The sequence below is a fragment of the Streptomyces sp. NPDC101118 genome (assembly GCF_044759445.1).
Taxonomy (GTDB): domain Bacteria; phylum Actinomycetota; class Actinomycetes; order Streptomycetales; family Streptomycetaceae; genus Streptomyces.
This window is the reverse complement of the sequence record NZ_JBIVZG010000002.1, coordinates 54,153-168,028: the sequence shown is the minus strand read 5'-3', so window position 1 is coordinate 168,028 and position 113,876 is coordinate 54,153. Positions and strand designations below refer to the sequence as shown.

The 113,876-nt window shown below is 74.5% G+C and carries 92 protein-coding genes and 3 pseudogenes (1 of these 95 only partly in view); 31 read left to right on the top strand and 64 right to left on the bottom strand.

Features of this window, described 5'->3' with window-relative positions; genetic code table 11:
• Positions 1-914 carry the 3' portion of a PucR family transcriptional regulator gene (locus ACIQUQ_RS03690; RefSeq protein ID WP_403970922.1) on the top strand. The gene continues 316 nt to the left of window position 1, outside the view, so only the last 914 of its 1,230 coding nucleotides appear in the window; its start codon lies beyond the left edge, outside the window; it ends in the stop codon at positions 912-914.
• Positions 915-962: 48 nt separating this feature from the next.
• Here ACIQUQ_RS03690 and ACIQUQ_RS03685 read toward each other — a convergent pair whose 3' ends face one another.
• The 8 genes from ACIQUQ_RS03685 to ACIQUQ_RS03650 form a co-directional block, all read right to left on the bottom strand.
• Positions 963-1,619: an RBBP9/YdeN family alpha/beta hydrolase gene (locus tag ACIQUQ_RS03685; protein WP_403970920.1), complete on the bottom strand. Its 657-nt coding sequence runs from the start codon at positions 1,617-1,619 to the stop codon at positions 963-965.
• A complete protein-coding gene (locus ACIQUQ_RS03680) occupies positions 1,616-2,941 on the bottom strand; it encodes an MFS transporter (RefSeq protein WP_403970918.1) in 1,326 nt (441 codons plus the stop codon). The genes ACIQUQ_RS03685 and ACIQUQ_RS03680 overlap by 4 nt, the downstream gene beginning before the upstream one ends.
• Positions 2,938-4,101: a PLP-dependent cysteine synthase family protein gene (locus tag ACIQUQ_RS03675; RefSeq protein WP_403970916.1), complete on the bottom strand. Its 1,164-nt coding sequence runs from the start codon at positions 4,099-4,101 to the stop codon at positions 2,938-2,940. Before ACIQUQ_RS03675 ends, ACIQUQ_RS03680 begins: the two co-directional genes overlap by 4 nt.
• Before the next feature lie 955 nt (positions 4,102-5,056).
• On the bottom strand, positions 5,057-5,512 hold the full coding sequence (locus ACIQUQ_RS03670) for a hypothetical protein (RefSeq protein WP_403970914.1): 456 nt from the start codon (positions 5,510-5,512) through the stop codon (positions 5,057-5,059).
• Positions 5,513-5,588: 76 nt separating this feature from the next.
• On the bottom strand, positions 5,589-7,508 hold the full coding sequence (locus ACIQUQ_RS03665; protein ID WP_403970912.1) for an APC family permease: 1,920 nt from the start codon (positions 7,506-7,508) through the stop codon (positions 5,589-5,591).
• 97 nt (positions 7,509-7,605) lie between these two features.
• Positions 7,606-9,279: a helix-turn-helix domain-containing protein gene (locus ACIQUQ_RS03660; protein ID WP_403970910.1), complete on the bottom strand. Its 1,674-nt coding sequence runs from the start codon at positions 9,277-9,279 to the stop codon at positions 7,606-7,608.
• A 299-nt stretch (positions 9,280-9,578) separates the two neighbouring features.
• Positions 9,579-10,037 (bottom strand): (2Fe-2S)-binding protein, encoded by a 459-nt coding sequence (locus tag ACIQUQ_RS03655; protein WP_403669365.1) that lies wholly within the window; start codon positions 10,035-10,037, stop codon positions 9,579-9,581.
• Between the two features lie 86 nt (positions 10,038-10,123).
• The gene (locus ACIQUQ_RS03650; protein WP_403970908.1) at positions 10,124-12,340 is read right to left on the bottom strand and encodes a molybdopterin cofactor-binding domain-containing protein; all 2,217 of its coding nucleotides are present in this window, start codon (positions 12,338-12,340) and stop codon (positions 10,124-10,126) included.
• A 1,372-nt stretch (positions 12,341-13,712) separates the two neighbouring features.
• On the opposite strand from ACIQUQ_RS03650, the gene ACIQUQ_RS03645 reads away from it, so the two are divergent.
• Entirely contained in the window at positions 13,713-13,964 is a 252-nt protein-coding gene (locus tag ACIQUQ_RS03645; protein ID WP_403970907.1) for an SCO4226 family nickel-binding protein, read from the top strand.
• Positions 13,965-14,179: 215 nt separating this feature from the next.
• On the top strand, positions 14,180-15,604 hold the full coding sequence (locus ACIQUQ_RS03640) for a PP2C family protein-serine/threonine phosphatase (RefSeq protein WP_403970906.1): 1,425 nt from the start codon (positions 14,180-14,182) through the stop codon (positions 15,602-15,604).
• A 188-nt stretch (positions 15,605-15,792) separates the two neighbouring features.
• On the opposite strand, the gene ACIQUQ_RS03635 is transcribed toward ACIQUQ_RS03640, so the two are convergent.
• Complete coding sequence (locus ACIQUQ_RS03635; RefSeq protein ID WP_403669375.1) at positions 15,793-17,286, bottom strand: hypothetical protein; 1,494 nt, start codon at positions 17,284-17,286, stop codon at positions 15,793-15,795.
• Positions 17,287-17,538: 252 nt separating this feature from the next.
• On the opposite strand from ACIQUQ_RS03635, the gene ACIQUQ_RS03630 reads away from it, so the two are divergent.
• Positions 17,539-18,663 (top strand): aminoglycoside phosphotransferase family protein, encoded by a 1,125-nt coding sequence (locus tag ACIQUQ_RS03630; protein ID WP_403970905.1) that lies wholly within the window; start codon positions 17,539-17,541, stop codon positions 18,661-18,663.
• A gap of 259 nt (positions 18,664-18,922) precedes the next feature.
• The gene (gene kstD, locus ACIQUQ_RS03625; RefSeq protein WP_403970904.1) at positions 18,923-20,683 is read left to right on the top strand and encodes a 3-oxosteroid 1-dehydrogenase; all 1,761 of its coding nucleotides are present in this window, start codon (positions 18,923-18,925) and stop codon (positions 20,681-20,683) included.
• Between the two features lie 82 nt (positions 20,684-20,765).
• Here the strand turns inward: kstD and ACIQUQ_RS03620 are convergent, their stop codons facing one another.
• The 4 genes from ACIQUQ_RS03620 to ACIQUQ_RS03605 all read right to left on the bottom strand — a co-directional run bounded on the left by ACIQUQ_RS03620 (position 20,766) and on the right by ACIQUQ_RS03605 (position 25,869).
• Positions 20,766-21,266, bottom strand: a complete 501-nt coding sequence (locus ACIQUQ_RS03620; protein WP_399942430.1) for a hypothetical protein — start codon at positions 21,264-21,266, stop codon at positions 20,766-20,768.
• Between the two features lie 100 nt (positions 21,267-21,366).
• Positions 21,367-24,240 (bottom strand): ATP-binding protein, encoded by a 2,874-nt coding sequence (locus tag ACIQUQ_RS03615; protein WP_403970903.1) that lies wholly within the window; start codon positions 24,238-24,240, stop codon positions 21,367-21,369.
• Between the two features lie 236 nt (positions 24,241-24,476).
• On the bottom strand, positions 24,477-24,881 hold the full coding sequence (locus ACIQUQ_RS03610; protein WP_403970902.1) for an ACT domain-containing protein: 405 nt from the start codon (positions 24,879-24,881) through the stop codon (positions 24,477-24,479).
• A gap of 10 nt (positions 24,882-24,891) precedes the next feature.
• Entirely contained in the window at positions 24,892-25,869 is a 978-nt protein-coding gene (locus ACIQUQ_RS03605; RefSeq protein WP_403970901.1) for a threo-3-hydroxy-L-aspartate ammonia-lyase, read from the bottom strand.
• A 165-nt stretch (positions 25,870-26,034) separates the two neighbouring features.
• Here ACIQUQ_RS03605 and ACIQUQ_RS03600 point away from each other — a divergent pair, with 165 nt between their 5' ends.
• The 3 genes from ACIQUQ_RS03600 to ACIQUQ_RS03590 all read left to right on the top strand — a co-directional run bounded on the left by ACIQUQ_RS03600 (position 26,035) and on the right by ACIQUQ_RS03590 (position 27,935).
• Positions 26,035-26,985, top strand: coding sequence for a LysR family transcriptional regulator (locus ACIQUQ_RS03600; RefSeq protein WP_403970900.1), 951 nt, complete (start codon positions 26,035-26,037; stop codon positions 26,983-26,985).
• An 85-nt stretch (positions 26,986-27,070) separates the two neighbouring features.
• A complete protein-coding gene (locus ACIQUQ_RS03595; protein WP_403970899.1) occupies positions 27,071-27,247 on the top strand; it encodes a hypothetical protein in 177 nt (58 codons plus the stop codon).
• Positions 27,248-27,278: 31 nt separating this feature from the next.
• Entirely contained in the window at positions 27,279-27,935 is a 657-nt protein-coding gene (locus ACIQUQ_RS03590; protein ID WP_403970898.1) for a disulfide bond formation protein B, read from the top strand.
• A gap of 40 nt (positions 27,936-27,975) precedes the next feature.
• On the opposite strand, the gene ACIQUQ_RS03585 is transcribed toward ACIQUQ_RS03590, so the two are convergent.
• Positions 27,976-28,566 carry a DUF664 domain-containing protein gene (locus ACIQUQ_RS03585; RefSeq protein WP_403970896.1) on the bottom strand — a complete coding sequence of 197 codons (591 nt, stop codon included), beginning with the start codon at positions 28,564-28,566 and terminating at the stop codon, positions 27,976-27,978.
• Positions 28,567-28,682: 116 nt separating this feature from the next.
• Between ACIQUQ_RS03585 and ACIQUQ_RS03580 the strand changes: the two genes are divergently transcribed.
• Entirely contained in the window at positions 28,683-29,870 is a 1,188-nt protein-coding gene (locus tag ACIQUQ_RS03580; RefSeq protein ID WP_403970894.1) for an epoxide hydrolase family protein, read from the top strand.
• Positions 29,867-30,457: an HAD family hydrolase gene (locus ACIQUQ_RS03575; RefSeq protein WP_403970892.1), complete on the top strand. Its 591-nt coding sequence runs from the start codon at positions 29,867-29,869 to the stop codon at positions 30,455-30,457. The genes ACIQUQ_RS03580 and ACIQUQ_RS03575 overlap by 4 nt, the downstream gene beginning before the upstream one ends.
• 193 nt (positions 30,458-30,650) lie before the next feature.
• Here ACIQUQ_RS03575 and ACIQUQ_RS03570 read toward each other — a convergent pair whose 3' ends face one another.
• From ACIQUQ_RS03570 to cseB, 4 genes are all read right to left on the bottom strand, one after another.
• Positions 30,651-33,212 (bottom strand): ABC transporter permease, encoded by a 2,562-nt coding sequence (locus tag ACIQUQ_RS03570; RefSeq protein WP_403970890.1) that lies wholly within the window; start codon positions 33,210-33,212, stop codon positions 30,651-30,653.
• A gap of 18 nt (positions 33,213-33,230) precedes the next feature.
• On the bottom strand, positions 33,231-34,007 hold the full coding sequence (locus tag ACIQUQ_RS03565; protein WP_403970888.1) for an ABC transporter ATP-binding protein: 777 nt from the start codon (positions 34,005-34,007) through the stop codon (positions 33,231-33,233).
• 441 nt (positions 34,008-34,448) lie between these two features.
• Positions 34,449-35,756 (bottom strand): ATP-binding protein, encoded by a 1,308-nt coding sequence (locus ACIQUQ_RS03560; protein ID WP_403970886.1) that lies wholly within the window; start codon positions 35,754-35,756, stop codon positions 34,449-34,451.
• Positions 35,757-35,761: 5 nt separating this feature from the next.
• Positions 35,762-36,493, bottom strand: a complete 732-nt coding sequence (gene cseB / locus ACIQUQ_RS03555; protein ID WP_403970884.1) for a two-component system response regulator CseB — start codon at positions 36,491-36,493, stop codon at positions 35,762-35,764.
• 358 nt (positions 36,494-36,851) lie between these two features.
• On the opposite strand from cseB, the gene ACIQUQ_RS03550 reads away from it, so the two are divergent.
• Complete coding sequence (locus ACIQUQ_RS03550; protein WP_403970882.1) at positions 36,852-37,211, top strand: carboxymuconolactone decarboxylase; 360 nt, start codon at positions 36,852-36,854, stop codon at positions 37,209-37,211.
• Positions 37,212-37,409: 198 nt separating this feature from the next.
• Here ACIQUQ_RS03550 and ACIQUQ_RS03545 read toward each other — a convergent pair whose 3' ends face one another.
• The 5 genes from ACIQUQ_RS03545 to ACIQUQ_RS03525 form a co-directional block, all read right to left on the bottom strand.
• The gene (locus ACIQUQ_RS03545) at positions 37,410-37,637 is read right to left on the bottom strand and encodes a DUF397 domain-containing protein (protein WP_403970880.1); all 228 of its coding nucleotides are present in this window, start codon (positions 37,635-37,637) and stop codon (positions 37,410-37,412) included.
• A gap of 99 nt (positions 37,638-37,736) precedes the next feature.
• On the bottom strand, positions 37,737-38,903 hold the full coding sequence (locus tag ACIQUQ_RS03540; RefSeq protein WP_403970878.1) for a thiolase domain-containing protein: 1,167 nt from the start codon (positions 38,901-38,903) through the stop codon (positions 37,737-37,739).
• Positions 38,896-39,957 carry a thiolase domain-containing protein gene (locus ACIQUQ_RS03535; RefSeq protein WP_403970876.1) on the bottom strand — a complete coding sequence of 354 codons (1,062 nt, stop codon included), beginning with the start codon at positions 39,955-39,957 and terminating at the stop codon, positions 38,896-38,898. Before ACIQUQ_RS03535 ends, ACIQUQ_RS03540 begins: the two co-directional genes overlap by 8 nt.
• Positions 39,957-40,946, bottom strand: coding sequence for an OB-fold domain-containing protein (locus ACIQUQ_RS03530; RefSeq protein ID WP_403970874.1), 990 nt, complete (start codon positions 40,944-40,946; stop codon positions 39,957-39,959). Before ACIQUQ_RS03530 ends, ACIQUQ_RS03535 begins: the two co-directional genes overlap by 1 nt.
• Before the next feature lie 105 nt (positions 40,947-41,051).
• Positions 41,052-41,852, bottom strand: coding sequence for a crotonase/enoyl-CoA hydratase family protein (locus ACIQUQ_RS03525; protein WP_403970872.1), 801 nt, complete (start codon positions 41,850-41,852; stop codon positions 41,052-41,054).
• Positions 41,853-42,038: 186 nt separating this feature from the next.
• Between ACIQUQ_RS03525 and ACIQUQ_RS03520 the strand changes: the two genes are divergently transcribed.
• The gene (locus tag ACIQUQ_RS03520) at positions 42,039-43,670 is read left to right on the top strand and encodes an acyl-CoA synthetase (protein ID WP_403970870.1); all 1,632 of its coding nucleotides are present in this window, start codon (positions 42,039-42,041) and stop codon (positions 43,668-43,670) included.
• 154 nt (positions 43,671-43,824) lie between these two features.
• Here the strand turns inward: ACIQUQ_RS03520 and ACIQUQ_RS03515 are convergent, their stop codons facing one another.
• Together ACIQUQ_RS03515 and ACIQUQ_RS03510 are read right to left on the bottom strand one after the other, a co-directional pair.
• A complete protein-coding gene (locus ACIQUQ_RS03515) occupies positions 43,825-44,748 on the bottom strand; it encodes an alpha/beta fold hydrolase (protein ID WP_403970868.1) in 924 nt (307 codons plus the stop codon).
• Positions 44,749-44,833: 85 nt separating this feature from the next.
• Entirely contained in the window at positions 44,834-45,124 is a 291-nt protein-coding gene (locus ACIQUQ_RS03510; protein ID WP_403970866.1) for a hypothetical protein, read from the bottom strand.
• Positions 45,125-45,295: 171 nt separating this feature from the next.
• Between ACIQUQ_RS03510 and paaK the strand changes: the two genes are divergently transcribed.
• The 4 genes and pseudogenes from paaK (at position 45,296) to ACIQUQ_RS03490 (ending at position 51,176) form a co-directional block, all read left to right on the top strand.
• Positions 45,296-46,588, top strand: a complete 1,293-nt coding sequence (gene paaK / locus ACIQUQ_RS03505) for a phenylacetate--CoA ligase PaaK (protein WP_403970864.1) — start codon at positions 45,296-45,298, stop codon at positions 46,586-46,588.
• A gap of 181 nt (positions 46,589-46,769) precedes the next feature.
• Positions 46,770-47,642 carry a YhjD/YihY/BrkB family envelope integrity protein gene (locus tag ACIQUQ_RS03500; protein WP_403970862.1) on the top strand — a complete coding sequence of 291 codons (873 nt, stop codon included), beginning with the start codon at positions 46,770-46,772 and terminating at the stop codon, positions 47,640-47,642.
• Between the two features lie 59 nt (positions 47,643-47,701).
• Positions 47,702-48,526, top strand: coding sequence for a sulfurtransferase (locus ACIQUQ_RS03495; RefSeq protein ID WP_403970860.1), 825 nt, complete (start codon positions 47,702-47,704; stop codon positions 48,524-48,526).
• 218 nt (positions 48,527-48,744) lie between these two features.
• Positions 48,745-51,176: pseudogene (locus ACIQUQ_RS03490) on the top strand (penicillin acylase family protein).
• Between the two features lie 124 nt (positions 51,177-51,300).
• Here the strand turns inward: ACIQUQ_RS03490 and ACIQUQ_RS03485 are convergent.
• From ACIQUQ_RS03485 to ACIQUQ_RS03475, 3 genes are read right to left on the bottom strand one after another with little or no spacing between them, the layout of a single operon-like run.
• On the bottom strand, positions 51,301-52,404 hold the full coding sequence (locus tag ACIQUQ_RS03485) for a calcium:proton antiporter (RefSeq protein WP_403970858.1): 1,104 nt from the start codon (positions 52,402-52,404) through the stop codon (positions 51,301-51,303).
• Positions 52,405-52,463: 59 nt separating this feature from the next.
• A complete protein-coding gene (locus tag ACIQUQ_RS03480) occupies positions 52,464-54,032 on the bottom strand; it encodes an acyl-CoA synthetase (RefSeq protein ID WP_403970856.1) in 1,569 nt (522 codons plus the stop codon).
• A 13-nt stretch (positions 54,033-54,045) separates the two neighbouring features.
• Positions 54,046-55,152: an NAD(P)H-dependent flavin oxidoreductase gene (locus ACIQUQ_RS03475; protein WP_403970854.1), complete on the bottom strand. Its 1,107-nt coding sequence runs from the start codon at positions 55,150-55,152 to the stop codon at positions 54,046-54,048.
• 146 nt (positions 55,153-55,298) lie between these two features.
• On the opposite strand from ACIQUQ_RS03475, the gene ACIQUQ_RS03470 reads away from it, so the two are divergent.
• Both ACIQUQ_RS03470 and ACIQUQ_RS03465 read left to right on the top strand, forming a co-directional pair.
• A complete protein-coding gene (locus ACIQUQ_RS03470) occupies positions 55,299-57,212 on the top strand; it encodes a serine hydrolase (protein WP_403970852.1) in 1,914 nt (637 codons plus the stop codon).
• Positions 57,213-57,308: 96 nt separating this feature from the next.
• A complete protein-coding gene (locus tag ACIQUQ_RS03465) occupies positions 57,309-58,010 on the top strand; it encodes a YoaK family protein (protein WP_403970850.1) in 702 nt (233 codons plus the stop codon).
• Between the two features lie 57 nt (positions 58,011-58,067).
• On the opposite strand, the gene ACIQUQ_RS03460 is transcribed toward ACIQUQ_RS03465, so the two are convergent.
• From ACIQUQ_RS03460 to ACIQUQ_RS03425, 8 genes are all read right to left on the bottom strand, one after another.
• Positions 58,068-58,748, bottom strand: coding sequence for a DUF5701 family protein (locus ACIQUQ_RS03460; protein WP_403970848.1), 681 nt, complete (start codon positions 58,746-58,748; stop codon positions 58,068-58,070).
• A gap of 177 nt (positions 58,749-58,925) precedes the next feature.
• The gene (locus ACIQUQ_RS03455) at positions 58,926-60,509 is read right to left on the bottom strand and encodes a phytoene desaturase family protein (protein WP_403970846.1); all 1,584 of its coding nucleotides are present in this window, start codon (positions 60,507-60,509) and stop codon (positions 58,926-58,928) included.
• A gap of 111 nt (positions 60,510-60,620) precedes the next feature.
• Complete coding sequence (locus ACIQUQ_RS03450; RefSeq protein WP_403970844.1) at positions 60,621-63,179, bottom strand: tetratricopeptide repeat protein; 2,559 nt, start codon at positions 63,177-63,179, stop codon at positions 60,621-60,623.
• A complete protein-coding gene (locus tag ACIQUQ_RS03445; RefSeq protein WP_403970842.1) occupies positions 63,152-64,135 on the bottom strand; it encodes an oxygenase MpaB family protein in 984 nt (327 codons plus the stop codon). Before ACIQUQ_RS03445 ends, ACIQUQ_RS03450 begins: the two co-directional genes overlap by 28 nt.
• A gap of 43 nt (positions 64,136-64,178) precedes the next feature.
• Positions 64,179-64,652: a hypothetical protein gene (locus ACIQUQ_RS03440; protein ID WP_403970840.1), complete on the bottom strand. Its 474-nt coding sequence runs from the start codon at positions 64,650-64,652 to the stop codon at positions 64,179-64,181.
• Between the two features lie 84 nt (positions 64,653-64,736).
• Positions 64,737-67,079 (bottom strand): caspase family protein, encoded by a 2,343-nt coding sequence (locus ACIQUQ_RS03435; RefSeq protein ID WP_403970838.1) that lies wholly within the window; start codon positions 67,077-67,079, stop codon positions 64,737-64,739.
• Entirely contained in the window at positions 67,076-67,438 is a 363-nt protein-coding gene (locus tag ACIQUQ_RS03430; protein WP_403970836.1) for a hypothetical protein, read from the bottom strand. Before ACIQUQ_RS03430 ends, ACIQUQ_RS03435 begins: the two co-directional genes overlap by 4 nt.
• A 65-nt stretch (positions 67,439-67,503) precedes the next feature.
• Positions 67,504-69,258, bottom strand: a complete 1,755-nt coding sequence (locus tag ACIQUQ_RS03425; RefSeq protein WP_403970834.1) for a SulP family inorganic anion transporter — start codon at positions 69,256-69,258, stop codon at positions 67,504-67,506.
• Between the two features lie 280 nt (positions 69,259-69,538).
• On the opposite strand from ACIQUQ_RS03425, the gene ACIQUQ_RS03420 reads away from it, so the two are divergent.
• On the top strand, positions 69,539-70,003 hold the full coding sequence (locus ACIQUQ_RS03420; RefSeq protein ID WP_403669489.1) for a Crp/Fnr family transcriptional regulator: 465 nt from the start codon (positions 69,539-69,541) through the stop codon (positions 70,001-70,003).
• 38 nt (positions 70,004-70,041) lie between these two features.
• On the top strand, positions 70,042-70,689 hold the full coding sequence (locus ACIQUQ_RS03415; RefSeq protein ID WP_403970832.1) for a CBS domain-containing protein: 648 nt from the start codon (positions 70,042-70,044) through the stop codon (positions 70,687-70,689).
• Between the two features lie 85 nt (positions 70,690-70,774).
• Here the strand turns inward: ACIQUQ_RS03415 and ACIQUQ_RS03410 are convergent, their stop codons facing one another.
• On the bottom strand, positions 70,775-71,356 hold the full coding sequence (locus ACIQUQ_RS03410; protein WP_403970830.1) for a dihydrofolate reductase family protein: 582 nt from the start codon (positions 71,354-71,356) through the stop codon (positions 70,775-70,777).
• Between the two features lie 162 nt (positions 71,357-71,518).
• Here ACIQUQ_RS03410 and ACIQUQ_RS03405 point away from each other — a divergent pair.
• Positions 71,519-72,199, top strand: a pseudogene (locus ACIQUQ_RS03405) (response regulator); the annotation flags it as partial.
• Positions 72,200-72,487: 288 nt separating this feature from the next.
• Here ACIQUQ_RS03405 and ACIQUQ_RS03400 read toward each other — a convergent pair.
• The 3 genes from ACIQUQ_RS03400 to ACIQUQ_RS03390 all read right to left on the bottom strand — a co-directional run bounded on the left by ACIQUQ_RS03400 (position 72,488) and on the right by ACIQUQ_RS03390 (position 76,649).
• Positions 72,488-74,266 carry a GAF domain-containing protein gene (locus ACIQUQ_RS03400; protein ID WP_403970828.1) on the bottom strand — a complete coding sequence of 593 codons (1,779 nt, stop codon included), beginning with the start codon at positions 74,264-74,266 and terminating at the stop codon, positions 72,488-72,490.
• 137 nt (positions 74,267-74,403) lie between these two features.
• Positions 74,404-75,312, bottom strand: a complete 909-nt coding sequence (locus ACIQUQ_RS03395; protein ID WP_403970826.1) for a universal stress protein — start codon at positions 75,310-75,312, stop codon at positions 74,404-74,406.
• 167 nt (positions 75,313-75,479) lie between these two features.
• Complete coding sequence (locus tag ACIQUQ_RS03390) at positions 75,480-76,649, bottom strand: agmatine/peptidylarginine deiminase (protein WP_403970824.1); 1,170 nt, start codon at positions 76,647-76,649, stop codon at positions 75,480-75,482.
• 217 nt (positions 76,650-76,866) lie between these two features.
• On the opposite strand from ACIQUQ_RS03390, the gene ACIQUQ_RS03385 reads away from it, so the two are divergent.
• Entirely contained in the window at positions 76,867-77,499 is a 633-nt protein-coding gene (locus ACIQUQ_RS03385) for a TetR/AcrR family transcriptional regulator (RefSeq protein ID WP_403970822.1), read from the top strand.
• A 124-nt stretch (positions 77,500-77,623) separates the two neighbouring features.
• Here ACIQUQ_RS03385 and ACIQUQ_RS03380 read toward each other — a convergent pair whose 3' ends face one another.
• From ACIQUQ_RS03380 to ACIQUQ_RS03340, 9 genes are all read right to left on the bottom strand, one after another.
• Positions 77,624-78,517, bottom strand: a complete 894-nt coding sequence (locus tag ACIQUQ_RS03380; protein ID WP_403970820.1) for a DUF4436 family protein — start codon at positions 78,515-78,517, stop codon at positions 77,624-77,626.
• The gene (locus ACIQUQ_RS03375; protein WP_403970818.1) at positions 78,514-79,761 is read right to left on the bottom strand and encodes an agmatine/peptidylarginine deiminase; all 1,248 of its coding nucleotides are present in this window, start codon (positions 79,759-79,761) and stop codon (positions 78,514-78,516) included. The genes ACIQUQ_RS03380 and ACIQUQ_RS03375 overlap by 4 nt, the downstream gene beginning before the upstream one ends.
• A 158-nt stretch (positions 79,762-79,919) precedes the next feature.
• The gene (locus ACIQUQ_RS03370; RefSeq protein ID WP_403970816.1) at positions 79,920-80,771 is read right to left on the bottom strand and encodes an ABC transporter ATP-binding protein; all 852 of its coding nucleotides are present in this window, start codon (positions 80,769-80,771) and stop codon (positions 79,920-79,922) included.
• A complete protein-coding gene (locus ACIQUQ_RS03365) occupies positions 80,764-81,741 on the bottom strand; it encodes an ABC transporter ATP-binding protein (protein WP_403970814.1) in 978 nt (325 codons plus the stop codon). Before ACIQUQ_RS03365 ends, ACIQUQ_RS03370 begins: the two co-directional genes overlap by 8 nt.
• Complete coding sequence (locus ACIQUQ_RS03360; RefSeq protein ID WP_403970812.1) at positions 81,738-82,592, bottom strand: ABC transporter permease; 855 nt, start codon at positions 82,590-82,592, stop codon at positions 81,738-81,740. The genes ACIQUQ_RS03365 and ACIQUQ_RS03360 overlap by 4 nt, the downstream gene beginning before the upstream one ends.
• Positions 82,589-83,548 carry an ABC transporter permease gene (locus ACIQUQ_RS03355; protein ID WP_403970809.1) on the bottom strand — a complete coding sequence of 320 codons (960 nt, stop codon included), beginning with the start codon at positions 83,546-83,548 and terminating at the stop codon, positions 82,589-82,591. Before ACIQUQ_RS03355 ends, ACIQUQ_RS03360 begins: the two co-directional genes overlap by 4 nt.
• Positions 83,545-85,206 (bottom strand): ABC transporter substrate-binding protein, encoded by a 1,662-nt coding sequence (locus tag ACIQUQ_RS03350; RefSeq protein WP_403970806.1) that lies wholly within the window; start codon positions 85,204-85,206, stop codon positions 83,545-83,547. Before ACIQUQ_RS03350 ends, ACIQUQ_RS03355 begins: the two co-directional genes overlap by 4 nt.
• A gap of 63 nt (positions 85,207-85,269) precedes the next feature.
• Positions 85,270-86,283, bottom strand: coding sequence for an agmatine/peptidylarginine deiminase (locus tag ACIQUQ_RS03345; protein WP_403970803.1), 1,014 nt, complete (start codon positions 86,281-86,283; stop codon positions 85,270-85,272).
• Positions 86,284-86,344: 61 nt separating this feature from the next.
• A complete protein-coding gene (locus ACIQUQ_RS03340) occupies positions 86,345-87,508 on the bottom strand; it encodes an agmatine/peptidylarginine deiminase (RefSeq protein ID WP_403970800.1) in 1,164 nt (387 codons plus the stop codon).
• Positions 87,509-87,773: 265 nt separating this feature from the next.
• Here ACIQUQ_RS03340 and ACIQUQ_RS03335 point away from each other — a divergent pair, with 265 nt between their 5' ends.
• On the top strand, positions 87,774-88,376 hold the full coding sequence (locus tag ACIQUQ_RS03335) for a TetR/AcrR family transcriptional regulator (RefSeq protein WP_403970797.1): 603 nt from the start codon (positions 87,774-87,776) through the stop codon (positions 88,374-88,376).
• Positions 88,377-88,479: 103 nt separating this feature from the next.
• Here ACIQUQ_RS03335 and ACIQUQ_RS03330 read toward each other — a convergent pair whose 3' ends face one another.
• From ACIQUQ_RS03330 to ACIQUQ_RS03310, 5 genes are all read right to left on the bottom strand, one after another.
• A complete protein-coding gene (locus tag ACIQUQ_RS03330) occupies positions 88,480-90,177 on the bottom strand; it encodes an urease subunit alpha (RefSeq protein ID WP_403971788.1) in 1,698 nt (565 codons plus the stop codon).
• An 8-nt stretch (positions 90,178-90,185) separates the two neighbouring features.
• The gene (ureA, locus tag ACIQUQ_RS03325; protein WP_403970795.1) at positions 90,186-90,917 is read right to left on the bottom strand and encodes an urease subunit gamma; all 732 of its coding nucleotides are present in this window, start codon (positions 90,915-90,917) and stop codon (positions 90,186-90,188) included.
• Between the two features lie 7 nt (positions 90,918-90,924).
• On the bottom strand, positions 90,925-92,085 hold the full coding sequence (locus tag ACIQUQ_RS03320) for an agmatine/peptidylarginine deiminase (protein ID WP_403970792.1): 1,161 nt from the start codon (positions 92,083-92,085) through the stop codon (positions 90,925-90,927).
• Between the two features lie 189 nt (positions 92,086-92,274).
• Positions 92,275-93,453, bottom strand: coding sequence for an agmatine/peptidylarginine deiminase (locus tag ACIQUQ_RS03315; protein WP_403970789.1), 1,179 nt, complete (start codon positions 93,451-93,453; stop codon positions 92,275-92,277).
• Between the two features lie 202 nt (positions 93,454-93,655).
• Positions 93,656-94,234 carry a TetR/AcrR family transcriptional regulator gene (locus ACIQUQ_RS03310; RefSeq protein WP_403669541.1) on the bottom strand — a complete coding sequence of 193 codons (579 nt, stop codon included), beginning with the start codon at positions 94,232-94,234 and terminating at the stop codon, positions 93,656-93,658.
• Positions 94,235-94,429: 195 nt separating this feature from the next.
• Here ACIQUQ_RS03310 and ACIQUQ_RS03305 point away from each other — a divergent pair, with 195 nt between their 5' ends.
• A complete protein-coding gene (locus tag ACIQUQ_RS03305; protein ID WP_403970786.1) occupies positions 94,430-96,088 on the top strand; it encodes a protein kinase in 1,659 nt (552 codons plus the stop codon).
• A gap of 932 nt (positions 96,089-97,020) precedes the next feature.
• Here the strand turns inward: ACIQUQ_RS03305 and ACIQUQ_RS03300 are convergent.
• Positions 97,021-97,566 (bottom strand): GNAT family N-acetyltransferase, encoded by a 546-nt coding sequence (locus ACIQUQ_RS03300; RefSeq protein WP_403970783.1) that lies wholly within the window; start codon positions 97,564-97,566, stop codon positions 97,021-97,023.
• Positions 97,567-97,653: 87 nt separating this feature from the next.
• Complete coding sequence (locus tag ACIQUQ_RS03295) at positions 97,654-98,046, bottom strand: MarR family winged helix-turn-helix transcriptional regulator (RefSeq protein ID WP_403971786.1); 393 nt, start codon at positions 98,044-98,046, stop codon at positions 97,654-97,656.
• Positions 98,047-98,278: 232 nt separating this feature from the next.
• Between ACIQUQ_RS03295 and ACIQUQ_RS03290 the strand changes: the two genes are divergently transcribed.
• The 4 genes from ACIQUQ_RS03290 to ACIQUQ_RS03275 all read left to right on the top strand — a co-directional run bounded on the left by ACIQUQ_RS03290 (position 98,279) and on the right by ACIQUQ_RS03275 (position 102,265).
• A complete protein-coding gene (locus tag ACIQUQ_RS03290; RefSeq protein WP_403970780.1) occupies positions 98,279-99,190 on the top strand; it encodes an SDR family oxidoreductase in 912 nt (303 codons plus the stop codon).
• Position 99,191: 1 nt separating this feature from the next.
• Positions 99,192-100,103: an amidohydrolase family protein gene (locus ACIQUQ_RS03285; RefSeq protein ID WP_403970777.1), complete on the top strand. Its 912-nt coding sequence runs from the start codon at positions 99,192-99,194 to the stop codon at positions 100,101-100,103.
• Positions 100,104-100,114: 11 nt separating this feature from the next.
• Positions 100,115-101,683, top strand: coding sequence for a long-chain fatty acid--CoA ligase (locus tag ACIQUQ_RS03280; RefSeq protein ID WP_403970774.1), 1,569 nt, complete (start codon positions 100,115-100,117; stop codon positions 101,681-101,683).
• 123 nt (positions 101,684-101,806) lie between these two features.
• Positions 101,807-102,265 (top strand): MaoC family dehydratase, encoded by a 459-nt coding sequence (locus ACIQUQ_RS03275; protein ID WP_403970771.1) that lies wholly within the window; start codon positions 101,807-101,809, stop codon positions 102,263-102,265.
• 93 nt (positions 102,266-102,358) lie between these two features.
• Here the strand turns inward: ACIQUQ_RS03275 and ACIQUQ_RS03270 are convergent, their stop codons facing one another.
• The 8 genes and pseudogenes from ACIQUQ_RS03270 to ACIQUQ_RS03235 all read right to left on the bottom strand — a co-directional run bounded on the left by ACIQUQ_RS03270 (position 102,359) and on the right by ACIQUQ_RS03235 (position 110,880).
• Positions 102,359-103,450: a hypothetical protein gene (locus ACIQUQ_RS03270; RefSeq protein ID WP_403970768.1), complete on the bottom strand. Its 1,092-nt coding sequence runs from the start codon at positions 103,448-103,450 to the stop codon at positions 102,359-102,361.
• A gap of 188 nt (positions 103,451-103,638) precedes the next feature.
• On the bottom strand, positions 103,639-104,613 hold the full coding sequence (locus ACIQUQ_RS03265) for a Gfo/Idh/MocA family oxidoreductase (RefSeq protein WP_403970765.1): 975 nt from the start codon (positions 104,611-104,613) through the stop codon (positions 103,639-103,641).
• Position 104,614: 1 nt separating this feature from the next.
• A complete protein-coding gene (gene ligA, locus ACIQUQ_RS03260; protein WP_403970762.1) occupies positions 104,615-105,925 on the bottom strand; it encodes a protocatechuate 4,5-dioxygenase subunit alpha in 1,311 nt (436 codons plus the stop codon).
• Positions 105,926-105,952: 27 nt separating this feature from the next.
• Positions 105,953-106,873, bottom strand: a complete 921-nt coding sequence (locus ACIQUQ_RS03255; RefSeq protein WP_403970759.1) for an amidohydrolase family protein — start codon at positions 106,871-106,873, stop codon at positions 105,953-105,955.
• 2 nt (positions 106,874-106,875) lie between these two features.
• Positions 106,876-107,565, bottom strand: a complete 690-nt coding sequence (gene ligK, locus ACIQUQ_RS03250; RefSeq protein ID WP_403970756.1) for a 4-carboxy-4-hydroxy-2-oxoadipate aldolase/oxaloacetate decarboxylase — start codon at positions 107,563-107,565, stop codon at positions 106,876-106,878.
• Between the two features lie 101 nt (positions 107,566-107,666).
• A pseudogene (locus tag ACIQUQ_RS03245) lies at positions 107,667-108,683 on the bottom strand (amidohydrolase family protein); the annotation flags it as partial.
• A gap of 25 nt (positions 108,684-108,708) precedes the next feature.
• A complete protein-coding gene (locus tag ACIQUQ_RS03240) occupies positions 108,709-109,920 on the bottom strand; it encodes a 4-hydroxybenzoate 3-monooxygenase (protein ID WP_403970752.1) in 1,212 nt (403 codons plus the stop codon).
• A gap of 192 nt (positions 109,921-110,112) precedes the next feature.
• Positions 110,113-110,880, bottom strand: a complete 768-nt coding sequence (locus ACIQUQ_RS03235; RefSeq protein WP_403970749.1) for an IclR family transcriptional regulator — start codon at positions 110,878-110,880, stop codon at positions 110,113-110,115.
• A gap of 75 nt (positions 110,881-110,955) precedes the next feature.
• Here ACIQUQ_RS03235 and ACIQUQ_RS03230 point away from each other — a divergent pair, with 75 nt between their 5' ends.
• The 3 genes from ACIQUQ_RS03230 to ACIQUQ_RS03220 all read left to right on the top strand — a co-directional run bounded on the left by ACIQUQ_RS03230 (position 110,956) and on the right by ACIQUQ_RS03220 (position 113,711).
• Positions 110,956-111,651: a substrate-binding domain-containing protein gene (locus ACIQUQ_RS03230; protein WP_403970746.1), complete on the top strand. Its 696-nt coding sequence runs from the start codon at positions 110,956-110,958 to the stop codon at positions 111,649-111,651.
• 319 nt (positions 111,652-111,970) lie between these two features.
• Complete coding sequence (locus tag ACIQUQ_RS03225; RefSeq protein WP_403970743.1) at positions 111,971-112,702, top strand: CBS domain-containing protein; 732 nt, start codon at positions 111,971-111,973, stop codon at positions 112,700-112,702.
• Positions 112,703-112,721: 19 nt separating this feature from the next.
• The gene (locus ACIQUQ_RS03220) at positions 112,722-113,711 is read left to right on the top strand and encodes an Acg family FMN-binding oxidoreductase (protein ID WP_403970740.1); all 990 of its coding nucleotides are present in this window, start codon (positions 112,722-112,724) and stop codon (positions 113,709-113,711) included.
• Positions 113,712-113,876 lie beyond the last annotated feature (165 nt).

Sequence of the window (113,876 nt, the reverse complement as noted above, 5' to 3'; positions counted from 1 at the left end):
AGACGGTGGCCGCGCACGACCCGGCGGCGCTGCCGCGGCTGCTGCCGGCCGCGGCGATCCTGTGGGACGTGCTGGAGCGGATGACGGACGCGGTCACCGCCTCGTACCGGCTGATCGAGGCCGACCGCGCGGCGCGGGACCAGGAACGGCGCCACGCGCTGCTGGACGCCCTGCTCGACGGCACGGGCACCGCCACCGGACTGGTCTCCGAGGCCGCGGCGGGGCTGGGCCTGCCGGAGCGCGGGCGGTTCGCGGTGGTGGTGCTGGCCACGGACGGTACGGGCCCGGGGCGGCCGGTGCCGGAGGCGGGGGCGGCCGGGCCTCGGGTGCTGTGGCGGCTGCGGGCCGACCGGGAGGTGGGACTGGTCGAGCTGGGCGCGTACGGGCCGGCAGCGGTACGGGAGTTGCTGGCGCCGCTCGGGGTACGGGCCGGGGTGAGCCCCGTGGTCGGCTCGGCCGGGGAACTCGCGCGGGCGCGCTGGCTGGCCGAGCTGGCGCTGCGCACCACCGCGGGGGCGGGCGTGCCGGAGACCGCGGTGCTGGACGAGCGGCTGCCCGCCGCGCTGGTGGCCGCGCAGGGCGAACTCGCGGACCGGCTGCGGGCCGTGGTGCTGGGGCCGGTGCTGGCCCTGGCACCGGAGGACGGGCGGGTGCTGCTGTCGACGCTGGGCGCCTGGCTGGCCGCCGGGGGCTCGGCGGCGGAGGCGGCGCGGCGGCTGTTCTGCCACCGCAACACGGTCTCCAACCGGCTGCGCAGGCTGGAGACCCTGACGGGCCGTTCCCTGGCGGATCCTGCGCAGGTGGTCGAACTGGCCCTGGCCCATGCGGCGGTGACCCTGCGCGGCACCGGCGGCGGCCCGGAGGCGGGAGAGGGCGGGAGCGGGAGCGGGTTGCGGGGAGGGGACCGGGCCTGACGCCCGGCCCCCTGTCACATGTCACACGTCACCCACCCGCGTCACCTGTCACATCGCACCCGCATCGCCCTCCCCCGGGCGGGCCGTGAGGGGTGCGGACGGGTCCAGGCACCAGGCCAGCACCGCCGGCCAGGACCCGTACCCCTCCGTCATGCTGATGTGCCCCGCTCCCGGCAGCACGACGGCCGGGATGCCGAGCGGCTCCGCGTACTCGGCCACCGCGCCCTCCGGGCAGTACGGGTCCACGTCGCCGCAGACCAGCCGGGTGGACCGGGCCGCCGCGGCCGGCAGCCCCGGACCCAGCTCCGGCGGGGCGAAGCCCGCGATCTCGGGGTGCTCCGCCAGCAGCGAGGCGGACGGCGGGGCCACCAGCAGCACCCGGTCCACCGGCCGGGACACCACGCCCCGGGCCGCCGCGTGCAGCCACAGCAGCACGCCCAGGCTGTGGCAGACGACGGTCCGCTCGGTGCCGTCGAGGGCCGCCAGTTCGCGGTCCAGGGTGGCGAGCCAGGCGTCCAGCCGCGGCTCGTCGGGGTCGGGCAGCTGGGGGTGGCGGACCTGGTGGCCACGGGCGGTCAGCCCGTCGGCCAGCACGCGCTGCCAGTGTCCCTCGGGCCGGCGGTTCTGCCAGCCGTGCAGCAGCAGGACGGAACGGCCGCCCTCGGGGGTGCCGTGTGCGGTGTGGGCCACGTCCGTCGTCCTCATCCTCGTCGTCGCTGGAGGATCCGCGCCGTCGAGGATCTGCCGTCGGCCGTGATTGTCGCCTCCGCACCGCCCAGCACGCCAGTGGCTTTCAGCCGCAGGGCCAGTGCGCAGGACGCCCCCGTCAGGACCAGCACCAGCCACGGCAGGGCGGCCAGGCCGGCCGCGCGGGCGGCGTCGAGCGCGACGCCCGTGAGCAGGTTGCCGGCGGTGATCCCAATGCCGCAGATGGTGTTGTACAGGCCGTAGTGCGTGGCCACCAGCCGCTCGCGGGAGAGCCGGACGACGGCGTCCATCTCGAAGGGGAAGGCGATCATCTGACCGGCCGCGAGCAGGAGGGCTGAGAGCGTCGGGGGCACCGCGGCAAGCACCCACCGCCAGGGACCGGGTTCCGGCACGGGCACCGCGGAGGCCGCGAGCATCGGCAGGAACGCCCCGCTCATCACCAGCACGCCCCGCACCACGGCCCGGGCCGGGTCGAGGTGCGCCTTGCACCAGGCGGTGACCTTCCGCTGGCACAGGACGGTCGCGAGGCCGGACACGGCGAACAGCAGGCTGACGGCGACCGTGCCGGCGGGCCCGTCACCGCCCACCCGGCGGGCCTCCAGCGGCAGGGCCAGGTAGACCTGGAAGGTCATGACGTACGAGCCGGTCATCACGGCGGCGAAGAGCAGGAACTTCCGGTTGGCCAGGATGGCGCGCCACTCCGTCAGCGTCCCGCGGCGCGGCTCCTGACCGGGCCGGTCGCCGTACCGGGGCGGCAGGGCCCGCAGTTGCACCAGGCTCAGCAGGGCGAAGACGGCGGCCGCGGTCAGGCAGGTGAGGCGGAAGCTGACGGCGGTGAGGGCGAGGCCGAGCAGCGGGCCGAGCAGGATCCCCGCCTGGTAGAAGACGCTGAACAGGGCGAACGCCTCCACCCGGCGCTCCTCCCCCGCCTCCAGGGCGAGGTACGCGCGCACGGCGGGGGCGAAGAGCGCGCCGGCGAAGCCGGTGAGGGCGGTGGCGACGATGAGCGCCGGCACCGAGTCGACCAGGCCGAGCATCCCGAAACCGGCGGTGCGCAGCAGGCAGCCGGCGACGATGAGGGGCTTGTAGCCGAAGCGGTCGGCGAGGGCGCCCCCGACGACGTACATGCCCTGCTGGGTGAAGTTGCGGAAGCCGAGGACCAGTCCGACGACCCAGCCGGCCAGGCCGAGGCCGGTGGAGAGGTGCTGGGCCAGGTACGGCATCAGCATGTAGAAGCCGAGATTGATGCTCAGCTGGTTGACGAGGAGCAGGCGGACGCTGGGCGGGTAGGCGCGGACCTGGGCGAGTGTCTTGTTCACCGGGTGGCTCCCGTGGCGGTGCCGGGGGTGGTGGCCGTCGCCGGGGTGGCGACCGTCGCCGGGGTGGTGGCCGTGCCGGGGGGGAGGGGGTCGACGACCCGGGCGCACCGGGTCCAGCGGGTGACCTCGCGTTCGTCGGGCCGGGCGAGTTCGTCGGGGTCGTCGGCGGGGGTGGTGCCGAGCAGTCCGTGTGCGGCGCAGTACGTGTCGTCGTACACGGTGTCCAGGTAGCGCTGCGGGCCGTCGGGGAAGACGGCCGCGATGCGGGTGCTACGGGGCAGGGTGCGGGCGAGCCAGCCGGCGACCAGCGCGACGGCGCCGACGCTCCAGCCGCCGGTGGCGTAGTGGGAGGAGGCCAGCCGTCGGCAGGCCCAGACGGCTTCGGGCGGGGCGACCCAGTGCACCTCGTCGAAGTGCCCGTACGCGACGTTGCGCGGGTGGATGCTGGAGCCGAGGCCGCGCATCAGGCGGGGGCGGGCCGGCTGGCCGAAGATGGTGGAGCCGACGGTGTCGACGCCGACCAGCCGGAGGCCCGGGTGGAGCTGGCGGAGTACGCGGGAGATGCCGGCGGAGTGGCCGCCGGTGCCGACGCTGCACACCAGGACGTCGATGTGGCCCAGCTGGGCCGCGAGTTCGAGGGCGAGCGGGGCGTAGGCGGCGGCGTTGTCGGGGTTGCCGTACTGGTCGGGGCACCAGGAGCCGGGGGTGGCCGCGAGGAGTTCGGCGACCCGGTCGCGGCGGGCCTGCTGCCAGCCTCCGGCGGGGTGGGGCTCGGCGACGGTGTCGACGGTGGCGCCGTGTGCGGTGAGCAGGCGGACCATGGCGGGTTCGAGGCCGGGGTCGGTGACCAGGGTGACGGGGTGGCCGTGGACGAGTCCGGCGAGCGCCAGGCCGAGGCCGAGGGTGCCGCTGGTGGACTCGACCACGGTGCGGCCGGGGCGCAGGTCGCCGCGGGCGCGGGCGCGTTCGACCATGTGGAGGGCGGGGCGGTCCTTGATGCCGCCGGGGTTGAAGCCTTCGAGTTTGGCCCAGAAGCCGCGGTCGGCGGGGCTGAAGGGCCGGGAGACACGGAGGACGGGCGTGTTGCCGACGAGCCCCGCGAGGCCGGTGGCGGGGGTGTGGCCCTGGCCGTAGAGGTGGGTCGGGGTCAGAGAGTGCATCGTGTTCGCTCTCGGTTCGGTGGGCGGGTACGCGTGCGCTGTGCTCTGAGGGAGGGGCGTGGTCCGGGTGCGGGCCGGGGGCGGGCAGGGCGTGCTGCCGCGCCCGTGCCGGGTACGGCGTGCTGCCGCGCCCGCTGCGGGTCCTGTCGCCGGCGGGCGCCGGCCCGGCTGCGGCCGCAGCGGCTGCCGCTGCCGGTGTCCCGTGCGCCCGGTGCCGCCGCTGCGGCCCGCCGGCGCAGTCGCCCGCGGCCCCGGGGCCGGGGGCGACCGACAGGAACGCGGCCTGCCGTGACGGGTGCGCAGGACGCCGGCCGACCGGTGACCGCCGGCCACACGACCGGACGCCCGGTGCGGTGCTGTCCGGTGACCGCACCGCGCACGGCTCGCGCGGGCGGCGCCTGACGGCCTGCGCGGGCGGCGCCTGACGGCCCGGTGGCCGTCGGCCACACGGCGAACGGCCGCCGTGGCCGCCGGGGGCTGCCGGCACGGCGTGACCCGTACCGGCGACACCCGGTGACCGGCCGTCCGGCCGACCACGGGCGCAGCCGCCGCCGTGGCCGCCCGTACGCAACGGGCGCGGACCCGCCGGCCACCGCACGACCGCGGCCGGACCGTCCGGAGGCCGGACCTCCCGTGGCTCGGGCGGACGGCGCCCCGGCAGCCCGGTGGCCGAGGGCCACGCGACCGGTACCGCCGGGTTCCCTGGCCGCCGTCGCCGCCGCCGGTGTGCGGCGCCGGCAGCCCGACGGGCTCGCCGGGGTCCGGGCGGCCCGTGCTGCGGCTGCCTGGCGGCCCGTACGGCCGGAACCGCCTGCCCGGCAGGGCGTGGCGCGAAGACGGCGGCCGGCCGGCTCGGACGGGCACGGCCCCGGGGGCGGTGGCAGGTGGTGACCCGGGTGTTGCCGGCGCCGGCCGCACATCGGGGTGCGGCGGGCGGCCCCTCCATGGGGCGGGCCTACTGACGCAGGACCGCGGACTGCGCCGCGTGCGGTATCGGGACCACGAAGCCGCCGATCGCCGCGGGCACGAGGGAACGGGGCGCCGCTGCGGGCACGGTGGCGCCGCCCCGGCATTCGGAGGGCAGGACGGACAGCGGGGGCAGGCCGGGACCGGGGGCCGGCTGGGGCTGCCCGAGCGCGCAGGACGCGTGCGGGTGACCGTCGCCGTGACCCGGGCCGCCGGGCCGGTCGTGGTGGGCGGCGTGTCCGCCCGTCGGAGCCCCGCCCGGGGATGCCGCCTGGTGTCCGCCGGCCGCCGCGGCCGACGACGCCGGTGTCAGGGACATGTGGGCGGCGGTGGATTCCGGGCCCGCATGGGTGAGGAGCAGTCCGCACAGGGCCAGCAGGACGTACCACGGGGCCGCGAGGCGGCGGTTCCGGGGCGTGCCGGCCTGCGACCGGGGCGTGACCATGCGGTGATCCTAACCCCGGCTGCGGGCGGGGCGGTTGGGGCGGCGGGCCGGGTGTGGCGGGAATGCGGCGGCCCGGTCAGCCCTCCGCACGGGCCGATTCCAGCAGGTACGGGACGTCGATGACGGTGACACCTGGGGTGAAGAGCAGCCGGGCCTTGAGGCGGAGGGCGTTCTGGTTGTGCAGGGGCTGTTCCCACCAATGGCCGACGATGTACTCGGGGATGACCACGGAGACGACCGAGCCGGGGTCGTCGGCGGCCGTGGCCTGCACGTGGGCGACGATCGGGCCGACGACCTCGCGGTAGGGCGAGTGGAGGATGCGCAGGGGGATGCCGAGGTCGTGCCGTTCCCACTCCTCGCGCAGCCGGTCGGCGTCCTCGTCGGCGGCCGCGGTGAGGGCGGTGAGGGTGCTGGGGCGCAGGCCCTGGGCGAAGCCGAGCGCCTTGAGGGTGGGGGCGTGGACGTTGGCGACGAGGACGACGACGTGGTGGCGGGCGGGCATCCGGGGCCGGGTGTCGGGGGCGACGGCGACCTGCCGGGCGACCTGGTCGTAGTGGCGGCGTACGCCCTTCATGCCGAGGAAGAGGAGCGGCATGGCGATGACGACCAGCCAGGCGCCGTGCGTGAACTTGGTGATGAGGACGATGACGAGCACGAGGGCGGTCATGGCGGCGCCGACGGCGTTGATGGCGCGGCGGCGGTGGATGTGGACGCGTTCGGCGGCCGGGGTGGCCGGGTTGGCGAGTTCCCTGCGCCAGTGGCGGACCATGCCGGCCTGGGAGAGCGTGAAGGAGACGAACACGCCGATGATGTAGAGCTGGATGAGGCGGGTGAGCTGGGCGTCGAAGGCGACGATCAGGCCGATGGCGGCGAGGGCGAGCAGGATGACGCCGTTGGAGTACACGAGCCGGTCGCCGCGGTTGTAGAGCTGGACGGGAGCGTACCGGTCCTTGGCGAGGATCGAGGCCAGCATCGGGAAGCCGTTGAAGGCGGTGTTGGCGGCGAGGATCAGCACGCCGGCGGTGACGGCCTGGAGCAGGTAGAAGAGGAAGTGCCAGTCGCCGAAGGTGGCCCGGCCGATCTGGGCGAGGGCGGTGGACGTCGGCGTGCCGGGGGCGAGGCCGAGTTCGGTGGGGTCCTCGGCGACGTGCACCTCGTAGACCAGGGCGAGGACGGTGATGCCCACGAACATGGTGACGGACAGCAGGCCCATCATCGCGAGGGTGGTGGCGGCGTTCCTGCTCTTGGGCTTGCGGAAGGCGGGGACGCCGTTGCTGATGGCCTCGACTCCGGTCAGGGCCGTGCAGCCGGAGGCGAAGGCGCGCAGGGCGAGGAAGACCAGGGCCAGGCCGGTGTAGGTGGCGGTGGCGTGGATGGGCAGGTCGGCGGACTCGGCGCGGATGGTCTCGCCGGACAGGAGCCGGACGGCGGCGATGGCGAACATCACGTAGATGACGAGCACGAAGCCGTAGGTGGGGATGGCGAAGATGCGGCCGGACTCGCGGACGCCGCGCAGGTTCAAGACGGTCAGCAGGACGACGAAGCCGACGGAGAGCGCCACTTCGTGGTCGGAGAGGGAGGGGATGGCGGAGGTGATGGCGGAGACGCCGGACACGACGGACACGGCGACGGTGAGGACGTAGTCGACCAGGAGTGCGCTGGCGGCGGTGAGGGCGGCGGTCTGGCCGAGGTTCTCGGAGCTGACGACGTACGCGCCGCCGCCTCCGGGGTAGGCGTGGCAGGTCTGGCGGTAGGAGGCGATGACGACGACGAGGAGGAAGACGATGGCGGCGGCCGCGTACCAGGCGAGGTGGAGCAGCGTGACGCCGCCGAGGGCGAGGATGAGCAGGATCTCCTCGGTGGCGTAGGCGACGGAGGAGAGGGGGTCACTGCAGAAGATCGGCAGCGCGAGCCGTTTGGGGAGCAGGGTCTCGCCCAGGCGTGCGGTGTCGAGCGGCTCACCGACCAGCACCCTCTTCGGATTGATTCGCCTCATTCGGGCATGATCTGCGGTTTCTGCCCGGATGGGCCGGTGTGACACGGCAGCGTGACACGTGACGTTGCACGGTCGGCGATCGCCGGGAGCCGCGCAGTCAGGGGGTGGTGGCCAGGGATTCGGCGCGGTGGGCCAGCCAGAGGTCGTGGCGGGCGCTGGGCGACTGGAGGAGCGAGCGCTCGAAGAGGGCTTCCAGGCGGGTCAGGCGTTTGCGTGCGCCGGGTACGGAGATTCCGAGAGCGGCGGCGGTGGGGACGAGCTGGGCGTCGTGCCGGAGCCAGGCGCGGAGGGTGTCGCGGGCGCCGGGCGGGGCGGCCGGGCCGGTCAGCGGGGCGAGGTGGTCGGCGGCCCAGCGGGTGAGGGCCTCGTCGGCGAGGACCCGGTCCAGTGTGGGGGCGGGTGCGGCGTCGGCGGGGGCGGCTGGGGTGGGGGCGGGGTGGGCGCCGGGGGTGAGGCGCAGGGCCAGGGAGAGGGCCGCCTGGCCGGGGAGCGTGCCGAGGTCCAGGCCGAGGATCTGTTCCACCAGGCGGACCCGGGTGGCGAGGGTGTTGCGGTGGATCTTCAGCAGGCGGGTGGCGTGGGAGGCGAAGTTGAGCCAGGCGTGGGCGGTGGCGCGCAGTTCCTGGGCGCCGGGGTCCTGGGGGCGGCGGGGCGCGTACGTGTGGAGGGGCGCCAGCAGCGCTTCGGCCCAGGCCGCGCCGGGTCCGTGGGCGGCGAGGGCGAGTTCGGGTCCGGCGCCGAAGCGGGCGTGCCGGCCGGTGCGGCCGCGGGCCACGGCGAGGGCGTGGAAGGCCTGGGTGTAGGCGGCGGGGCAGTCGCGCAGCCGGGTCTCCTCGCTGACGCCGACCACGCAGTCGCGGGCGGCGGCGGTGAGGGCCTCGGCGAGGGGGTCGCGGCCGGCGGAGGTGGCGGCCCCGTCGGTGGGGACGAGGACGATGAGGTGGCGGACGTAGACGGGACAGCGCACGATCCAGGCGCTGGCGTCGGTGAGTTCCTCGCACAGCCGGCTGACGGCTTCGCGCTGGCCGGTGCGGCACTCCACGACGTACATGCGGAAGGGGTCCGGCAGGGAGGGGGTGAGGGCCTCGGCTATCTGGTGGGCGGTGGAGAGGCGGCCGTTCATCAGGAGGTGCAGGACGGCCTCGCGGGAGCGGGACTCGGCCAGGGCGGCGCGCTGGTGGCGTTCCTCGGCGTCCTCGGCGCGCAGGGTCAGGGCGAGCGGTACGGCGGCGTCGGCGAGCAGGGCCGGGACGCCCGCGGGGTAGGGGCGGGGCAGTACGGCGGCCAGGGCGCGGCCGGTACCGGTGCTGCGGCCCGCGGCGGGCTCGTCCAGGGCGTAGAGGAGCGCGGCGCGGTCGGTGTCGTCGAGTACGGCCGACCGCACGCCGCGGGAGTGCATCTCGGCGGCGCCGCGGGCGGCCAGGCCTGCGGCGGTGGGGTCGGGGGGACCGGGCCGGGATGCGAGGACGCGGCCGTCGGCGCGGACCAGTCCGGTCCAGGCGTCCAGGCGGAGCGAGAGCCAGCGCAGCAGGGCCCGGGAGCCGCCGGTGTGGGCGAGGCGGTGGGCCTTGAGCACGTCGTCGGCGCGGCTGCGCAGGGTGGAGGCGGTGGAGGCTGCGGCGACGGCGGGCGGGGCGGCCGGGTCGGGGGACCCGTCGGCGGGCTGGTGCTGGATCGGTCGTCCCCCTCGTTCCCAACGGCCGGGCGCTCGCTCCCGTTCGGCCCCGCTCGCGGGTGACGGACCGCCGCTCGGGGTGGGGCATTCAACCATCCGGCGCTGACTGTGCGCTGTGATACCGGTCTCTCCACGCCACTGGGCAGATCGAACCCTCCCCCGCGCCCCGGGCGGATCTACGTTGTGTGCACCGGCGGGGTACGGAGGTAACGGCCGCCCCTACGGGGTGCCCCCGGCGTACTTCTCCGGGGGCATGAGCGGTGGGGTCCCGGCGCGAACAGGGGAGCGCCGGGCCCTTGCCGGCCGCCGTGGCGGGGATGCCGGCCGGTGGGCCGGGGGGACGGTCGTGAGGGCGTACGGTCACCTGTGACACGGCACGGTGACATGTCACACCGTCACTTCATGCGGGCCGCCGCGCTCCTGATCGCCTCGCGGATCCTGAAGTACGTCCCGCAGCGGCAGATGTTGGCGATGGCGTCGAGGTCCTCGTCGGTCGGTTCGCTGGTGCGTCGCAGCAAAGCGACCGCGGCCATGATCTGGCCGGGCTGGCAGAACCCGCACTGCGCCACGTCCTGTTCGAGCCAGGCCTCCTGGACCGGGTGCAGGGTGTCGCCGTCGGCGAGCCCCTCGATGGTGGTCACCTCGCGCCCGGCGGCCGCCGCCACGGGCACCACGCAGGGCCGGATCTCCGCGCCGTCCAGGTGGCTCGTACAGGCCTTGCACACGTCCACGCCGCAGCCGTACTTGGGTCCGCGGATGCCCAGCAGGTCGCGCAGCGCCCACAGCAGGGGCAGGTCGTCGGGTGCGTCGACGCTGACGCTGCGCCCGTTGACGGTGAAGGTGTGCGTGGGCACGGCGGACTCCTGGGCTGGTCGCGGGGACGGTTCGTGGGGGTACGGGAGGCGGGGACGCCGGGGCCGGCGGGCGGGACGCCCCCGAACTAGCGCGGGTACGGGGTGAAGTCCACGTCGAAGTCGAGCGGGAAGCTGCGCGGCCGGGTGCCGGTGGCCCTGGCGTAGGCGTTGGCGATGGCCCCCACCGCGGCGGGCACGCCCAGTTCGCCGGCGCCGCCCGGCTCCCCGGTGGCGGGCATGATGTGGACGCGCACGTCCCGTGGGGTGTCGCGCTGGCGGGCGTAGTGGAACTGGCTGTAACTGCCCTCCAGCGGCAGCCCCTTGTCGAGGTGCAGGCCGGCCCGCAGGGTGGTGGAGATCGCGTCGGTGAGGCCGCCGAGCAGCTGGGCCTCCAGCCCCTTGGGGTTGACCGGGCGGCCCACGTCGGCGGCGATGACGGCCTTGGTGACCCGGACGTGTTCGGGGTCGCGGGTGTCGATCTCGACGAGGCAGGCGGTGCGGGAGCCGTACTCCTCGTGGAAGGCGATGCCCTGGGCGCAGCCGGGCGGCATGGTCCTGCCCCACTGGCCTTCCGTCGCGGCCTTGTCGAGTACGGCGCGCTGGGCGGCGTCCTTGAGGAAGGTGCGCCGGAACTGCACGGGGTCCTTGCCGAGCCGGGCGGCGATCTCGTCGACGACGACCTCCTCGGCTCCGCGGGTGTTGGCGGAGTAGACCGACCGCCAGGAGCCGGTGGGGATGCCGGTGGGGACTTCGGTGAGGGTCTGGGTGGTGAGGCCGAAGTGGTAGGGCGACTTGACGGTGGTGAGGAAGAGGGTCTGGGCGAAGCCGGCGTTGCCGATGCCGGCGGGCAGGCTGGCGGCGGTGGCGGTGAGGATCTCGCCGAGGCCGTGCCGGAAGTCCGTCTCGACGGCGGCGACCCGGTGTTCAAAGGACAGCACCTCGCCGAGTGCCCAGGTGGCGCGGATGCGGTGGTGGGTGGCGGGCCGCATCCGGCCGTGCCGGGTGTCGTCCACGCGGGTCCACATGAGCCGGACCGGACGGCCGCAGGCGCGGGAGACGAGGGCGGCTTCCAGGGCGGCGTCGAAGAACAGCCGGCGTCCGAAGGAGCCGCCGGCCTGGACGACGTGGACGGTGACCTTGTCGAGGGGCAGGCCGAGGGCGGCGGCGATGGTCTGCTGGGCGATGATCGGCGACTTGAGTCCGGACCAGATCTCGGCGCGGTCGGGTCGTACGTCGGCAACGGCGGAGTTGGTCTCCATCGGGGCGTGGCTGACGAAGGCGAAGTCGAACTCGGCGTCGAGGTACGGGGTGAGCAGCGGCGGGACCAGGAGCGGCGGGGTGGCGGCGCGCAGCCGGGTGCGGATCTGCGCGTCGGAGAGCGCGTCGGCGGGGCCGGGTCCCCAGCTGACCTGGAGGGCGGCGCGGGCGTCGAGGGCCTGGCCGAACGTCTCGGCGACGACGGCGACCCCGGTGGGCACCGTGACGACGTCGAGGACGCCGGGCATGGCGCGTACGGCGTCGCGGTTGGCGACGGCGGTGACGGTGCCGCCGAGGGTGGGCGGGCGGCGCAGTACGCAGGGCTTGGCGCCGGGTACGTCGAGGTCGAGGGTGTAGCGCTGGCGGCCGGTGACCATGGCGCGGGCGTCGACGCGGCCGGTGGGGCGGCCCACGAGGGTGTGGGCGGACTCGGGCTTGGGGGTGGCGGCGAGGACCGTGAGGGCGGGGTCGGCGGCCGCGGTGGCGAGGTCTCCGTAGGGGGCGGTCCGGCCGTCGGGGGCGTGGACGGCGCCGTCACGGGTCGTCAGGTTGCGTACGGGCAGGGCCCATTGGCGGGCGGCCGCGGCGAGGAGCCGGGCGCGGGCGGCGGCCGCGGTGTGGCGGACGGGGCCGTAGAGGGAGCGGATGCTGTTGGAGCTGCCCGTGAGCTGGTTGAAGAGCAGCTCGGGCCGGGCGTCGTCGAGTTCGACGCGTACGTGGTCCAGGGGGGCGTCGAGCTCCTCGGCCACCAGCATGGCGACGGCGGTGGTGAGGCCCTGGCCGACCTCTTCGCGGGGCAGCCGGAAGACGATGGTGCCGTCGGTGTCGACGCGGAGCACGAGGAGGTGCGCGGTGGGCGCGCCGGCCAGGATGAACAGCTCGCCCAGGTCCACGAGGTCGGCCGGCGCGGGCAGGGACGGGATCACGGCGGGCGCGGCGTGGGCGGTGGCGGGCGCCAGGGCGTCGGATGCGGCGCGGGTGGCGAGGGCCAGTGTCGGTGCGGCGACCAACTGGGTGAGGAAGGCGCGTCTGCCCTGTTCCGCCACGTTTCCCCTGCCTCGCCGATGCCGGCTCTCTCCGAACGGTTACCGGCACGTAGGGTAGCCACCGCTCCGCTCTGGCGGAACCCCCGGAGCCGGACGGTCCGGTCCCCACCGGTAGGGCCGCGGCGGATTGGGGGGCCGTGACACCGGCGGCCGCGCGCCCCGCCCGGGCATCGCCCCGGCATAGCCCCGCGGGTACGCCGCACGCGTACGCGCCGGGGGCGGGCATCAACACCGGTACGCGCCGGAGGCGGGGCGTCAGCATCGGTACGCCCGGCCCGCGCCCACGCACGGGCAGTTGCCACGGAGCACCCGCGAGCGGCGCCCGGGACGCCGCTGCCGCCCGGGCGGCACGGGGGCGGCGGAAGCGCGCGGGCGGCCCGGGCAGCCGCGCGGGACGTGCTCGGCGGAGGCGCTCGGGCGGAACCTGGGACGTGCGCGGGAGGTGCGGGAACCCTGCCGGGGCTGCTGCGGGGCCGGCGTTGGTGTTTCGGGCGGTCCCTCGGGGGTCCTGGCGACGCCCCGGAACGCGCGCAGCCACCCGGGCGACCACCGCGGCGGCGGGGTGGTGTCCGGGCGGGGCCGTGCGGCAGCGCGGCGAGTGCTCGCGGAAGTGCTCGGGCAGGGCCCTGGCGGCTGGTCCCGGGGCGTGCGGGAACCTCGTCGGGACTGCGAACCTCGGAGCCTGCTCGGCGGCGCCCGGGAAGGTGCGCTCCCGCCCGGGCCGGCATCGGGCGGCGACGGAAGTGCCCGGGCGGGCCTCGGCGTAGCGGCGCGGCGAGTGGTCGGGAACCCCGCCGGGGACTGCGGGCTGCGGACCGCGGGGCCGCTCGGGCGGCGGGGTGGGCCGCGTCGTGGCCGCCGGCCCGCCACGGCGCGGGTCGTGGGCCCGCCCCGCGGCGCCTGGGGCTGCCCTCGGCGGCGCCGGACCGCCCAGGCGCTTCGCGGCTCGGCCGGCCCCGCGGGGTGACGGGGCGGCCCGGGGGCCAGGGCCGCCTCCGTCTTCCCGCGGACGCGTCACCCCGGGCCCGGGACCCCTCAGGCACCTGGAAGCCGGGGCCCCGGCGGCGCAAGGGCAGGGCGGCCCCGGTGGAGGGCGCTTCGGCTCCGCCCGGCGGCGCGGGGGCACGATCGTGTCGTTCCCGCGCCTCTCCGGGTACGGCGAAAGGGTGGTTCCTCACGGGTCGGGCGCGTGATCGAAAACCGGGTTTCCAGGGGCCGGTTTCGGCCGCCCGTTCCGGCCCCCACGCGGGACTCCCGCTCTGCCGTCGGCGCCCTTCGCCCCGGGCTCCGGCCGGGCGCCGTCCCGGTCGACGCGGCGGCCCGTCGGGTCCAGGATGGAGGGGAACCCACCTTGTCGAGGAGGTGTGCGGACATGCCGCAGTTCATGGATGTCCACCGCGGGATGATGGGGATCACCGCGGCCCAGCTCTCCGCCGCGCACCAGGCGGACCTGGCAGTCGAGGCCGAGGCCGGCGTGCACTTCGAGCGCGCCTGGGCGGACCCGGAGTCCGGGGTCGTGTACTGCCTGTCCGAGGCGCCGTCGGCGGATGCCGTGCAGAGCGTCCACACCCGGACCGGGCACCCGTACGACGAGATCCACCCGGTGCCGCTGAGCGTCTCCTGACCCGCGCGGAACGGATCCCTCCGGGGTACGCGGCAGTAGCTTCTGACCGGAAACATTCGCACAAGAATCAGGACAAGCGAGGCCCTTGGCATATGCCCCATGCAACCCCGTAACGGATGTTGCCAAATCCCTTACGGGCCGTCGCGGCCTGTGCAACAGTCGTAACCGGTCCTTCCATCAGACTTGGCCGTGCCGCGCCTGTATCGGAGTTCTCCATGCCGTCCCACACCTACGCGGACCGTCCCTCACAGCCACCCGAGCCAGGGTCGGTGGACGCGCTGATCTCACAGACCCGGCGCCTCCGAGGAGACGTGGACGCGGTACGACGGGACACCGTCGTGGACGACGACGACGCCCAGGGCCGCTGGCAGCGCGCTCTGTGCGACCTGGCGGTCCACCAGCTCGACGACCTCGGCGAGCACTTGGGCCAGCTCAAGGAAGGGATGCCGCCGGCACCCGAGGAACTCGACCTCCCGGCGCCCGCCCCCGAGGCCGGGCCCGAGGCCCAGCAGACCCGGGTGGGCAGCGCCGAGTGGAACCTGCTCACCGACGAGGTGACCTGGTCCGAGGAGCTCTTCCAGATCTTCGGGCGCTCGCCCGAGAGCGGCCCGCTCCCCCTCGACGAGTTCGGCTCCACCCTCTTCGCCGAGGACCAGCCCCTGCTGACCTCGATGGTCACCGACTGCCTCGTCGACGGCAAGGCCATTGACGGCGAGTTCCGCATCGTGCGCGTCGACGGCTGCGTGCGCACCCTCCATATGCGCGGCGAACCCGTCCTCGACCCCGACGGCTGCACGGCCTCCATGTGGGCCGTGCTCCGGGACGTCAGCGAACTGCGGCGCAGCGAGCGGGCCGTCCGCGAGACCCGCGACTCCCTCCAGCGCCAGCGCCAGATCGCGCAGACCGAGCACCGCCTCGCGGTCGAGCTCCAGGAAGCGGTGCTGCCCTCGTGGCGCGGCTCCCTGCGGTTCCCGCACGGCAGCACCGGCGCGCTCGACCTCGCCGCCCACTACCTGCCCTCCGCCACCAGCGCCCTGATCGGCGGCGACTGGTACGACGCGCTCGAACTCCCCGACGGCACCTCGATGCTGACGGTCGGCGACCTCACCGGCCACGGCGTCACCGCCACCTCGGGCATGGCGATGATGCTGGGCGCCCTGCGCGGCATGGCGATGGCCGGCATCGAGCCCGGCCCCCTGATGGGCTGGCTCAACCAGCTGCTGGAGACCTCCGTGCAGCCCGCCCTCGGCAGCGCCGTGTGCTGCCGCTTCGACCCCGCCACCCGCACCCTGTCCTGGGCACAGGCCGGCCACCCCGCCCCCCTGCTGTTCCGCGGCGGCTCCGGCCGGGCCCTCCAGCCGCCGGAGGGCGTGTTGCTGGGCGCCACCTCCGGAGCGGCGTACGGGCAGGCCGAGGAACGCCTGGAGGTGGGCGACGTCCTGGTCCTGCACACCGACGGACTCTCCCCGCGCAGCATCGAGTTCAGCCGCACCGACGGCGCCGAGCGCCTCCTCGGGCTGGCGCCGCGCTTCACCGCCGCCCGCTCCGCGCAGGACTGCGTGCGGCTGGTGCTGGAGGAGTTCGGCGAGACCGGACGCGAGGACGACGCCTGCGTGCTGGTCGCCAGGATCGGCGCCTGACGGGCCCACAGGCCCCAGGCCCACCGGACAGGGAACTCAGGGAACGGCCAGGAGGGGCCGCGCCGACAGGCGCGGCCCCTCCGCCGTGTCCGGGTACGCCGACCAGGCCCCGGCGCTCCCCGGCGGTTCCCGGGGCCGGTCCGCCGTGTCCGGGGCCCCGTGGTGTCCTGCCGGGCGGTGCGGCCGGGTCAGACCTCCGACGTGCGCGGCGCGCGCGAGGGGCCGCGCGGCAGCGCCAGCTCGATCTCCTCGCGCAGGTCCTCGATCCGCGCGTACCCGGCGTACTGGCCCGTCAGCCGGTACATCTCCCGCAGCCGGTCCCAGGTGCGGTGCGAGGAGGTCTCGCCGATCGACACCAGCGCCAGCCGCGCGTACCGGTCCGCCTGCTCGGGGTCGTCGGCGATGAAGCAGGCCGAGGCCATCGAGATGTAGTCGAAGATCTGCGACCGCTGGTAGCCGGCGCCCCGCAGCCGCAGGGCCTCCTTGGCGTGCCGCTGGGCGATCGGCGCCGCCGACGGGTCGTGGTCGGCCAGCGTGCGGTAGGCCAGCGCCTGCATGCCGTGCATGTCGGCCTCGTCGAAGTGCTGCATCCAGCTCGGCGGCGTCACGTCGTCCTTGTCCGACACGAACAGCTCCTCGGCCTCGCCGAGGGTCCGTCGCATCGCCTGGCCCCGCCCCATCGCCGCCTGTGCCCAGGCCTCGATGGTGTGGAGCATGGCGCGGGTGCGCGGCAGGGTCTGCTCGCCCGCGCCGGACTGTGCCAGCTTCATCAGGTCGAGGGCCTCGTGCGGCTTGCCCAGGTGCACCATCTGGCGGGCGGCCCGGGACAGCGCCTCCCCGGCGCGGGGCCGGTCGCCGCCCTCGCGGGCCGCGTGCGCGGCGATGACGAAGTACTTCTGCGCGGTGGGTTCCAGGCCCACGTCGTGCGACATCCAGCCGGCGAGCACCGCCAGGTTGGCGGCCACGCCCCACAGCCGGCGCTGGAGGTGGTCGGGGTGGCGGTAGGCGAGCATGCCGCCCACCTCGTTCAACTGGCCCACGACGGCCTTGCGCTGGAGTCCTCCGCCCCGGGAGGCGTCCCAGGCGCGGAACACCTCCACGGAGCGTTCCAGCGCCTCGATCTCCTGGGAGCCGATGGGGGCGGCCTCGTACCGGTCGAATCCGGCGGGTTCGGCGTGGAGGGGGTCGGTGAAGCGGGGGGCGTCCGCCGTCAGGGCCGGGTCCCGGTGCAGCCAGTCGTACATGTGGCTGCTGAGGGCGGAGCCGGCGGTGAGTGCGGCGCCCGCGCCCATCAGTCCGCGTCGGTTGAGCATGAGGTCCATTCCCGTGAATTCGGTGAGGACCGCCGCTGTCCGCTCCGGCGCCCACGGGAGCCCGTCGGGGTTGTCCTTCGCCCCGCCCGGCTGCCGTCTGTTCGTACGCCCTGGTCTTGCGAACCCGAGGTCCTCGATGGTCACGACACGACCGAGTCGCTCGGTGAACAGGGCGGCCAGCACCGTCGGCACCGGTTCTCGCGGGGTCTCCCCCATGTCGATCCAGCGCCTCACCCGCGAGGTGTCGGTGGCAAGCTGGTGGTGGCCCATGGCCGCCGCCTGCCGGTTGACCATCCTCGCGAGTTCGCCCTTGGACCAGCCGGCCAGGCCGAACAGGTCGCTCAGGCGGGTGTTGGGTCCTCTGCTCACGTCAAGCCCCCAGGTTCTCGGCTGACTTGACACTAACCCCCGGTCAGGTGCCGAGCGACTATTCGCCAGGGTTCGCCAGGGTGCGCCAGATGGTACGCAACACCCGCGCGGGTGTCAGGTAAGAAGGCGCCTCCCCGACCCGGCCCGCAGCTACGGATCGGGTGGCACTCCCCAGGGTGCCGGCCGGTCCGTCAGGACCGGGGCGGGAAGGCGTACGCAACTCGTCGGCGCACGAAGGGATACGTATCCGTCATGTACGCAGCATCGTCCTCCGTGTCCGCCCCGACCCGGCCGCACCGCGCCTTCCAGGCGGGCGGCGGCCCCTACCTCGCCCCCGGCCGCCCCGCGGCCCCGGCGCAGGGCGCCGCCCCTCTGCGGCGGATGCCGGGGACCGTGACGCAGCCGCTCAGCGGGAGAATCGACCTGTCCGGTCCCCAGGGGGCCCAACTGCGGGCCGCGCTGGCCTCGGTGCAGCGGATCTGTCCGGAGTTCGCGCCGGTCCAGGTGCTGCGCCGCAGCGCGCGGTCGGTCCTGCTGGTGGGCACGACCGGGCGGACGACCGCGGTCGCCAAGGTTTTACTGGACCACTCGCCGGAGTGGACCGAGCGGTACCGGCACGAAATAGCTGCGTACCGCGCGTTCGTCCGGCATCGTCCGCCGGTACGGGTGCCGCGTCTGATCGCCGCCGACCCGGAGAACTGCACCCTGGTCGTGGAACGGATGCCCGGGCGCGTGGCGGCCCTGCAGCGGCATCCGGTGGAGGCCCCGCCGCGGGCCGACGTACGGGCCGCGCTGGGCGCGGTGGTCCGGGTGAACCAGTGGCGGCCGCCGGCCGAGCTGTTCGGGCGTCCGCTGGACTACGCCTCCCGGATCGCCCGGTACCACGAGCTGGGGCTGCTGACCGACCGCGATCTGGGTGATCTGCAGAAGCTGCTGCACGGGCTGGCGCTGGCCGGGCCGGGCGGGCGGCTGCCGCGCCAGTTCAACCACGGCGACGCGCTGCTGTCGAACCTGCTGCTGTCGCCCGCGGGGCCGGTGCTGCTCGACTGGGAGCACGCGGGCTGGTACCTGCCCGGGTACGACCTGGCGACGCTGTGGACGGTGCTCGGGGACGCTCCGGCGGCCCGGCGGCAGATCAGCCAGCTGGCGCAGTCGGCGGGGCCGCTGTCGCGGGACGCGTTCCTGGTGAACCTGATGCTGGTGCTGACCCGGGAGATCCGTACGTACGAGCTGGCGGTGCAGCGGTCGATGGCGGGGGTGCCCGGCGGGACGGGGGCACTGTCCTCCGGTGAGGAGCAGCGGCTGCTGCTGCGCAGGCTGCACGACGACTGCGGGATGGCCCGCAGGGCGGTGAGGGCGGCGGTCGGCACGCGCTGACGCCGGCTCGTCCGCGGGCGGCGGGGAGGGCCGTACGGGCCGCGGGCGGTTGCACGAGCGAAATCCCGTGGTGTGTCCACCGAGTGGGCGCGCCACGGGATTTCGCGTTGTGCGGAGGGTGGCGGGGCGGGTGCGGGGGTGGCGTGCGGGTGGGTGCCGTGACGGCGTATGCCTTGACATCACATGACCCCGCGAGCACCTTTCTGACGCCGCATCAGCACCGAACTCCCCCCGCCCGTCCTCGTCTTCGGAGCTGCCCATGTCTGCACGTGCCTCCCGTCCCTCCCGCCGTGCCGTGCTCGCCGGTACGGGTGCCGGGGTCCTCGCGGCCGGGTTGCCGGCGGCCGCCGCCCATGCGGACGACGCTCCGGTGCTCGGCGAGTACGACGTGGTGGTGGTCGGTTCCGGGGCGGCCGGGATGACGGCCGCGCTGACCGCCGCGAAGCGCGGCCTGAGCTGCGTGGTGGTCGAGAAGGCGGCGACCTTCGGCGGTTCCGCGGCCCGGTCGGGCGCGGGCATCTGGCTGCCGAACAACAGCGTGATCCTGGCGGCCGGGGTGCCGGACACGCCGGCGAAGGCGGCGACGTACCTGGCGGCCGTGGTGGGTCCCGACGTGCCGGCGGACCGGCAGCGGGCGTTCCTCGACCACGGGCCGCGGATGCTGGACTTCGTGATGGCCAACAGCCCGCTGAAGTTCCGGTACATGGAGGGGTACAGCGACTACTACCCGAACCTGCCGGGCGGTCTGCCGGGCGGCCGGTCCATCGAGCCGGACCAGCTCGACGGGAACGTCCTGGGGGCCGAACTGGCGCGGCTGAACCCGGCGTACATGCCGGTGCCCGCCGGGATGGTGGTGTTCAGCGCCGACTACAAGTGGCTGACGCTGGCCGCGGTGAACGCGAAGGGCCTGGCGGTGTCCACGGAGTGCCTGGCGCGCGGCACGAAGGCCGCGCTGTGCGGGGAGAAGCCGCTCACCATGGGGCAGGCGCTGGCCGCGGGGCTGCGGGCCGGGCTCCAGCGGGCGGGGGTGCCGGTGTGGCTGGAGACCCCGCTGACCGACCTGGTGAAGGACGCCTCCGGGACGGTGACGGGCGTGGTGGTCGAGCGGAACGGCGCGCGCGGGGTCGTACGGGCCCGGCGGGGCGTGGTGGTCGGCTCGGGAGGCTTCGAGCACAACGCGGCGATGCGCGCCCAGTACCAGCAGCAGCCGATCGGCACGGCGTGGACGGTGGGCGCGAAGGAGAACACCGGTGACGGGATCCGGGCCGGGGAGCGGGCGGGGGCGGCGCTGGGTCTGATGGAGGACGCCTGGTGGGGGCCGGCGATCCCGCTGCCGGGCGAGCCGTACTTCTGTCTGGCCGAGCGGACGCTGCCCGGGGGCCTGATCGTGAACCAGGCGGGGGCGCGGTTCGTGAACGAGGCGGCGCCGTACAGCGACGTGGTGCACGTGATGTACGAGAAGGACCGCACGTCGCGGCACATTCCGGCGTGGCTGATCGTGGATCAGAACTACCGGAACAAGTACCTGTTCAAGGACGTGGCGCCGACGTTCGTGTTCCCCGACGCGTGGTACGAGTCGGGGGCGGTGGCGAAGGCGTGGACCTTCGACGCGCTGGCGGAGAGGATCGGGGTGCCGGCGGGGGCGCTGCGTTCCACGGTCAACCGGTTCAACGGGCAGGCGTGGACGGGTACGGACACGGACTACCGCCGGGGCGACACGGCGTACGACCACTACTACACGGACCCGGGGGTGCACCCGAACTCGTGTCTGGCGCCGCTGTGGGCGCCGCCGTTCTACGCGTTCAAGATCGTGCCGGGTGACCTGGGCACCAAGGGCGGGATGGTGACGGACGCGCGGGCGCGGGTGCTGCGGGCGGACGGCTCGGTGATCCGGGGGCTGTACGCGGCGGGCAACGCGAGCGCGGCGGTGATGGGGCACAGCTACGCGGGGGCGGGTTCGACGATCGGTCCCGCGATGACCTTCGGCTACATCGCGGCGAACGACCTCGCGGGGGCGTAGCCGGTACGGGTTCCGGCGGGGCGGGGCCCGGGGTGCGGCGGGGGCTGTGCGGCGTCCCCGCCGGACCCTTGTGCGGCCGGGCTCAGCCCTGCTGGAACAGTTCCGCGGGGAGCGGCTTGAGCAGCGCGTACAGGTCGTCGGTGATCGGCCGGTCCCAGCTGGCGATGGTGACGAGGACGTTGTCGCTGCGGTCGAACTGGACGCAGGAGATGCGGCTCTCGGAGAGCTTGATGCGGCGGACGATCAGGAGGTTGTCGCCCTGCATGACGGGGACGTCCTCGGTGCCGGTGACCTCGACGTCCTCGTCGTTCTCCAGGGCGGCCAGGAGCTGGGTCACCTCGAAGGGGACCTGGCGGTCGGCGAGCTCGCGGGCGGGTGATCCCTCGGGGAGGTTGCCGATGATCATCGCGGGGCCGCGGCCGCCGAAGAGGTCGTAGCGGAGGAAGACACCCTGGCAGCTGCCGTCGGCCGCCGGCAGCAGGCCGGCTCCGAGGTTGCCAGGCCAGTCCCCCGGGTCCATGGCCAGGACGTCGAAGTCCGGGCCCGCGGGTGTGGCGGCGCTGCGGCGGCGGAGGAAGGACATGCGGCCATGGTACGTGCCGGAAGGTGCTTTCCGGGTGCCGGGTGAGGTTCCGGGGCCGCCGTGGGCCGGGGCGGGCGGCGGGGGTGGCGCGGGGGGCCGCTCAGAGGGTGTCGTGGAGGGCTTCGGCGAGGCCGGCGCGGTCGGTGCCGAGCTTGCGGTAGACGGCGGAGAGCAGGCGGGCCACGGTGGCCTCGTCGGCATCCAGGGCGGCGGTCAGCTCGGCCGTGGTGGCGCCGCGGGCGGCGAGGCGGGCGGCCCGGTCCTCGCGGACGGTGAGCTCGGGTACGGCGCGGGCGGCCGGCAGGGGGCTCTGTCCGGCGGCGGTGAGCGCGGCGCGGGCCCGGTCGGCGAGGCCGTCGGCACCGCATTCGACGGCGGTCTCCAGTCCTTCGGCCAGGAGGCGTACGGCCCCGGGGTCCTGGCCGGTGCTGCGGAGCTCGGCGCCGAGGGCCACCTGGGCGCAGGCGAGCTCGTATCCGGCGGGTGAGGCGGCCAGCCACTGGACGGCCTCTTCCAGGAGCTTCACCCGCTCGGTGCCGGTGGTGACCTCGGCGGCCATGCGCAGGGCCTGGCCGACGGCGGAGGGGGCGCCGAAGCCGCGGGCGCGGCGGACGGCCTCGGCGGCGAGTTCGGCGGCCCGGTCGGGTTCGCGGTCGGCGAGGGCACGGGCGAGGTGCAGCTGCCAGGGGCACCAGGAGGGGTTCTGGATGCCGCGGGGGGTGAGGCGGCGGCCGACGGCCTCCAGCTCGGCGGCCGCGGCGGTGCCGTCGCCGGCAGCGAGGAGCAGCTCGGCGTGGACCGTCTGGGTGTCGGGGAAGACCACGGCGGCGGGGAAGGGTGCCCCGAAGGAGTGGCGGGCGGCGAGGTCGCGGGCCTCGTCGAGGCGGCCGCGGGCGAGCAGGACCTCGATGAGGATGGTCACGCCGTACCACATGACGGGGGTGCCGGGGCCGACGCGTTCGGCGAGGCGGAGGCCGGCGCGGCCGTACTCCTCGGCGTCGACGAGGCGGCCGCGGCGGTAGCGGATGTAGGCGAGGAGGCTGTACGCGAAGGAGAGGTGGGCGCCGCGCCAGCCCTGGCGCTCGAACTCGGCGGTGCCGGCGGCGAACAGTTCCTCGGCGCGGCCGGGCCGGTCGGCGTACATGTGGGTGAGGGCGGTGAGGACGGGCACTTCGAAGCCGCGGTCCGCGTAGGCCCAGCTGAACTCGGTGCCCAGCGCCCGCTGGGCGTGGTGCAGGACGGTCTCGGCGGGTTCGCCGCGGAGGGTGGCGTCCCAGGCGCGGAGTCCGATGACGTAGCGCTCGGTGAGGTCGCGGCCGGTGAGGCGGTCGGCGAGCCGGGCGAGTCGGCGGGAGCGGGCGGGCGAGTCGGGTTCGTCGGCGCGGAAGGCGTCCCACATGAACTGCTCGGACTGGAGGCGCAGCCGGGTGCGGGGGTCGGTGGTGTGCCGGATCTCGTGGCCGAGGGTCTCGGAGGCCTCGGCGAGGCGGTCGCTGTGGGCGAGGACCTGGGCGAGGCGGATGACGATGCCCTGGCGGAGCGCGGGGTTCTCGACGGGTTCGGCGAGGGCGGCGCGCAGGTGGTTGACGGTGGTGGCGGGTTCGGTGAGGAGGGAGGCGCAGCCGAGTTCGAAGAGGACGGCGGCGCGGTCGTCGAAGGAGGGGGGTTCGCGCAGGGCGCGGGCGAGCTGGCGGCGGGCGGCGTCGGGGGCTCCGGCGCGGAGGTTCTCCCGGGCGGCCTCGCGGAGCAGGGCGACGACGCGGTCGTCGCCTTCGGGGTGGGTCTCCAGGAGGTGGCGGGCGGCGGCGGTGGCGCCGAGGCCGCCGTCGGCGACGGCGGTGGCGGCCTGGCCGTGGAGGGCGACGCGGACGGCGTCGGGGATGGCGCGGTAGAGGGCGGTGGCGATGAGGGGGTGGACGAATTCGAGGCGGTCGTCGCCGGTGGTGGCGCCGGAGAGGATACGGGCGTCCCGGAGCCGGTCGGTGGCGTCGGCGGCCTCCTCGGTGCCGAGCCCGGCGACGCGGGCGGCGAGGTCCTGGGGGATGGCGATGCCGAGGACGGCGCAGGCCCAGGCGAAGCGGACGGTGGAGGGGCCGAGGCGTTCGAGGCGGGCGACGAGGCCGCTGCCGCGCTGGGCGGCGGCGAGGTCGCGCAGGAGGGGGGCGCTGGAGCCGGTGGGGGCGAGTTTGCGGTCGTGGACCTTGGCGACGAGTTCGACGGCCTCGAAGGGGTTGCCCTCGGTGACGGCCCAGGCCTCCTGGCAGAAGGCGTCGTCGGCGTCGGGGCCGACGGTCTGGCGGACGAGGGCGCCGACGGCTTCGGGGCTGAGGGGTTCGAGGCCGAGGGCGCGCTGTCCGGAGCGGCCGGGCAGGGTGCGGAAAGTGTCGGCGTCCGGGGGGAGTTCGTCGGGCCGGTAGGCGACGACGAGGAGGAGCGGGAGGTGTTCGGTGCGGGGGGCGAACGCGGCGAGCCAGCCGAGGGATTCGGGGTCGGCCCAGTGGGCGTCGTCGAAGACGAGGACCATGGGGGCGCGCTGGACGGCGAGGTGGGTGAGGACCCAGTCCAGGCCGTCGCGGAGGCCCTGGGGGTCGGGGGGTGCGCCGTGTTCGGGGGCGCAGAGGCCGAGGGCGGGGCCGACGATGGTGTACCAGCTGCCGAGGGTGGCGCGGAGTTCGGCTTCGGTCCGGCCGGCGAGCTGGGGCTGGATGAGCTGGCGGGCGACGTGGAAGGCGCTGCCCTGTTCCTGTTCGCCGCCGCGGGCGGAGAGGACGGTGCAGCCGTGGGCGTGGGCGCGGCGGCGCACTTCCGCGAGGAGGGTGGTCTTGCCGAGTCCGGCGGGCGCGGCGAAGGCGAGGAGGGCGCCGGTGGGTGCGCCGTCGGTGCCGAGGAGCTGGTCCAGCGCCTCGTCCACGGTGGCCAGTTCGGCCTCGCGTTCGAAGAGTGCCCGTCGGAAGCGGCTCGTGTGCTGCGTCATCGTGGTACCCCCCACGCCGGGTCGTGCGCCGGTGCGCCCGACACGCGGGCTGTTCAGGTGGTTCAGCGTACGCGCGTGGGGGCTCGGGGGGAGCCCACTGTCGCGGAATGATCTGATCTTCTTCCGGGCGGGTCGTCCGCGGGTCGTTCGTGGAGCGTTCGCGGGCGTCCGCCGGGGTGTTCGCCGGGCTGTCCGCCGCGGTGTGCGCAGTCCGTCGGCCGGCGGGAGCCGGGGGGCTACGGGGTGGAGCGTGCCGCGAGGGCTTCGAGGACGCGGACGGCCTCGGGGGCGCGGTCGTCGGGTACGAACAGGTGGTCGTGGTGGTAACCGGCGATGACGTTGCAGCTGATTCCGGCGGTGGCGAGTTCGCGGGCGAAGGCGCCGGTGAGGCCGACGGCGTCGAGGGCGGAGTGGACGCGCAGGGTGATCCAGCCGGCCACGTAGTCGTAGGGGAGGTTCTCCTCGTCGGCCTCGGCCCGGGGCAGGACGAGGGTGAGGCCCTCGGCCTCGCGGACGGTGGCCACGGGGTGCGTGCCGGGGGGTACGGCCCTGCCGGGGATGGTGCAGAAGACGTACTGGCCGGGGTTGAGTTCGGGGCGCATGCCGCCGAGGAGGGTGGTCAGGTCGCGTTCGCCGCTCATGGCGGGCAGCTTACGTGCGGGCGGGGTGTTCGGTGAGGAGGCGGGCGTAGCGGTCGAGGTCGACGTTGCCGCCGGAGACGATGACGCCGACGCGGGCGCCGCGGAGTCCGTCGGCCATGGTGCGCAGGGCGGCGAGGCCGAGGCAGCCGGTGGGCTCGACGACCAGCTTGAGGTAGGTGGCGAACAGCCGCATGCACTCGACGAGTTGGTCGTCGGTGGCGGTGACGACCTCGGGCCGCTCGCGGGACAGGATCGCGAAGGGGAGTTCGCCGAGGTGCTGGGTCTGGGCGCCGTCGGCGATGGTCTTCGGGGTGTCGATGTGGACGATGCGGCCCTCGGCGAGGGAGCGCTGCGCGTCGTTGCCGGCTTCGGGTTCGACGCCGACGAGCCGGCAGGCGGGGGCCAGGGCGCGGGCGGCGAGGGTGGTGCCGGAGAACAGGCCGCCGCCGCCGAGGGGCACGAAGAGGGCGTCCAGGGGGCCGGTCTCTTCCAGGAGTTCCTTCGCGGCGGTGCCCTGGCCGGCGATGATGTCGGGGTGGTCGTACGGGGGGATGAGGGTGAGTCCCTGCTCCTCGGCGAGGGCACGGCCGATCTCCTCGCGGTCCTCGGTGTAGCGGTCGTACGTGACGATCCGTCCGCCGTAGCCGCGGGTGGCGGCCACCTTGGCGGCCGGGGCGTCGTGGGGCATCACGATGGTGGCCGGTACGGACAGCAGGCGGGCGGCGAGGGCGATGGCCTGGGCGTGGTTGCCGGAGGAGTAGGCGACGACGCCGGCTGCGCGCCGGTCGGGGGTGAGGCGGGAGAGGGCGTTGAAGGCGCCGCGGAACTTGAAGGCGCCCATGCGCTGGAGGTTCTCGCACTTGAACACGACGTCGAGGCCCAGCTGTTCGTCGATGAGCCGGGAGCGGAGCACGGGGGTGCGGTGGGCGTGTCCCGCGATGCGGTCGGCGGCGGCCGCCACGTCGTCGTAGGTGGGAACCGCGGCCATGGGGAGCCCCTTCCGTCACCGGCCCGCCGGGGCCTGTCCGGCGGTGCCTCGTCCTCGTCCTGGTCCTGTGGTCGGTGCTCGCACCGGTTCTGCGTGGTGTTCACCGGTCCTCGTGGGCGAGTCTAGGCTGCGCCCGGCGGGTGGCGGGGTGCTTAGGATCCGTGTGTGCCCCTTCCTCCGCGTGTGCCCGATCTGGCCGCCCTCGATCTGCTGCTCTCCGTCATCGAGCTGGGGAGTCTGGGGCGGGCCGCCGAGGCCCACGGCATCAGCCAGCCGTCGGCCAGTTCCCGGATCCGCTACCTGGAACGGCTGGTCGGGGTGCCGGTGCTGGAGCGCAGCACGCTGGGGTCCCGGCCGACTGCGGCCGGGGCGCTGGTCGCCGAGTGGGCCGGGCCGGTGGTGGAGTCGGCGCGGCGGCTGGGCGCGGGGATCGAGTCGCTGCGGGAGCAGCGGGACGCGCGGCTGCACGTGGCGGCCAGTCAGACGGTGGCCGAGTACCTGTTCCCCAAGTGGCTGGTGGCGCTGCGGGCCGCCGCGCCCGGAACGTCGGTGACGCTGGAGTCGGGCAACTCGGCCGCGGTGGCCGGGGCGGTGCTGGAGGGGCGGGCGGCGATCGGGTTCGTCGAGAGCCCGCGGGCGCCGCGGGGCCTGGAGAGCCGGGCGGTCGCGGCGGACCGGCTGGTCGTGGTGGTGGCACCGGGACACCCCTGGGCGCGGCGGACCGTGATCTCGCCGGCCGAGCTGGCGGAGACCCCGCTGGTCCAGCGCGAGCCGGGGTCGGGCACCCGTACGTCCTTCGAGCGGGCGGTGCGCGCGGTGCTGCCGGACTGGCGGCCGGAGCCCCTGCTGGAGCTGTCCTCGACGACGGCCATCAAGACCGCCGCGGCGGCGGGGGTGGGGCCGGCGGTGCTGAGTTCCCTGGCGGTCTCCGCGGAGCTGGCGGCCGGAGCGCTGAAGTCCCCCGAGGTCGCGGAGCTGGACCTGACGCGGTCGCTGCGGGCGGTGTGGCCCGCGGGCCGACGGCCCGTGGGGGCCGCCCGGGACCTGTACGGGATCGCCCGGCGGGGCGGTGCGGGAGGTGGGGCGGCCGGGCGGGGCGGGGGCGCCGGGTCATAGAACGGTTCTATGGATCCATCGACGCATTGCCGCTACCGGGGCGGAACTCCCGGGCGGAGGGTGGGGGTGTCAACAGATCCTTCCGATGAAGCAGGGACTCATGTACACCCTCCTCTTCCTCCTCATCCTCTTGTGCGTGCTGGCGTTGCTGCGGCACTGGCCCGACCGGGTGCGGATGCCGCTGTGGGCGGGGACCCTGGCCTGCGCCGTGCTGGCCTTCCTGCCCCACGTCGTGGGCCGTGCCTTCCACATCGCCCTCTGAGCCGTCCGGTCGCCGGAGGAGGAGACCTCTCATGAACACCACCATCCACACCACCACCACCGCCGCCACCGCCCCCGAGGGCGCCGGGCCCGGCCGGGCCGGGCTGACCCACCGGCTGGGTCTCTGGTTCGCCCACGCCTACGTGATCGGGATGTGCGGCACCCTCGCCGGTGCCTACTTCTTCCAGTTCGGGCTCGGCGAGTACCCCTGCCCCATGTGCCTGCTCCAGCGGATGTTCTTCCTGCTGAGCGCCCTCGGCCCGGCCTGGATCGCGGTCCGCTCGCGGTACGGCGCCGTGACCGCGCGGGAGTGGGCCGGCGGCTGGGGCTGGGCCGTCGTGGCCGCGCTGAGCGGCGCAGCAGTCTCGGCCTCGCAGACGCTGATGCACATCGTGCCCCCGGACCCCGGCTACGCGGGTGCCCTGTTCGGCCTGCACCTCTACACCTGGGCGCTGATCGCCTTCGTCGCCGCCGCGCTGGCCGCCGGTGCCGCCCTGTTCCTGACCCCCTGGTCGGAGCCCCTGGACGCCGGGACCGCCTCCCCCGCCCTGCACCGGGCCGCCGCGCTGACCCCCTGGGTGCTGGCCGCCTTCGCCGCCAGCAACCTCGTCGCCTGCTTCCTGCTCCAGGGGTTCCACTGGCAGATGCCCGGCGACCCCACCTCCTACCGGCTGTTCTCGGACCTCTGACCGTCCGGGGCCGCAGCCGCCGGCGTGCCGGGCGGGCCGGTCACTGGCCCACCCGGCCGTCGACGCGTTCGCGCAGCAGGTCGGCGTGGCCGCAGTGGCGCGCGTACTCCCCGATCTGCGCGACGAGGATGTCGCGCAACTGTGCGTCGTCGGCGCCGCTGCGGGTGCCGAGGTCGGCGAAACCGGCGATGAACGCGTCGGTCAGCTCGGCCTCGGCGCGCCACTGCCGCCAGGCGTCGTCCACCACGGCGGGGTCGGCGGTCGCGCCGTTCCAGTCGGCGTCGCGGTCGTCGGCCGTGCGGTAGATGCGCGGCAGGTCCTGGCCGGCCATGCGGCGGAAGTGGCGTTCGTCCTCGGCCATGTGGCGCACCAGCCCGAGCAGCGACATCGTGGAGGGCGGGGCCGAGCGCCGGGCCATCTGCTCGGCGTCCAGGCCGGCGCACTTCATCTCCAGGGTGAGGCGGAAGTGACGCAGGCTGTCGAGCAGCGTGCTGCGTTCGTCGAAGGTGCGGGTGCCGTGCTCGCGCGGGTCGTCGGCCGCGTCGGTCCACATGTCGGTGTGGACGGTGGAGGTGGTCCAGCGGGTGACCGCCGCGGTCTCGTCGGGCTCGTGCCGATCGGTGAGGTCCATGGAGCCATGATCACGTAGCGTCTGGGGCGGCCGCCATGGGATGAAGGCCCGGGTCCGGCCGGGCCCTGCCGCACCGGGGCTCGCTTTTGGACGGCGGCCGGACCTAGCATCCGATCATGATCAACGACAGCGTCCTGCCGTTTCGGGTCGACGTCCCACAGGCCGATCTGGACGACCTCCACAAGCGCCTCGACCTGACCCGGTGGCCGGACGAACTCCCCGATGTGGGCTGGGAGTACGGGGTGCCGCGGGAGCACCTGCGGTCGCTCGTCTCGTACTGGCGGCACGAGTACGACTGGCGGGCGGCGGAGACGCTGCTCAACTCCTGGCCGCAGTACACCACGGTCGTCGACGGGACCCGTGTGCACTTCGCGCACATACGCTCCCCCGAGCCGGACGCGCTGCCGCTGCTGATGACGCACGGCTGGCCGGGCTCGGTCGTCGAGTTCCTCGAGGTGGCCGGGCCGTTGACGGATCCCCGGGCGCACGGGGGCGATCCGGCGCAGGCGTTCCACCTGGTGCTGCCGAGCATCCCCGGCTTCGGGTTCTCCGGCCCGACCACCGAGCCCGGCTGGGAGTTCAAGCGGGTGGCGGCCGCGTTCGGCGAGCTGATGCGGCGGCTGGGGTACGGCCGGTACGGCGTCCAGGGCGGGGACTGGGGGGCCGCGATCTCCCGCGAGCTGGGCCGGATCCGGCCGGACGAGGTGGTGGGCGTCCACCTCAACCTGCTGCCGGGCGGGGCGGCGACCGCCGAGCCCACCCTGACGGAGCTGGCCGCCCTGGTGCCCGGCGAACGGGCCCGCACCCTGGCCTCCTGGGAGCGCACCCGGGGCTGGCTGCGCGACCGCCAGGGCTACGCCGACCTCCAGTCGACCCGGCCGCAGACGCTGGCGTACGCGCTGACCGACTCGCCGGTCGGCCAACTCGGCTGGATCGCTGAGAAGTTCGCGGAATGGACGGATCCGCGCACGCCGGTCGGCCGGGACCTGCTGCTGACGAACGTGATGCTGTACTGGCTGACCGGCACCGCGGGCTCCTCCGCCCGCCTGTACTACGAACGGGCGCACGCCGCGTACTGGGGCGAGCCGCCGGAGCCGTCCGCGGCGCCGACGGGGCTCGCGGTCTTCCCGTACGACAACTTCATCCCGCTGCGTCACATCGCGGAGCGGACCAACCGCATCGTCCGGTGGACGGAGTACGACCGGGGCGGCCACTTCGCCGCGCTGGAGGTCCCGGACCTGCTGGTCGCGGACGTCCGGGCGTTCTTCGCCGGCCTGGACGCCGGCCCCGCGGGGCCCCGGTGACCGCCGGGGCGCCCGCCGGGCCGTTCGACGCGGTGCTGTGCGACCTCGACGGCGTGATCCGCTTCTACGAGGAGGACGGCATCGGCGCGCTGGAGCGGGCCGCCGGGCTCCCCGAGGGCACCACCGCCTCCGTGGCGTTCTCGCCCGAGGTCGACCTGCCACTGCTGCTGGGCAGGATCACGCGGGAGGAATGGGCCGACGCCATCGCGCGGCAGGTGCCGGGGGAACTGGCGCGGGCCTTCGCGTACGCGCCCTCCCGGGTCGACCCCGAGGTCGTGGCGCTGCTGCGGGCCTCGCGTGCGGTGCGCCCGCTGGTGCTGGTCACGAACGCCACGCCCTGGCTGCGCGAGGACCTGGCCGCACTGGGCATCGACGACCTGGCGCACGCGGTGGTCAGCAGCGCGGAGGTGGGCGTGGCCAAGCCGGATCCGGAGATCTACGCCATCGCCCTGGAGCGGGCCGGCGTACCGGCCGGGCGGTGCCTGTTCGTGGACGACCGCGAGGAGAACGTCGAGGCGGCCGTGCGGACGGGGATGACCGGGCTGCACTACCGCGGGGTGGCAGACCTGGCCGGGCTGCTGAGGTGACGGACGCCGCGCCGGTGGCGCGGACGGCGGGCGCGGCGCGGCGGCTCCCCTCGGCGGGGAGCCGCCGGTGGCGCGCCCGGGCCCGCGGGCCGGGGCTTGGACATCTGCGGCCGGGCCCTCCGGGGCCGGCCCGATGGGGGCCGGCCCTCGGAGACGGAGCCGGACGGAACCGGCCGAGGGCGGAACCGGCCGGTCAGGCCCCCGCCACGGCCTCCAGGGGCCGCAGGCGCGCGGCGCGGCGGGCCGGGACGGCTGCGGCGAGCGCGCCGATCACCAGGGAGGCCAGACACACCAGGAGCAGGGTCCCCCAGGGCAGGGACGGCGTGTAGTGCTCCAGCGCGCCGCTCGCCAGGGGCGCGACCGCCCAGGCGCACACCAGGCCGCCCGCCAGTCCGAGGAGGGTGCCGTACGCGGCGACGGTGACCGCCTCCAGCCTGATCATGCGGCGGACGCCGGCCCGGTCCATGCCGAGGGCGCGCAGGGCGCCGATCTCGCGGGTGCGTTCCGCGACCGAGACGGCCAGGGTGTTGACGATGCCGAGGGCGGAGATCACGAGGCCGATGCCGAGCATCCCGTACATGACGTCCAGGAGGTCGCCCATGCTGCCGGCGGCCTCGTCGACGAGGGCCTGGCGGTCCTGCACCTTCAGGAGCGGGCTGTCGCCCACCGCGGCGCGCAGCCGGTCCTCGGTGGCGGCCGGGACGGCGCCGGCGTCGGTGCGTACGAGGAGCCGTTGGACGGAGCCGGGCATGAAGGCCTGGCGCGCGACCTCGGAGCGGGCTCCGAGCGCGTCCTGGGCGACCGGGTTGTCCTGGTAGACGCCGACGACCGTGTACGTCCTGGCCTCCTGGCGGAAGCCGATGCTCGCGCGGAGGGTGCCGCCGGTGGTCAGGCCGTTGGCGCGGGCGAGGCTCTCGGAGACCGCGATGCGGCCGGGTCCGAGGCCGTCGGCCGAGCCGCTGCGGAAGCGGAGCTCCATGACCTGCCCGACGGTGCCGGGGTCGACGCCGGAGATCTGCCGGACGAGGCCGCCGACGACCAGGTTCGAGTCGCTGACGGGGCTCGCGGTGCGTACGCCGGGTACGCCGGCCACCCGCCCGACGGCTGCCGGGTCCACGCCGGTGGTGGGGGTGCGGGAGCCGATCACGTAGTCGGCGGCCAGACCTGCCGCGGCCTGGCGGTCGAGGGCCTGGCCGGCCGAGTGGCCGATGACCGCGAGCCCGGCGACGAGGGCGGTGCTGGTCAGGAGGGTGGCGGCGGTGGCCGCCGTACGGCGCGGGTCGCGCAGCGCGTTCTCCCGGGCGAGCCGGCCGGTGATCCCGAAGCGGCCGGTCAGGCGACCGGCGAGGCGGATCACGGGGGTCGCGAGCGTCGGCGCGAGGACGATCAGGCCGGCCGTGAAGAGGCCGCAGCCGAGCATCGCGGCGTCCAGGTTGCCGGCGGAGGCGTCCTCGGCTCCGGAGAGGGAGACCAGCCGGGCGCCGCCGAGCACGAGGAGCGCGAGGCCGGTCGCGGCCCGGACCCGGGAGCGGGCGGCGGAGGGCGGCTGTCCGGCGGTGCGCAGCGCCTCGACGGGCGCGATCCGTGCCGCGCGGCGGGACGGCAGCCACGCGGCGAGGAGCGTGACGCCGACCCCCACCCCGAGGGCGCCGGCGACGGGGGCGGGGCCGATCACCAGCGGGCCGTCGGGCAGGGTGTTGCCGGCCGTGCTCAGGACGGTGGGCAGGGCGGCGGCGATGCCGAGGCCGAGCACGAATCCGGCGGCCGAGGCGACGAGTCCGACGAGGAGTGCTTCGAGGAGGACGGTGCGGGCGACCTGGCGGCGGGACGCTCCGACGGCCCGCAGCAGCGCGATCTCGCGGGTGCGCCGGGCCACGACCATGGTGAAGGTGTTGACGATCAGGAACGAGGCGATGAAGAGCGAGACGCCGGCGAAGAGCAGCGGCACCTTCTCGTAGCCGCGGGTGAGGGTGTCGACGAGGACGGCCTGCTGCCGGGCCTGCGCGGTGCCGGTGGTGGCCTCGGCCCGGCCGGCCGGAAGCACTTCGGCGACCCGGCGGGCGAGTTCGTACTGGTCGGTGCCGGGCGCGGCGGTCAGGTCGACGGCGGTGTAGCGGCCCGGGGCGGCGAACAGCGCCTGGGCGGTGGCCTTGTCGAACAGGGCCAGGGTGCCGCCGGCCGTGACCCGGGGTTCGGTGGTGGTGACGATGCCGACGAGCCGTTTGTGCAGGACCGGGCCGTCGACGGCGAGCGTGACGGTGTCGCCGGTCCTGAGCCCGCCGGCGGCCGCGGTGGCGCGGTCCAGGGCCACTTCGCCGGAGTTCCGCGGGGCGCGGCCCTCGACGAGGGGGTAGCGGTCGTCGGTGCCGTCCTGGCCGGGTACGTGGCCGGCGGCCAGGTTGGCTCCGGTGCGGACCCGCAGCGGGGCGCGGTCGGCGCCGTTCAGGACGGCGGTGCCGTCGGCGGAGGGGCGTACCGCGGCGACTCCGGGTACGGCGGCGAGCTTCCGGACGAGCGCGTCGTCCAGGGCGCTGCCCCTCGGGTCCGCGGGGGCGCCGGGCTCGGGGTCCTTCGCGGTGACGGTCACGTCGATGCCGGCGAAATTCCGGGACTCCGCGGCGCGGTGGGCCTGGGCCGTGGTGTCGGCGAACACGAGGGTGCCGCTGACCAGCGCGACGCCGAGGCACACCGCGAGGACGGTCATGAACTGGCGCGCCTTGTGCGCGAGCAGGTTGCGCAGGGCTGTTTTCAGCATGGGGAGCTTTCCTGGGATTCAGCCGCGTTCGGCCGTGCGGGGGTCGATGTTCTTCATCAGGTCCAGCACCCGGTCGGGGGTGGGGTGGGACATCTCGTCGACGAGGCGGCCGTCGGAGAGGAACACGACGCGGTCGGCGTACCCGGCGGAGACGGGGTCGTGGGTGACCATGACGACGGTCTGGCCGAGTTCGCGCACGGAGTCGCGGAGGAAGCCCAGCACCTCGGCGCCGGAGCGGGAGTCGAGGTTGCCGGTGGGCTCGTCGCCGAAGACGATCGCGGGCCGGGAAACCAGGGCGCGGGCCACGGCGACGCGCTGCTGCTGGCCGCCGGACAGCTGGGCGGGGCGGTGGTCCAGGCGCTGGGACAGGCCGACCATGGCGACGACCCGGTCCAGCCACCGCCGGTCGGGCGTGCGGCCGGCGAGGTCCAGGGGGAGCGTGATGTTCTCCAGGGCGGTCAGGGTGGGCATCAGGTTGAACGCCTGGAAGACGAAGCCGATCCGGTCGCGGCGCAGCCGGGTGAGCCTGCGGTCGTCGAGGGTGGCGAGTTCGGTGGTGCCGATGCGGACGGAGCCGGAAGTCGCCTGGTCGAGGCCGGCGGCGCAGTGCAGCAGGGTGGACTTGCCGCAGCCGGAGGGCCCCATGATCGCGGTGAACTCGCCCTCCCTGAAGGAGATGCTGACGCGGTCCAGGGCGACGACACGGGTGTCCCCGGTGCCGTAGACCTTCGACAGGTCGGTGGTGGCGGCGGCGATCCCGGGTGTCGGGTGCGGGGCGAAGGCGCCAGCGGTCACGGGGACTCCTCTTCGGATGTGCGGTGGGTGCACGTCGAAGGGTGTCGGGGGTACGTATCCGGCCCTGGTCAGCCGCGTATCGACGGGCGCTCAGCCGCGTATCGGGCGGCGCCCGGCCGCGTATCGCCTCCGCGGAGACGCGCCTGGCGGCGAAGGCGCCCGGCGGCGAAGGCGGCCAGCGCTGAAGGCGGCCGGGGGTGAAGGCGCCCGGCGGTGAAGTCATACGGGCTACGAACCTCGCCACCGCCGCCGCCTCGTGGTGCGTGGGGGAGGTGCTTGACGGGGCATGGCAGGCTGGTCCGGAGGCAGGCCCGGGCCTGGGGTGGCCGAAGGCCAGGGCGAAGCCCCTTGCCCCAGGGGTGGGCCTGCCGCAGGGCCTGCAGGCCATGCCCCGTCAAGCACCGAGGGGACCCATGCACCACGAGGCGGCCCCACAGGGCATCAGACCGGCAGCGTCAGGCAGGCCACGGCGCCACCGTCCCCGGCGTTTTCCAGGCGCAGTTCGGCACCGAGCACCGCGGCCTGGCCAAGGGCGATGGTGAGACCCAGGCCGTGACCGGTGCCCCGCTCCTCGGCGCCGGTGTGGAAGCGGCGCGGGCCGTCGCGCAGCAGCTGCTCCGGGTAGCCGGGGCCGTGGTCGCGCACGACGACGGTGCGGCCCTCGACGGTGACCCGCACCGGGGTGCCGCCGTGCCGGTGGGCGTTGACGACGAGGTTGCCGACGATCCGCTCCAGGCGGCGCGGGTCGGTCTCGACGGTCTCGCCGTCCACGCCGCCGGACCACCCCTCCCCCATCTCCCCCATCTCCCGCACACCCCCGGCCCCGCCCGGTCCCGTCACGGTGACCTCGGTGGGAAGTCCGGTACGGGCCACGGTTTCGGCGACCACGGCGCCGAGCGGCACCCGGGCGCGGACGGGCCGCTCGGCGCCGGCGTCCAGGCGGGAGATCTCCAGCAGGTCCTCGACCAGGCCGCGCAGGTCCCGTACCCGGGCCCGCAGGAGGTCCTCGGTCTCGCCGGGCGGCAGCAGGTCGGCGGCGGCGAGCAGGCCGCCGACGGGGGTGCGCAGTTCGTGGGCGACGTCGGCGGTGAAGCGGCGCTCGGTGCGCAGCCGCCGGCTGAGGCTGTCGGCCATGAGGTCGACGGTTGCGGCGATCTCGGCCACCTCGTCGCCGCCCTTGACGGGTCCGGTCCTGGCGTCGAGGTCGCCGGCGGAGATCCGGCCCGCCGTCTCGGAGACCGCCCGCAGCCGGCGGGCGAGCAGGCCGGCCCCGTACGCCGAGAGGGGGACGGCGGCGGCGAGCGCGACGAGGGAGGCCACCGTCATGGTGAGGTCGAGGCGGCGCAAGGTGTGGAGGTCCGGGTTCATGTTGACCTGGACGGCGAGCACCGGGCTGCCCGGGCCGCCGGTCCGCTGCGCGGCCCAGACGGTCGGCCCGCTGTTCCCGTCGACGGTCTCGTCGACGGCGGTGTGCCGCTCCGCGTCGGCGGGCCGGCGCAGGGCGGCGGGGAGGTCGTCCGGGTCGAGTCCGGCGCCGTCGGGGAGGGTCCCGGTGCGCCGGTAGACGTCCATGGCCGAGTAGACGGTGTTGAAGGCCTCCCGCTCCGCACGCTGCCGGACGTCCTGCGCGGTCCACAGGTGCACCAGGACGCCGACGGCGGCCGCGACCAGGCAGGCCGTGGCCGTGGCGAGTGCGGCGATCTTCCAGCGGAGGGAGGCGCGGCGCCGCCGCGGTCCGTACGCGCGCACGGCGGTCAGCGCCTGAGCTTGTAGCCGAAGCCGCGGACCGTCTCGATGCGGTCCCGGCCGAGTTTCCTGCGCAGCCGCTGTACGCACAGGTCCACCACCCGGCTGTCGCCGTCCCAGCCGTACTCCCACACGTTGCGCAGCAGGGTGTGGCGCTCCAAGACGACGCCGGGGTGGGCTGCGAACTCCAGCAGCAGCTTCAGTTCGGTCGGGGTCAGCGCCACGGGCTGCCCGGCGACGGACACCTCCATGCCCGCGGTGTCGACGGTGAGGTCCCCGAACTCCAGCAGGTCGCCCTCGGGCGGGGCCGCGTCGCCCGGGGGCCGTCCGGGTGCGGGGGCGGGGGCGTAGGTGGCACGCCTGAGGAGCGAGCGGATGCGGGCCACGAGGACGTACGTGTCCACGGGTTTGACCACGTAGTCGTCGGCGCCGGACTCCAGGCCGGCGACGACGTCGAGGCCGTCGCCGCGGGCGGACATCATCAGCACCGGCACCAGGCTGGTCTCGCGGACCCGGCGGCACAGGCCGATGCCGTCCAGGCCGGGCAGCATCACGTCCAGGACCAGCAGGTCGAAGGGGTGCTCGCGGAAGAGTTCCAGCCCGGTGAGCCCGTCGGCCGCGGCCTGCACCTCGTACCCGTAGCGCTCCAGCGCGACGCCGAAGGACCGGCGCATCAGGTCGTCGTCCTCGACCAGCAGTACGCGTACGGGAGGGGCCGGGGCCGGGGTGGGTGAGGACATGGAAGGAACGATAGGGCAGGTCCCGGGCGTGCTCCGCCCGTCATGGGGCGGGGCGGTACGGGCTGATGGGCGACCGAGCGCCCACTGATACACGACGGATACGAAGGCCCGGCACCGGATGCCCCGGGGCACGCCGGGGCACGCCGAGGCCCGCCGGGGCCCGCCGGGGCCCGCCGAGGCCAGCCCACCGGGCGGTGCACCGTGGCGTGCTCCACGGGCGGCCCGCCGCCTCGCCGCGCGTGACCGCGTGACGGTGCCTACGCTTGTCGGGTCACCGCCGGGCACAAGAGGGGGGGACCCCGCGAAGCGGGTGGCGGTCCGACTTCCCACGGCAACGGATCCGGAAGGCAGCCCCGTCATGGCCACTGCACCTGAGTTCGACACACCCGTCCTCGACACGATCGCCGCGATGACGATCGACTCGATCGAGCACTGCCGCATGGACCAGCACACGCTGATCCTCAGCCGCATCGCGGCGCTCGTGGCCATGGACGCACCCGCGATCTCCTACCTGGCGCACATCGACCCCGCGGCGAAGGCGGGCTTCACCGTCGAGCAGCTCCAGGACCTGCTGGTCGCGATCGCGCCCGTCGTGGGCACCGCACGCGTGATGTCCGCGGCCGGCCACATCGCCCAGGCCTTCGGCGTCGCCCTCGCACTCGCCGAGAGCGACGCCGAGGCCATCGCCCAGGCGGAGGCCGCACGCCGCGCGACCTGAGGGCTGCCGGGCGCCTCGCGTCAGGCCAGGCCAGGCCCCGTCACAACAGTCGAATCACGTCGGATCACATCGGATCGCGTGAATCACGTCGGATCACATCGGATCGCGTGGATCACGTCGGATCACGTCGGACCGCGTGGATCACGTCGGATCGCATCGGACCGCGTGGATCACGTCGGATCCATCGGATCCATCGGATCACGTCAGGTCGAACTCGCCCTCCTGGGCGCCCCGGACGAAGGCACGCCATTCGTCCGGGGCGAAGATCAGCGACGGGCTCTCGGGCCGCTCGCTGTTGCGGAGGGCGATGAAGCCCTCGACGAACGCGATCTGGACGTCGCCGGCGCCCTGACTGCCCGATTGCCAGCGCGCGTTGCTCAGGTCCAGCTCCGGCTTGTCCCACCCGGTCAGCGGCTGCGTGGTCATGCTGGCTCCCTCCGGTCGCGTCGTCCCGGGGGTCAGGGTAGCGAGCGGGTCCGGCGGCGGACAGGCCGCCGCCGGACACCGCACGCGCCCCGGCCGGTCTCAGCTCGTGGGCTGCTCCGAGCCCACCAGCCACATCGAGAAGAACTGCGCGCCGCCGCCGTACGCGTGGCCCATCGCCCGCCGCGCCCCGTCCACCTGGTGTTCGCCGGCCCGGCCGCGGACCTGGAGGGCGGCCTCGGCGAAGCGGATCATGCCGGAGGCGCCGATCGGGTTGGTGGAGAGCACGCCGCCGGACGGGTTGACCGGCAGGTCGCCGTCGAGTTCCGTGACCCCGGACTCGGTGAGCTTCCAGCCCTCGCCCTCCTCGGCGAAGCCGAGGTTCTCCAGCCACATCGGCTCGTACCAGGAGAACGGCACGTACATCTCGACCGCGTCGATCTGGCGGCGCGGGTCGGTGATGCCGGCCTGCCGGTAGACGTCCGCGGCGCAGTCCTTGCCGGCCTGCGGGGAGACGAAGTCCTTGCCGGCGAAGAGGGTGGGCTCGCTGCGCATGGCGCCGCCGTGCATCCAGGCCGGCGGGTGCGGGGCGCGGGCGGCGCCCTCGCGGTCGGTGAGGACCATGGCGCAGGCGCCGTCGGAGGAGGGGCAGGTCTCCGAGTAGCGGATGGGGTCCCACAGCATCGGGGAGGCCTGCACCTTCTCCAGCGTGATGTCGTGCTCGTGGAGGTGGGCGTAGGGGTTCTTGAGGGCGTTGCGGCGGTCCTTGTACGCGACGAGGGAGCCGACGCTGTCGGGGGCGCCGGTGCGGCGCATGTAGGCGCGGACGTGCGGGGCGAAGAAGCCCCCGGCGCCGGCGAGGAGGGGCTGCTGGAAGGGCACGGGCAGGGACAGGCCCCACATCGCGTTGGACTCGGACTGCTTCTCGAAGGCGAGGGTGAGGACGGTACGGTGCACGCGCGCGGCCACGAGGTTGGCGGCGACCAGGGCGGTGGAGCCGCCGACGGAGCCGGCGGTGTGGACGCGGAGCATGGGCTTGCCGACCGCGCCGAGGGCGTCGGCGAGGTACAGCTCCGGCATCATCACGCCCTCGAAGAAGTCGGGGGCCTTGCCGATGACGACGGCGTCGATGTCCGCCCAGGTCAGCTCGGCGTCGTCGAGGGCCCGCTGGGCGGCCTCGCGGACCAGGCCGGCGATGGAGACGTCGTGCCGGGCGGCGACGTGCTTGGTCTGGCCGATCCCGACGACGGCCACTGGTTCTTTACTCACCGGGGTCTCCTTCGAGGACCGCGACCAGGTTCTGCTGGAGGCAGGGGCCGGAGGTCGCGTGGGCGAGGGCGCGGTGGGACTCGCCGCGCTGGATGCGGGCGGCCGCCTCGCCGATCCGGATCAGGCCGGCGGCCATCATCGGGTTGGCGGCGAGGGCGCCGCCGGAGGGGTTGACGGTCACCGAGCCGTCCAGCCGGAGCGCCTTGCGCAGGACGACCTCCTGCGAGGTGAAGGGCGCGTGGAGTTCGGCGGTGTCGACGGGGCGGTCGAAGGCGCCGGCGCGTTCGGCGGCGAGGCGGGTGGACGGCGAGTCGGTGAGGTCGCGCACGCCGAGGGAGTGGGCCTCGATGCGGTGGTCGATGCCGCGGATCCAGGCGGGGCGGGCGCACAGCCGGCGGGCCGTGTCGCCGGCGGCGAGGACGACCGCGGCGGCGCCGTCGCCGATGGGCGGGCAGTCGGCGGTGCGCAGCGGGCCGGCCTGCCGGTCGCCGGCGGGGCGGGGGCCGCGGAGCTGGGCGTGCGGGTTGGCCTGGGCGGCGGTGCGGCTGCGGGTGGCGATGGCGGCGAGGGCCTGCTCGTCGGTGTCGCCGGTGTCGATGAGGGCCTGGGCCTGGAGGGCGGCGAGGGCCACCGAGTCGGGCCAGAGCGGGGCGACGTAGTAGGGGTCGAGCTGGCGGGTGAGGACGTCGCGCACGGAGCCGGGCGAGGACTTGCCGTAGGAGTAGACGAGGGCGGTGTCGGCCTCGCCGGTGAGGAGTTTGACCCAGGCTTCGTAGAGGGCCCAGGCGCCGTCCGTCTCGACGTGGGACTCGGAGATGGGCGGCCAGGCCCCGACGCCGTCGAGGGTCATGGTGAAGGAGAAGGCGCGGCCGGCGAGGTAGTCGCTGGAGCCGGAGCAGGTGAAGCCGATCTCGCCGGCGGTGAGGCCGGTCTGGGCGAGCACGTCGTGGAGGACGGGCATCACCATCTCGACCTCGCTGAGGTCGTCGGTGCGGCGCCGGTGGTCGCTCTGGGCGAAGGCCACTATTGCAATGTCACGTGTGGCGTTGGGCATCACAACAGCTCCTTGTAGGCGTCGTAGTCGGCGTCGGGTTCGCCGGTGGGGCGGTAGTGGTCGGGGTAGCGGCCGCCGTCGGTCCACACGGGTTCCACCCGCAGGCCCATGCGGACCTGGTCGTACGGGATCCCGCCGATCCGGCCGTGCAGGGCGAGGCCGGCGCCGTCGAGGGCGATGTGCGCGTAGACGTACGGCACTTCGATGTCGAGGTTCTTGGCCTTGATGTTGACGATGCAGTAGGTGGTGACGGTGCCGCGGGGGCCGACCTCGACGCGGTCGGTGGTGGCGACCCCGCAGGTGGGACAGGCGCCGCGGGGCGGCACGTACACCTTGGTGCAGGAGGGGCAGCGCTCGCCGACGGTGCGGCGCTCGGAGAGTGCGGCGAGGTAGGCGGTCTGGGCGCGGCCGGGGCTGTAGGTGTAGTCGAGGCGGGCCTCGGCGACGATGCCGGTGACGGGGTCGTCGAAGACGCCGGTGTGGGGTGTGGCCGCCGCGGTGGTGCCGGCGGCCGTGCCCGGACCGGTGCCCGCTTCCGGGTCCGCCGCCCCGTCCTCGTACGGCTCGAAGCAGGCGATGTCGGTGATGGCGCCGGCGCGGTCGGCGGCCCAGCGGACGCGGACCCGCATGCCGGTGGCGACGGACTCGGGTCCGGGCGCGTCGAGGGCGTGCAGCAGGGCGGTGTCTGCGCCGTCGAGGCGGACCAGCACCCAGGCGAAGGGGGTGGCGAGGGGCTGGTTGGGCCGGGGCGCGGGGTTCCAGGCCCAGGTGGTGACGGTGCCGGTGGTGCCGACCTCGACCAGCTCGCGCAACTCGGCGGCGGTGGCGGGGTCGTACTCCACGGGCGGGACGAGCACGGTGCCGTCGGAGGCCTTCACGCCGAGCACGGTCCGCTCGCGCAGTCCGGTGAGGAAGGCGCTCTGGACGGGCCCGAGGGAGCGGGTGAAGGGGAATTCGACTACGAGCGGTGCGCTGAGTATCTCGGTCACGGTGGCGGGGCTCCTTCTGGGGGACGGCCGGATCCGAGGGAGAGGCCCTGGGCCGTGTCTTTCGGATCAGGCCGGGCTCGCGGGGCCTGATCCGAAAGACACGGCCTAGGCGCGGCGGTAGACCGGGGGGCGCTTCTCGGCGAAGGCGCGGGCGCCCTCCTTCGCGTCGGCGGTGTCGAAGACGGGCCAGCCGCGGGTGAGTTCGCTGGCCAGGCCCTCGGTCTCGGTCAGCTCGGCGGTCTCGTACACGGAGGCCTTGACGGCCTCGACGGCGAGCGGGCCGCACGCGTTGATCTGCTCGGCGATCTCCAGGGCCTTGTCCAGGGCGGTGCCGTCGGGGACGACGTGTCCGACCAGTCCGACGGCGGCGGCCTCGGCGGCGCTGTAGGGACGGCCGGTGAGGAGCATCTCCAGGGCGTGGGTGCGGGGGATCTGGCGCTGGAGGCGGACGGTGGAGCCGCCGATGGGGAAGAGGCCCCGCTTGACCTCGAAGAGTCCGAAGGTCGCGGAGGCGGCGGCGACGCGGATGTCGGTGCCCTGGAGGATCTCGGTGCCGCCGGCCACGCAGTAGCCCTCGACGGCCGCGATGACCGGTTTGCGGGGCCGGTGGTGGCGGAGCATCGCCTTCCAGTGCAGGTCCGGGTCGGCCTTGAGGCGGTCGCGGTAGTGGTCTCCCGCCATGCCCCTGCCCGCGAGGGCCTTGAGGTCCATCCCCGCGCAGAAGTCACCGCCCGCGCCGGTGAGGACGACCGAGCGGACCTCGTCGTCCGCGTCGGCCTCCAGCCAGCCGTCGTAGAGCCCGACCAGCAGCGGCAGCGAGAGCGCGTTCTTCGCCTCCGGCCGGTTCATCGTGAGCACCAGCGTCGCGCCGTGCCGCTCCACGGTGAGGTGTTCCGTCCCACCCATTGCCGTCCTCCCGTCTCAAGACCTAGAACAGGTTGCAGGAGGGCGGGGTCGGGGGCAAGAGTTTTCTGACAGACAGTCAGATTTCTTGTCCGGCGCCCTTCCCACTTGGGGTGACCGGCGCTCTAATGTCCGCCGAGCAGCCCACAGACAGCACCGCCCACGCCATTTCCGGGGTCAGGAGGAACGGTGGAGTACAACCTTGCCGACCTGTTCGAGTCGGTCGTCGACGTGGTCCCGGACCGCGAGGCGCTCGTGTACGTCGACCACCCCGGCACCGGCGCCGAGCGCCGCCTCACCTACCGCGAGCTGGACACGGCGGCCAACCGCCTCGCCCACCACCTGATCGACAGCGGCCTGCGGCCGGGCGAGCACCTGGGCCTGCACCTCTACAACGGCGTCGAGTACCTCCAGACCGTGCTGGCCTGCCTCAAGGCCCGCCTGGTACCGGTGAACGTCAACTACCGGTACGTGGAGGAGGAGCTGGTCTACCTCTACAAGGACGCCGACCTCGCCGCGCTCGTCTTCGACGGGGAGTTCACCGAGCGGGTGGCGGCCGCGCTGCCGCAGACCACCAGGCTCCGGCACCTGATCCGCGTGGGCGACGCCCCCGAGGGCGCCCCGGAGCCCGCCGTCGCGCCCGTGGCGTACCCGGACGCGGAGGCGGCCGGCGCGCCCGGCCGGGGCTTCCCGCCCCGCTCCCCCGACGACCTGTTCATCATCTACACCGGCGGGACCACCGGCATGCCCAAGGGCGTGATGTGGCGCCAGGAGGACCTGTTCTTCGCGGGGCTGTTCGGCGGCGAGCCCTCGGGCGAGCCGGTCAAGCGCCCGGAGGAACTGGCCGAGCGGGTCGCCGCCAAGGGCGCCGGACTCACCTTCTTCCCGGCTCCCCCGCTGATGCACGGCACCTCCACCCTCACCTCCTTCGTGGCGTTCAACTACGGGCAGCGGATCGTCATCCACCGCAAGTACGCGCCCGAGGAGGTGCTCCGCACCATCGAGAAGGAGAAGGTGTCCAGCGTCTCCCTGGTGGGCGACGCGATGCTGCGCCCGCTGATCGACGCCCTGAACGGCCCGCTCAAGGGCACCGACCTGTCCTCGCTGTTCAGCGTCTCCTCGTCCGGCGCGATCATGTCGGACTCGGTGCGGGCCGAGTTCCAGCGGCTCGTCCCGAACGTGCTGCTGCTCAACAACTTCGGGTCCTCCGAGTCCGGCTCCAACGGCCGCGCGACGGACGACTCCAGCCCGGAGAAGGGCTTCCGGCTGGAGGTCAACGAACGGACCATGGTGGTCGACCCGGTCAGCCACGAGCCGGTGGCGGTGGGCGAGGTCGGCCGGCTGGCGCAGCGCGGCCACGTACCGCTCGGGTACTACAACGACCCGGCCAAGACCGCCGAGACCTTCTTCCGGCGCGGCGAGGAGCGGTGGGTGCTGCTGGGCGACATGGCCACGGTCGACGAGGACGGCATCGTCACCGTCCTGGGCCGCGGCTCGCAGTGCATCAACACCGGGGGCGAGAAGGTGTACCCCGAGGAGGTCGAGCAGGCGCTGAAGTCCCACCCGGACGTGTACGACGCACTGGTCGCCGGGGTGCCCGACCCGAAGTGGGGCAGCCACGTGGCCGCGGTGGTACAGGTACGGACGGGCACCCCGGCACCCTCCCTCGACGAGATCCAGGCCCACTGCCGCACCCGGCTGGCCGGCTACAAGATCCCCCGCCAGCTGGTGGTGACCGAGACCATCCAGCGCTCCCCCAGCGGCAAGGCCGACTACCGCTGGGCGCGCGAGGTGGCGACCACGGCGGACGCCGCGGAGTGACTCCCGCCTCCTGACTCCTGCCTGCCGGCTGCCGGCTGCCGGCTGCCGTGACGCCGAGGGGCCCCCGGCCGGTGCCGGGGCCCCTCGTCCGTACGAGTCCATCGGGGCGCGGGGCAGCCCGCAGGCGCCTCGTGTCGGCTCCCGCGGCTCCGGGTCAGCCCGCGAGGAAGGCCCCGACCCGGCCGGCGAACCCCTCCGGGTCGTCCAGCCACGGGAAGTGCCCCGCCCCCGGCTGCACCTCGCAGCGCCCCGCGGGGAACAGCGCGGCCAGTTCCCGGGCCACGGCGGGGCGCGGTGCGCCGTCGCACTCCCCCGCCAGCACCAGCACCTCCGCGCCGGTCCGGCCGAGCGCGGCGCGTACCGCCGCCGGGTCGTACGCGGCGTCGTCGCGGTAGACCTCCGCGGCCTCCTCGTTGAACTGCTCCTCCTCGCGCGCCGCGTGGGCGCGCGCGGCCGCGTCCCAGCGCCCGTAGAAGAACGGCAGCACCAGGTCCGACCACTCCCCGTCGGCCCAGAGCCGCTCGAAGGCCGGGTACGCCTCCTCGAACCACGGCTCCCCCTGCCGCTCCCGCGCCGCCTCCAGTCGCTGCTCCGGCGTGGCGCCGAGGCCCGCGGCCCATGCGTTGGGGGTGACGAGGACCAGGCGGCGGATCCGCTGCGGGTGCGCGGCGGCGTACAGCAGGGCCAGGTTGCCGGCCGCCGAGTGCGCCAGCAGGTCCATCCGCTCCAGGCCGAGGTGGACCCGGAGCGCCTCCACGTCGGCCACCTGGCGGTCGACCCGGTACGTGCCCCGGTCGGCCGGCACGGCCGAGCGGCCGGTGCCGCGGGCGTCCGGCAGGACCAGCCGCCGGTGCGCGGTGAGCCCGCCCAGGTCCCCGAGGTACTCGGCGGCCCGCATGGGGCCGCCCGGCAGGCAGACCAGCGGCCGGCCGGGGTCGCCCGTGCCCGCCGTGCGGTACGCGATCCGCGTCCCGTCGTAGGAGGCGTACGAGGCGTGGGCGTCGTCGGCGTCGTCGGAGTCGTGGGAGGTCCGGGAAACGTCGGAGGCCCGGGGATCGTGGGAGGCGGAGACCGTCATGCCGATCATCCTGTCCGGGCCCGCGGGCGGCCCGCAACGTTCTTTCGCGGCCGTGCGGCCACGGGCCCGGCCGCCTGCGGACCCCTCAGCCGGCTGCCGAGGTCCCGGCGTGACCGACAGCCCTCCGCACCGCGGCCCGCAGCTCGTCGCGGTCGAGGCCGTTCGTCTCCGCGTGGTAGGTCAGGGCGTCCTCCAGCTCCTCCCAGGGCACGCGCGCGTCCTCCCACACGTCCCGCCACGCGCGGTTCTGCTCATCGGTCAGGTTCGGCAGCGTGCGGAGTGCCCCGTGGACGCGGTCCACCTCGGCCTGCGTCTCGTCGGCCACCTCCTGAAGCACGATCAGCTCTTCCAGTTCGCCCGTCAGTTCGATGGTCATGGGGGAAATCCTAGAGCCGCCCCGACGTCCCGCCCGTCGGGCGGCTCTCACGGCCAGGACTTCAAGAACCCCCGGTCCACCCCTTGCCAGGGCCGGCGACGGCTGGATTACTGGGCGTCCACGACCCGTACCGAATGATCGGTCGTCCGTTTTCGATGGGAGACGTCGTCCATGACGGATCTGCTGGACCCGGCGGAGCGGCTCGGCCGCGAGGAGCTGGAGGCCCTCCAGCTGACGCGCCTGCGGGAGACGCTGCGCCACGCGTACGCCCACGTGCCGCACTACCGCGAGTCCTTCGACAAGGCCGGGGTGCGTCCCGAGGACCTGGGCTCCCTGGCGGACCTGGCACGCTTCCCCTTCACCACCAAGGACGACCTGCGGGCGAACTACCCGTTCGGGATGTTCGCCGTCCCGGAGTCGGAGGTGCGGCGGATCCACGCGTCCAGCGGCACGACCGGGCAGCCGACCGTCGTCGGGTACACCGAGCGCGACCTGGACATGTGGGCCGACGTGGTGGCCCGCTCGATCCGGGCGGCGGGCGGCCGCCCGGGCCACAAGGTGCACGTGGCCTACGGGTACGGGCTCTTCACCGGCGGCATCGGCGCCCACTACGGCGCCGAGCGGCTGGGCTGCACCGTGATCCCCGCCTCGGGCGGCATGACGGAACGCCAGGTCCGGCTGATCCAGGACTTCCGGCCCGAGATCATCATGGTCACCCCCTCCTACATGCTGACCCTGCTCGACGAGATGGAGCGCCAGGGCGTCGACCCGCGCTCCACCTCCCTGCGGACCGGCATCTTCGGGGCCGAGCCGTGGACCGAGGAGATGCGCCGGGAGATCGAGGACCGCCTCGCCATCGACGCCGTGGACATCTACGGGCTGTCCGAGGTGATCGGCCCCGGCGTGGCGCAGGAGTGCGTCGAGACCAAGGACGGGCTGCACGTCTGGGAGGACCACTTCCTGCCCGAGGTGGTCGATCCGGTCACCGGCGAGGTGCTGCCGGACGGCGAGCACGGGGAGCTGGTGTTCACCTCGCTGACCAAGGAGGCCATGCCGGTGGTCCGGTACCGCACCCGGGACCTGACCCGGCTGCTGCCGGGCACGGCGCGGCCGGCGTTCCGCCGGATGGAGAAGATCACCGGGCGCAGCGACGACATGATCATCCTGCGCGGGGTGAACCTCTACCCGGCCCAGATCGAGGAGATCCTGCTCCGCACCCCGGGTGTCGCCCCGCACTTCCAGCTGCGGCTGACCAGGGAGGGCCGGATGGACGCGCTGACCGTGCGGGCGGAGGCGCGGCGCGACGCGACGGCCGCCGAGCGGGAGGCCGCCGCGGCCTCGGTGGTGCACGCGGTGAAGGAGGGTGTGGGCGTCTCGGTCGCGGTGGAGATCGTGGACCCGGAGACGCTGGAGCGGTCGGTCGGGAAGATCAAGCGGCTGGTGGACCTGCGCCCCAAGGGCTGAGCGCGGGCGATGCCGGGAGCGGGCGGCGGCCGTCGGCGCCCGGCCACCCTGCCCGGCCACCGGCCGCCCCGCCCGGCCGCCCCGCCCCGCCCGGCGCGGCGGCGCGCCGCCTGCCGCCGGGATCCACCCGTACGGCTGCGCGTTCGGCCAGGTATGGGGCGGTTTGGGGTAGTCAGGTGTCGTGACTTCGAAGACGTCGGGCGCCGCGGACCACCCGCACCGGCTCCGGCGCCTCCACGACAAGGTGGTGGCCTCTCCCGCCGGGCTGGCCTGGAGCCGGGGCCGCGAGATGGAGCTGATGCACCGGGCCATGGGGTTCGCGGCGCTCGGGTTCCTCACGCTCATCCCGCTGCTCATCGTCGTGGCGGCCGCCGCGCCCGACAGCTTCCAGGGGTTCGGGCGCTGGCTCGCCCAGGCCCTGGGCGTCTCGGAGGGGTCGCGCCGGCAGGTGGAGCTCCTCTTCGGGGCGGGCGGCCAGGCCCTGGAGCGGACCACCGCCTTCGGTCTGGCGGCGCTGACGGTCTTCGGCCTCACCTTCGGCTCGGCCGTCCAGACGGGGTACGAGAAGGTGTGGGACCTGCCGACCGCCCGCTGGCACACCATGTGGCGGCACGTGGTGTGGCTGGCACTGCTGATCGCCTTCCTGGGGGTGCTGATCGCGGTGTCCTCGCCGACCCAGGGGCTCGCCGGCACCCTGCTGGCCGGGACGGCCGACACGGTGAGCACCTGTCTGTTCTTCTGGGCCTCGCAGCGGCTGCTGCTCGGCGGGCGGGTGAAGTGGCGGGCCCTGCTGCCGGGTGCGGTGGCCACCACCCTCGGGATGCTGGGGCTGCGGGTCTTCTCGCAGCTGGTGTTCTCCCCCCTGATCGCGTCGAACGCCGTCACGTACGGAGCCTTCGGCACCCTGCTGGTGGTGCAGTCCTGGCTGGTCGGCGTCGGATTCGTGGTCTACGGGGGCGCGCTCGTGGGACGGCTGGTCCACGAGCACCGCACGCTGAACCGGCTCCGGGCCGCCGGGGTGCTGGCCGACGGCGAGGACCACCACGACCGTTGACAGTGCGCGCGGGCCGCTGCGATCTTGATCGTCCGGTCTTCGAACGAAGGTTGCGCGCCATGCCCTTTGGCCCTCTGATCGACACCGACTGGCTCTCCGCCCGCCTGGGCGACCCGGACCTCGTCATCCTCGACGCCTCGGTGGGCGCCCACCGGGGCGCCGGCCGCCGGGTGCCCGGCGCCCGGCCCTTCGACATCGACGGCGCCCTGTCCGACCCCACGAGCCCGGTGCCGCACTCGATGCCGGGCGCGGACGCCTTCACGGAGGAGCTGCGGGCCCTCGGGGTGGACGACGCCAGTTCCGTGGTGGTCTACGACGCGGCGGGCGTGTACTCCAGCGCCCGGGCCCGCTGGATGCTGCGCGCGATGGGCTTCGACCGGGCGGCGGTGCTGGACGGCGGGCTGCCCGCGTGGGAGGCGGCCGGGCTGCCGCTGGAGACCGGGGTGCCGGCGCCCGCTCCGCGGCGGGGCGACTTCACGGCGCGGCCGCGGCCCGGGGTGCTGGTGGGCGCCGCGGAGGTGCGGGCCGCGCTCGCCGACCCGGGCTCGGCCGTCTTCGACGCGCGGACCCGGGAGCGGTTCGCCGGCACGGCGCCGGAGCCTCGGCCCGGGCTGCGCGGCGGGCACATGCCGGGGGCGCTGAACCTGCCGTTCGGCGAGGTGCAGGACGCGGGCCGGATGCTGCCGGCGGCGCGGCTGCGCGAGGCGTTCGCGGAGCTGGCCGGGGAGCGGGAGAAGCTCTACTTCAGCTGCGGGTCCGGGGTGACGGCCTGCGTGCTGGCGCTGGGCGCGGAACTCGCCGGGTACGGGGAGCTGGCGGTGTACGACGGCTCGTGGAGCGAGTGGGGGCTGCCCTCGGACCTGCCGGTGGCGACGGGGGCGTAGGCCGTGTCCGCCGGGCCGGCCGCGGCCGGTTCGCGGCGGGGCGTCCCGGAATCTCCGTACCGAACGGGATGTTGACAGGTGCTCATCAATTCTGACTGAGTTCGGGGGGTCTGCCGGCACCCCACTCGGGAGGAACCTTGCACCTCCGCACGCGCCCGCACCGCACCGGCCCCCACCCGCACCCCGACACCCGCCCGCGCGTCGGCGCCCGCCTGCTCCTGGGCGCCCGCCTGCGCCGCCTCGCCCTGTCCGGCGCCGCGCTCCTCGCGGCCGGCGCCTTGGTGCCGCCCGCGGCCGCCGCCCAGTCCGGCCCGGCCGGACACCCCTCGGCCGGCGGGCTGTCCGCGGTCATCCGGTACACCGAGTACGGCATCCCCCACATCCTGGCCGGGAGCTACGCCGACCTCGGCTTCGGCACCGGCTGGGCCCAGGCCGCCGACCAGGTGTGCGTCCTGGCCGACGGCTTCCTGACGGTCCGCGGGGACCGCTCGCGCTGGTTCGGGCCGGACGCCGCGCCCGACGGCTCGCTGTCCTCCGCCGCCGGCAACCTCTCCAGCGACCTGTACTTCCGGGGCGTCCGCGAGGCCGGGACGGTCGAGCGGCTGCTGGCCACGCCGGCCCCCGCCGGGCCGAGCCGGCAGCTCAAGGAGCTGATGCGGGGCTGGGCCGCCGGCTATAATGCCTGGCTGGCCCGCCACGAGATCACCGACCCGGCCTGCGCCGGTGCCGCCTGGGTGACGCCGGTGACGGCGTCCGACGTGGCCGCCCGCGGGTACGCGGTCTCCGTGCTGGCCGGACAGGGCCGCGGGATCGACGGGATCACGGCGGCGCAGCCGCCGGGCGAGGCGGCCCGTACCGCCGGCGCGCCCGGGCCGGCCGCCGCCCCCGACCCCACCGGGGCGGCCGAGGCGGCCCGGGACCTGTTCGACACCGCGCGGGCCGACATGGGGTCCAACGCGGTGGCCTTCGGCACCCCACCACGGCGAACGGCCGGGGCCTGCTGCTCGGCAACCCGCACTACCCCTGGCACGGCGGCCGCCGCTTCTGGCAGTCCCAGCAGACGATCCCGGGCGAGCTGAACGTCTCGGGCGCCTCCCTGCTCGGCACGACGACGGTCTCGATCGGCTTCACGGAGAAGGTGGCGTGGAGCCACACCGTGGCCACCGGGGTGCCGATGAACCTGCACCAGCTGACGCTCGACCCGGCCGACCCGACCGCGTACCTGGTCGACGGCGTGCCCGAGCGGATGACCCGGCGGACCGTGACCGTGCCGGTCAGGGGCGGCGAGCCGGTCACGCGCAGCCAGTGGTGGACGCGGTACGGGCCGGTCGTGACCGGTCTCGGGGCCTCGCTGCCGCTGCCCTGGACGCGCGGCACGGCGTACGCGCTGAACGACCCGAACGCGGTCAACCTGCGCGGCTCCGACACCGCCCTGGGCCTGGCGCGCGCCCGCTCCGTGGACGGCGTCCGGGAGGCCCTGCGGCGGACCCAGGGGCTGCCCTGGGTGAACACGGTGGCCGCCGACTCCGCCGGCGGCACCTACTTCGGGCAGGCGCAGGTGCTGCCCCGGGTCACCGACGAGCTGGCGGCGGCCTGTCTGACGCCGCTCGGGCGGGCGACGTACCCGGCGTCCGGGCTGGCGGTGCTGGACGGCGCACGGTCGGCGTGCGCGCTCGGGTCGGACGCCGACGCGGTCCAGCCGGGGGTGTTCGGGCCGGGCCGGGCGCCGGCGCTGGTGGACGCGCCGTACGCGGAGAACTCCAACGACAGCGCGTGGCTGACCAACGCGGACCGGCCGCTGACGGGGTACGAGCGGATCTGGGGCACGGTCGGCACGCCCCGCTCGCTGCGCACCCGCGGGGCGGTCGAGGACGTGGCGGCGATGGCGGCGCGCGGCTCGCTGACGGTGGCCGACCTGACGCGGCAGCAGTTCGCGAACCGGGTGCCGGCCGGGGACCTGGCCGCCGGCGAGGCGGCGAAGGCGTGCGCGGAACTGCCGGGCGGTACGGCCGTGGGCAGCGACGGGGCGGTCGTGGACGTGTCGGCGGCGTGCGGGGTGCTGGGGGCGTGGGACCGGACGGCGGACACCGGGAGCCAGGGGGCGCTGCTGTTCGACCGGTTCTGGCGGCGGCTCACGGCGGCGGTGCCGGCGAAGGACCTGTGGCGGGTGCCGTTCTCCGCGGCGGACCCGGTCCGTACGCCGCGGGAGCCGAACACGGCGGTGCCGGGGTTCGGGCGGGCGCTGGCGGACGCGGTCGCGGAGCTGCGGGCGGCGGGGATCGCGCTGGACGCCCCGCTGGGCGACCACCAGTTCGTGGTGCGGAACGGGCGGCGGATCCCCGTGCCCGGCGGCACGGAGGCGCTGGGCGTGTGGAACAAGATCGAGGCGCCCTGGCAGGCCGCTGCCGGCGGGTATGCCGAGGTGGTGCACGGGTCCAGTCACATCCAGGCGGTGGGCTGGGACGGCGGGCGGTGCCCGGTGGCCCGCACGCTGCTGACGTACGCGCAGTCCTCGAACCCGACGTCCCCTCACTACGGCGACCAGACGCGGCTGTTCTCCGGGGAGCGGTGGGTGACGGCGCGGTTCTGCGAGCGGGACGTCCTGCGGTCGCCGGCGCTGCGGGTGGTGTGGGCGCGGGAGCGGCGGTGAGCGGGCCCGGTCCGCGGCGGGGCCCGGAGGCTGCCCGGTGACATTGCCCTGTGACGTGTGACGGTGCCGTGGCACCCCTCGGCGGGGGCCGCGGCACCGTCGCGTGCGGGGCGGGGCCGCCGGGTCAGGGGCTGACGGCGAGGAACAGGTAGGCCGCCAGGATGACCAGGTGGACCCCGCCCTGGAGGAGGGTGGCGCGGCCCGGGACGACGGTGAGCGCCCCGACGACCACGGTGAGGGCGAGCAGCACCATGTGGGTCGGGCCGAGGCCCAGGACGAGCGGTCCCGAGAGCCAGATCGAGGCCAGGCCGATCGCCGGGATGGTGAGGCCGATGGAGGCGATGGCCGAGCCGTAGCCGAGGTTGATGCTGGTCTGCACCCGGTCGCGGCGCGCGGCGCGTACGGCGGCGAGGGTTTCCGGCAGCAGCACCAGCAGGGCGATGATCACGCCGACCACGGCCTGCGGCAGGCCGGCGGCGGCGACGGCCGACTCGATGGTCGGCGAGACGGCCTTGGCGTCGCCGACCACCGCGACGAGCGCGACGACGAGCAGGCCGAGGCTGACCAGGGCGGCGCGGGCGGTGGGCGGTTCGGCGTGGTCCTGTCCGTCGCCGTGGTCGGACTCGGTGGCCACCGGCAGGAAGTAGTCCCGGTGGCGGACGGTCTGGACGGCGACGAAGAGCCCGTACAGGCAGATCGAGGCCACGCCGGCGAAGGTGAGCTGGGCCGTGGAGAACTCGGGTCCCGGCTTGCTGGTGGTGAAGGTCGGCAGCACCAGGCTGAGGGTGGCCAGGGTGGCGACGGTGGCGAGCGCGGCGCCGGAGCCCTCGGCGTTGAAGACGGCGACGCGGTTGCGGAGGGCGCCGACGAGCAGGGACAGGCCGACGATGCCGTTGCAGGTGATCATGACGGCGGCGAAGACGGTGTCGCGGGCGAGCGTGGCGGTCTTGTCGCCGCCGTCGGCCATCAGGGTGACGATGAGGGCGACTTCGATGACCGTGACCGCGACGGCCAGGACGAGCGAGCCGAAGGGCTCGCCGACCCGGTGTGCCACGACCTCGGCGTGGTGGACCGCGGCGAGGACCGCGCCCGCCAGGCAGAGGGCGACCGCCGTCACGGCCACCCCGGGCAGGTCCCGCCCCCAGCTGAGGATCAGCGCCACGAGGGCGAGGAGCGGGACCACCACGGTCCAGTCGGTGACGGGTGACCTGCGTGTTGCCGTACTCATACGGGCCACGCTGTCACGGTTGATGGCGGATTGTCACATCACGCGCCCTTGATGGAATGTCACATCGCGCGGTCGTGGCCCTCCCAGTACGGGTCGCGCAGGCGGCGCTTGTAGAGCTTGCCGTTGGGGTCCCGGGGCATGGCCTCGATGAAGTCCACGGACTTGGGACGCTTGTAGCCGGCCAGCCGGCGTTCGCAGTGCGCGAGGATCTCCGCGGCCAGCGCCTCGCCCGGCTGGAAGCCCTCGGCGGGTTCGACGACCGCCTTGACCTCCTCGCCCCAGTCCGCGTGGGGGATCCCGAAGGCGGCGGCGTCGGCGACGGCCGGATGGGTGAGCAGCTCGGACTCGATCTCGGCCGGGTAGATGTTGACCCCGCCCGAGATGATCATGTCGATCTTGCGGTCGCGCAGGAAGAGGTAGCCGTCCTCGTCGAGCAGGCCGAGGTCGCCGACGGTGAAGAAGTCGCCGATCCGGTTCTTCCGCGTCTTGCCCTCGTCCTTGTGGTAACTGAAGCCGCCGGTGCTCATCTTCATGTAGACGGTGCCGAGTTCGCCCGGGGGCAGCCGGTTGCCGTCGTCGTCGTACACGGCCAGCTCGCTGATGGGCCAGGCCTTGCCGACCGTGCCGGGCTTCTTGAGCCAGTCCTCCGCGGTGGCGAAGGCGCCGCCGCCCTCGCTGGCCGCGTAGTACTCCTCGACGCAGCTCCCCCACCAGTCGATCATCGCCCGCTTGACGTGGTCCGGGCAGGGCGCGGCGCCGTGGATGGCGTGCCGCATGGCGGAGACGTCGTACGCGTCCCTGGTCGCCTGCGGGAGCGCGAGCAGCCGGTGGAACTGGGTGGGCACCATGTGGGTGTGCGTGCACCGGTGGCGGTCCATCAGGCGCAGCATCTCCTCGGGGCTCCACTTGTCCATGAGGACGAGCGGGTGCCCGATGTGCAGCGAGGCGCCGGCGAACTGGAGGACCGCCGTGTGGTAGAGCGGCGAGCAGACCAGGTGGACGTTGTCGTCGAAAGGCCGGATGCCGAAGATGCCGAGGAAGCCGCCGAGGTAGGTCTCCTCGGGGAGCTTGCCCTGGAGGGGGCGCCGGATGCCGCGGGGGCGGCCGGTGGTGCCGGAGGTGTAGTTCATCACCCAGCCGAGGGTGCGGTCGTCCGGCGCGGACTCGGGCCCGCCGTCGAGGAGTTCGGCGTACGGGCGGAAGCCGGGGACGTCTCCGACCGCGTACCGGTGGCTGCCGGGCAGCCCGGCCTCGTCGGCCGCGGCGGTGGCGGCCGGGCCGAACCGCTCGTGGGCGATGAGCACCTTGGCGCCGGAGTCGGCGACGATCCAGGCGATCTCCGGTCCGACGAGGTGGTGGTTGACGGGGACCAGGTAGAACCCGGCCTGGGAGGCGGCGAGGTAGGCGGTGAAGAACTCGACTCCGTTGGGGAGGACGACGGCGAAGGAGTCGCCGCGTTCCATGCCGGCGGCGCGCAGGCCGTGGGTGAGGCGGTTGACGGCGGCGTGGAGGCGTCCGGCGGTCCACTCCTCGCCTTCGGGGGTGACGAGGACGGTGCGGCCGGGGTCGGCGGCGGCCTGGGCCCAAAAGCCGTTGGGCGGCTGCTGCTGGGTGGCGGGGGCGGTCATGGTGGCGCGCTCCTCAGGCTCGTCCGGCGATGCGGTTGATGCGGTCGATGGCCTTCTCGAAGCCGCGGGTGAGGTCGTCGAAGACGGCCTGGACGCTGCGTTCGGTGTTCATGCGGCCGACGATCTGACCGACGGGGGTGCCGAGCAGGGGCTCGACCTCGTACTTCTGGATGCGGGAGACGGCTTCGGCGACGAGCAGGCCCTGGAGGGGCATGGGCAGGGCGCCGGGCCCGTCCGGGTCGTCCCAGGCGTCGGTCCACTCGGTGCGCAGCTGGCGGGCGGGTTTGCCGGTGAGGGCGCGGGAGCGGACGGTGTCGCCGGAGCCGGCGGCGAGCAGCTTCTCGGTGAGGGCCCGGGAGTGGAGGTCGGCCTCGGTGGTGGTGAGCCAGAGGGAGCCGAGCCAGGCGCCCTGGGCGCCGAGGGCGAGTCCGGCGGCGATCTGTTCGCCGCTGCCGATGCCGCCGGCGGCGAGCACGGGGAGCGGGGCGACGGCTTCGGCGATCTCGGGTACGAGGACCATGGAGGCGATCTCGCCGGTGTGGCCGCCGGCTTCGTAGCCCTGGGCGACGACGATGTCGATGCCGGCCTCGGCGTGGCGGCGGGCGTGCTTGGCGCTGCCGGCGAGGGCGGCGACGAGGACGCCGTGGTCGTGGGCGCGCCGGATGACGTCGGCGGGCGGGGAGCCGAGGGCGTTGGCGAGGAGCTTGATGGGGTAGTCGAAGGCGACGTCGAGCTGGTTGCGGGCGACCTGTTCCATCCAGCCGGTGATGCGCCAGCCGGAGGCCTCGCCCTCGGCGAGTTCGGGGACGCCGTGTTTGGCGAGGGTGTCGCGGACGAAGGTGCGGTGGCCTTCGGGGATCATCGCCTCGATGTCGGCTTCGCTGATGCCGTCGACGGCCTTCTTGGCGGGCATGACGACGTCGAGGCCGTAGGGCTTGCCGTCGGTGTGGTCCTGCATCCAGTCGAGGTCGCGGGCGAGGTCGTCGGGGGCGGTGTAGCGGACCGCTCCGAGGACCCCGAAGCCGCCCGCCCGGGTGATGGCGGCGGCGACCGCCGGGAAGGGCGTGAAGCCGAAGATGGCGTGCTCGACTCCCAGTGTGTTGCTCAGCTCCGTCTTCATGGGCGGCAGGATGCCGCAGGGTGGCGGCCGAGGGAAGAGATTTTCTGATGCTGTGTCAGATTCTTTGCGGCCCGGTCGGGGCGGGCCCGGCGCGGTGGGCGGGCAGATACTGGGGGAGGCTGTGCGGCGGACGAGGAGGACCGGTCATGGGTGTGGACACGGGGGCGTCCGGAGGGCCCGGTTCCGGAGGTGACGGGGACGGTCGCGCCGGCGCCGGCCGCGGCGTGAGCCGGCGGGCGCTGGGCGGGCGGCTGCTGGCACTGGGCGGGCTGCTGGCCTTCCAGTCGCTGCCCGGAACGGCGTCGGCGCGGTGGCGCGGCGGGGCGAGCTGGCGCAGCCTGCGCTACGGGTCGGCGCGCGAGGCCGGGCTGCTGGAGCCCTACCTGGAGCGGGCGTTGGAGGAGGCGCGGAGGTTCCTCGGGCCCTCGCCGGAGCGGCCCTGGTACGCGGGTGCCGTGGTCCTCGCGGGGCGGGGCCGGACGGTGGCGCTGCACGAGGCGGTCGGGGACGCCCTGCGGTACGGGGACTACGACGGGCGGGCCGACACCGCGCGCGAACTGCCGTACCAGGAGCGGATCGCGATGACCCGGGACACGGTCTTCGACCTGGCCTCGCTGACGAAGCTGTTCACGTCGGTGCTGGCGGTGCAGCAGATCGAGCGCGGGGCGCTGGACCTGGAGGCGCCGGTCGTGGAGCACCTGCCGGAGTTCTGCGGACCGGAGGCGGCCGGGAGCGGCAAGGAGCGGATCACCGTCCGGCAGCTGCTGACCCACACGTCGGGGCTGCGGTCGTGGGTGCCGTTCTACCGGGAGACGACGCCCGAGGGGCGGCTGGGGCTGCTGTGGGCGGTGCGGCCTCAGGACCCGCCGGGCAGCGTCTACCGCTACTCGGACCTGAACCTGATCGCCCTCCAGCTGCTGCTGGAGCGGGTCACCGGGCGCCCGCTGGACGTCCAGCTCCGCAGGGAGATCACGGCTCCGCTCGGGATGCGGCGCACCAGGTTCCGTCCGCCGCAGTCGTGGCGGCCGCTGACCGCGGCCACGGAGGTGGCGCGGCCGCCGTGGTCGGGTCTCGACCGGGGCCTGGTGTGGGGCGAGGTGCACGACGAGAACGCGCACGTCCTGGGGGGCGTGGCCGGGCACGCGGGGGTCTTCGGCACCGCGTGGGACCTGGCGGTGCTGGCCCGGGCGCTGCTCGACGGCGGGACGTACGACGGCACGCGGATCCTGTCGGCCGCCTCCGTGGAACTGCTGTTCACCGACTTCAACACCGCCTTCCCCGGGGACGACCACGGGCTGGGCTTCGAGCTCTACCAGCACTGGTACATGGGGGCGATGGCCACGCCGCACGCGGCCGGGCACACCGGGTTCACCGGCACCTCGATGGTGCTGGACCCGTCCACGGACAGCTTCCTGATCCTGCTGGGCAACTCCGTGCACCCGGTACGGACGTGGCGGGCCGGCAGTGCGCCGCGGGTGGCGGTGGCGAACCAGGTGGCGCGGGCGGTGCCGGTGCGCACCCGGCACGGCGGGCCGGCGTGGTTCTCCGGCATGGCGACGGCCGGCACCGGCACGCTGGAGCTGCCACCGCTCGCGCTGCCGGCGGGGGCCGGCGCCGGTGCGGCGGGAGCGGACGCGGGCGGCGCGGCGGGCCCCGGGAGCGCGGCGGGCGTGCAATTGCAATGTGACCTGTGGTGGGACACCGTCCCGCGGGACGGCGGGTGCCTCCTGGAGGCCTCGGCCGACGGCGGCCGGACCTGGGCGCCCGTGCCGTTCGGCACCTCCCCCGCCGCCGGCGGCGGCCGCCAGGCCTGGCCCGAGGGCCGGGTCGACGGCTGGTCCGGCCGCGTCTGGCACCGGCTGACCGCTCCGCTGGACGCCTGGGCGGGGCACGAACTGCTGCTGCGCCTCAGGCACTCCGCCGAGGGACGGTACGTGGGCCGCGGGGTGTACGTGGACGCCCTCCGCGTCCGCGCGGGCGACCGTACCCTCTTCGACGAGGACCGGTCGGCCGACGCGGCGCGGATCCGGGCCGCCGGCTGGACGCGTTCGTCCGACTGAGCGGCCGGCGGCGTGCCGCCGCCCCCGCGGCCCCGCCCGGCCCGGCAGCCGGCCCGAGACTGTTCGGCACCGAAACCGGGGCGCGGGAGGGGGAAGGTGGACACGACGAGGCCGACGGCCGGGCTGGCCCCGCTGCTGGCGCTGCTCACGGTCGCGACGGGCATCGTGGAGGCGGCGAGCCTGCTCGGCTTCGGGCCGGTGTTCACCGGCATGCAGACGGGCAACGTGCTGTTCCTCGCCTTCGGCACCATCGGCGAGGGCGGCCTGTCGGTCGTCGCGCCCGCCACCTCGCTCGGCGCCTTCGTCCTCGGCGCGGTCCTCGCGGCGCGCGTGGAATGGCGGCTGGAGGCCCACCGGCTGCGGTGGCTGATCATCGCGATGCTGACCGAGGCCGTCCTGGTCACGGCTGCGGCGGCCGTCGCCTGGGACCTGGAACCCGTACGGTCGGCCCCCTCGGGCCGTCACCTGGCCGCCATCGCGGTCCTGTCCGCCGCCATGGGACTGCGCAACGTCACCGCCATGCGCGTCGCGGTGCCCGGCATGCCGACCACGCTCGTGACCCGGGCGATGACCGGCTTCCTCAGCGGTTCCCTCATCGGGCGCGACCCGAGCTTCGGCACTGCGCGGGCCACCGCCCGGCGCGCCCTCTCGGTCGCCTCGATGTTCGCGGGCGGGCTGGCCGGCGCGGCCTTCGTCCGCGCCGGCTTCCCCCTCCACGTCCCGCTGCTGGCCGCGGCGGCCCTGGCCCTCCTGGCCGGGCTGGCGGGCCTGCGCGTGCCCCGGGTGTACACGCGCTGACGGCGTACGGACACCGGGTGGCGTCCGTACGCCGTCAGGGCCGGACGCCCCTGGCGCTCAGCCCTCCCTGCGGCGCCCGGTGGCCGAGGCGAAGCCCAGCCAGGTGTGGCGGTTGCCCCACCAGCACCAGCCGACCTTGGGCGCGTCGCGGCGCTCGCGGCCGTCGCGGCCCGTCCCGTTGCTGATCCAGATCGCCGGAGTACGGGCGTCCAGCTTCCCGTTCGGCTTGCGCAGCCGGGAGCCGATGGTCATGAAGCAGAGGTTGCGGTCCAGCACCGCGGGCTGCTGGAGCACCCAGTGGATGCCCTCGGTGAGCACCATCGGCGTGCGGTCCTCCCCGGCGAGGGCCGGCAGCGCCTCCTCTGGGCTCCAGTTGGCCATCCGGTCGCCGCGGTCGACGCCGGTGACCAGGTAGAGCGGGGCGTCGGGCAGCTCGACGCCGTGCGGGGCGAAGTCGTCGATGTCGGTCATGTCGACGACCACGAACCCCGGCCGGCCCGCGCGGCGCAGCAGCGGGGCGAGGGCCGAGGCGGGGACGCGGTCGGGGTGGACGGCCAGCAGTACGCCGTCCCCGGCGCCCTCCGCCGCCGCGGCGAAGGCCCGTACCTCCTCGGCGGTCAGGCCGGCCGACTCGGTCACCCCCAGCTCGATCAGGCGCTCCGCCTGGGCGGCCGGCGAGGGCAGGGCGGCGGTGGACGGCAGGTCGGCGGTGACGTCGGTGGACACGGTGTCGGGCACGGCACTCCTCGGTTCGCGGCGCGGAACTGCGGGACCGGCACAACGACCGGCGCCGCGTGATCATTCCCGGCGGCGGACGGCGCTTTCCCGGCGGCTGGCTGCCGTTCCCGGCGGCGGGCGGCGGTTCCCGGTGCCGCGCCGGCGGCCCGGCGCCGCGCGTTCCCCTTCGCGGTGCGGTCAGCGGCCGAGGGCCGCCATCGCGGCGTTGTGGCCGGGGACGCCGCTGACACCGCCGCCGCGCGGGGCGCCCGCGCCGCAGAGGAAGACGTTGCGGTGGGCGGTGCCGACGCCCCAGGGGCCGGTGCCCTCGGCCGCCTCCGCGTACGGGAAGGCCAGGTCGCGGTGGAAGATGTGGCCGCCGGGGAGGCGCAGTTCGTGCTCCAGGTCCAGCGGGGTCTTGGCCTCGATGCAGGGCCGGCCCTCGGCGTCCACGGCCAGGCAGTCGGCGAGGGGCTCGTCGAGGTGGGCGTCGAGCTGCGCGAGGGTGGCGGCAAGGAGCCGGTCGCGGGCGCCGTCGTTGTCCTTCTCGAACAGCCGGGCCGGGGTGTGGAGTCCGAACAGGGTGAGGGTCTGGTACCCCTGCGCGACCAGCTCCGGGCCGAGGATGGTCGGGTCGGTCAGCGAGTGGCAGTAGATCTCGGAGGGCGGGGCGGCGGGCAGCTCGCCCGCGGCCGCCTGGGCGTGGGCGGCGGCGAGTTCGCGGTAGCCCTCGGCGATGTGGAAGGTGCCGGCGAAGGCCTCGCGGGGGTCCGCCTGCCGGTCGCGGAGCCGGGGCAGCCGGCGCAGCAGCATGTTCACCTTGAGCTGGGCGCCCTCGGCGGGTGCCGGCTGGTCCTCGCCGAGCAGCCGGGCCAGGGTCTGGGGCGAGGCGTTGACCAGGACCTGGCGGGCGGCGACGTGCCCCTCGCCGTGCTCGGTGCGGTAGACGACGCCGGCGTCGGCGGCGCCGTCGGTGTCGATGCGGAGGGCCTCGTGCCCGGTGACGATCTCGGCGCCGGCGGCCCGGGCGGCCCCGGCGAGGGCGGCGGTGAGGGCGCCCATGCCGCCGACGGGGACGTCCCAGTCGCCCGTGCCGCCGCCGATGACGTGGTAGAGGAAGCAGCGGTTCTGGAGCAGGGACGGGTCGTGGGCGTCGGCGAACGTGCCGATCAGGCCGTCGGTGAGGACGACCCCGCGGACCAGGTCGTCGCTGAAGTGCTCCTCGACGGCCCGGCCGAGGGGCTCCTCGAACAGCATCCGCCAGGCGTCGTCGTCGGCCACCCGGGCGCGCAGCTCGGCGCGGCCCGGCAGCGGCTCGGTGAGGGTCGGGAAGACCCGCTCGGCGACGCGCCGGGTGGTGTCGTAGAAGGCGCGCCACCGCTCGTACTCGCGGTCGGACCCGGTGAGGGCGGCGAAGGAGCGGCGGGTGCGCTCCTCGCCGCCGCCGACCAGCAGGCCGGTGGGCGTGCCGTCGCGGGTGGCCGGCGTGTAGGAGGACACGGTGCGCTTGCGGACCGCGAAGGAGAGGCCGAGGTCGGTGACGATCTTCCGGGGCAGCAGGGAGACCAGGTAGGAGTAGCGGGAGAGGCGGGCGTCGACACCGGCGAAGGGGCGGGTGGAGACGGCGGCCCCGCCGGTGTGGCCGAGACGTTCGAGTACGAGGACGGAACGTCCGGCGCGGGCCAGGTAGGCGGCGGCCACCAGGCCGTTGTGCCCACCCCCGACGATCACGGCGTCGTACACGTCCTTGGCGGGCCTGTGGAACTCAGCGCGTGCGGTCATGGCCCTTCGTAACACGGGCCGATCACCACGGGCCAGAGGGCGTGCGCGCCGTTACGGGGCTGGCGCGCGCCCGCATCCGGCGGCACCGGGCACGCTGCCGCCGGGGACGGGTCAGGCGCCCACCGGGGGGAGGGGGCTGCCGTAGGCGAGGCCCTGGCCCCGGAGGGCGGCGACGCGGCGGTAGAGGTCGGCGGCTTCCGGGGCGCGGGAGAGGCGCTCCAGGCAGTGGGCCTGGTCGCTGAGGGCGGCGAGGGTGTCGGGGTGGTCGGCGCCCAGGGTGTGCTCGCGGGTGCGGGCGACCTCCTCGTACGCGGAGAGGGCCTCGGCCCAGCGGCCGAGCCAGCCCAGGGCGACGGCGACCTCCCGGCGGCTGACCAGGCTGTCGGGGTGGCCGGGGCCGAGGACCGCGGTCCGCAGCGCGGCGACCTCGCGGGCCTCGGCCAGGGCCTCGTCCCAGCGGGCCAGCCGGCCGAGGTTGACTCCCAGGCCGTGCCGGGCGCGGAGGGTTTCGGGGTCCTGGGCGCCGTACGCGCGGGTGCGGTCGGCGACCAGGTCCCGGTAGAGGTCGAGGGCCTCGGCGCTGCGGCCGAGCCGGCCGAGGCTGATGCCGATCTCGTAGCGGGTGGCGAGGGTGTCGGGGTGGTCGCGGCCGAGGGTGCGCTCGCGGGCGGCGGCGACGTCGCGGTACACGGCGAGGGCCTCGCCCCAGCGGCCGAGCTGGCCGAGGGCGTAGCCGGCCTCGTAGCGGGTGACGAGCGTGTCGGGGTGGTCGGGGCCGAGCACTCGGCCGCGGGCCGCGGCCACGTCGTGGACCAGCCGGTACGCGTCCTCCAGGCGCCCCAGCCGGGACAGGGTGAAGGCCAGGTTGTGGCGACAGCGCAGGGTGTCCGGGTGGTCGGGACCCATCACGCGGTCGCGGGTGTCCAGGACGCCGGTGTACAGCTCGTGGGCCTCCTGGTGTCGGCCGAGCTGGCCGAGGACGAACGCCATCTCCTGGCGGGCGGCCAGGGTGTCGGGGTGCTCGGGGCCGAGGACCCGGCGGCGGCCCTCGGCGACCTTGCCGTACTCGATGAGGGCGTCACCGGCCCGGCCGGTGCGGCCCAGGGTGAAGGCCACCTCGTAGCGGCTGGCGAGGGTGTCGGGGTGCTCGGGGCCGAGGGCGGCGGCGCGGTCGGCCGCGACGGACCGGTGCACCTCCCCCGCCTCGGCCCAGCGGCCGAGGCGGCCCAGGCTGATGGCCGTGCCGTGGCGGGTGTCGAGGGTGGCGAGCAGGCCGGGGTCGGGCGCGGCCGCCGCCGGTCCGGGCACGGGCGCGGGCGCGGTGCGGGGGCCGGGGACGCGCGGGTCGCCGGGCCGGGTGCCGGGGTGCGTCTCGGCGTGGGTGCCGGGGTTCGTCCCGGCGTTGCTGCCGGTGGGGGTGCCGGTCGGGGTGCCCGTGCCTGTGCCGGTGCCGGCCGGGTCGGCGGGTGCGGTCCACGCGCCGGTCCAGGCGGGGGCCACGGTCCAGGCGCCGGTGAGGGCGTCGGCGCTCCAGCCGCCCGAGTCGCGCGCGGGCGCGTGCGCGAGCAGCACGGCCTTGGGGCCGGTGTGCATGCCCTGGGTCCAGCCGGGGAGCGGCGGCTCCTGCCCGGGAGCGATGGCGCCGGTCCCCACGGGGACGTCGGCCCGTACCGGTACGTCGGCCCGTACCGGTACGTGGCCGGATGCCGGTGCGGTGGCCACCGCGGCCGTGGCGCCGGGGACGGGAACGCCCGCGGCGTGGGCCGGGGGCGGCAGGGTGGCGGCCGGGAGTCCGGCGGCCGCGCGACGGGCCTCGGCGATGCGGTGGTACAGGCGGCGGGCGTCGGCCGGCCGGTCCTCGGGGCACTTGGCGAGGAGGTCGAGGACGACCTCCTCGAAGAAGGCCGGGAGCTCCGCCCGGTGGGCGCGCGGCGGCACGGGCGGGGTGTCGCGGTGTCCGACCAGGATCGACCAGGAGTCGCCGAGGTCGAACGGCGGGGCGCCGGTGGCGATCTCGTAGAGCACGCAGCCGAGGGAGTAGAGGTCGCTGCGGTGGTCGACCTCGTTGCCGGCGATCTGCTCGGGGGACATGTAGTGCGGGGTGCCCATGGCCATGCCGCCGCCGGTGAGCTTGGCGGTGAAGCCGATGTCGTGGGCGAGCCGTGCGATGCCGAAGTCGCAGATCTTCACGGTGCCGTCGCTGAGCCGCATGATGTTGGCCGGCTTGAGGTCGCGGTGGACGATGCCCTGCTCGTGCGTGTAGGCGAGCGCCGCGGCGACCTGCTCGGCGATGTCCACGACCTCCTCCACGGGCAGCGGCCGGCCTTCGCCGCTCTCCATCAGCTGGCTGAGGTTGCGGCCGTCGAGGAGTTCCATGACGAGGTAGAGCAGGCCCCCGGCGGCGCTGTCGTCGCCGAAGTCGTGGACAACGGTCACGCCGCGGTGCTGGAGGGACGCGGCGACCCGGGCCTCGCGGCGGAAGCGCTCGCGCAGGACCTGGGTGAAGTGCGCGTCATGGTCGGGGCCGAGCGGCTTGAGGCACTTGACGGCGACCTGGCGGCCCAGCGACTCGTCGCGCGCCCGCCAGACCTCCCCCATGCCCCCGCGCCCGATCAGGTCGAGCGGCCGGTAACGGCCCTGGATCAGTCTCTTCTCCGCAGACTCCGCCATCTCGTGTAGCCGCCCCCGTTGTCGTGCTGTGCCCTCCCCGGCCCGTCCAGTATGGCCGCCGCTCTTCGCAGTGTGTACGGCGAGGGACGCGTGGCGGGCCCCAGGCGCGCCATTGCCTTCAAGATGTGACCTGGGGGGAGCTGCCAGCGCAGACGTGCGGGGACGGCGCGCAGCAGGAGCGCGGTGAGGCGCAGGCGCCGGGTGACGGTTCGGGCGGCGGGCGCGGGCCGCCCGTACAGGCGGTGGGCGTGCGGGGGCAGGCTGGCGTACGCGAGGGCGGCGAGCGGCCGCCAGACCAGGGCGCGGGCGGGGGCGAGGAGGGGGTGGACGGGCGGGCGGCGGAGGAAGGCGTCGACGTCGCGGGCGTCCGGTCCGGCGGCGAGTTCGGGGAGCACCTTCTCGAAGTACGCGGCGAGCTGGGCGGTGTCGGCCGGGACGTCGGCGGGGTCGAGGCCGACGAGGCGGGCGTTGACGCGGTTCTCGTCGACGTAGCGGTCGGCCTGGGCGGGGCTGAGGCGGACGCCGGAGCGGCGCAGGACGTGGAGGAAGGAGTCGATCTGGGCGCAGTGCACCCAGAGGAGGAGGTCGGGGTCGTCGATGCGGAACGTTTCGCCGGTGGCGGGGTCGGTGGCGGTGAGCCGGGCGTGGATGCGGCGGACGCGGGCGCCGGCGTCCTCGGCGGCCGGGGTGGTGCCGTAGGTGAGGGTGCCGACGAAGTCGGCGGTGCGGTAGAGGCGTCCCCAGGTGTCGGTGCGGAAGTCGGAGTTGGCGACGACCCCGCGTACGGCGCGGGGGTGGAGGGCCTGGAGGTAGAGGGCGCGCACCCCGGCGAGCCACATGACCGGGTCGCCGTGGCACTGCCAGGTGACGGAGCCGGGGCCGTAGAGCCCGGGGTCGGGCGCGGGCTCGGGGCGGGGCCCGGGGCCGGGTTCTGGGTCTCGCTCGGGAGCGCTCATCCGCGGTACCTACCCCGCCGGGGGCGGGCGCTACCTGCCGCGCCTACTTGCAGGCCAGGCCGGGACCGGTGCTGGGCTCGAAGGCGAGCGGGGGCTGTCCGGCCGTCTCGAAGACGACGACCTCGTCGGACTCCAGCTGCACGTACCCGGGGGTGTAGTCGGCGGTCCAGTCCACGCGGGGGCCCTTCACCTCGGAGGTCAGGTCGGTGCGGATCTGGACGAGGCGCCAGTACCTGCCGGAGAACTTGAGGGTGCTGATGCCGCAGTGGGTGTACAGGTCGTAGCGGTACCAGGTGCCGGGCTTGGCCTGCGCGGGCCCGGTGGCGGGCTTGTCCTGGTCGACCTTGCCGGGGGCGGGGAGCGGGTCCTGGGCGTCGGGCCCGTTGGGTGCGGCGCCGGCGACGGAGCAGCCGGTCAGCGCGAGGGAGGCGGCGAGCACGAGGGGGGCGAGGCGGCGCAGGGGGGTGCTGCGGGAGGTCGTGCGGGGTGTGGGGGTCGGGGGGGTCGTGCGGGTCATGGGGGGCCTTCCGTCCGCTTCCGTGGTGCGGGTGGGACGTGGGGGCGGGCGGATCGGTTCCGGTCCGGTTCGTCCGGGAGGCGGTCAGAGACGCCGGGTGTCGGCGACGGCACCGACGATGACGGGTGGGGTCTTGGTGCCGTCGGGGTCGTCGGGGTCGTACACGTCGAGGACGTCGGCGAGGACGCAGGTGATGTTGCTCGGCCGGGCTCCGGCCAGGGCCCGCTCCATCAGCATGCGCACGGTGGCCGCCGGCCCCTCGAACTCCGCGAGCACCTGCTCGATGCTGCGGTGGGAGACGAGGTCTGTCAGACCGGACGTACAGAGCAGGTACCGGTCACCGGTCCGTACGTCGAGGGACATCGTGTAGGGCGCAACGTGTTCGGTCCCGCGCAACGGCACTGTACGGCGCTGGTGCTCCGGGATCACCGCCTGATCGCGCTGGCCACCGACCAGCCATTGCGGCTGGGTGCGGTCGGGGGTGAGCTGGCTGAGGCGGCTGTCCCGCATTCGGAAGGCGGTACTGCCCCCGGAGTGCAACACCGCCATCTCCTGTCCCGACCAGTGGAGGGCGGTCAGGGTGGTGGCCATGCCATCCAGACCGGCCTCCGCAGCGATCCTTCTTGCCAACCGGTTGTCCGCCCGCTTCGCGGCAATGACGAGCGCGGTCATCGCCGTCCGCCGGGCGGGCGGGGCCTCGAGCGAGCGGGCAAGTTGCGCGATGACCTCGGCACTGGCGACCTGGCCGGCCTCTGCGGCTGCCGCGCTCCCGCGCCTGCCGCCGGCCACCGCCAGGAGGCGTGGCCCGGCGTAGGCGGAGTCCTCGTTCCGGTTGCCGCTGCTGCCGGGGTGGCTGCCGGCGGCGAAGCGCAGGACGAGCCGGGTGGCGGGGCGTTCCGGGGGCCTCGGGGCGGGAGCCGTGGGTACACGTGCTTCCTCCCGGGGCGGGACACCCACGGGCTGGGCGGCCTCTCGCGCCGCCAGCCACACCAGGTCCTTCCTCATGGCGGCGGCCGTCCGGTAGCCGTACAGCTGGGCCCGTCCGATGAGGGTCACCAGGTCGCCGGTCACGTTCGGCGGATAGGACGGCGCGGGCCGGTGCTGCCCAGGTGGCGCGGGCGGTCGTGTACCGCCCACCAGTGCGTTCAGCAGCCCGCCCACCGCGGTGACGTCGGCGACCTCCGGTTTCCCGGACGGCCCGGAGCCGCCGTGGTGGTCGACGATCTTGACGTGGCCCGTGGTGGTGAGGTGCAGGCGGTCGGCCGCGAGGTACCAGCCGGAGACTCCCTCCCGGTGGGCGTGGTCGAGGGCGTCCAGGACGTCCAGGACGGTGCGGACCGCGCGGGGCAGGTCCGGGGGCTGCTGCAACCACGCGGCGGGGGTGCCGCCCCCGAGTCCCTCCGTGACCACGTACGGGCAGCTCACGCCGTCCTGGAGTGCGTCGCCCCAGTCGAGGACGAGGGCCAGGGCGGGGTGGGTGAGGCGGGCCCGCGCGCGGAGGCGGGCGACGAACGCCTCCCGCCGGGCGGGGTCGGCGGCGTGTTCCGGGCGCATGACGCGGATGGTGACCGGGCGGTCGACGAGGGTGTCCCGGCCGGGGTGGTTCGCGGCCTCCTCGTCGGTCGTTCTGGCGGGGCCGGTGACCTCGTAGCGGGTGCCCGGCAGGGTGATGCCGTGCAGGGGCGGCGCGTACGCGCGGTTGCGGAAGAGCGGGAGTCTGCCGGCCGTGTTGCGGGCGCGGGTCTGGGGTTCGGGGCGGGAGCGGGCGCGGAGGGCCGTCGTGACGTGGCCCGCGAGTTCGTCGAGGCGAATGAAGGGCGGGCCGTCGGGGACGCCCTCGCTGAGGAGGGTGAGGAGTTCGCCGGTGAAGGCGGTGTTGCGTTCACCGGGTGGGGCGAGGGCCTGGACGGACTCGCCGGCGGAGGCGATCAGGTAGGTGCCCTCGACCACGGCGCCGTTGGCGAGGGCGGTGGTGGACTCGGTGGCGCTCATCATGCCGAGGGCGCGGCCGCCGTAGCAGCAGTCGAGGACGACGATGGTGCGTTCGGCGCGGCTGCGGAGCAGTGCGCGGCGGACCCAGTCGTACGGGAGGACGGTGTCGGCCTCGCCGGTGCGGGAGCCGGGCAGGGCCAGCCAGAGTCCGCCGCCGTCGGGGTCGATGAGGCCGTGGCCGGAGTAGTAGACGAGCAGCGTGTCGCGGGCCTCGCCGACGGCGGCGCGCAGGGGTGCGAGCGCCTGCGTTGACGTTGCGGGGTCACACGTGACATTGCAATGTTCGGCGGACAGTCCCCAGACGGCGGGGTTCTTGAGCTCGGCCGCGAGGTCCTGGAGATTGGCCCGGACACCCGGCAGGGCGTCCAGGTGCCCGTACGCGCTGACGCCGATGAGCACCGCGCGGGACCGCTCCGGCAGGGGCGGTCCGCTCATGCGTCGGTGCGCGTGAGCGCTTCGAGCAGGCGGGCCGCCGCCTCCGGGTCCTCCCCCGTCAGCGTGATGGTGACGCCGTCGCGCTCGAACGTGACGGCGGGCGTGCGGGGGCGGGTGGAGCGCCAGGTGACCACGGCCAGGGCGAGGTTGGCGAGGCCGAAGCCCGAGTCCATGACGAGCTGGACGTACTCGAGCGGGCCGCCCATGGATCCGGCCGGGCCGGGGTCCCCGCCCAGTTCGATGCCGGCCTCGCGCCGGATCTCCGGGTTGTCGAGCAACCACTGGTGGAGCGACCGCAGTTCCTCTTCGGAAGCGCCCTCGGGCTGGTCGTCCCCGTGGTTGTCGATGCTGATGCGCATGGTGCCGGTCCCCCGTTTCGCGGTCCTCGTCACCATGGCACAACCTCCCCTCCCCCGCAGCCGGTTCACGATCCCGGGCCGTCGTCCGTGTCCGCGGAGGGGGTGGTGCCGTACGGCGGTCCCGCCGCTGCCCGCCAGGCCTCGTACGCCGCGACGGCCGTGGGGAGGGTCGGGTGGATGCGGTCGGGGCCGACGGCCTCGGTGAGGCCGTACGCGTCGAGCAGCAGGCGCAGTTCGTGTTTGACGCGGGCGAGGGCGAACACGACGTCGCGTGCGGCGAGTTCGGCACGGAGGGCTTCGACGGCGTCGAGGGCGGTGATGTCGGCCTCGATGTTGGCCTCGGTGTTCAGCACGAACCAGCGCACCGGCTCGCCCCGCTCGTCCTGCGCGTCCACGGCGGCCAGGGCGCGCCGGCGGAAGTCCTCGGCGTTGGCGAAGAACAGCGGGGAGTCGTAGCGGTAGACGAGCAGGCCGGGGATGGTGCGGGCGGTCGGGTGGTCGTCGACGTCGTGCATGCCGGCCAGCCCCGGGACGATGCCGAGGACGGCGTCGTGCGGGCGGGCGACCCTGGCGAGCAGGTCGATGACGGACAGGGCGACGGCGACCAGGACGCCGTACAGGATGCCGAGGCCGAGGACGCCGAGGGCGCAGCCGACGGCGAGCAGGAGTTCGCGCCGGCGGAAGGCGGCGAGGCGGCGGAACTCGCCGATTTCGACGAGGCGTACGGCTGCGTAGACGACGATGGCGCCGAGGGCGGCGGCCGGGGTGTGGGCCAGGAGGGGGCCGAGGAAGAGCAGGACGGCGGCCACGCAGGCGGCGCCGGCGAGGGAGTACGCCTGGGTGCGGGCGCCGGCCGAGTCGGCGAGGGCGGTGCGGCTGGCGCTGCTGCTGACGGGGAAGCCGTGCAGCGCTCCGGCGCCCAGGTTGGCGGCGCCGAGGGCGAGCAGCTCCCGGTTGGCGTCGAGGGGGTACGGGTCATCACGGCGGGCGAAGGCGCGGCCGGTCAGGACGACGTCGGTGTAGCCGACGAGGAGGACCCCGACGGCCGGCAGGGCCAGGTCGGCGATGTCTTCCGGAGCCGGCAGGGCGAGGCCGGGCAGGCCGGCCGGGACGGCGCCGACGACGGCGACGCCGCCCGGGCCCTCGTCGAGGCCGAAGGCGGCCACCGCGGCGGTGGCGAGGAGGAGGACGAGGAGCGGGCCGGGGAGCCCGCGCCGGACCAGGGGCAGCGTGAACAGCAGGAGCAGGCACGCGGCGGACAGGGCGAGGGTGGCCGGGTGCACCTCGTCGAGCCGGCCGAGGAACCGGAGGAGCTGGGGGAAGAAGCCGGATCCGCCGCCCTCCGTCCCGGTGAGGCGGGGCAACTGGTCGACGATCATGATGAAGGCGAGCCCGGTCAGGTAGCCCACGAGGACCGGCCGGGAGAGCAGGTCGGCGAGAAAGCCGAGGCGGACGGCCCAGGCGGCCAGGCAGAGCAGGCCGACGACGACGGCCAGGGCGGCGGCGAGGGCCGCGTACCGCCCGGGGTCGCCGGCGGCCAGGGGGCCCACGGCGACGGCGGTCATGAGGGCGGTGGTGGATTCGGGGCCGACGGACAGCAGCCGGGAGGTGCCGCTCAGGGCGTAGAGGACGAGTGCGGGGAGTGCGGCCCACAGGCCGGCGACGGGCGGCAGGCCGGCCACCGCCGCGTAGGCCATGACCTGGGGGACGAGGTAGGCGGCGACGGTGGTTCCGGCGAGCAGGTCGCCGCGCAGCCAGGCCTTCCGGTAGCCGCGGAAGGCGGGTGGGACGGCGGTGGTGGTCCGTCCGGGTACGGGCATGGCGCCTCCGGGGTTCGCGGGCGGGTTCCGGGCGGGGTTCGCGGCCGGTCTTCCGGTCGGTCTGCGGTCGTCTTCCGGCTGTTCTTCCGGCTGGTTCGCGGACGGGTGCCGCACCATGGTGCCCGCGGCGGCGCGGGGCCGGGTGCCCCCACGGCGTGCCCGGTGCCCGGTCGTACCGGGACATGGGCCGATCGGGTCCCCGGACGGGTCCGGAGGGCCCATGCACCGGGTCGTGGCGTGGCCAAGACTGGAGACCGGACCCGAACCCGGGAGGCCCGCCATGAGCACTCCGTCCCCCATCCGCATCAACGCCGCGCTGCCCGCGGACTTCCGTGCCCGTCTGATGGGAGCGGCCCGCGAGGTGAACTTCGACGAGGGCGCCCGGCTGTTCCGCGAGGGCGGGCGGGCCGACCGGTTCTGGATCGTCAGGACCGGTGCGGTGACCCTCGACGTGCACGTGCCGGGCCGGCGCGCGGCCGTCATCGAGTCCCTCGGCCCCGGCGAGCTGGTCGGCTGTTCGTGGCTGTTCCGGCCGTACACCTGGCGGCTGGGCGCCGAGGCCGCGACCCCCGTCCGCGCGTACGAGTTCGACGCGGCGGCCGTACGGCGGCTGATGGACGCGGACACCGCCTTCGGCTCGGCGCTCGGGCACTGGGTGGGCCAGGTCCTCGCGCACCGGCTGCAGGCGGCCCGGGTGCGGCTGCTCGACCTGTACGCGCCGTACGGCAGCGGCAGTCTGCTGTGACCGGCGACGGCGCCCGCACCACGGAGGAGGAGCCGGCCATGACCACGACGCGCCACACCGTCAGCGACGTCATGACGCACACCGCCATCGCGATCGGGCAGGAGGCGTCCTACAAGGAGATCGTGGCCCTGATGCACGAGTGGAAGGTCAGCGCGCTGCCCGTGCTGGCGGGCGAGGGCCGGGTGGTCGGGGTGGTGTCCGAGGCGGACCTGCTGCCGAAGGAGGAGTTCCGGGGCACGGAGCCCGTGCTCCCCGACGAGCTCGCGGAGGCCGCGAAGGCCGGCGCGGTGCTGGCCGGGGACCTGATGTCCAGCCCGGCGGTCACGGTGCACCCCGGCGCCCCCGTCGCGGAGGCGGCGCGGATCATGGCGAGGAAGCACGTCAAGCGCCTGCCGGTGGTGAACGAACTCGGCTTCCTGGAGGGCGTGGTGAGCCGCAGCGACCTCCTGAAGGTGTTCCTGCGGAGCGATGCGGAGCTGGCGGAGGAGGTCCGTACAGCCGTGGTCGCCGAGCTCGCCCCCGGCGCCGGGGTCGAGGTCGCCGTACGGGAGGGCGTCGTGACCCTGCAGGGCGGGCGCGGGGACTCCGCGCTGCTCGGCCTGCTGGCCCGGGCCGTCCGCGCGGTCGAGGGCGTCGTGGACGTGGGGGTGTCGGCGGGGCCCGTGCCACCGGGTACACCCGTGTGAGCGCGGCCGGGCCGGCGGTTCCGGGTGCGGGCGGAGGGGGGCGGCGCGGGTTGCCGCGCGTGCCGGGCCGGGACACCCGGACCGGTCAACGGCGCACCCGATAGCGCAGGTGGAGCACCCGGTCGCCCTGGATCGCCACGTCGGGATCCTCCAGCAGGTGCTGCGCGTGGACCGACCCGAAGTAGCGCTTGCCGGACCCGAACACGACGGGTACGACGTCCATGCGCACCTCGTCGACCAGGCCCGCGGCGAGCACCTGTCCACCGACGTCGCCCGCGGCGACCTCGACCAGGCGGTCGCCCGCGAGCTCCTGCGCCCTGGCCACGGCCGCCTCGACGCCGTCGACGAAGTGGAACGGCGCCGCGGGGTCCCAGCCCTCGGGAGCCGGCCGGTGCGTCACGACGACCACGTGGTCGATCCCGCCGGGCGGCTTCCCGTCCCAGCCGTCCGTCAGGTCGAAGACGTGGCGGCCGACGACCGTGACTCCGATCCGGTCCCAGTACGGGCGGGTGTAGTCGTAGGACGTCTGCGACACCTTCAGCGCGCCGCTCTCGTCCAGCGGGACGTCACCGCTGGTCAGCCAGTCGAACAGCGGTCCGGGCTGGTCGTTCTCGTCCGCGACGAAGCCGTCCACCGAGACCGAGCTGTACATGACCACCGTGCCCACGGGGCTCTCCTCTGCTTCGGGAGCCTCAAATTAGCGTGTCGGGAGCCGTCGCTCCGGGAAGACATCCGCCGGCCGGCAGCGGCTGGGCCTGGGGGCGCGGTGGGGCGGGTTCCTGGGACAATGCGGGGGAAGCGGACAGTGCGGGCCGAAGCAGGGGCGATCATGTCGGACGAGCCGAAGGACTCCGCCGGGACGCCGGTCAGGGTGTTCCTGCTCGACGACCACGAGATCGTGCGGCGCGGGCTGAGGGACCTGCTGGACGCCGAGCCGGACATCAGCGTGGTCGGCGAGGCGGGTACGGCGGAGCAGGCGCTGGCCCGCGGTCCGGCGCTGCGTCCGGACGTGGCCGTGCTCGACGTACGGCTGCCCGACGGGGACGGGGTCTCGGTGTGCCGGGAGCTGCGGTCCCGGATGCCCGGGCTCGCCTGTCTGATGCTGACCTCGTTCGACGACGAGGACGCCCTGCTGGACGCGATCATGGCCGGGGCGGCCGGGTACGTGCTCAAGCAGATCAAGGGATCCGACCTGGTCGCCGCGGTACGGACGGTCGCCGCCGGCCAGTCGATGCTGGACCCGGCCACCACCGCCCGGCTGATGCGCTCGCTGCGGGATCCCGAGACGGCGCGGGAACCGGAGGACGCGCGGCTGGCGGCGCTCTCGGAGCGGGAGCGGGACGTCCTGGAACTGATCGGCGAGGGGCTGACCAACCGGGAGATCGCGCAGCGGCTGTACCTGTCCGAGAAGACCGTGAAGAACCACATCTCCCGGCTGCTGGGCAAGCTGGGCGTCGAGCGGCGGGTGCAGGCGGCCGTGATCGCCGCCGAGGTGCTCCACGAGCACGGCCACGGCCACGACCACGACCACGACCCGGGGCACGGGGGCCAAGGCCACGCACCGGGCCGAGGCCAAGGGCACGGGCACGGGCACGGGCAGGGGCAGGGGCAGGGGCAGGGGCACGGGCACGGGCAGGGGCAGGGGCAGGGGCAGGGGCAGGGGCAGGGGTAGCGGTAGGGGCAGGGACAGGGGCAGGCGTACGGCGAAGGGCCCCGGCCCGGGCGCGTCCTGTAGCGCGGCCGGCCCCTCCGGCACCTCGCCGGGCGGGCCGGGCGGCCGGGCCGAGCGCGCGGGCCGTCAGCTCCGCTGCGGGGGCGGCGGCGGGAGCGGGACCTGCCATTCCAGCCGGGTGCCCCGCCCGCCCCCGTCCGGTTCGCCGTCTGCCCTCCCCGCTCCCGTCACGGTCATCCGCCCGCCCAGCCGCTCCGCCCGCTCGGCGAGGTTGCGCAGGCCGCCGCGCCGGCCGGCCGCGGGCGGGCCGCCCGGGGGCAGGCCGGTGCCGTCGTCGGTGACGGTGACGGTGAGGGCGCCGTCGGCCACCACGACCGCGACCTCGGCCCGGGTGGCCCGGGCGTGCCGGGCGGTGTTGGTGAGGGCCTCGCCGATCACGGCGAGCGCCTCGTCGGCCACGTCCGGCGGGACGCCGGTGTCGAGCAGCCCCTCCATCCGCAGGGCGGGGGCGAAGCCCAGGCCGGCGGCGGCACCGTCCAGGGCCTGGACCGTCCGGGAGCGCAGCTTCGAGACCTTCGCCGGTGCCTCGTGCTCGCGGAGCCCGAAGATGGTCGACCGGATGATCTTGATGGTGGAGTCGAGGTCGTCGACGGCGCGGGCGAGGCGTTCCGACGCCTCGGGGTGGTCGACGAATCGCTGGGCGCTCTGCAGGGTCATGCCGGTGGCGAAGAGCCGCTGGATGGCCAGGTCGTGCAGGTCGCGCGCGATCCGGTCGTGGTCCTCCAGGAGGCTCACCTGCTCGGCGTCCCGGCGCCGCTCGGCGAGTTCCAGGGCGAGGGCGGCCTGGCCGGCGAAGCCGGGCAGTGCGGCGACCCGGGTGGCGGCGAAGGGGGGCCGGCCCCGGCGCCGGGCCAGCATCATGACGCCGCTGAGCTTCTCCTGCGTACCGACGGTGACGGCGACGGCGGGGCCGAAGCCCGTCCAGCGCTCGGGCTGTACGGTGACCCGCGCGTCGGACGCCGCGTCCGGTACGACGACCAGCCCGTCGTGGGCCAGGGCGGCCTCGGCCAGGGTGCCGCGGGTGCTGGGCAGGACGATGCCGCGATGCGCCTCGGCGCCCTCCCCCAGGGCGAGCGAGCCGCGCAGTTCGCCTGCGGGGCCGATCAGGTAGAGCACTCCCATGTCCGCGCCGGTGATGTCCTTGGCGCGTTCCAGCATCCCTGCGAGGACCTGGTCCTGGGGGGTGCCGGAGAGGAGGGCGCTGGTGATCTCGGAGCCGGCGGCGAGCCACTGTCCGCGCAGCCGGACCTCCTCGAAGAGGCGGGCGTTCTCGATGGCGATGCCGGCGGCGACGGCGAGGGTGGAGAGCACCGCCTCGTCCTCGGCGTCGAACTCGGCGCCACCGCGCTTCTCGGTGAGGTAGAGGTTGCCGAAGACCTCCTCGCGGACCCGGACGGGCACGCCGAGGAAGGAGTGCATCGGCGGGTGGTGGGGCGGGAAGCCGTACGAGGCGGGGTGTTCGGAGAGCTCGGACAGGCGCAGGGGCTCCGGGTGGCGGATGAGTTCGCCGAGGATGCCGTGGCCGGAGGGCAGGTCACCGATCCGCTCGCGGAGCTCTTCGCTGATGCCGACGGGGAGGAACTGGGCGAGCTTCTTTCCGTCACCGATCACGCCGAGGGCGCCGTACTCGGCGTCGACGAGCACCACGGCGGCCTCGACGATGCCGCGGAGCACCTGGGGCAGGTCCAGTTCCCGTCCGACGGACATGACGGCCTCCAGCAGGCCGTTCAGGCGGTCGCGGGTGCCCCTGACCTCGTCGATGCGGGCCTGGAGCTCGTCGAGCAGTTCGTCCAGCCGCAGCCGTGGCACGCCGCCACGGGGGGCGGACCCGCCCTCTGCGCCCATCTCCCACCTCCGGCCGGCCGTGGCGGAGCGCGTCGCCACCTTCACCGTAGCCCCGGCGGGAGGGGCTTTCCCGTCCGGCGGGACCGGACGCGTGAGGGGCGGCGGGCGGGCGGTGGTACGCGGGCGGTGCGGCGGGGCTACGAGCCGTCGCGCGGGCCGGCGCCGGACCGCGGGAGGAGCATGACCGGGCAGAGGGCGTGGTGGACCAGGCTGTGGGTGACCCGGCCGAGGTTGCGGCCGAGTCCGAGGCGTGCCGAGGCCCGGCGGCCGCCCATGACCAGCAGGCCCGCCCGCCCGGAGGCCTCGACGAGGACGCCCGCCACGGAGGGGCTCGACTCGGCGTCGGCCTCGACCGTCAGGCCGGGGAACTCGCCGCGGACGATCTCCGTGACGTCCATGAGGATCTCCACGTGCCGGGCGGCGGCCTCGTCCATGCCGTCGAGCATGGTGACCATCTGGCCCACGGACTGCAGCGTGTTCCACACGTGCAGGAGGCGCAGGGAGCCCTTGCGCAGCTCGGCCTCGCGGGCGGCGTACCGGGCGCAGGGGAGGTCGTCGGCGTCCCGTACGGCGACCAGGACGGTGTCGTGTTCCGCCGTGGCCTCGGCGCCGCGGACCACGACGACCGGGGTCCTGGCGGCTGCGGCGGTGTCCAGCCCGACGGAGCCGAGCAGGAGGGAGGCGAAGCCGCCGCGTCCGCGGTTGCCGACCACGATGGTGCCGTGCGGGCCGGCCGCGCGGTGGAGGGCGGTGACGGCGTCGGCCTGGCTGAACTCCGTGGTGAGGTGGACGCCGGGGTGTTCGGCCGCGACGGCCTTCGCCGTCTCCTCCAGCAGTTGTCGGCCCCCGGCACGGACCTCTTCGGCGGCGGCGGCGGACAGGTAGGAGCCTCTGAAGTCGGTGTCGGCCGCGTGGACGAGGTGCAGGGGGCGGTCGCGTCGTACGGCCTCGCCGGCGGCCCAGAGGGCGGCCGCGCGGGCCGGTCCCGAGCCGTCCACGCCGACGACGACGGAGCTGGTGTCCGGGGTGCGGATGGTGTTTTCCACGGCTACTCCCAACCGAGGATCCGATGGGGGACGCCTCCCACGCTGCCACCGGGGGTCCCGGCCGGGGAGGGCCGCCCGGGGCCGCCGCAGGGGCCGAAGGTCCCCATCGGCGGCCCCGGGGCGCGGCCCGGCGTGGGGCCGGGCCGCGCCGGGCGGGGCGGCCCGGGTCAGACGGCGGGCTGCTGCTGGGTGACGCAGTGGATGCCGCCGCCTCCGGCGCCGAGGTGGTCGATGTTCAGCTGGATGACGGTGCGGCCGGGGAAGAGGCGGGTGAGGGTGGTACGGGCGGCGCTGTCGGCCGTGGTGTCGCCGAACTGCGCGGAGATGACGGCTCCGTTGCAGACGTAGTAGTTGGCGTACGAGGCGACGAAGTCCTGGCTGGTCGAGCGGATCTTGTAGTAGTCGGGGCCCTGGAGCCTGGTCACGGCGATCGGGTTGCCGGCCGCGGTGGTCGAGGTGGAGAGGATCCGGTACTGCTGGCGGGCGTCGTTCGCCCAGACGTCGTTGTCGGAGGCGAGGGGCATCTGGACCAGGCCTGCGCCGGGGGCGAGGAACCGCGAGGTCGCGTCGACGTGGTCGTCGGTGATGTCCTGGCCGGCGATGCCGTCGAACCAGATCACCTTGGAGGCGCCGTATGCGGCGCACATGGCGGCTTCCAGCTGGGCCTGGGTCCGGCCGGGGTTGCGGTTGGCGTTGATGATGCTGCTGCGGGTGGCCATGAGGGTGCCGGCGCCGTCCTGTTCGATGGCGCCGCCCTCGCCGACGAGTCCGGCCCTGGTGAAGGGCAGGCCGAGGCGGGCGGCGATGCGCTCGGCGACGAGGGCGTCCCGGGTGCAGGTCTGGCGGCCGCCCCAGCCGTTGAAGCCGAGGCCGACGGTGTCCAGGCCGCCGGAGCCGTTGGTGCGGAAGACCGGGCCGGTGTCGCGCATCCAGCAGTCGTCGACGGGGATGGTGTCGATCACGGTGACGGTGGAGCCGCACAGCGAGCGGGCCCTGGCCGCGGAGGCGGCGTTGGCCAGCATGATCACCGGCTCGTAGCGGGCGATGGTCTTGGCGATGAGGGCGATGTTCGACTGGATGCCGCTGAGCCGGCCCTTCCAGATCGCGGTGCTGTCCGGCCAGGCCATCCAGGTGCGGAGGTGGGGTACGTCCTCCGCGGGGACCGCGAACGCGCCCGCGGCGGCGGTGCCGGCGGCCGGGCGGACCGCGGCGAGGGCCGAGGAGCCGGTCGCGGCGGCGGCGGCCGCGCCGGCCGCGGCCAGGCCGGCGGCGGTGAGGAACCGCCGCCTGTCGAGGGAGCCGCCGTCCGGGGTGGGGGGATTCGTCGGACGCTTCATCTGATCTCCAGTCAACTGCCCGTCGGAGTAACGGGGTTGGCGAGGAACGTATAACTGGCCAAGCGCTCGGTCAATGAGTTGGACGGGACTCCCCCGGAGAATCCGCGGCCGTCGGCCCGTACCGGACCGGACCGCGGCGGACCGCGGGTCACCCCGCGGGTCACGCGGCTTCCGTCGTCCCGATCCCCCGGCCCCGGGCGGCCGTTACTGTTGGCCCATGCCGACCCGCGTGAAGCAGCAGAGCCCCGCCGCCGTCGAAACCCCGGCCCCCCGGCAGACCCGCGCCGCCCGGGCCGAGCAGACCCGCTCCCGGCTGGTCGCCGCCGCTCGGACGCTGCTCGCCGGCGACGGCGCCGGACGGTTCACCACGCGGAACGTCGCGGCGCTGTGCGGGGTGTCGCACGGGATGTGCCACTACCACTTCCAGGACCGCACGGACCTCATCGTGGCCGTCGTGGAGGACATGCGCCCGCAGTGGATCGAGCCCCTCGCCGAAGCCGTGGACGCCCCCGGAACCTTCGACGAGCGCGCGGACCGGGTGATCGCCCTGCTCACCCGGCCGGAGAGCCCCGACCTGGCCCACCTCCACTCGGCCCTGCACTGGCTCGCCCTCAACGACGAGCGGGTCAGGGAGAGTCTGGAAGCGGAGTACGGGCGCTGGCGCGCCTGCTTCGTCCGGCTGTTCCGGGTGCTGGCCGACGAGCGCGGGGGCGTCGAACCCGGGCCGCTGGGCGAGGCGTTCGCGGCCGCGGTCGACGGGCTGGCCGCCATCGAGTCGCTCGGCTCGGCGGTCGCCGCCGAACACGTGCTGCGCACGCTGATGGCCGCCCTGGCGCGCCCCACCGCCTGACGCCGCCCCACCGCGCGACGGCTCCCTACCGCCTGGTTCCCTCCCCACCGCCCAGTTCCCCTCCCTACCGCCTGACGGCGCCCCGCCACCTGGCTCCGGCGCGCCGCCCGACGCCGTACCGGGCTCACGGATCGGCCGGCGCCGCCCGCGCCGTGGCCGCCGCCGCGCGGCTGCGGTGCTCGACGCGGGTGCCGGCGACCACGGTCAGGGTCAGACCGGCCGCGATGATCGCCTCCGCCCAGAAGAAGGCGACGTAGTCGATGAGCGAGCCGATCGGCGGTGCACCCGGCGCCGCGTTGCGCATTCCGACCAGCGCGAAGAGCGTCGCCGCCATCCAGCCCAGGGACGGCCACACCAGCCCCTGGCGGCCCCGGTAGAGCACCTCCGCCCCGGCCAGCACGGCCAGCGCCAGCGCCCACATGGCCGCGATCATGAACCAGGCGAGGATGAAGGTGCTGCGCGTCCTGGTGACCCGGGCCTCCATCAGCGTCGTCCCGGAGTCCGTGAAACCGCTGGTGGGCCGGACGAGGAAGAACGCGTCCGCGTCGCCGAAGACCAGCCCGACGGGCACGCTGCGCGCGCCGTCCTTCGCCGAGAAGGCGGCCTGGACGCCGTAGCGGTCGAAGGGGTAGTCGGTGACGGTGCCGTCGTACAGGTTCGCCTGGACGAGGAGCGGGGTGGCCGCCCGGCCCGGAGTGGTCCGCAGCACCGTGGTCTTCGCCGACTCGACGGTGATCTCCACCTCGCGGGCGAAGGCCCCCGTCTCCGGGTCCGCGGCGAAGCGGCCGTGCGGGACGGGGACGACGTAGAGGTTGAGCTGCTGGGCGGCCGCGTCGACGTCCTGCGAGGTGATGTCGAGCTCGACCCAGTCCCGGGCGGCGGGCAGGGCCAGTTCGCGGGTCTGCTGCCGCGTGTTGCGCTCGTTGAGGTAGAGCCCGATGCCCGTGCCCACCAGGACGGCGAGCAGCACCGCGATGACGGTGAAGCGGTTGCCGGGCAGCCGGCCGCGGATCCTCATGAAGGGCCGCCGGACGTCGCGGGCTGTTGCTGCGTGGCGCAGTGGATGCCGCCGCCCCCGGAGGCGATGGCGTTGATGGCGACCTGCGTGACCTTCCGGCCGGGGTGGAGTTCGCCGATGATGCCGGCGGCCCGGGCGTCGGCGGCGCGGTCGCCGAAGCGCGGGACGATCACGCCCCCGTTCACGACGTAGTAGTTGAGGTAGCTGGCGAGGAAGTCCTTGCCCGCCCCCTCGATCAGGTCCAGGTCGGGTTCCGGGAGGTCGACGACCTCCAGCGCGTTCCCCTGCGCGTCGGTGGCCTCGTTGAGGACGACGTACGCCTGGTCCGCGGCGGTGGTCCAGACGTCGGGCGGGCTGTCGGGGTGCGGCTGGTGGAGGACGACGACGCCGGGTTCGGCGAACCGGGCGAGGGCGTCGACGTGGGCGTCGGTGATGTCCCGGCCTGCCACTCCCTTGAGCCAGATCACCTTCCGGACGCCGAACAGGTCCTTGAAGGCCGCCTCGATCTGGTCGCGCGTCCTGCCGGGGTTGCGGTTGGCGTTGACCCAGCAGCTCTCGGTGGCCATGAGCGTCCCGGCGCCGTCCACCTCGATCCCGCCGCCCTCGCCCGTGACGGGCGCCGCCACGCGCGGGATGTCGTACCGCTCCAGCAGCCGGCGGGCGACCTGGGAGTCGGCGCCGTGCACCTGCTTGCCGCCCCACCCGTTGAAGTGCAGGTCCACGCCCTGCAGCCCCTTCGGGCCGGTCACGAAGGTCGGTCCGGTGTCGCGGGTCCACAGGTCGTCGACGGGCAGCTCGATGACCTCCACGGAGGATCCGCAGGCCCGGCGGGCGCCCGCCGCCTGGCCGGGGCGGGCCATCAGCACCACCGGCTCGAACCCGGCGATGGTGCGGGCCAGTGCGGCGATGTCCTGCCGGACGGCCGGGAGCTGTTCCCCCCACACCTCTTCCAGGGCCGGCCAGGACATGAACGTCCGCGTGTGCCGCGCCGATTCGGCCGGCATGGCCTGCCCCGTCGCGGCCGGAACCGCCCCCGCGGAGGGGGTGCCCCGGCCGGTGCCCTCAGCCGGCCCGTCCGGCCCCTCCCCGCCCGGTGCCGAGCAGCCGTCGATCAGGGCGAGCGCGGCCAGGACGGCTCCGGACCGCAGGACGGAGCGGCGGGTCGGCGTGCGGTTGCCCATGGCGGCCTCGATCTCGTTCCGGGTGGGTGCTGGGGGCGTGATCCGGGACAGTACTGACGGCACGGCCGGGCGGCGGCGCGGCGCGCGCCGCCGTCCGGGCGAATCGGCGCACGGGCGGACCCGGGCCGGTGTACGGGCGGAGGCGGCCCGGCGTACGGGGCGGACCCGGGCCGGCGTACGGTCTTGCGGCCTCGGGTGGACCGGCGTCCCGGGGCCGCCGGCTACAGCGCGCGGCGCGACGCGGCGATCCCGCCGGGGTCCCAGCCCGGCCGGGGTACGGACGCCAGCAGCAGGCGGGTGTACGCGTGCCGGGGGTCGGCCAGGACCTCGGCGGTGGGCCCGGACTCGACGATCCGGCCGTGCCGCATGACGACCACCTCGTCGGTGACGCAGCGGACCACGCCGAGGTCGTGGGTGATGAACAGGTAGCCGACGCCGGTCTCTTCGCGGATGTCGGCGAGCAGGTTCAGCACCTGGGCCTGGACGGACACGTCGAGGGCGGCGACCGCCTCGTCGAGCACCATGACGGCGGGTTCGACGGCGAGGGCGCGGGCGATGGCCACGCGCTGGCGCTGTCCGCCGGAGAGCTGCCGCGGCAGGGCGTCGGCGGCGCGGGTGCCGAGGCCCACCTGGTCGAGGAGTTCGGCGATGCGGCGGGTGTGGTCCGTGCCGGGGAAGTGCAGGCGGAGGGTTTCGCGCAGCACCCCCTCGACGCTGGTCCTCGGGTCGAGGGAGAGGTAGGGGTCCTGGAAGACCATCTGGACCTCGCGGGCGCGGGCGAGGCGCCCGGCGCGCCCGCGGGCCCGCTCCCTGCGGTCCCGGCCCCGGACCCGGATCTCCCCCGCGTCCGCGTCCTCCAGTCCGACGACGATGCGGGCGGTGGTGGTCTTGCCGGAGCCGGATTCCCCGACGATGCCGAGCGAGCCGCCGGCGGGCAGGGTGAAGGAGACGTCGTCGACGGCGCGTACGGTCCCGAAGTCGCGGCGCAGTCCGGTGACCTCCAGGACGTTCTCCGTGGTCCCGGCCGGGTGTGCGGGGGTGCGGGCCCCGGGGGTGGGTGTCGCCTTACGCACGGGCGGCGCTCCCTTCGAGCTGGTCGCTGTGGTGGCAGGCCGCCAGGTGGGCGGGGCCGGTCGGCGCGGCCGCGGGCTCGGGTGCCTGCTCGTGGCAGAGGGCGGTCGCGTACGGGCAGCGGGCGGCGAACGCGCAGCCGGTGAGTTCCTGCCGCAGGTCCGGCGGCTGTCCGTCGATGGCGGCGAGCCGGCCGCCCGGGCCGTCGAGCCGGGGCGTGGAGGCGAGGAGCGCCGCCGTGTACGGGTGGCGGGGGCGGGCGAAGAGGGCCTCGGCGGGGCCCGTCTCGGCGATGCGGCCGGCGTACATGACGTAGACGCGGTCGCTGATGGCGGCGGCGAGTCCCAGGTCGTGGGTGACGAACAGCAGGCCGGTGCCGAAGCGTTCCCGCAGCCGGTCGAGGAGGGCGACGACCTCGGCCTGGCTGGTGGCGTCGAGAGCGGTGGTGGGCTCGTCGGCGAGCAGCAGGGCGGGGTCGCCCATCAGCGCGGCGGCGATGACGACGCGCTGGAGCATGCCGCCGGAGAGCTGGCCGGGGCGCCGGCGCAGGACGTCGGGGCCGAGGCCGACGGCTTCGAGGAGCTCGGTGGCGCGGGCGGTGGCCTGCGCGCCGGTCATGGTGCCGGTGAGGCGGGCGCTCTCGGTGAGGAAGTCGCCGATGCGGCGCAGGGGGTTGGTGGCGGCGCGCGGGTCCTGGAAGACCATGGCGGCCGTGCCGGTGCGCAGGCTCCGCAGCTGTGCGGCGTCCATGGCGAGGACGTCGTGGCCGTTGACCAGGACGCGGCCCGAGGTGGTGGCGCGGGGCGGGAGCAGGCCGAGGGCGCTGCGGGAGGTGAGGGTCTTGCCGGAGCCGGATTCGCCGACGAGGGCGACGGTCTCGCCGGGGGCGACGGTGAGGTCGACGCCGTCGAGCACGGGCCGGGCGGTGCCGGGCAGGTCGAGGCGGAGCCCCTGGATCTCGAGTGCGTTCATCGGTCCCTCCTGGCGACCCGGTCGGCCCAGCGTTCGCCGACGACATTGAAGGCGACGACGGTCAGCACGATGGCGGCGCACGGCAGGACCGCGGAGAGCGGGTAGCCGTGCTGGACGGCGGTCTGGCCGTCGAAGACCATGCGGCCCCAGTCGGGGGTGAGCGCGGGGACGCCGAGCCCGAGGAAGGAGAGGCCGGCCAGGTCCATGAGGGCGTAGCCGAAGTTGATGGCCGCCTGGGCGAGGACGACCGGGGCGACGTTGGGGACGACGTGCCGCAGGCAGATGGAGAGGGCGGAGTGGCCCTGGACGCGGTAGGCGGCGACGTACGGCCGCTCGCGTTCGGCCAGCACGAGGGAGCGGGTCAGCCGGCTGACGTAGGGCAGGTAGGCGATCGCCAGGGCGATGACGGGGGCGAGCAGCCCCTCCCCGTACACGGAGACGATGAGGATGGCGAGCAGCATGCCGGGGAAGGCGAAGACCAGTTCGGTGCTGCGGGAGAGCACCGAGTCCAGCCAGCCGCCGCGCCAGGCGGCCGCCACGCCGATCGCCACACCGGCGAGGGTGGAGAAGGCGACGACGCCGAGGGGGCCGAGGAGCGAGGTGCGGGCGCCGACGAGCAGCCGGGAGAGCGTGTCCCGGCCGGCCGCGTCCACGCCCAGGGGGTGGTCGGCGGAGGGGGCGGCGAGTGCCTGGCCCAGGTCGACGGCGTTGGGGTCGTGGGGCGCGAGCCAGGGGGCGAACAGGGCGCCGGCCACGATCAGGGCGGCGAAGCCGAGGCTGAGCAGGTACAGCGGTGCGCGGGGGGCCCGGAGCCGGGTGAGGGCCGGGCGGCGGGTGAGGGCGACACTCATGCGCCGTTCCCCTTCGGTCCGAGGGTGACCCGCGGGTCGACCAGGGGGTGGAGCAGGTCGACGACGAGGTTCACGGTCATGAACAGGGCGACGATGATCAGGGAGATTGCCTGGACGGTGGGGAAGTCCTTGGTGGTGGTGGAGAGTTCCAGGAGCTGGCCGATGCCGCCGATGCTGAACGCGGTCTCGACCAGGACGGTGCAGACCAGCAGCGTGGAGACGATCAGGCCGCCGGTGGTGAGGACGGTGCCGAGCGCGTTGCGGAACACGTGGCGGCGGATGACGTGGTGCTCGGGGACGCCGCGGCTGCGGGCGACGGCGACGTGCTCGCTGTCGAGGGCCTCCAGCATCGCGGAGCGGGTGACCCGGGCGAGCATGCCGATGAGGTAGAGGGCGAGCGCGACGGACGGGAGGGTGAGGTGCCAGAGCATGTCGGTGAAGCCCTCGCCGGCGCCGCTGCTGGGGAACCAGCCCAGGCGCACCGCGAAGAGTCCCTGGAGCAGCACGGCCGCGACGAAGGAGGGGGTGCCGACGGCGAAGGTGGTGGTGACGAGGATCGTCGCGTCGGTGCGGCCGCCGCGTACGGCGCCGGTCCAGCCGAGGACGAGGCCGACGAGGACGACCACGAGGAGCGCCATGGCGACCAGGGTCAGGGTGGCGGGGAGCCGGTCGGAGAGCAGCCGGGAGACGTCGGTGCGGTAGGTGATGGAGCGCCCGAAGTCGCCCTGGAGGACCTGGCCGAGCCAGCGGAGGTAGCGGACGGCGAACGGCTCGTCGAGGTGGTACTGGTCGTTGATCGCCTGCAGGGCGGCCGGTGAGGCCGACCGCCCCGACAGGAGGAAACTCGCCGGGTTGCCCGGCGCCAGGTACATCGCGCCGAAGACCACGAACGAGGCGCCGAGCAGGGTGGCGGCCATTTCCAGCAGCCGCCGGGCGGCGAATCTCAGGAAGTTCACCGTGCGGCCCCCACGGCGGCGGCCCACGGGGCGTACATGTAGGAGATGGAGGTCGGGGCGCCGGTGATCCGCTTGTTGAGGAAGACGGAGCTGGGCCATTCGGCGACCGGGATCCACAGGAGCTGGTCCGAGGCCGTCTTCTGGAGCCTGGCCTCGATGGCGCCGCGTTCGGCGGGGTCGTAGGCGGCGACGGCCCGGTCGACGAGGGTGTCGTACTCCTTGCTGCTGTAGCCGGCGTAGTTCTGGTAGGCGCCGGTCTTGAAGTTGGTCAGCAGGTCGAGGGGGTCGGTGATGGAGTCGTAGTAGGTCTCGGGGAACATGTCGAGGCCTTCGCGCGCCTTGGGGTCGGTGAAGAGCGAGGTGAAGGCGTTCGGGGCGATGGTCTTGAGCCGTACGTCGAGGCCGATCCGGGCGCCGGCGTTCTGCACGGCGGTGGCGAGCAGGGAGACGTCCTGGCCGATGGTGCTGGTGGCGATGGTCAGGGTCTGGCCGGTGGCGCCGGCCTCCTTGACCAGGGCCTTGGCCTTCTCGATGTCCTGGGTGGTGGGGGTGAGGCCGGTGAAGGCGTCCTTGCGGACGTTCTCGGGGAAGCCGGCCCACACGGCCTTGGTGGTGAGGGAGCCGGTGACGGTGCCGGCGCCGGCGAGCCCGGCCTTGACGAAGCCGGAGCGGTCGAGGGCGAGGGAGAGGGCGCGGCGTACGCGGACGTCCTTGAGGGGGCCGCGCATGCTGGTGACGTTGACGTTGACCGTGCTCAGGCCTTCGCCGAAGTAGAGGTTGCCGACGCCGCTGTTCCTGAGCCGGGCGTAGCTCTCGGTGGGGATGAGGAAGCCGCCGTCGACCTCGCCGCTGAGCATGGCGTTGGTGCGGGCCGAGGGGTCGGTGAGGAAGCGGAACACGGCCTTGGCGGACTTGGCCCTGGTCCCCCAGTAGCCGTCGAAGCGCGTGAGCTCGATCGACTGGCCCTTGTTCCAGGTGCCGAGCCGGAAGGGGCCGGTGCAGGCGAGGCCGCCGGAGGTGCCGTAGTCCTGGCCGGCGGCCTCGACGCCGTTCCTGGCGGCGACCACGCCGGCTGCGGTGGCCATGTACTGGGGGAACTGCGAGTCGGGCTTCTTGAGCTTGACGGTGACCTGGAGCGGGCCGGTCTTGGTGACCGAGGCGACGTTCTCGAAGACCTGGGCCCAGGCGGCGGCGTTCTCGGGGTTCGTCTGGCGGCCGAGGCTGTAGACGACGTCGTCGGCGGTCATGACCGCGCCGTTGTGGAAGCGGACGCCGGCGCGGAGGTCGTAGACCCAGGTGGTGGGGTCGGGGTTGGACGCCTTCTCCGCCAGGCCCGGGGCCGTGGTGAGCTCGGGCGTCCAGCGCATCAGGCTCTCGCACACGTTGGAGAGGATGGTGTTCTGCGGGTAGTCGAAGGCGGATATCCAGTCCAGCGTGGGCGGCTCGGCGTAGAGGGCCCAGGTGAAGGAGTCGATCTCGCCCTTCGCCGGCGGGGTGGTGGGCGAGAGGGTGACGCCGGTCCCGCCGGCGGTGGTGCCGGTGCCGGGCGGGCCGGAGCAGGCGGCGAGGAGCGCGAGGGAGGAGAGCGCGGCGCCGGCGAGGGCGAGGCGGCCGCGGCGGGCGGTGCGTCTCGGGCGTGCTGATGCGGAGGAGGGCATCGGGGCTTCTTCCGTTGGGCGTCGTCGGGCGGGCGACGGAGGGTGAGGGGCGGCCGGCCTCGCTCAGGCGGTGGGCCGGCCCGCGGGGATCTGCTGGGTGATGCAGTGGACCCCGCCACCGCCGTAGGCGATGGCCCGGGCCCGTACCCCGACGACCTTCCGGTCGGGGTACGCGGCGGCCAGGACGGCGAGGGCGCCCTCGTCCTCGGGGTGGTCGGCGACGGGGACGACGATGCCGCCGTTGGCGATGTAGTAGTTGAGGTAGCTGACCTCGACGTGCTGGCCGTCGACCTCGACGAAGGCGGCCTGCGGGATCTCGGTGATCTCGAAGGGGCGGCCCTGGGCGTCGGTGCTGTGCTCCAGGACGGTGCGGTTGGCGCGCATCCGCACGTAGTCGGGGTGGGTGGGGTCCTCGGGCAGGTGGACGACGACCTTGCCGGGGGCGGCGAAGGCGCACACGCCGTCGACGTGGCCGTCGGTCTCGGTGTCCAGCAGGCCGCCGTACGGCAGCCAGATGATCTTGGTGACGCCGAGCTGGGCCTTCAGCTCGTCCTCGATCTCCTCGCGGCTCATCGAGGGGTTGCGGTTGGGGTGCAGGAGGCACTGTTCGGTGGTGATCAGGGTGCCCTCGCCGTCGACGGTGATCGCGCCGCCTTCGAGGATCATCTCCGAGCGGACCGCCGGGACGCCGAGGTGGTCGAGCAGCAGGGCGCTGACCCGGTCGTCGGAGTCCCAGGGCTGGTGCTTGCCGCCCCAGGCGTTGAACCGGAAGTCCACGCCGGCCCGGCGGCCGTGCTCGTCGAGGATGAAGAGGGGCGCGGAGTCGCGGAACCAGGAGTCGTCCATCGGCAGCTCGACGACCGTGACGCCCTGGTCACCGCAGAGGGTGCGGGCCTCGTCGCCGTGGCCGGGCGGGGCGACCATGGTGACCGGCTCGAACTCGGCGATGGCGCGGGCCACCTGGGCGTACTCCTGCTTGACCTCGTCGAGGACCTCGCCCCAGAGTTCCGGGCGGGTCGGCCAGGCCATCAGGCAGCCTTCGTGGGCGGCCCACTCGGCGGGCATGCGGAAACTCACTGCGCTTCTCTCTTCCTGTTCGGGTGGTGGCGGCCTGTTCGGGTGGTGGCGGCCGGCCGGCTCAGACGGCGGGCGGCACGACCGGCTGCGACTGGGTGGCGCAGTGGATGCCGCCACCGCCGCTCGCGATGTTGTCGATGTTGATCTGGACGACGTCCCGGCCCGGGTACGCGGACCGGAGGATCGTGTACGCGGTGGAGTCCGCGTACGAGTCGCCGAAGTGCGGCACGAGGACGGCGCCGTTGGCGGTGTAGTAGTTGGTGTAGCTGGAGAGGAACTCGCTGCCGGTGCCGCGGATCAGCCGGCGGTCCGGCCCCGGCAGCTCGGTGATCTTCAGCGGGCGGCCCTGGGCGTCGGTGGCGCTCTGCAGGACGCGCTTGGTCTCCTCGTAGACCGCGACCCACTGGGCGGCGGTGCGGGGGCCCGGCGCGTCCAGCATCACGTGGCCGGGGGCGACGAAGCGGGCCAGGCAGTCGATGTGGCAGTCGGTGATGTCCTGCCCGGCCAGGCCCGGCACCCAGATGACCTTGTCGATGCCGAGGGACGACTTGAGGGCCTCCTCGACCCGGGCCTGGGACATGCCCGGGTTGCGGTTGGCGTTGACGAGCGAGCTCACCGTGGCCAGCAGGGTGCCCTCGCCGTCGGTCTCCAGGGAACCGCCCTCGCCGACGAAGGGGGCCCGGATGCGGTCCACCCCGTACTCGGCGAGCAGGGCCGCGGCCGCCACGGCGTCGTTGGCGAAGGGCTGCCAGTACGTGGTGCCGGTCTTGCCCCAGCCGTTGAAGTTGGTGTCCACGCCGGCGACGGCTCCGGGGCCGACCACGAAGGTGGGGCCGAAGTCGCGGATCCAGAGGTCGTCGTTGGGGATCTGCAGGACCGTGATGCTGTGGTACGCGCCGCCGCCGCAGTTGTAGCGGGCGTCGGCCGCCTGGCCGGGGCGGGCCAGTACGACGACGGGCTCGTAGCGCGAGATGCGGTCGGCGACGAGGGCGATGTCGTCGCGCACGCCCCGCAGGCGGGTGCCCCACACGGAGGTGAGCGCGGGCCAGGCCATGAAGGTGCGGACGTGCCTGGCGTCCTCGGCCGGCATCCGGAGCCGCACTCCGGAGGGCGCGGTGGCGGCGGACGCGGCGGTGGGCGCGAGCGCCCCGCCGAGGGCGAGGGCGGGGACGGCCGCGGCTCCGTAGCGGAGCAGGCTCCGGCGGGTGGTGTCCGGCATGTGCATGGGAGGTCTCCCCGGGATGAGGGTGGGAGGAGGGGTGTGGTGTGCCGCACATACTGCTCTGAACTGAAAATTCAGTCAAGGTCTTGGTGGACGAAGGGCGGCCACGGCGACAAAGGAGCAGGTCAGGGCGGTTAAGCGGAGGCGGGACCTGGGGTGGTCGCGGCACCAATCGGCCTTTTCGGCTGGTCACGCCATGGAGCGAGGCACTGACAATCCGATCAGGAAATGGGGTCCACGACGCCGGATCCGGCTAAGGTGGGCTCTCGTGTCAGACCGTCGAACAGAAATACTCAAGGCCGCGACGCGCGTCATCGCGCGACGCGGCGTACGGGGACTGCGGGTGGGGGAACTGGCGGCGGAGGCCGGGGTCTCGACCTCGCTGATCTACTACCACTTCACCGACCGGGCGGGGATCCTGCACCGGACCCTCGAGTTCATCAGCGACCGCGCCGACCGCTACACGGCCGCGTCACGCAGCACCGCCGACGGGCCGGCCGACCCCCGGCACGAACTGGAACAGATCCTGCTGCTGGAGCTCCAGGACGACGCCGAGGTGCGCGAGAACAGCACCGCCTGGGGGGAGTTGAGGGCCAGCGCGGTCTTCGACGCCGAACTCCGCGCCGACCTGGCCCGGGCCACGCACACCTGGGTGCACGAGATCGCCGAGCTGCTCGGGCGCGCCAACCCGGCGGCCACCGCCCCCGAGCACGCGGCCGCCGCCGAGCGGCTGACCGCCCTGCTCGAGGGGCTGAGCGTCCGCTGGCTGAGCGGCTCCCTGCCGCTGGAACACGCCAGGCGCCTGCTCGCGGACGCGATCGAGGCCGAACTCGGCCGCCCCGACCGGTACGCGGGACCGGCCGGGGCGTAACCCGGCTGCAGGCAGCGGGACGGACGTGGGACCTGCCAGGAGGGGTGCCCCGGCCCGTCCCGTGCCGGCCGGCACGGGACGGGCCGGGGCTCAGAGCAAGTGCTCAGAGGAAGTAGAGCCGGCCGAGCGGCACCGAGTCGGCCGGCTCGGAGCTGACGGAGGCGCCGTCGAGGAAGACGGCCCCGGTCCGGTGGTCGACCTCGACCAGGCCCGTCCGGGCGTTGCGCACCATGTCGCGCGGGCCGATGCCGCGGGTGCCGCCGACCGCGACCCGCCGCCGGCGGGTGGCCATGGCGTCGTACGGGCGCCCCGCGGAGCCGGACTCGGCGGCCGCCCGGCTGACGAACGCCACGGACAGGTCGGCTGCGGTGGCCCCGTACCCGCCGAACAGCGGCCCCATCACCAGCGGCTGGCAGTTCTCGGTGGCGGCGTTCGGGTCGCCGGTCACGCCGTACGCGGGGAACCCGGCCTTCAGCACCATCTGCGGTTTGGCCCCGAAGTAGGCCGGCCACCACAGCACGATGTCGGCGAGCTTGCCGACCTCGATGGAGCCGACCTCGTGGGAGAGGCCGTGCGCGATGGCGGGGTTGATGGTGAGCTTGGCGATGTAGCGCAGCACGCGCTCGTTGTCGTCGTCCGGGCCGTCGCCGTCCATGGGGCCGAGTTCGGCCTTCATCTTCCCGGCCACCGCGAAGGTGCGGCGTACGGTCTCGCCCGCCCGGCCCATGCCCTGGGCGTCGGAGGAGGTGATGCCGATGACCCCGAGGTCGTGCAGGACGTCCTCCGCGCCCATCGTGCCGGCCCGGATGCGGTCCCTGGCCATCGCGGCGTCGCCGGGCAGGTCGGTCTTGAGCCCGTGCACGGAGACGATCATCCCGTAGTGCTCGGCGATCGCGTCCCGGCCGAAGGGCAGCGTGGGGTTGGTGGACGAGCCGATGACGTTCTCCACGCCGGCCATCTTCAGCACGTTGGGCACGTGGCCGCCGCCGCAGCCCTCGATGTGGAACGCGTGGATGGTGCGGCCCTCCAGGACCGCGAGGGTGTCCTCGACCGACAGGCACTCGTTCAGCCCGTCCGTGTGCAGGGCGACCTGTACGTCGTGCTCCTCGGCCACCCGCAGGGCGGTGTCGAGGGCGCGGGTGTGGGCGCCCATGTCCTCGTGGACCTTGAAGCCGGAGGCGCCGCCCTCGGCCAGCGCCTCGACCAGCGGGGCCGCGTCCGAGGAGGAACCGCGGGCCAGGAAGCCGATGTTGACCGGCCACGCGTCGAAGGAGTTGAACCCGTGCCGGAGCGCCCAGGGCGAGTTGACGCCCACGCCCCAGGCCGGCCCGATCTCCTGGCCGATGATCGTGGTGACGCCGGAGGCCAGCGAGGCCTCCATGATGCGCGGCGACATCAGGTGCACGTGGGTGTCGACGGCGCCGGCGGTGGCGATCAGCCCCTCGCCCGAGACGATCGTGGTGCCGGTTCCGACCACCACGTCCACCCCGTCCATGGTGTCCGGGTTGCCGGCCCGCCCGATGGAGGCGATCCGGCCCTCGCGGATGCCGATCGACACCTTGCGGACGCCCTGCCGGGCGTCGATGACCACCACGTTGCTGATCACCATGTCGCAGGTCTCGCGCACGGACGCGGCCTTGAGGTGCATGCCGTCCCGTGCGGTCTTCCCGAATCCGACCAGGAACTCGTCGCCCGGCGCCTGCGCGTCGGACTCGACGCGGACGACCAGGCCGCTGTCGCCGAGCCGTATCCGGTCCCCGGCCCGGGGGCCGTGGACGGCCGCGTACTCCTGCGGGTCGATGCTGCTGCTCAACTCCGGGCCTCCTGCCCGTCGGGGGCCGCTCCCAGGTAGCCGCAGGCGGCGGCGCGGCGCAGCGCCTCGGCCTTCGCTCCCGTTGCGTCCAGTGGACCGTCGACCAGCCCGGCGAAGCCGATCGCGGTGCGCGCGCCGCCGATCGGCACGAGCGGCACCTCGACCGTCGCCCCCGGGTCGAAGCGCACCGAGGATCCGGCGGGCACCGCGAGGTGGGTGCCGTACGCGGCGGAACGGTCGAACTCCAGGCGGGGGTTGGCCTCGAAGAAGTGGAAGTGCGAGGTGACCGAGACGGGCACGGGCGCGGTGTTGCGGACGCGTACGGTGTGCGTCGGCGCCGGGTCCCCGGCGGGGTCGGGAGCCGGCAGCACCGCTCCCGGTGCCTGGTCCGGCGCCGCCGCGTGCACCGCGCCCGCCGCGCCCGCCGCGCCGAACGGGTCGGCTATCACGGCGAGCCGGCTGCCGTCGTCGAAGACGGCCTCCACGTTGATCTCGGTGAGGACGTCCACGACGCCGGGCAGCACGTCGCGCGGGCCGAGTACGGCGCGTCCGCGGGCGACCGCCTCGGCCAGCCGGGCGCCGTCGCGGGCCGCCTCGCAGACCGTGTCGGCGATCAGCGCGGTGGCTTCCGGCAGGTTGAGGCGGAGGCCCCGCGCGCGGCGGGACCGGGCGAGCTCGGCGGCGGTGAACAGCAGCAGCCGGTCGCGTTCGGTGGGGGTCAGCTGCATGGCGCGCTCACCCGGAGACGGCGGGCAGGTCGTGGGTGGCGCAGTGGATGCCGCCACCGCCGGCCGCGATCGCGTCGATCCGTACGGAGACCACCTCGCGGTCGGGGAAGTGCTCCTTCAGCACCTCGCGGGCGTGGTCGTCGGCCCGTTCGTCGCCGAAGCGGGGCAGGTAGACGCCGTTGCCGCCGATGTAGAAGTTCATGTACGAGGAGACGAAGGCGTCGCCGGTGCCGGTGATGAGGTCCGGGTCGGGCTGGGGCAGCTCGATGACCTCGATCTTCTTGCCGCGGGCGTCGGTCGCGTCCTTCAGCACGCTCTTGGCCTGGTCGGCGGAGCGGGACCAGACGTCGGCCGGGGTGCCGGGGAAGGCCTTGTCCAGGAGGACGACGCCGGGCGCGACGAACCGCATCAGGCAGTCGACGTGCGCGTCGGTGATGTCCTCGCCGCGGACGCCGGCCAGCCAGATCACCTTGGTGACGCCGAGGGCCGCCTTCAGCTCGGCCTCGATGTCGTCCCTGGTCATGTCCGGGTTGCGGTTGTCGTTGACGAGGGAGCTCTCGGTGAGCACGAGGGTGCCGAGTCCGTCGGTCTCGAACGAGCCGCCCTCGGCGACGAGCGGCGTCTCGATCCGTGCGATGCCGTACTCCTCCAGGAGGGTCCGGGCCACCTTGCCGTCGTTGGGGTGCGCCTGCTTGTCGCCCCACCCGTTGAAGTTGAAGTCGACGCCCTTGACCTTGCCGCCCTCCTCGACGAAGACCGGCACGGTGTCACGGGCCCACAGGTCGTCCACGGCCAGCGGGATCACCTCGACGTCCTCGCCGCAGGCCTGCTGGGCCCTGACGTCCTGGCCGGGCCGGGCCATCAGCGTCACGGGCTCGCGGGCGGCGATGGCCGCGGCGAGGGAGGCGATGTCCTTGCGTACGGCCGGCAGGTCCTCGCCCCACACGTCCTCGGACGCGGGCCAGGACATGAAGGTGCGGGTGTGCTTCTCCCACTCGGCGCCGAGCCGGCGCCCGCCGTCGGCGCCGGTGCCGGCGGAGGGACCGGCGTCGGTCTCCGCCCGGCCCTCCGGGTCGTTGCAGGCGGTGAGGCCCAGGGCGAGGGCGCCGGCTCCGACTCCGGCGAAGGAGCGCAGCAGCGTACGTCGGGACAGGGGGGAGCGGGACAAGGAAGTCCTCCGGGGGGAAGGCGGGAAGAGGGGCAGAAGGAGGAGGGGCCGGCGCTGCGCCGGGGCACGGCGGGCCGGGGGCCGGGGGCACGGCGGGCCGGGAGCCGAGGGGCACGGCGGGCCGGGAGCCGAGGGGCACGGCGGGCCGGGGGCCGGAGGGCACGGCGGGCCGGGAGCCGGGGGCCGTTGCTAGGCCTGGGGCTCCTGCATGGTCGAGCAGTGGATGCCGCCGCCCCCGCCCATCAGGCGGTCGACGTCGAGCTGGACGACCTCGCGGCCGGGGAACGCGGCGGCCAGGGTGCGCCGGGCGGCCTCGTCCTTGGCGCGGTCGCCGAACTGGGCGGTGATCAGGGCGCCGTTGACGAGGTGGAAGTTGAGGTAGGAGTCGACGAACGTCGACTTCTTCGACCGTACGGTGTCGGGGCCGTCCACCCGGATGACCCTGAGCCGCCGGCCGCGGGCGTCGGTGGCCCGGGAGAGGATGGCGAACTGCTCGCGGGCGTCGCGCGCCCAGACGTCGTCGCGGTCCTGCGGCGGCAGCTGGACCATCACCACGCCGGGGCGGACGAAGCGGGAGGTGACGTCGACGTGGTCGTCGGTGATGTCCTTGCCCTTGATGCCGGGCAGCCAGATCATCTTGTCGGCGCCGTACGCGTCCAGGACGGCGTCCTCGACCTCCGCGCGGCTCATGCCCCGGTTGCGGTTCTTGTTGACCAGGCTGCTCTCGGTGGCCATCACCGTGCCGTCGCCGTCGGTCTCGACCGCGCCGCCCTCGCCGACGAGGTCGGCGTACGTGAAGCGCATCCGCCGGCGGCGGGCCACCAGCTGGGCGACGCGGGCGTCGTCGGCGTACACCTGCTTCCTGCCCCAGCCGTTGAAGTTGAGGCCGACCGCGTCGACTCCCCCGCGGCCGTCGCGCCGGAAGACCGGTGCGATGTCGCGCATCCACAGGTCGTCGGTGGGGATGTCGGTGGTCACGTCGACGTCCGGTCCGCAGGCGCTGCGGGCCTGCGCGGCGCTGTAGTCGTCGGGCGCGCACATCACCACGGGCTCGTAGCGGGCGACGGTGCGGGCGATCAGGGCGATGTCCCGCTGGACGCCCGGCAGCTGCCCGCCCCAGACCGACTTCCGCGAGGGCCACGACATCCAGGTGCGCACGTGCGGTACGTCGTCCGCGGGCACCCAGGGGCGGGAGCCGCGGGGGCGGGGCGCGGGGGCGGGAGCGGCCGGGGACGTGCCGAACGCCTGCGAGCCGAGGGCGAGGCCGGCCGCGCCCAGCCCGGCGGCGCCGAGCAGGCGGCGGCGGGTGGTCAGGGCCGCCCCGAACAGCCGGTCGGTGAGGGAGCGCTCGTCGCGGTGTTCCGTCATGGGATCTCCAGATCAAGTATCGCGTGGCGGGCTCAGACTGGCACTGACTGAAAAATCAGTCAAGTTTCGGATCGCGGGTGGGCGGGGGCCTGATGCGCGCACGGGTGAGGGCGGCAAACGGCAGTGCCCGGGGTGCCGAGTGACGCTCGGCACCCCGGGCACTGCCGGGTTTTCTTTGCGGTCCGGTGATCTTCCCGGCGGGTCAGCGGCCGAGCCGCTCCACCTCCGCCTCGATGGCCTCGGACATCAGGGCGCGGGCGTGCGCCAGCGGCAGGCTCCCGCTGAGCCAGCGCACGCTGAGCCCTTCGAGCAGGGCGGTCAGGCGCTCGGCGGCGCCGGCGAGCACGGCGGCGGAGTTCATGGGCCGCACCTGCCCGAGCAGCTCGGCGATCTCCTGCACCCAGACCAGGGTGGCCCGCGCCAGGTCCTCGCGGAGCGCGTCGTCGAAGACCGCGCTGGCCCGCAGCTCTCCCCAGGCGGCGCTGTTCTCCCGGACCTCGGGGGTCTCCTGGAGCTCCAGCAGCAGCGTCTCGTCCAGTTCCTCGCGCGGGGTGAGGGGCTCGGCGTCCGGGTCGCGCTCCGTCGTGTAGCGCTCGGCGCGGTCGTTGATGAACTCGAGCGTCTGGCGCAGGATTCCGGTGCGGTCCTTGAAGTGGTAGTAGATCAGCGCGGTGGACACGCCCGCCTCCGCGGCGAGCTCCTCCACCCGGAGTCCGCGCACGCCCCTGCGTGCGATCACCCGCGCGGCGGCTTCGAGGATCGATGTTTTACGACTGGACACGGTCCCCCACCCTACTCATTGCGCCGGGGATCGGCACCTCCCTCTCCTGACTATCTCATCAGGACACACCTCACCCCGTCATCTACGGCCTGACCAGCAGATATGCCAGATCACCCGCGCCGATCAGGGGCCGCCCGCGCCCCACGCGGCGCCCCGGTGCCCCCATCTCCTGACGCTCTCTATAAACTGCGCCGCATGTCCGCACAGCGACCCGACGGAACGCTCACCCCCACGTTCCAGCCCCTGAAGGCCGACGACCCCACCGAGGTCGGCGGCTACCGCCTGTACGCCCGCCTCGGCGCCGGCGGGATGGGCCGGGTGTACCTCTCGTACACCCGGGGCGGTCGTCCGGTGGCGCTCAAGGTGGTGCGTCCCGAGCTGGCCGAGGACCCCGAGTTCCGGCAGCGGTTCGCGCAGGAGGTCGCCAGCGCCCGCCTGATCCACGGCCTGTACACCGCCCAGGTCGTCGACGCCGGGGTGGCCGACGCCCTGCCCTGGCTGGCCACCGCCTACGTGCCCGGGCCCTCGCTCCACCAGGTGGTCCGGGACCACGGCCCGCTGCCGGAGCACTCCGTGCTGCTCCTGGTGGCCGGCATCGCCGAGGCCCTGGGGGCGATCCACGCGGCCGGCGTGGTCCACCGCGACCTCAAGCCGGCCAACGTCCTGCTCGCCTCCGACGGCCCCAGGGTGATCGACTTCGGTATCGCCCGGGCCGCCGACGCCGCCGCCCTCACCGGCGCCGGGCTCCGCATCGGCTCCCCCGGCTTCATGGCCCCGGAGCAGGCCCTCGGCCGCGCGGCGACGCCGGCGACCGACGTCTTCGCGCTCGGCGCGCTGGCCGCGTACGTCGCCTGCGGCACCCCGCCCTTCGGGCACGGCCCGGAGTCCGGTGCCCTGTACCGGGTCGTGCACGAGGAGCCGGACCTCTCCGCCCTGCCGCCCTCGCTGGCGGGTCTGGTCCGCTGGTGCCTGGCCAAGGAGCCCGGGGACCGCCCGACCCCCGCCCGGCTGATCGAGGCGGTGCACGGTCACCCCGTACTGGGCGGGCAGCTCCGCTTCGCCGACGGCTGGCTGCCCGAGCACCTCGGACCGGCGATCGTGCGGCACGGCGAGCTGCCCGACGCACCCGCCCAGGACCGGACCCTGCGGGCGTTCACGGCCCCGCACGAGGCACCGACCGCCGACGGCCCGTCCGTACGGCCCGTGCCCCCGCGGGAGGACCCGGGGCCCGCGCCGCGCGCCGCCGCCCGCCGTGCGGCGGGCCGGGGCCGGCGCCGCACCCTGGCCCTGGCCGCGGCGCTGGCTCTCGCCGCGGGCACGGGCGCCGCGTACCACTTCCTCGGCCCCGGTTCCGGGCACACCGCGGACGCCGGTCCGCGCACGCCGTCCGGGAGCGGCCCGGCCAGTGCCCCGCCGGGTACGCGGGGCCCGTCGCCGGCCGCGTCGGGGACCACCGTGCCCGCGCCCGCGGCACCGCCCGGCTACCGCACCGTGTACACGGGGACGCGGCTGGTCTCCCCGGACCAGAGCTACGAGTTCGACCTGGAGACCGGGCAGGTCGTGCCGGAGGGGACCGCGGAGTGGTTCCTCGGCCGGTCCGAGGGCGAGTTCGTGCCGGCCGACGACAACGACGCGTACGCAGCGCCGGACGCCCGCCTCACTCCGGCCGACTGCCTGGAGGGCCTGGACACCCGGCCGGTCACCACCCTGGACCTCGCGGAGCTGGCCGGCCGGTCCTTCTGCGTCCGCGGGGACGGCGGCCGGGACCTGGCCGTGGTCCGCGTGCTCGCGGCGGACCCGGACGACGGCCCGGTGAGCCTCACCGTGGACCACTACCGCGCCACGGGCGAATAGGGCGCGGGAGGAGCCCGGCCGAAAAACGGTGGAGCCGGGCTCCCGGGTGCGGTTAGCGTGCTCCCGCCCGCAACCACCCGTTGGAGGAGATGCCGTTGTACTCCGTGTGAGACCCCCCGAGCGCTGATCCGTCGCGCGTCGCACCGCCGGTGCGCCGTGCCCCTTTCCGCTGCGGTCTTCTCACTGGAACCGGTGTGTACTTGTCCGAGAACCGGGTGGCTGTCGCCACCTTCCTTCCGAACTCCCTCCCCTTCGTCCTCCGCCGCTGCCCCGGCTGCGCGGTGCGGCTCGAGCGCGCGGACGGCCCGCGCCGCTCCGGCCGGCCGGCCTGGCAGTCGCCGTACGGACCGCCGCCGCGCCGGACGCGCCGCGGCCGGTGGGCGCCCCGGCCCGTACGGGCCGGGTCCCGCTCCGGCGTGCGGCGCGGACACGTCTGCGGGCGCTCCGACGTGTGACCGGCGACGGCCCCGGCCCTGCGCGGGCCGGGGCCGTCGGCACGGCCGGACCGCCGGCTACCGGCTGTGCTGCCTGTTGTTCACGGTCAGGCAGAGGGCCCAGACCTCGCTGCAGGTGTTCGGCGAGGGCGACCCTCCCGCGTGGATGGCGGCCGTCCAGGCGGCGGGCGCGGTGCTCCCGTCCGCGGCCGGGGTGCCGGCGGGGTCGCCGGGGCAGCTGCCGTTGAGGTGCGTCCCGCCCGAGCCTGCCTTGGTGAAGCCGGTCGTGGTGGTGCCGCCCCCGCTCGCCGCGGCGCCGCCGCTGACAGGACCGCACGGTCCGGCCGTGACGGATCACCCAGAACCACCGCCTGCGGCGAGGCCCAACCGGTGGTCGGCCGCCCGTCTTCGACACCGAAACATGCAAGCAGCACGACGCGGTCGAACGGTGCGTCAGCCGGCTCGAACAGTGGCGCGGTCCGGCACGCGAACGGACGGTCAGAGGGGATCGAGGAGCATCAGGACCTCGTCTCGGGTGTCGTCGGGCGCGAAGCGCAAGGCGCTGGGCCAGCGGCCGACCTCCCGCCATCCCAGGCGGCCGTAGAAGTCCTCCAGCCCTTCTCTCCCCCGGGCCGTGAGACGGAGCTGCTCGAGCCCCAGCTCGTCACGGGCCACCGTCCGCAGCTCTCGCATGAGAGCGGAGCCGACACCACGGCTGCGGAAGCCGGGGTGGGTCTGGAGGTGGTGGACCGTTCCCCAGTGTGCGACGAGCCGAAAGGGATCACATTTGAGTACAACCCATCCGGCAAGAGCCTCACCGAACCTCGCGACGATGAGACGGCTGCGCGACGGGTCGAGACGACTGAGGAGCTCGTCCGCGACCGGCGCCACGTCGTCGTCATGCACCGGGGGGAAAGGAAATCCCGCGGCACCACCCGCGTTCGTGACCGCGATCCAGCAGTCGACGAGCTGACGTCTCAGCTCGGAAGAGACCTCGTGCATCCCGGTGATCTGGGTGAGAGTGCGCCTGACCTTCTCCTTCATGCGCACGAGCATCCCAGGTGGTGCCGACATCGAAGTGAGTCGAGCCTTCGGAGCCGCCTACGGCTCACGCCGTCAAGGAGACAGTCCCTACGACAGGGCCCGCCACGCCATGACCAGGGCTTCGCGGAAGGCGGCGGTCTGGCCGTCGGTCAGGTCGGCGACCATCCGCTGCTCCAGCGCGCGGGCGGGGCCGGCGTACTCGGCCAGCAGGGCGCGCCCCGGTTCGGCGAGCAGGATGAGGCGTTCGCGGCGGTTGGCGGGATTGGGCTCGCGGCGGATCAGGCCGCGGCTCTCCAGGGCCCGGACCATGTCCGCCATCGACTGGGCGGTGACGAAGGAGTCGCGGGCGAGCTGGGCGGCGGAGATGCCGTCGTGCCGCTCCAGCACGGTCAGGGCGGTGTACTGCAGCGCCGTGATCCCGGCGGGCTTGAGCAGCTCGTCGAGCCGGGCGCGCACCGCCAGTTCCGTCCTCTTGACCAGGTAGAGCAGCGAGGTGCCCACGTCCGTCCTCCCGTGGCGGCGGTCCGCGGCGGGCGGCCCGTACGGCCACCGCAGCGCGCGCCGCCGCGGTGGCGGCACGCCCCCACCTTAGGGCATTGACAGGAATCCTGTCGGTTGCCCAGACTGGCGTTCATCAGGATTCCTGTCGATCGCTCGGCTGCGCCGGCGCTCCCGGCAGGTCCCCCTCCCCCCCTTACGCGAGGTACCTCTCATGGATCTTCAGGGCAAGGTCGCCGTCGTCACCGGCAGCGGGCGCGGTCTCGGGCTGGCGTACGCGCAGGCCCTCGCCGCCGCCGGTGCCGCCGTCGTCGTCAACGACGTCGACCGGGCCGTCGTCGACGCCGCCGTCGCCTCGATCACCTCCGGGGGCGGCACGGCCACCGGCGTCGTCGCCGCGGTGGGCGACGGCGAGGCGGCCCAGCGACTGGTGGACGCAGCGGTCGGCGCGTACGGACGCCTGGACGTGCTCGTCACCAACGCCGGCATCCTGCGCGACCGGGTGCTGTGGAAGATGACCGACGAGGACTTCGACGACGTCGTCCGCGTCCACCTCCGCGGCACCTTCACCTGCGCCCGCGCGGCGGCCGTCCGCATGCGCGAGCAGGGCACCGGCGGCCGGCTCGTCCTCATCTCCTCCCCCGCCGGACAGCGCGGCAACTTCGGCCAGACCAACTACGCCGCGGCCAAGGCCGGCATCGTCGCCATGGCCCGCACCTGGGCCATGGAACTGGGCCGGGCCGGCATCACCGTCAACGCCGTCGTCCCCGTCGCCGCCACCGAGATGACCAGGACCATCCCGGCGTTCGCGCCCGTCATCGAGGAGTCGGAGCGCACGGGCGAGCCGCTGCCCGACTGGCTGCGCAAGGACGAGGGCCTGGGCACCGTCGAGGACGTCGCCGCCCTGATCACCTTCCTGGCCTCGGACGACTCCGCCGGGGTGACCGGGCAGGCCATCGGCATCGGCGGCGACCGCCTCGCCCTGTGGGCGCACCCCAAGGAGAAGGCCGTCGCCTTCGCCGACGGCGGCTGGAGCGCCGCCGCCATCGCCGCCGAGTGGCCGGGCGGCGTCGGCGCCGAGCCCGAGACGTACGGCATCCCCGCGCCCCAGGCTCCGGAGGCGTGACGTGCCCTCCCTCACGCACGACCGCACCCCCGACCTCGGCCTCGACCTCGACCGGATCACCGCCATCGACGTGCACACGCACGCCGAGGTCTCCAAGGACGGCCACGGGGCGCTGAGCCCGGAGCTGTTCGGTGCCTCCGAGAAGTACTTCAAGGCCCACGGCCACCGGCAGCCGACCATCGAGGAGATGGCCGCCCACTACCGGGAGCGCAGCATGGCGGCGGTGGTGTTCACCGTCGACGCCGAGCACGCCACCGGCCATCCGCGGATCGCCAACGAGGAGATCGCCGAAAGCTGCGCGGCCCACGCCGACGTGCTGATCCCGTTCGCCAGCATCGACCCCCACAAGGGCCGGGCGGGCGTGCGCGAGGCACGGCGGCTGGTGGAGGAGCACGGGGTCCGCGGCTTCAAGTTCCACCCCAGCATCCAGGCGTTCTCGCCGAACGACCCGCTCGCCTACCCGCTGTACGAGGCCATCGAGGAACTCGGCGTCCCCGCCCTGTTCCACACCGGCCAGACCGGCATCGGCGCCGGCGTCCCGGGCGGCGGCGGCATCCGGCTGCGGTACTCGAACCCCATGCTGGTCGACGACGTCGCCGTCGACTTCCCTGAGCTGCGGATCATCCTCGCCCACCCGTCCTTCCCCTGGCAGGACGAGGCCCTGGCGGTGGCCACGCACAAGCCGCACGTGTACATCGACCTGTCCGGCTGGTCCCCGAAGTACTTCCCGCCGCAGCTCGTCCGGTACGCCAACACCCTCCTCCGGGACAAGGTCCTCTTCGGGTCCGACTACCCCGTCATCACCCCGGACCGGTGGCTCGCCGACTTCGCGGCGCTCGACATCAGGCCCGAGGTCCGGCCGAAGATCCTCAAGGAGAACGCCGCCCGGCTGCTCGGGCTCCGCACCGACTGAAGGAACCGCTCGTGTTGAACCAAGGCATCGGCTCCTGGCCCGCACGCCGGGCCCGCAAGACCCCCGACCGGACGGCCGTCGTCCACGACGGCCGCAGCTGGACCTACCGTGAGCTGCACGGGCGGGTCCTGCGGCTCGCGCACGCGCTGCGCGCCCTGGGGGTGGCACCGGGCGACCGGATCGCGTACCTCGGCCCCAACCACCCGGCGTTCCTGGAGACCCTGTTCGCCGCCGGAACGCTCGGGGCGGTCTTCGTCCCGCTCAACACCCGGCTGACGGCGCCGGAACTGGCGTACAACCTGGCCGACTCGGGCAGCACCGTCCTCGTCCACGCCCAGGAGCTCGCCGGGACGGCCCGTGCCGCGGCGGCCGAAGCGGGTGTACCGCACCGGATCGTGGTCGAGGGGCCCACCGAGGACGGAGCGCACGGGTACGAGGAGCTCCTCGCCGGGGCCGGGACCGGCCCGCTGGACGAGGCCGTGGCGCCCGACGACCCGTGCATGATCATGTACACCTCCGGGACCACGGGCCGTCCCAAGGGCGCCGTGCTCTCCCACGCCGGCATCACCTGGAACAGCGTCAACGTCCTCGTGGACACCGACCTCGCCGCCGACGAGGTGACCCTCGTCGTGGCCCCGATGTTCCACACCGGCGGCCTCAACATGACCTGCCTGCCGACCCTGCTCAAGGGCGGCCGGGTGGTCCTCCTCGGCTCCTTCGACGCCGACCGGGTGCTGGAACTGGTCGAGGAGCTGGGCGTGACGTACATGTTCGGCGTCCCCACCATGTACGACGCCATGGCCGCCCGGCCCCGCTGGGCGACCGCGGACCTGTCCAGCCTTCACACGCTCAACTGCGGCGGCGCTCCCGTGCCGACCCGCACCATCGCCACGTACCTCGACCGGGGTCTCGCCTTCAGCCAGGGCTACGGCATGACCGAGGCGTCCCCCGGCGTCCTGTTCCTGGACCGGGAGCAGGCCTCTGCCAAGGCCGGCTCCGCCGGCGTGCCGCACTTCTTCACCGACACCCGTGTCGTGCTCCCGGACGGCCGCGAGGCCGGGCCCGGCGAGCGCGGCGAGATCCTGGTCCAGGGCCCGAACGTCATGACCGGCTACTGGGGGCGGCCCGAGGACACCGAGGCCGCCTTCGCCTCAGCGGACGAGGGCGGGGACGGCGGGCGCTGGCTGCGCACGGGCGACGTCGTCCGGCTGGACGAGGACGGGTACGCGTACATCGTGGACCGGGTCAAGGACATGTTCGTCTCCGGCGGCGAGAACGTGTACCCGGCCGAGGTCGAGGACGCGCTCCTCACGCACCCCGAGGTCGCCGAGTGCGCCGTCTTCGGCGTGCCCGACCCGGTCTGGGGCGAGGTCGGCCGTGCCGTCGTCGTCCTGCGGCCCGGTGCCCGGGCCGGCGAGGACGAGCTGCTCGGCCACCTGCGGGGCCGGCTCGCCAAGTACAAGATCCCCAAGTCCCTGGTCCTGGCCCACGACCTGCCCCGCACGGCCTCCGGGAAGATCGTCAAGCCCGCCGTGCGCGAGGCGTACAGGGACGGTCCGGGCGACCGTCCGCGCGCCTGACAGACATCCGACACCCCGGCCGTGTCGTTCGGATCGGGCCCGGCCCGATCCGAACGACGCGGCCCAGCACACATCTCCCGCGGGCGGCGCCCGGCGCCGCCCGCGCCATCGGAAGGATCCGCCATGCCCACCACCGCCCACGGCCTCGACGAGCTCAAGGCCCTCACCGGCGCCGACCTCGGCCGCACCGGCTGGCTCGACATCACCCAGCAGCGGGTGAACACCTTCGCCGACGCCACCGACGACCACCAGTGGATCCACACGGACCCGGAGAAGGCCAAGGACGGGCCCTTCGGCCGCCCGATCGCGCACGGCTACCTCACCCTCTCGCTCATCATCCCGCTCTTCGGCGAGCTGCTGGAGATCACGGGCACCAGGATGAGCGTCAACTACGGCCTGGAGAGGGTCCGTTTCCCCAGCCCCGTGCCGGTGGGCGCAAAGATCCGCCTGCACGGTGCGGTCGGCGCGGTGGAGGAGGTCAAGGGCAACGGCGTCCAGATGCCGCTGACGTTCACCGTCGAGGTCGAGGGCAGCGACAAGCCGGCCTGCGTGGCCGAGGCCGTCTACCGCCACTACGCCTGACGGGCACGCGCAGGAAGCCGGGGGCGGCACCCACCCGTGGGTCGGTGCTGCCCCCGGCTTCCTGGCTGTTCAGCTCGTCCCCGGCTCCGGTCGTCAGCCGGTGCAGCCGGGGACCACGCCGGCGGGGCTGCAGTTGTTCGGCCGGTTGTTGCGGATGACATCGCCGTTCAGGGTGAGGATCCCGGACGCCTTGAAGATGCCGCCGCCGTCGCCCGCCCGGTTGTGGCTGACGGTGTTCCCGTGCAGCGTGGTGGTGCCCTGCCCCGAGGCTCCCCCGGCGTGGTAGAGGCCGCCGCCCTGGGCCGTGCCGCCCGCCGCGGTGACCGTGTTCCGCAGGACCTCGTTGCGCCCGGCCCTCAGGGTTCCGCCGTCGGGGTTGTCGAGGCCGCCGCCCTGGGCCGTGCCGTTCGGTGCGTCGGCGGTGTTGCCGGTGATGCGGCTGTCGGTCAGGTCGAGCGTGCCGAAGGGGCCCACGCGTACGCCGCCACCTCGTGCCGTGCCGCCTTGGGCGACCGCTCGGTTGCCGCTGATCCGGACCTTGCTGACGGTCATCAGGGAGTTGTTCGCGATGGCCCCGCCCTGGGCGGAGCCGCGGGGTGCGTCCGAGGTGTTGTCGCTGATGGCGCCGCCGGTCACGGTCAGCCTGCCCGGCTCCGGGATTCCGTTCGCGACGGCTCCGCGCGCGATGCCGCCCGGCGCGAAGGCGCGGTTCCCGCTCACGACCGTGTGCTTGACGGTCGTCTCGGCGAAGCTGATGATGCCGGCGCCGAACGCGATGCTCTGGGTGTTCTCGGTGACGGTCGCGGTGTTCCCGGTCAGCCGGGACCGGGTGACGGTCAGCGGGCCGTCGTTCGCGATGGCCGCGCCCGCGGCGCCGCCACCGGTGGCGCGCCCGCCGTAGATCACGTGGTTCCCGGTCACCTCGGTCCCGCTCACGCTTCCGGTGCCGGGGCTGTCGATGGCGCCGCCCTGGGCGAACACGTCGGACCGGGACGTGTTGCCGGTGAACCGGCTGCGCGTCACCTTCATCGTCCCGGTGTTGGAGATGCCGCCGCCGCAGACCATGCCCGGGACCTGGTCGTCGAAGAACGGGCAGTCGACGGCGTGGCCCCCCGTGACCGTGGTGCGGTCGAGCAGCGCGCCCGCGACGAGGCCGAGGACGGCCGGGACATACCGACGAGACATCAGGGGCTCCTCCTTGCTGCCGGGTACGGCAGGCCGTGGAGGGACCGCGGCCGCCGGAGCCCAGCCGAACACGCGCCGCCGCCGTCGGCTCCCCGGCGTGATCCGTCCGGGCGCGCGGACGGCCCGGACGGATCACGGAACGGCGCGAACGGACCAGGACGCGGCCGCGCGGCGCCGGGCCCGGCGGGTCAGGCGCCGGAGGCCGCGTTGAGCTGGTCCTCCAGTGCCGCCAGGGTGCGGTAGCAGGGCAGGACCTGGGCGATGGAGGCGTTCGGCTCGCGGCCCTCGCGGATGGCGGCGACGAACTCGCGGTCCTGGAGTTCGATGCCGTCCATCGAGACGTCCACCCCGCTCACGTCGATCGGCTCGTCCTTGCCCGTGACCAGGTCGTCGTAGCGGGCGAGGTAGGTGCCGGTGTCGCCGATGTAGCGGAAGAACGTGCCGAGCGGGCCGTCGTTGTTGAACGACAGGGACAGGGTGCAGAGGGCGCCGTTCTCCGCGCGCAGCTGGATCGACATGTCCATCGCGATGCCGAGCTCCGGGTGGACCGGCCCCTGGATGGCGTTGGCCTGCACGATCGGGGAGCCGGTCTGGTAGGCGAACAGGTCGACGGTGTGCGCGGCGTGGTGCCAGAGCAGGTGGTCGGTCCAGGAGCGCGGCTGTCCCAGGGCGTTGAGGTTGGTGCGGCGGAAGAAGTACGTCTGTACGTCCATCTGCTGGATGCGGTAGTCCCCGGCCCGGATCTGCCGGCGCACCCACTGGTGGCTGGGGTTGAAGCGCCGTGTGTGTCCCACCATCGCGACCAGTCCGGTGCGCTGCTGGGCCGCCAGGCACGCCTCGGCGTCCGCCAGGGAGGAGGCGAGGGGGATCTCCACCTGGACGTGCTTGCCGGCGTCGAGGCACGCCAGCGTCTGCTCGGCGTGCATCGGGGTGGGCGTGGCGAGGATGACGGCGTCGACGTCGTCCATCGCCAGTACGTCGTCCAGGGAGGCGACGCCGCGGCCGACGCCCTGTTCCGCGGCGAACTTCTGCGCGCTTTCGAGGCTGCTGCTCACGACGGCGGTCACCTCGACGCCGTCGATCCGGCGGAGCGCGGCCGCGTGCTTGGCGCCGAAGGCGCCGCCGCCGGCGAGGGCCACCCTGAGGGTGCGGTCGTGGGTCATGTCAGTTCACTCCTTCGGCGGGCTCCTGGGCCCGGGGGTGGTTTTCGAGGATCAGGTGGCCGACGGCGGTGTTGGACGCCGGCACGTGGTAGAAGCGGTGCCTGACCCGTACGTCGCCCGATCCGTCGAGGTCGCCCATCGCCCCGCGGGCGATCAGCCACATGACCAGTTCGATGCCTTCCGAGCCCGCCTCCTCGACGTACTCCAGGTGCGGCACCTCTGCCAGACCTGCCGGGTCGTCGACGAGCCGGTCGAGGAAGGCGTTGTCCCACTCGCGGTTGATGAGGCCGGCGCGCGGGCCCTGGAGCTGGTGGCTCATGCCGCCGGTGCCCCACACCTGGACCTTCAGCGGCCGGTCGTAGGACTCGATCGCCCGGCGCAGGGCCCGGCCGAGGGCGAAGCAGCGGGCGCCCGAGGGCACGGGGTACTGCACCACGTTGACGTGGAACGGGATCACCTTGCAGGGCCACTCCTCGACGTCCCCGAACATCAGGGACAGCGGGACGGTCAGGCCGTGGTCGACGGTCATCTCGTTGACGAGGGTGAGGTCGAAGTCGTCCCTGATGAGGGAGTGGGCGATGTGCGCGGCCAGGTCGGGGTCGCCCTCGATGCCGGGGACCGGGCGGGGGCCGTACCCCTCGTCGGCAGTGGGGTAGGCCGCTCCGGTGCCGAGGACGAAGGTGGGTATCAGCGAGAGGTCGAAGGTGGTGGCGTGGTCGTTGTAGACCAGGAAGATCACGTCGGGGAGGTTCTCCCGTTCCCACTGCCGGGAGAACTCGTAGCCCTCGAAGACCGGCCGCCAGTACGGCTCTTCGGTCTTGCCGTGGTCCATCGCCGCGCCGATGGCGGGTACGTGTGAGGTGAAGACCGCGCCGGTGATCACGGCGTGCTCGGCGGGCGGCGCGGTGTCGGCGTACGCGGCCTCCAGGACGGCGTGGTCGATCCGGTTGCCGTCGACCGGGCGGCCGCCGCGGACCATCATGTCGCGGTACTCCTGCTCGGTCATGCCGGTCATCGAGCCCGCCATCTGCTGGAACGACAGGCCGAGCGCCGCGCCCCACTTGGCGAGGAAGTAGATGTTGCCGCCCTCGCGCATCGCGGCGTTGAGGTCGCGGTCCAGCAGCGCCCGCTTCTGCTCCTCGCGCAGCGGCCAGGCGTCGAGGTAGGCGCGCTCGTCGGCGAGGTAGGCGGCGCGGTTCTCCGCCGTCATCAGCGACATGCAGAACTGGTTGAGGTGGTAGCCCTTGGCAGACTGCTCGGCGTCGAAGACGGTCGTACCCGGTACCAGCCTGTAGGTCTTGTCCAGTGACACGGTGGTGCTCCAATCGTGGGCGGGCGGTCAGCCGGCGTCGGGCCAGTACAGGCGCATCGGGTTGTCGACGAGGAGCTTGCGCTGCAGCAGCGCGGTCGGGGCGATGTGCGGGACGAAGTCGACGAGCAGGCCGTCGTCGGGCATGTGGCCGGTGAGGTTCGGGTGCGGCCAGTCGGTGCCCCACAGCACCCGGTCGGGGAACTCCTCGACGACGCGCCGGGCGAACGGCACGACGTCGCGGTACGGGTTCTGCTCGCCGTCGAGGGCGGGCGGGCCGGTGACCGACAGCCGCTCGGGGCAGGTCACCTTGCACCAGATGTCGGGCCGGGCCCGCATGAAGTCGAGGAACGCCTCGAACTCCGGGCCGTGCGGGTCCCGGGTGACGTCGGGCCGGCCCATGTGGTCCACGACCAGCGGGAGGGGGAGGGAGGGGAGGAAGTCGCGCAGGCCGGCGAGGTCGGCCGCCTCGAAGTAGACGACGACGTGCCATCCGTAGGGCGCGATCCGCTCGACGACGTCCCACAGGTCCCGGCGCGGGGCCGTGTCGACGAGCCGCCTGACGAAGTTGAACCGCACGCCGCGGACGCCCGCGTCGTGGAGCTCGCGCACCTCCGCGTCCGTGATGCCCGGGCGTACGGTGGCGACGCCCCGGGCCAGGCCCCCCGAGGCCCGCAGCGCGTCGGCCATCGCGCTGTTGTCGGCGCCGTGGCAGGTCGCCTGCACCACGACGTTGCGAGTGAGGCCCAGCCGGTCGCGCAGCGCGAAGAGCCGCTCCTTGGACGCGTCGCACGGGGTGTACTTGCGCTCGGGGGCGTACGGGAACTCCGCCCCGGGACCGAAGACGTGGCAGTGCGCGTCGACGGCCCCTTCGGGCATCCGGAACCGGGGCCGGCTCGGCGCGGGGTGCCAGTCCAGCCAGCCGGGGGTCTTCTCGAAGCTCGTGGTCATCGTCAGTCCTCGTACCGCAGTCCGAGCTCGGCCAGCGGGCCGCGCATCGCGTACATGTCCAGGCCGAGTTCGCCGGCGCGGAACCGCTTGCGCCTGTCCGCCTCGCCGGCCTCGCGCCGGGCCGCCGCCGCGGCGACCTCGGCGGCCCGCTCGCGGGGCACCACCACGACGCCGTCGCGGTCGGCCACGACCACGTCGCCGGGCCTGACCAGGGCGTTGGCGCAGACGACCGGGACGTTGACCGAGCCGAGCGTGGCCTTGACGGTGCCCTTGGCGCTGACCGCGCGGGAGAAGACGGGGAAGTCCATCTCCGCCAGGTCGGCCACGTCCCGAACGCCGCCGTCGATGACCAGGCCCTGACAGCCGCGGGCGCGGAACGAGGTGGCGAGCAGCTCGCCGAAGAAGCCGTCCTCGCTCTCGGTGGTGCAGGCGGCGACCACGACGTCGCCCTCCCGGATCTGCTCGGCGGCGACGTGGAGCATCCAGTTGTCGCCGGGCTGCAGCAGCACAGTCACGGCCGTGCCGCACAGCCGGGCCCCGGCGTACACGGGGGTCAGGTACGGGCGCATCAGCCCGGTCCGGCCCATGGCTTCGTGGAGGGTGGCCACGCCGAACGCCGACAGTGCGGCGACGTCTTCGGGAGCGGCGCGGGTGACGGAGGTGTGGACGACACCGATCTCGGTGTGCTCCATGGGGGCTTCTCCTGGGGTCAGTGGGCGACGGCGGCGGGGCGGTCGGCGCTCGGCCGGCCGGCGGATCGGCCGGCGGATCGGCCGAGGGGGCGGTCAGCGGTGCGGGAGGCCAGGCGGGCGGCGAGCCGGGGGTAGGCACGCAGGGCGTTGCCGGAGTAGACGGCGGCCCGTTCGTCGTCGGTGAGGTGCGGGGTGGCCTCGACGTACCGCCGGGTGTCGTCGAAGTGGTGGCCGGTGCGCGGGTCGACGTCGCGGACCGCGCCGATCATCTCGCTGGCGAACAGCAGGGACCGGCCGGGCACCACCCGGGTGAGCAGGTCGATGCCGGGCTGGTGGTACACGCAGGTGTCGAAGAAGACGTTGTCCAGCAGCGTTTCGGGGTCCGGCCGGCCCAGGGCCATTGCCAGGCCGCGGAACCGGCCCCAGTGGTACGGCACGGCCCCGCCGCCGTGCGGGATCACGAACCGCAGCGTGGGGAAGTCGGCGAACAGGTCGCCCTGGACCAGCTGCATGAAGGCCGTGGTGTCGGCGTTCAGGTAGTGGGCGCCGGTCGTGTGGAAGGCCGGGTTGCAGGAGGTGCTGACGTGGATCATCGCGGGGATGTCGTACTCGGCCATCGCCTCGTAGAGCGGGTACCAGCTGCGGTCCGTCAGGGGCGGGGCGGTCCAGCTGCCGCCGGACGGGTCGGGGTTGAGGTTGACCGTCACCGCGCCCAGTTCCTCGACCGCCCGGCGCAGCTCGGGCAGGCAGGTGGCGGGGTCGGCGCCGGGCGACTGCGGCAGCATCGCGCCCATCGCGAAGCGGTCGGGGTGGAGCGTGCTGACGCGGTGGACGAGGTCGTTGCAGATCCGGGCCCAGGTGGCGGAGACCCGGAAGTCGCCGATGTGGTGGGCCATGAAGCTGGCCCGGGGCGAGAAGACGGTCAGGTCGGTGCCGCGCTCGTCCATGAGGCGGAGCTGGTTGGCCTCGACCGCCCGGCGGAGGTCGTCGTCGGTGATGACGAGCTCGTCCGGGTCGGGGGCGTCCTCGGGGGAGCCGGCCGCGGCCGTCTGCCGCTCGCGCCACTGCGCCAACTGCGGTGGTGCGGTGGTGAAGTGGCCGTGACAGTCGATGATCATGGGAGTCTCCTGGGGGTCGTCGGGGTCAGCCCTGGGAGGCGACGGGCCAGCCGGTGTACTGCTCGGCGAGGTAGCTGCGGCCGGCGCGGGTGCCCACGACGTTGTCGAGTTCGCCGAGCTGGCGCCGCAGGTCGAACGGCGAGCCGCCGGGCGGGGTGTGGAGCAGCTGGGTCATCCAGTGGGAGAAGTTCTGGGCCCGCCAGATCCGCTGGAGCGCCCGCGGCTGGTAGTCGTCCAGCGCGGCCTCCCCCGCCGGGCCGAGTGCCCGGAGCAGGACGTCGGCCAGCACCTTCACGTCGTGCAGCGCGAGGTTGAGCCCGCGGGCACCGGTCGGCGGGACGGTGTGCGCGGCGTCTCCGGCGAGCGCCATCGAGCCCCAGCGCATGGGTTCCTGGACGAACGAGCGGAAGCGCAGGACCGTCTTCTCCAGGACCGGGCCCTCGTTGAGCCGGAAGCCGTCCTCCCCGGCCACCCGGGCCTGGAGCGTCTCCCAGATCCGGTCGTCCGGCCAGGCCTCCGCGGACTCGTCCGGGGAGCACTGAAAGTACATGCGCTGCACGGTCTCGGTGCGCTGGCTGATCAGTGCGAAGCCGTGTTCCGAGTGGGCGTAGACCAGCTCGGGTGCGCTGGCCGGCGCCTCGGCCATGATGCCGAACCAGGCGAACGGGTACTCCTTGCCGACCCTCACCCGCCGGTCCTCGGGGACGAGGTTGCGGCACATGCTGCGCGATCCGTCCGCGCCGACCACGTACCGGGCCCGGATCTCGTGCCGGGCCCCGTCGGGGGTGGTGTAACGGACCCGCGGGGCGCGGGTGGTGACGTCGAGGACCTCGGTGTCCCGGATGCCGAAGCGGACCGTGCCGCCGTCGCGGTCCCGGGCGTCGGCCAGGTCGGTGAACACGTCGGTCTGCGGGTAGAGCCAGACCGACGCGCCCACCAGCTGCTTGAAGTCGAGGCGGTGGGGGCGGCCGCCGAAGCGGAGCTCCACGCCCTCGTGTTCGTGTCCTTCGCGCAGGACCCGGTCGGACACGCCCGTGTCGACGAGGTCCCGGGCGGCGTCGGCCTCCAGGATGCCGGCCCGCTGGGTGGTCTCGATCTCGTGGCGGGTGCGCGTGTCGACGACGGTCGTGTCGACTCCGGCGCGCCCCAGCAGGTGCGCCAGCATCAGACCGGCCGGACCTGCGCCGATCACGGCGACGGGAACCGAGGCAACGGTGTCGACGACGGCGTCGGCCATGGCATCTCCTGAGCAACGGGGGACGTGGGGAACACGTCGAACGTTGGCAGCAGGGGCAGCGGCCGGTCTGCGGCGTTTCCGTCAGGCGGAAGCCGGGCCGGGGCGTCAGGCGGAAGCCCGACCGGGCGTCGGGGGAAGCGTGCCCGGGCGGGGGGGAACGTGCCAGGGCGCCGGGCGGATCGGCCCCCGGCCTCAGTCGGTCGGGCGGGTACGGCGGCCCAGCTCGTCGGAGATCCCGTGCACGGCCCGCAGCAGCGGCTCGCGCAGCCCGCGCGCACGGTTCGCGCTGCGCGTGGCGATCACGATGCCCAGCGCGGCACTGACCGGCCCGCTCCGGCCGGTCCGCACCGGTGCGGCCACGGCGACCGTGCTCTCCGAGAGCTGCCGGTCGCTGACGAAGACCTGCTCGCGGCGGATGCGGTCCAGCTGGGCGCGGAGCGTCTTCGGGTCGGTGACGGTGTGCGGGGTCCAGGCCCGCATCGGCGCCTGGAGCACCTCGTCCTGGATGTCGACCGGTGCGTGCGCCAGCAGCACCCGCCCCATTCCGGTGGAGCCGATGGGGAACCGGGTCCCCACCGACGTCAGCAGCTCGACCGACCGGTGCCCGGCGATCCGCTCGACGAACACGAGCTCCGTGCCCTCGCGCACTGCGAGCTGGACGTTCTCGTGGGTCGCCTCGTAGAGGTCCTGCATGAAGGGCAGCGCGACGTCCCGCAGGATCTGGGTGCGCGGGCATCCCGCGGCGATCTCCCAGAGCCGCAGCCCGACGTGCCAGGCCCCGTCCTCGCCGCGCTCCAGCGCCCCCCAGTCCGCCAGTTCCGCGACGACCCGGTGCGTCGTGCTGAGGGCCAGGCCGGTGCGCTGGGCGATCTCCGACAGCGTCTGCGACGGGTGTTCGCGGTCGAAGGCCGCGAGGACCTCGAGTACTTTTCCAGCTGCAGTGCTCCGGGTTGTGCTCACGCGGTCAGTGTCGCAGACCCCTTTCGGGGCCCCGCGTCGAGCGCCGTACGATCTGCGGCACACCAAGGAGGCATTGTGGACCAGGAGATCGTCGGACTCTCCTCGATGGCGACGCGGCCGGTACTGGCCGATCTGTCCGGGCAGTACCGGCGCGCCGGCGGACCTCCGGTGCGCTTCGAGGCCGCCGGCGGGGTCGAGGTCGCGCGCCGGGTGCGCGAGGGCGCCGGGGCCGACCTGCTCGTACTCGCCGACGGCGCGATGCGCGCGCTGGAGCGGGAGGGGCACCTCGTGGCGGGCACGGTACGGCCGCTGTGGATCTCCCAGGTCGTCGCGGCCGTGCCGGAGGGGGCGCCGGTTCCGGAGCTCGGCTCGGCGTCCGACCTGCGGTCCGTCCTGGAGGCGGCGGAGCGGATCGCCTACTCCACCGGGCCGAGCGGGACCGCGCTGGTCGGCCTGATCGGCCGGCTGGGCCTCGCCGACGTGCTCGCGGACCGGCTCGTCCAGGCACCACCCGGGGTGCCCGCCGGGAGCCTGCTGAACTCCGGCCGGGCGGACCTGGCGTTCCAGCAGCACAGCGAGCTGATGGACCTGCCGGGCGTCGTGGTCGTCGGTGCGCTGCCGGGCGACACGGCCATCAGCTCGACGTTCAGCGGGGGCGTCCTGGTCTCGGCGTCCCGGCCGGACGCAGCCCTCGACGTCCTCGCCTTCCTCGGCTCGGCGACGGCGTCCGAGGCCGCCCGCAGCCGGGGCATGCGAGCGGCCGGAGCGTAGACCGCGCCCTCCGGACCGAGGCCGGCCGCGGGCGACGGTCGGTCGGCGGTGCGGACGGCGAGGGCCGGCGGATGGCGGCCGCGCGCCGGGCCGGGCCGAAGGTCGCCAGGAGCGAAGCGGCGAACGTGGCTGCCCGGGTCCCGGTGCGGGACCGAACGGTCCGACCCGTGCGGGAGGGGGCCGGTCGGGGCGGCCGGGGGCCCGGCCGGGCACGCGACGGGACCGTTCGGCCCTCCCCCGCCGGGCGCGCCGGGTGGACGGTGGACATCTGAGCCACGCGTCCGCGGAGCCGGGGCGCGCCTACGGCGGGAGGTGCCCCATGCGGCACGTGAAGGTCGCGGAGCTGATGACCGGAGAGGTGGTGTCCGTCGTCCCGGCCACCCCCTTCAAGGACGTCGCCAAGCTCCTGGTCCAGCACGACATCACGGGCGTTCCCGTGCTCGACGAGGAGGACCGGGTCCTCGGCGTCGTCTCGCAGACCGATCTTCTGGCGCAGGTGGCTCCGCCGCCCGGCGCGGAGGACGACACCGCCGGGCTCCGGCGGCTGCCGGGCGGCCCGGGCCCCCGGGCCACCGCCCCGGGCCAGGTCCAGCTCCCGGTCCCGTCCCGCCGGACGGCGGGTGAGGTGATGTCCGCGCCGGCGGTCACCGTGCACGCCGACGAGCCGGCCGCCGACGCGGCGCGGCTGATGGCCCGCCGGGGGGTCGAGCGGCTGCCGGTCGTGGACGTGGAGGACCGGATCGTGGGCATCGTCACGCGCCGCGACCTGCTCCGCCTGTTCCTCCGGCCGGACGCGGAGATCCGGCACCGGGTCGAGCACGACGTCCTCTCGGGCGTCCTGGGCGCGCCCGCGGACTCGGTCGAGGTGCACGTCGTCGACGGCATCGTCACGCTGTCCGGCCGGCTGGACCGGACGAGCCAGCTCCCCGTCCTGCGGAACCTGGTCGAACGGCTCGACGGCGTCGTCGCGGTGGCCTCCCGCGTCACCGCCCGCACCGACGACGCCCCGACCGCCCCCTCCGAAGCCCCTCGCCACGCGATGCCGTGGTGAGCCCCGACAGGACACTCCCATGCCCGCTCGTCTCCTCCTCGACCCCCTGACCGCAGTCCGGCTCGTCGACGACGCCGTGACCGCCCCGTCGATGCACAACGCCCAGCCCTGGCGCTTCGTCCTGCGGACGGGCACCGGCACGATCGATCTGTACGGCGACCCGGACCGTTCCATGGCGCATGCCGACCCCGACCGCCGGGCCCTCCGCATCGGCTGCGGCGCCGCCCTGTTCAGCCTGCGCGTCTCGGCCGCCCACCGCGGCCTCCTGGCACAGGTACCGGCCGGTCCCGGCCCCGGCGACCCGTGGTGGTTCGCCACCGTCGGCTTCACCCCGGCGCCGGCAGCCGACCGGGCTCTGGCCGGTCTCCATCCCGCCCTCCGCCGCCGCCACACCAGCCGCTTCCCCTTCCGCGACGAACCCGTGCCGCCCGCCGTCCTGGAAGGGCTCACCACCGCCGCCCGGATCGAGGGATGCCGTCTCACGTTCCCCGACCCGTGGCACGTCCGGACGGTCCTGGGGCTCGCCCGCGACGCCGAGCACCGCGAGGAGGCCGACCCGGTCGCACGCGCCGAGACGGCCGCCTGGGTGCACACCGGGCCGGGCACGGGAGGCCGCACCGACGGCATCCCCGTGGCCGCGTTCGGCCCGCGCGCCACCTCAGGCACCGCCACCGTCCGCGACTTCGGCCGCATCCGTCCCGTGCGCGGGCAGGCCTGGGCGATGTTCGAGAAGGACCCCCGTCTCGCCCTTCTGACCACCGACGGCGACGGGCCCGCCGACTGGCTGCGCGCCGGCCAGGCCCTCCAGCGCGTCCTGCTCCGGGCCACGACCGACGGACTGGCCACGTCCATGACCTCGCACCCCCTGGAATGGCCGGAGCTGCGCTGGACCGCCCGCGACCCCCTCGTGGGCAGGGGGCACGTCCAGATGGTCCTCCGCCTCGGGTACGGACCCCCCGGCGCCCCCACGCCACGCCGCCCCGCCGCCGAGGTCCTCGACGTGCGGTGAGGTCCCCCGGGAGGTGCAGGCTCGGACGCCGGCCGGCGTGAAGGCGCCGCAGCACGGGGGAGGCGCCATCACGCCCGCCCGCGGGGAGGCGGCTCCCCCCGGCGGCGGCCCGGACCCGTCCGCAGGCGGCGCTTAGAGATAGGAAGAGCGTCGGGTTGGGCAAGA

Bases quoted from the DNA above. Each gene is read 5' to 3' on its own strand.
- ACIQUQ_RS03685 (WP_403970920.1), bottom strand. From the start codon at position 1,619: ATGAGGACGACGGACGTGGCCCACACCGCACACGGCACCCCCGAGGGC.
- ACIQUQ_RS03675 (WP_403970916.1), bottom strand. From the start codon at position 4,101: ATGCACTCTCTGACCCCGACCCACCTCTACGGCCAGGGCCACACCCCC.
- ACIQUQ_RS03670 (WP_403970914.1), bottom strand. From the start codon at position 5,512: ATGGTCACGCCCCGGTCGCAGGCCGGCACGCCCCGGAACCGCCGCCTC.
- ACIQUQ_RS03665 (WP_403970912.1), bottom strand. From the start codon at position 7,508: ATGAGGCGAATCAATCCGAAGAGGGTGCTGGTCGGTGAGCCGCTCGAC.
- ACIQUQ_RS03660 (WP_403970910.1), bottom strand. From the start codon at position 9,279: ATGGTTGAATGCCCCACCCCGAGCGGCGGTCCGTCACCCGCGAGCGGG.
- ACIQUQ_RS03645 (WP_403970907.1), top strand. From the start codon at position 13,713: ATGCCGCAGTTCATGGATGTCCACCGCGGGATGATGGGGATCACCGCG.
- ACIQUQ_RS03640 (WP_403970906.1), top strand. From the start codon at position 14,180: ATGCCGTCCCACACCTACGCGGACCGTCCCTCACAGCCACCCGAGCCA.
- ACIQUQ_RS03630 (WP_403970905.1), top strand. From the start codon at position 17,539: ATGTACGCAGCATCGTCCTCCGTGTCCGCCCCGACCCGGCCGCACCGC.
- kstD (WP_403970904.1), top strand. From the start codon at position 18,923: ATGTCTGCACGTGCCTCCCGTCCCTCCCGCCGTGCCGTGCTCGCCGGT.
- ACIQUQ_RS03620 (WP_399942430.1), bottom strand. From the start codon at position 21,266: ATGTCCTTCCTCCGCCGCCGCAGCGCCGCCACACCCGCGGGCCCGGAC.
- ACIQUQ_RS03615 (WP_403970903.1), bottom strand. From the start codon at position 24,240: ATGACGCAGCACACGAGCCGCTTCCGACGGGCACTCTTCGAACGCGAG.
- ACIQUQ_RS03610 (WP_403970902.1), bottom strand. From the start codon at position 24,881: ATGAGCGGCGAACGCGACCTGACCACCCTCCTCGGCGGCATGCGCCCC.
- ACIQUQ_RS03605 (WP_403970901.1), bottom strand. From the start codon at position 25,869: ATGGCCGCGGTTCCCACCTACGACGACGTGGCGGCCGCCGCCGACCGC.
- ACIQUQ_RS03595 (WP_403970899.1), top strand. From the start codon at position 27,071: ATGAAGCAGGGACTCATGTACACCCTCCTCTTCCTCCTCATCCTCTTG.
- ACIQUQ_RS03590 (WP_403970898.1), top strand. From the start codon at position 27,279: ATGAACACCACCATCCACACCACCACCACCGCCGCCACCGCCCCCGAG.
- ACIQUQ_RS03585 (WP_403970896.1), bottom strand. From the start codon at position 28,566: ATGGACCTCACCGATCGGCACGAGCCCGACGAGACCGCGGCGGTCACC.
- ACIQUQ_RS03580 (WP_403970894.1), top strand. From the start codon at position 28,683: ATGATCAACGACAGCGTCCTGCCGTTTCGGGTCGACGTCCCACAGGCC.
- ACIQUQ_RS03570 (WP_403970890.1), bottom strand. From the start codon at position 33,212: ATGCTGAAAACAGCCCTGCGCAACCTGCTCGCGCACAAGGCGCGCCAG.
- cseB (WP_403970884.1), bottom strand. From the start codon at position 36,493: ATGTCCTCACCCACCCCGGCCCCGGCCCCTCCCGTACGCGTACTGCTG.
- ACIQUQ_RS03550 (WP_403970882.1), top strand. From the start codon at position 36,852: ATGGCCACTGCACCTGAGTTCGACACACCCGTCCTCGACACGATCGCC.
- ACIQUQ_RS03545 (WP_403970880.1), bottom strand. From the start codon at position 37,637: ATGACCACGCAGCCGCTGACCGGGTGGGACAAGCCGGAGCTGGACCTG.
- ACIQUQ_RS03535 (WP_403970876.1), bottom strand. From the start codon at position 39,957: ATGCCCAACGCCACACGTGACATTGCAATAGTGGCCTTCGCCCAGAGC.
- ACIQUQ_RS03525 (WP_403970872.1), bottom strand. From the start codon at position 41,852: ATGGGTGGGACGGAACACCTCACCGTGGAGCGGCACGGCGCGACGCTG.
- ACIQUQ_RS03515 (WP_403970868.1), bottom strand. From the start codon at position 44,748: ATGACGGTCTCCGCCTCCCACGATCCCCGGGCCTCCGACGTTTCCCGG.
- ACIQUQ_RS03510 (WP_403970866.1), bottom strand. From the start codon at position 45,124: ATGACCATCGAACTGACGGGCGAACTGGAAGAGCTGATCGTGCTTCAG.
- paaK (WP_403970864.1), top strand. From the start codon at position 45,296: ATGACGGATCTGCTGGACCCGGCGGAGCGGCTCGGCCGCGAGGAGCTG.
- ACIQUQ_RS03495 (WP_403970860.1), top strand. From the start codon at position 47,702: ATGCCCTTTGGCCCTCTGATCGACACCGACTGGCTCTCCGCCCGCCTG.
- ACIQUQ_RS03485 (WP_403970858.1), bottom strand. From the start codon at position 52,404: ATGAGTACGGCAACACGCAGGTCACCCGTCACCGACTGGACCGTGGTG.
- ACIQUQ_RS03480 (WP_403970856.1), bottom strand. From the start codon at position 54,032: ATGACCGCCCCCGCCACCCAGCAGCAGCCGCCCAACGGCTTTTGGGCC.
- ACIQUQ_RS03475 (WP_403970854.1), bottom strand. From the start codon at position 55,152: ATGAAGACGGAGCTGAGCAACACACTGGGAGTCGAGCACGCCATCTTC.
- ACIQUQ_RS03470 (WP_403970852.1), top strand. From the start codon at position 55,299: ATGGGTGTGGACACGGGGGCGTCCGGAGGGCCCGGTTCCGGAGGTGAC.
- ACIQUQ_RS03455 (WP_403970846.1), bottom strand. From the start codon at position 60,509: ATGACCGCACGCGCTGAGTTCCACAGGCCCGCCAAGGACGTGTACGAC.
- ACIQUQ_RS03450 (WP_403970844.1), bottom strand. From the start codon at position 63,179: ATGGCGGAGTCTGCGGAGAAGAGACTGATCCAGGGCCGTTACCGGCCG.
- ACIQUQ_RS03445 (WP_403970842.1), bottom strand. From the start codon at position 64,135: ATGAGCGCTCCCGAGCGAGACCCAGAACCCGGCCCCGGGCCCCGCCCC.
- ACIQUQ_RS03440 (WP_403970840.1), bottom strand. From the start codon at position 64,652: ATGACCCGCACGACCCCCCCGACCCCCACACCCCGCACGACCTCCCGC.
- ACIQUQ_RS03435 (WP_403970838.1), bottom strand. From the start codon at position 67,079: ATGAGCGGACCGCCCCTGCCGGAGCGGTCCCGCGCGGTGCTCATCGGC.
- ACIQUQ_RS03430 (WP_403970836.1), bottom strand. From the start codon at position 67,438: ATGCGCATCAGCATCGACAACCACGGGGACGACCAGCCCGAGGGCGCT.
- ACIQUQ_RS03425 (WP_403970834.1), bottom strand. From the start codon at position 69,258: ATGCCCGTACCCGGACGGACCACCACCGCCGTCCCACCCGCCTTCCGC.
- ACIQUQ_RS03420 (WP_403669489.1), top strand. From the start codon at position 69,539: ATGAGCACTCCGTCCCCCATCCGCATCAACGCCGCGCTGCCCGCGGAC.
- ACIQUQ_RS03415 (WP_403970832.1), top strand. From the start codon at position 70,042: ATGACCACGACGCGCCACACCGTCAGCGACGTCATGACGCACACCGCC.
- ACIQUQ_RS03400 (WP_403970828.1), bottom strand. From the start codon at position 74,266: ATGGGCGCAGAGGGCGGGTCCGCCCCCCGTGGCGGCGTGCCACGGCTG.
- ACIQUQ_RS03390 (WP_403970824.1), bottom strand. From the start codon at position 76,649: ATGAAGCGTCCGACGAATCCCCCCACCCCGGACGGCGGCTCCCTCGAC.
- ACIQUQ_RS03385 (WP_403970822.1), top strand. From the start codon at position 76,867: ATGCCGACCCGCGTGAAGCAGCAGAGCCCCGCCGCCGTCGAAACCCCG.
- ACIQUQ_RS03380 (WP_403970820.1), bottom strand. From the start codon at position 78,517: ATGAGGATCCGCGGCCGGCTGCCCGGCAACCGCTTCACCGTCATCGCG.
- ACIQUQ_RS03365 (WP_403970814.1), bottom strand. From the start codon at position 81,741: ATGAACGCACTCGAGATCCAGGGGCTCCGCCTCGACCTGCCCGGCACC.
- ACIQUQ_RS03360 (WP_403970812.1), bottom strand. From the start codon at position 82,592: ATGAGTGTCGCCCTCACCCGCCGCCCGGCCCTCACCCGGCTCCGGGCC.
- ACIQUQ_RS03350 (WP_403970806.1), bottom strand. From the start codon at position 85,206: ATGCCCTCCTCCGCATCAGCACGCCCGAGACGCACCGCCCGCCGCGGC.
- ACIQUQ_RS03340 (WP_403970800.1), bottom strand. From the start codon at position 87,508: ATGCACATGCCGGACACCACCCGCCGGAGCCTGCTCCGCTACGGAGCC.
- ureA (WP_403970795.1), bottom strand. From the start codon at position 90,917: ATGCAGCTGACCCCCACCGAACGCGACCGGCTGCTGCTGTTCACCGCC.
- ACIQUQ_RS03315 (WP_403970789.1), bottom strand. From the start codon at position 93,453: ATGACGGAACACCGCGACGAGCGCTCCCTCACCGACCGGCTGTTCGGG.
- ACIQUQ_RS03305 (WP_403970786.1), top strand. From the start codon at position 94,430: ATGTCCGCACAGCGACCCGACGGAACGCTCACCCCCACGTTCCAGCCC.
- ACIQUQ_RS03300 (WP_403970783.1), bottom strand. From the start codon at position 97,566: ATGAAGGAGAAGGTCAGGCGCACTCTCACCCAGATCACCGGGATGCAC.
- ACIQUQ_RS03290 (WP_403970780.1), top strand. From the start codon at position 98,279: ATGGATCTTCAGGGCAAGGTCGCCGTCGTCACCGGCAGCGGGCGCGGT.
- ACIQUQ_RS03275 (WP_403970771.1), top strand. From the start codon at position 101,807: ATGCCCACCACCGCCCACGGCCTCGACGAGCTCAAGGCCCTCACCGGC.
- ACIQUQ_RS03270 (WP_403970768.1), bottom strand. From the start codon at position 103,450: ATGTCTCGTCGGTATGTCCCGGCCGTCCTCGGCCTCGTCGCGGGCGCG.
- ACIQUQ_RS03265 (WP_403970765.1), bottom strand. From the start codon at position 104,613: ATGACCCACGACCGCACCCTCAGGGTGGCCCTCGCCGGCGGCGGCGCC.
- ACIQUQ_RS03255 (WP_403970759.1), bottom strand. From the start codon at position 106,873: ATGACCACGAGCTTCGAGAAGACCCCCGGCTGGCTGGACTGGCACCCC.
- ligK (WP_403970756.1), bottom strand. From the start codon at position 107,565: ATGGAGCACACCGAGATCGGTGTCGTCCACACCTCCGTCACCCGCGCC.
- ACIQUQ_RS03240 (WP_403970752.1), bottom strand. From the start codon at position 109,920: ATGGCCGACGCCGTCGTCGACACCGTTGCCTCGGTTCCCGTCGCCGTG.
- ACIQUQ_RS03225 (WP_403970743.1), top strand. From the start codon at position 111,971: ATGCGGCACGTGAAGGTCGCGGAGCTGATGACCGGAGAGGTGGTGTCC.
- ACIQUQ_RS03220 (WP_403970740.1), top strand. From the start codon at position 112,722: ATGCCCGCTCGTCTCCTCCTCGACCCCCTGACCGCAGTCCGGCTCGTC.